Genomic DNA, 111,176 nt, shown 5'->3' on the forward strand with positions numbered 1-111,176 from the left:
CAATTCGCCCGCTTGGGATGAGGCGCTCTCCCGCGTGCCGACGACCACGCGGGAGCCGGTGCGCCGCAAGGACACCGGCCATGTGGATCCCTCCATGCGGCCGCGGGATGAGGATTACCAGCGGTTCATCCACCTCGTGGACACCTATGCCGATTGCGACTGGGAACCGGCGCGGCAATGGGCGGCCGCGCCCTTCCGCATGGGCTGCGTGCAGACGACCGCGATCCTGCTGAAAGCCGGAGAGGATCTGCTGACGGTGGCGGAGGCGCTGGCGCTGCCGGAGGCCGCAGAAGAGCTTCGCGCGATGACAGCCCGCTCCCGCGCGGCGCTCCTGTCCCGCTGGTCGCCCGGCCATCGCCGCTTCCTCATCCGCGACCTGATCGCCGAAGCCGACGTGATCACCCCCACGCAGGCGGGGTTCCTCCCGCTCCTCGCGCTTGATCTGCCCGCCGACATCCGCGATGCGGCGGTGGCGGAGATGCGGCGGTGGATGCAGGGCCTCCGCGTCGCCTTCCCGACCACGCCCGCCGACTGCCCGGCCTATGAGCCGCGCCGCTACTGGCGGGGGCCGGTCTGGCCGGTCATCGACTGGCTGCTCGCCGCCGGGCTTGACCGCAATGGAGTGCCCGAACTGGCCGACGCGCTCCGTAGCTCCGTCAGCCGGGCGATGGAGACGGCGGGCTTCGTCGAATATTTCCACCCCGGCACGGGAGAGGGTCTGGGCGGGCAGGGCTTTTCGTGGAGTGCGGCCGCCTATCTGCATTTCCGCTCCCTGTCAGCCTGATCCCTCTCCGTTTGCGCACGCCTTTCGGCCCGACGGGCTGGAACCGCGCGGCTACCCGGTGCAAACAGGGGAAAACCGAACGGAGGCCGGACATGCAGACACCCGAACGGATCGATGTGGTCGCGGATGTGGGCGGCACCAATACCCGTGTCGCCCTCTCGCGGGATGGCAGGGTCGATGCGGCCACCATCCGCCGCTTCGCCAATGCCCGGCATGGCTCGCTGGCCGAAGTGCTGCGCCAGTTCGGCACGGATATGGGCCTGCGCCGCTGTGACAGCGCCTGTGCGGCCATTGCCGGACCGGTGCGCGACCATGTCGGCCGGCTGACCAATCTCGACTGGTCCGCCGATCCCGAGTTGCTTCGCGGGGCGACGGGGGCAAGCCGGGCTGCCGTGCTCAACGATCTCGTGGCACAGGGCTATGCGCTCGACGCGATACCGGAGGGGGAGATCACTCAGGTCTTTGCCGGCGGCGACCCGGCGCCAGACGCGACACGGCTGGTGATCGGGGTCGGCACCGGCTTCAACGCCGCCGCCGTCCACGAAACCGCCGCGGGCCGGGTCGTTCTGCCGTCGGAGGCGGGCCATGTGACCCTGCCCGTCCGCACGGAAAAGGCGCTGTCGCTGGTTCGTGCGCTGGAAGGCGTGCATGGGTTCGTGGGGGTGGAAGACGTCCTGTCCGGCCGGGGCGTGGCGCGGATCGACGCGTGGCTCGGCCAGGGCGAGCCCGCCCGCGACACCGCCGCGATCATGGCAGCCCTGGAAGCAGGTGAGCCGCGCGCGGTGGAGGCAGGGCGGATCTTCGTTCGCTTGCTGGGGGCCGTGGCCGGTGATCTGGCTCTGATCCACCTGCCCTTTGGCGGCATCTACCTGATCGGCGGCGTGGCGCGTGCCTTCCTGCCGTGGTTCGACAGCTTCGGCCTGCACGAAGCCTTCCGGGAGAAGGGGCGCTTCGGCCCCTTCATGGGCGATTTCGGCCTGTCGGTGATCGAGGACGACTTCGCAGCCCTTACGGGCTGCGCCGCCTATCTCACCGCCTCCGCGCGCTGATCGTCAGGAGACCGCCGCGACTGCGCGAACCGGCCGCAGGGAGCGGAAGGCCCCGCTGGCCAGACGACCGTTGGAATAGACCATCTTCCCGCCGCAGAGCGTGGCGACCACATGGCCCAGACCCTCATCCGTGGCGGCGACCAGGTCGGCGCGCCGGCCGATGGCGATGGCACCGCGATCCTCCAGCCCCAGCGCCTCCGCCACGTTTCCGGCCGAAAGCCGTGCGGCACCCGCCAGCCCCCTCGGGTCGCTCTTCGCCAGTTCCAGAACGGCGGGCAGCATGGCGGAGGGGTGGTAGTCGGACGCAAGGATATCCAGCAGGCCCGCTGCATGCGCCGCGCGCGCCGAAAGGTTGCCCGAATAGCTCTGACCGCGAAGCGCATTCGGTGCACCCATGACGGTGGCTAGCCCCCGGCTGCGCGCCTCCACCGCCGCTTCCTCCGTCACCGGGAATTCGCTGATGCAGACGCCGAGCGCCGCCATGATGCCGACCTTTGCCACCGTGTCGTCATCGTGGCTCGCCAGCGCGACGCCATTCGCATGGCAGGCGGTGGAGATGCGGGAGAGCGTGGCTGCCAGTTCCTCCTCCGGGCGGGTCCGTTCGGCGATGCGCTGCGCCACGGCCGCGGCCGCCTCCTCTGCCGAGAGGCCCTTTTCCGCCATGGTCCGCTCCACCACGCGCTCGATGTCGCGATACTGGCCCTGCCCCGGCGTATGGTCGGTAAGGGAGATAAGCTCCACGCTGCCCTCGGAGATCAGTTCATGCACCACGTCGAGCGCCTTGGGAAAGGTGATCTCGAAGCGGGCATGAACACGATGCTCGATGAGCAGATCGCCCCGCATCCGGCGGAGCGCACGGATGACCTCCGTGGTGTGGTCGTAGCTCCTGAGATGCCCGTAGGTGGAGGCCGGGCTGAAGGACAGGGCGGCATAGGCTGTGGTGAAGCCGGAGCCGGCCAGCTTCCTGTCCAGATCGCGGATGCCCAGCTCCAGCGGCATGTGGACAGAAGGGCGCGGCTCCACCTCCCGCTCGATCATGTCGCCATGCATGTCGATGAAGCCCGGCAGGAGCAGAAGCCCGTCCCCCGCCACCGCGGCGCCCGCGACAGGGCCTTCCACGATATCGGCAATCCGACCGTCTTCCACACGGACGGAGCCGCTCTCCAGCACGTCGTCCGGCAGGACGACCCGGAAATCACTGAGCCACATGTTCCAACTCCTTCGTGGACAGGTCGAGTTCTGCATCGATCAGCCCGGCCACGTCGCCGGGATGGTGAAACACGCCGATCATGGCGACGCCTTCGGTTTTCAGTTGCCGCAGCCGGCGCACCAGCGCCTCCCGCGCGCCCGCGTCGAGCGAGGCCGTCGGCTCGTCGAGCATCAGCAGCCGCTGCGGCAGGATGAGCGCGCGGGCGAGGTTCACCTTCTGCTGTTCTCCGCCCGAGAAGGTGGAGGGATATGCCGCCCAAAGCTCGCGCTTCACCCCGAACTCCGCCAAAGCCGCGCGCGCGGCTTCCAGCGCCTCCGCCGCCGGGCGCCCGGCAAGGCGCAGCGGTTCGGCCACGATCTCCTCCGCCGCGACACGGGGGCGGGCGATGAGAAACTGGGTGACGAAGCCGATCTCCCGCCGCCTGAGCAGCGCCACATCGACATCCGCCGCGGTGGCGAGGTCGATCCGCCCTTCCGCCGTGTTGAGCCAGATATGGCCACCCTTCGGCAGATAGGTCCGGTAGAGCGTGCGCAGCAGCGTGGATTTACCGGCGCCGTTATGCCCGCGCAGCAGTAGGAACCGCCCGGGATACAGACGGAAGCTCACCCCCTCGAATGCCGGGAGGCGCTGGTGGAGATGGTGCATGTCGAAATGCTTGGCCAGCCCTTCGACTTCGAGCACGGGGAGGGACATAGGGAGGGAGCGGTGCATCATGGTCGCCTCACAGTTTGGCATGGACGAGGGACTGGGTGTAGTCATGCTGCGGGTCCTGAAAGATCTGGTCGGCAAGTCCCTGCTCGACCACGCGGCCCCGGCGCATCACCATGACCCGGTCCGCCATGGTGCGGATGACGCCAAGGTCATGGCTGACGAGCACCATGGTGATCGCCCGGTCGCGCTGCAGTCGTTTCAAGGTATCCAGCACCAGCGCCTGCACGGAGACGTCCAGCCCCGTGGTCGGCTCGTCCAGCAGCAGCAGCGCCGGCTCCAGCGCGATGGCCTTGGCAAGCTGCACGCGTTGCTGCATCCCGCCCGACAGCTCGATCGGCCGCGCATCCATCCGCTCCAGCGGAAATTCGGATGCCGCCAGCGCCTCCCCGGCTTTCTCGCGCAGCGTGGCGAAGCGACGTTCCCCTGCGATCAGCAGCCGTTCGGCGACGTTGCCGGAGGAGGAGTTGCGCATCAGAAGCCCCAGATGCGGGTTCTGATAGACGATCCCCACATGGCGCGCGCAGAGCATCCGCCGCGCGTAACGATCCAGCTCGAAGAGGTTCCCCTCCGCCCCTGGAATCGCCAGCCTGTAATCTCCGCTATCGGGGGTGTCTTCCAGGTTCATCATGCGCAGCAGCGTGGATTTCCCCGAGCCGCTCTCTCCCACGATGCCCAGAACCTCGCCGGGATAGACCGTCACATCCACATCATCGAGCGCCGTCACCTTGCCGAAGCGCCGGGAGATACCGGCCATCGTCATGATCGGCGGTGTCGTCATCAGCCGCGGCGCGTCCCGGCGCGCCCATTCCGCAGTCCGGGTCATTTCATCACCCCGTTCACATACCATGTCTCTCCGGGAGCGACGCCCTCGCCTTCCGCTGCCCGGATGTGTTTGACGGCATAGCCAGAGTCTGACAGCTCGTGGACCGAGCCGCCATCGGCCTGCGGAATCTCGTTCATGAAGAAGCCTTTGACGCCCGTGCGATCGCAGGTGAGTCCGGCGTGATCCTCCACCCGGTAGGGCATGTCGGAAAACGCCAGCGGCTCCACCGGGGTAAAGGGCGGCACCGCGAAGATGCGCTTTTCCCGCCCCGCCGACAGAAGCGTCAGGTGCCGCGCCATGTTGAGCTTCGGCACGTCCCAGCGCGGTATGGGCGATGGTGTCATGACATGCCGCCCATTGACCAGCGCCGGGTAGGAGGCACCCTGCATGATGCGCCCCGACCGCACGATCTGCTCGTAGAGCACCAGCCACAGCCGCCCGTAATCGGCGTCGGCATGCATCTGGCGCGCGACGGAGATGTTCGGCTCCACCGGGCGGAGAGGCTCCGGGTTCGGCACCTGAAGGACGAGCACCTGATCCTCTCGCATCACCTCCTCCGGGATGCGGTGGCGGGATTGCAGGATGGTGGCCTCCGCCGTGTCCTCCGTGCCCCGCGCACCCGCCACGCGGGCCACGAACTGGCGGATGGAAACGGCATTCACACTGTCATCCGCGCCCTGATCGATCACCTTGACCACGGAGGCCGGGTTCACGAGCGTCAGCGTTACCTGAAGCCCGCCGGTGCCCCAGCCGCGCGCCATGGGCACTTCGCGGCTCGCATAGGGGATCTGGCAGCCGGGCACGGCGATGGCCTTCAGCATCGCGCGGCGCATCTCGCGCTTGGCGGAGGGGTCGAGGAAGCCGTAGCTCATCGCCTCCCATGGGCGGGTGAGGTCGCTCAGGGCGGTCATAGGGTCGGCTCCTCGATTTTCGCATCGGCCAGCTCGGCCTGCGGGCCGGGTTCAGGGGCAGCCACCGCCGTCCGCGCCCGCGCGTCCCGCATCGCGTCGAGCGAGGACTGGAAGGTCACATAATGCGGCAGCTTGAAGTGGATGCAGAAGCCGGAGGCCTCCACGGGTTCGGTGTGGTAAAGGAAGAACTCTTCCTCCGTCGGCGATCCCTTTGCCGCGCCCGGCGCATTCAGGTCGAGCGTCGCGGCCGAGATCACCTTCACCTCGTTCCAACCCAGCGTGGCGGAGAAACCCAGCCGGATCTGGCTGGAGGTATCCTTCGCCGCGACCTCCGCCTGCGAGACCCTGACACGGCCCGCCGAGAATACCGTTCCGCGCGGATGGCACACGCGCAGCTCTGCCTCCGCCAGCCGAAGCTCATTCACCGTGGGATGAGCGTTGCCGTAGCCCCGCATGGCCGAATAGCCCAGCGCGAGAACCCCGCCAGTATCAGCTCTGGCAAGGCTTTGGAGCGTATGTGCTCTTTTTGCAGGGAAAAGGAGCGGCTCCCGTGTGAGATCGGGAATGTTCTGAGGCGCCACATTTTCGCGCGGCGGGTCCGCAACGAGGCCCTCGGCCTTCTGCCAGGCGGCAAGCGAGGGCTGAGAGGCCGGAGCAGGCTTGGCCGCGCGCTCCACCAGCTCTGGAACGAGCGGCACGCCATCCAGGACGCCCGTCGCCAGAAGCCGATGCGCGTAATCGAGCGTCGGTCCAAGGATCTGACCGCCGGGAATGTCCTTGAAAGCTGCGGAAATGCGACGATGCGTGAACAGCGCCTCCTGCGTCACCGGCTCCGCCACCGTCAGGCGGGGCTGCGTCGTGCGCCAGGCACGGAGCAGAAGCACCGTCTCATAGAGATCGCCGCCCGTCTGGGAGAGGGCGAGCGCAGCCAGTTCCGGCTCATACAATGACGCCTCCCCCATCACCCGATCGACGAGCCAAGGCAGCGCCGCCGCGACAGCCGCCACGCGCCCCTGATCGATGGTGCCCAGCCCCTCCCTGTAAAGCCGCTCCGCCTGCGCGATGGCTCGTTCTCCGCCGCGCGTTGCAACATAAGCCATCAAAGCACCTCGATGTGGGTGGAGCGTGGCAGACCGATGACCCGGTCCCCGTCCACGATGAAGAGGTCAAAGCCGAGGGGGTAGGTCACCCGTTCGGCGCGTATGCCCCAAAGCTCCGGCGACAGCGCAGGGGAGATGGTGATGGAACCGTCGATCCCCGGCCCGGCAAGCCGCACCCGGCCCCCAGCCCGCAGCGGTGCGGCAAGCACCAGTGTCGCCCCGGCCTCCGGGTGGATCGCGGAGCCGGTCCGAGCCTGCCGGAACGCCTCTTCCGCGCCCCCGGAAAGAAACAGGTAGTCGGCGGTAGTCGGGCAGGCAGGCCGCGCGCCCGTCCGGTCGATGAGGGGCCGAAGACCCTCGTCATCCGTGAAGGCCGTGACCTCGAGATCCACCAGCGCCCGCACCACAGGGGCGAGCCCCGGCTCCGGCAGACGCCGCTCCACGCCGGGGCGGGACAGCGCCCACATCAGCGCCTCGAACGTGGCATTGTCACGGGCTTCTTCGATATTCGGCAGGGGAGCAGCCATCAGAACGTCTCCATCTCGACCCGCGTCGCCTCAACGGCGCGGAGCGTGTCATGGTCTTCGGCGGCCTGACGTGCGGCCTCGTCCATCACGAAACGCTCGATCTGCGGTCGCCCGACGGCTTCGGCATGGGCGGCATCCGTCAGCGCCATCGCCATCGCCCGCTCAAGATCGCGGCCGATCACCATGCCATAGCCCTCGATACCGGAGGCGAGGCGGACATGAGCCTCCGCCACCAGAACCTCGCCCAGATGGAAATCCGTGCCCTTCACCGTGTCGCGCATCGGCAGCATGACAAGACCTGTGCGGCTCGCCAGCACTTCCACCTCCCCCAGGCTGGGAAGCAACCCCTCCGCCAGCGCTTTCAGCGGCGCTGCATCCGCCCGCGCGAGCGTGGCGAGCAGGCGCGCATGATCGTCTCTCCCCTCGGGGGGGAGGCTGTTCTGATCGAACATCTTGTCCTCTTTCTGTTGCCGGTCAGGACCGGCGGTCGTCAGTCCGCTCCGCGCCCGGCGGATCGGTGTCGAAGGTGAACTGCACCCGGTCCGCAGACCAAACCGCTTCGGAATGGCCAATGGGTCGGCCCGCCTCGTCCACGTCGGTTTTCTGGACGACAAGGACGGGCAGCAACGGATGCTGGGCAAGCAGGCGTGCCTCCTCCTCCTCCGCCCGGCGGGCAAAGATGGTGGTGGAGCGCCGGAAATAATCAGTCACGCCATGAGCGGCATAGATGTCGCTGACAGCCTCTCCCGCCGCGCGGCGCTCCGCGAAATCGGGAAACCGCGCCGCACAGTACCACGAAAGACCGATGCTGATCGGCACGTCATCGGCCAGCCCGCGGTTCAGCAGCCGGTGAACGGCCGCCCCTTCTTCCAGCGCCAAAGCAAGGGCGATCCGGGCGGGCGCAGGCACTATTTCCGCCGCAATCTGATCGCCCCCCGGTGCCAGTCCCTGCTCCTGCAGGTTCTGCCGGAAACGGGTTCGGCGACCGATGTGATAGTTGATGAGCGGGGCCGATTCCACGAAAGTCCCGCGCCCCTGCTCCACGCGCAGCTTGCCCTCCACCGCGAGCGCGGCGACCGCGCGACGGATGGAGTGCCGCCCCGCGCCGAAAAGCTGGCACAATTCCGGCTCGGTCGGCAGCCTGTCGCCCGGCGAAAAGCTGCCCGAGGCGATCTTCTCCGAGAGTCGGTCCCGGATCATCTGCCAGTTCTCGCGCCCCATATGAGCCTCCGAGTCATTCGAATGAATTATGGATAGCTGCAGACTATGACGGCAAGATGAAATAGAAAGTCGTCGCGGAAAAAATTCCGCCGTTCTGGGAATTTCTTATGCCTTTGATATGTCGTAAAATATTCATGAAATAATCATTGCAGAATGCCGTGTGTGCGCCGTAACCGTTTGACACTCCTCGCCGGTAAAGCGCTGCGAAGGGTTCAGGAGGATGAGATGAGGACAGCGATCTTCGCCGTGGTTGGCCCCTCGGGCGCCGGCAAGGACACGGTCATCGCCGCGGCGCTGGCGCGCAGGCCAGATATCCACCGTGTCCGACGCGTCATCACCCGGCCCACCGAAGCCGGTGGGGAAGACTTTGAGGGTGTAAGCGAAACGCTTTTCCAGAAGCGGCTGGCAGCGGGTGATTTCGTGTTGCACTGGCAGGCACATGGCCTGTCCTACGGTATTCCCCGGTCTGAGGTGATCTTGGGTCGCGATGTGCTGTTCAACGCTTCGCGAGCGGTGCTGGAAAGGGCTGCCCAGGTCTTTCCAGAGTTGCGAATCCTTCAGATCAGCGCTCCGCCAGAGGTGCTCGCCCTCCGTCTTGCACAACGGGGGCGGGAAACTGCGGCGGATATTGCGCAACGCCTTGTCCGCGATACCGCCCCCTTCCCGCGAGATATTCCCGTCAGCATCATCGACAATGGCGGAGCGCTGGATATCGCCGTCGCGCAGTTTCTCCATGAACTCGACCACCGGGCAACGCGTCCCGTGATGGGCTAGCTCAATCGAAATCACCGCATACCGGCCCCGTGAGGGCGCCAATAGCGGCACCCAGAACAGGCTCGGGCAATTCACATGTGTTCCCGGCTGAACCGGTTTTCAGTTTCAAAATTGGGCGCCAAGACCTCCCCCATGAGCGAGAGCCGCGAAAGCAGGGCTGGCTTTTCACTTTGCAGACCATACCGCCGACCAATCGCAGGAGTGCGTAGCTCACGGGTTGGGGGCAAGGGCGAGAATTTTCTCGTCGCACTGCGGGGCGGTGAACACTGTCCGTTGAAACGCATCGGGCCGGACCGGAGGCTTGGTTTCGCAAATTACCCAGCCGCGGATTCAGCGTCCAGCGGGGCGTGAGCTGCGCCCAGCCGGAGAGAATTGTCCCTCAGAACACTCCAGTCACATACTGGCCCGCGGTGACGTGCGATAGGCCGCGACGTTAAGACCCCATCGCCCATCCGCCCAAAAGGCGCGGAACACCCCTGCTCCTTCCACGTTGGGGCGTAGCGAAGCGTCACGGTCAGGAGGCTCAGGCATGACCCGGCAAGGTTACGATAGCGAGCGTGGGAACGCGGGTGAAACTCAGCAGATGGCCACCGGGGGCAGCCCCGTTCTGACGACCAATCACGGCACCCCGATCTCGGACAACCAGAACAGCCTCCGTGCGGGGGATCGGGGGCCGACCCTGCTGGAAGATTTCATTCTCCGGGAAAAGATCTTCCACTTCGACCATGAGCGCATCCCGGAACGGATCGTCCATGCCCGTGGCTCTGCCGCCCATGGCTATTTCGAGTGCATCGATCCCATCCCCGACCTGAGCCGGGCGAGCCTCTTTGCGCAGAAGGGTAACCGAATCCCGGTGTTTGCCCGATTTTCGACCGTGGCCGGTGGAGCGGGTTCCGTAGACACGCCGCGTGATGTCCGTGGCTTTGCGGTCAAATTCTATACCGAAGACGGTAACTGGGATCTGGTTGGCAACAATATTCCCGTTTTCTTCATTCAGGACGCGATCAAGTTTCCTGACCTCATTCATTCCGTGAAGATGGAGGCCGACCGCGGCTTCCCGCAGGCCGCCAGCGCACATGACACCTTTTGGGATTTCGTCTCCCTGATGCCCGAAAGCATGCATATGGTGCTCTGGGCCATGTCGGACCGTGCCATCCCGCGCAGCCTGCGGATGATGCAGGGGTTCGGGGTGCATACCTTCAAGCTGGTGAACGCAGAGGGTGAGGAGACTTTCGTCAAGTTCCACTGGCGACCGAAGCTGGGCACTCAGTCGCTTGTCTGGGATGAATCGGCCAAGTTGCAGGGGGCCGACAACGACTATCACCGGCGCGATCTGTGGAATTCCATTGCCACGGGCGATTTCCCGGAATGGGAATTCGGCATTCAGACCTTTGACGCCGCGACTGCCGACAAGTTGCCCTTCGATGTACTGGATCCCACCAAGATCATCCCGGAGGAAGTTATCCCGCTGAGGATCATCGGGCGCATGGTGCTCGACCGCAATCCCGACAACCATTTCGCGGAGAATGAGCAGGTGGCCTTTCTGCCCTCCAACGTGGTGCCGGGGATAGATTTCACCGATGACCCATTGTTGCAGGGGCGGCTTTTCTCCTATCTGGATACCCAGAAATCCCGGCTTGGCACGACGAATTTTCATCAGATTCCGATCAACGCGCCGAAATGTCCCTTCGCCAATATGCAACGGGACGGGATGATGCAGACGATGGTTCCGAAGGGGCGCTCCAACTACGAACCGAACAGTCTGGACGAGGCGGGAGAAGATCCCGGGCCGCGGGCGATTGAGTCCGGGTTCAGGACGTCACCGCAGCAGGTGGAAGGGCCTAAGCTCCGTATCCGCGCCGAAAGCTTCAGTGACCATTTCAGCCAGGCGCGATTGTTCTTCCGCTCTCAGACAGAGAGTGAACAGGCCCATATCGTGTCCGCCTTCACTTTTGAGCTCTCGAAAGTGGAACTGGATCATGTGCGGAAGCGGGTCCTGTCCTTGTTGCGGAACGTTGATGAGGATCTGGCGGCACAAGTGGCGGAGGGCTTGGCGCTGGAACTTCCCGATCGCGCAGCACCTGCGCAGGAGCCGGTCGATCTCGATATCTCCGATGCGCTTTCGATCCAGAAAAACTGGACCGCGACCCTCGAGGGCCGGACCGTCGGGGTGCTGTTCGATGAAGGCTCCGACAAGGCTGAGCTGGATCAGGTCATCAAGTCGGTTGAGAGCGCTGGCGGCAAGGCCTTTACCGTCGCGCCAAAAGTGGGCGGCCTGTCCCTGAAGGGTGGCAAGATGAAGGCGGATGGGCAGCTGGCCGGCTCCCCCTCGGTCTTGTTCGATGCGGTCGCGCTCGTCCTTGCCCCGGAAGCGGCGAAGAAGCTTTCGCGCAATGGAGCGGCGGTCGCCTTCGTCATGGACGCCTTTTCCCACCTCAAGGCGATTGGCGTGAACGAGGGCGCGAAAACCCTTCTGGATCGGGCCGGGGTGGAACCGGGCCCGGGCATTACGGGACTGGATGAACTGGCAGATGCGGCGACCCGGCGCTATTGGGCGCGTGAAGCCGAAATGGAGTGATCAAGAGGGCGGCGTTAAGGATATTTTTACCATTCCAGCCCTAGCTTTCCCGCGGACCATTGGGAGTAGGAAGGTGTGGTGGATCGGACGCCGCCGTCGCGAGAATCGTCCCGACGGTATTCCTGCTCTCGCGCAAGCTGATCGGCAGAAAGTACGTTTTTCTGAGGAAGCGCTTCGGGGTCTGGCAGAGCTGGACGCCCGGAGCGCTCCACCCGATGCCTGGGCGCAGCCGCACGCTCCTGCTTACCGCAAGTCAGATCGCCTGAAACCTGACGTTGCCGCGGGAGGGGGGCTTGTCAGGGATGAGTCCGGCGCGCAGCGTCCTCATTACTGGGGACATCGCGAACGGCTCCGGACGCGCTTCCTCGACGGCGGGCCGATAGGAATGCCGGAATATGAACTGTTGGAGCTGCTGCTTTTCAACGCCATCCCGCGCATTGATGTAAAACCGCTCGCAAAACGCCTTCTTGCCGCTTTCGGTGATCTAAACGGTGTTATCGCCGCTTCGGAGCACCGCATAATGCAGGTGGAGGGGGCCGATCGCTGGGTCTGGCTGCAACTCCGTCTTGTTGATGCCTTCGCGCAGCGCATGGCGCAAACGCGCGTCCTGCAGAGGGAGGTCGTCTCCTCATGGGATGCCCTGGTGACCTACTGCCGGACCTGTATGGCGCACCGGGAGACAGAGCAGTTCCGCGTGTTGTTTCTTGATCGCAAGAATGCGGTGATCGCCGATGAAGCGCTTGGACAGGGTACTATCGGACATGTGCCCGTCTATCCGCGTGAAGTGGCAAAGCGCGCGCTCGAACTCGCGGCGAGCGCCGTCATTCTGGTTCATAACCATCCCTCGGGCGACCCAACGCCAAGCGACGATGACGTTCTGATGACGGAACGTGTCATCGCGGCCTGCGAGGCAATCGACGTCTCCGTGCATGACCACCTCATCGTCGGTAAACATGCGGAGACGTCCTTCAGGACAATGGGATTGATCTGAGGGGGTGTGGCCTCGGGTGCGAGCTTTCCGGGAGAACGCATCAAGCTTTGCTCCCGTGGGATAATCCACGGGTCAAACTCGCTGATGCTATTAGTGCCGGCTGACGTTCAGCGCCGCCGGCGCTTCCATCGGGCGTCCTTGATCTGCACAGCATGGCGTTGTGGGAAGGGCCCCTCGTCGAAAAGGAGTTGAATCCTTGTTTGGCTTGACCCTGATCAGCTTCGCGCGACCACGGGCCTGACAAGAAGCCGACCGAAATGGATCACCGCGCGCGTCTAGGCTTCAAGACGGATATCGCCGCGGTAGCCAGCGACCTGGATCAAGCCATTCAAGCCGTTGAGCATTTCAGCATGCTGGCGGTCCAGGTTAGTCAAACCTGAGATTTACTACGGAAATTCACTGGCTTCGCCTCAATTAGCATCGGTAGCCGCCGACCCGCCACGACCATGCCCGGCGCCACAGCGCGCGTCAGGCCCATCCTCGCGGCATTGCAACACCTCACCGGTGCCGATCTGCCAGGACCATCACCGCTGGCGCAGCGTCTTCAGCCGGAAGACAAGAGGGAACAATCGCCAATGGCCCATGTCCGGAATGGGGCACGTTGTCGGCCATATCCTGACGGGAAGCCCGGCCAGCAGCGCCGCGGTAGTAGTTCATTCTGAAATGTCGTGGGGTTTGCTTGTCGTCACGCCGAACGGGCTTGCGGACTCTCGGACAAGATCCGTGCTTTACGTCGTCAGGGTAACGCCCTTTTCCGGTCAGCTTTCCCCATTGTGCAGCGGCTGACAATCTGATCCCGATGATCTGCTGCCACCGCTCCCGCCCGCTGGCAGGGGTCATCCTCTCGATCAGCGCGGTTTTCACAGAAAATCATTCATATCAGCTAGATATAGAATTGGCTGGCGCTGTCAGCGGATAGCCCTTGAGGACTTCAAATTTTCCATCTGGTCTTTGACCAAAGAGATAGATGTGATCAATGATCAGCGGCTCCGGCAGAAGGGGCGCAATGTATGGTTCGAGTTCCTCGATCACCGCTCTCGCAGCAGTCTCCGGCAATCTTCCGGTGAGCGTGAGATGAAATCGAAAGTCATCGCCGACATAAGGGTAACCCCAGTCAACGAGTTTCCGACGCTGCTGCGGTGAGAGCGTTTCGGGTTTACGACGCGCGATTTCGGCCTCGGTCAGCGGCGCCCTGAAATCGTCAAAATACTCGACAACCGTCATGGCGAATCTGTTGAGCTCGGCAACATCTCCCTTCGGTCTGAGTGCAACAAATCCCGACAGCTGACTAAAATCCAGACCCTCCAGCCTGACGGCTGCCTGCCCTTGCGCAAACCTTTGTAATTCCGCCTCGAGCTCCGCGCGATTTCGCCCTTCGGCCATACGAAAGGGCGCTTTCAACGTAGCGTGGAACCCATAACGCCGGGGTTCCTCCGTGATCTGCGGCCATCCAAGCGGCCGGCCCGCCAGAGCGGGTGGCAGGGCTTCTAGGGATGTCCAAGGATTCCATCCCAGCCACGCTGCCGCAAAGTCGGTGAGGGGACCGGGTGGTGATGTCCAATAAAGGGCGTATCGCGTATGTTCTGTCATAGTCTTTGAGTATAGCACCGAGTTTTCGGCAGTCCGCATCCTCTAAGGTCTTGGCGTATCACTTTCATGACCCGCTCGCTGGGTCATTCAGGATCAGAACGAGATCGCGGCGGAAAGCCCTGCTTTCTTCGAGCAATGCCCCGGCCCGCGAAAGGCTGAGGGCGGGCTGGGCCGCGGGGGGCTCTGCTGGCGCGGGAACCATGGCCGGCGTCCCTGCCCTGCCCGGCGCTATCTCGCTCCGGCCGAAACCAAGCGCAGCCACCCGCTCCTCCACCCCGGCCTGCACCGAAATCGGCAGATCGGGCGCGGCGAGCCGGGGGCCGAGCGCAAAGCGCAGAAAGGTCACGTCATCGGCGATCCGCAGCAGAAGCATTGCCAGCGTCTCTTCCGTGTCGCGCCGCAACGAGGCCGGCAAGCGGTCGAAAGCGCCATATGCCCCGTCGAAATCGCCCGTGGACGCGAGCGCAAGGACCTCCGCACGCGCCAATCTATCTCCCAGCTCGGCACCGCGAAGCTCCATCGCAAGGGCAGCGGCCTGGACGGCGCGCTCATGTTCCACCGGCTCTCCGCGCCCGACGCGTCCTTCAATAAGCAGGGCAAGGGCTTCTGCCCCAAGCACCCCCGAAGTGCGTGAGGTCGGGGAGAGGGTGGGGGACTCCCTTCCCTCTCGGGCGATCAGCCCGTCTGCAAGCGCAACGGACGGCCCCTCTTCGTTTCGGGCCATGGCGGCACGCACCGAAAGCGCCGCCTCATCGTCATCCCGGGCAAGAAACCGTTCAACCAGCCTGGGGCCAAGCAGGTCGCGTTGAAACGGGGCGAGCCGCGAAAAACTGCGCAGCACGGCACCCCTGTTCACCTCCCGGCCCGGCCCAAGGCCAGGGTCCGCAAGAAGGGCCCAAAGCGATGTCCACCCGTCACAGACCGCCATTCCCGCAAGCGGGCCGGTCTCTCGCGGGATCTCGCCATCGACGAGCGCGGCAAGCGGTGAAAGCCACTCCCGGTCGGTTATGAGATCGGGGTTGAGCTGCATTTCCGCCAGCGCTTCGTGTCCAAAGCCCATGGCAAGGTAGTACCGCACGAGAGCATTCAGCGCCTCTATGCTGGGCCGATCGAACTCCCCAACCAGTTCTGAGCGCAATTTGCCCAGCGTCTCAGCAAACGGTTTCTCCTTGGCCCAGGTCGTAGGATCAAGGAGTTCAGGGGCAGGACATGCGGACAGCCCGATAGGCGCGGGCCCATCGTCACGAACATCCCTGTCAAATGCAGTGATAACGGCGAGGCCGGGGGCTTCACTGTCTGCCGTCGAGGTTTCGGCTGTGGCAGGAGTGCCATCAAGCTCCACCAAGCCCTGATCCACCGCCCTCATCAGCTCTGCGCCGATCAGCGAACGCATGTTCGCCAGTGGCTGATCTGGCGCGAGCGGCAGCGGCAGCGCAGGCGGTGGGCGGAGCGGAAGCGGAAGGCGCGGCGGAACGACCGCCACGGGCATTTCCGGCGGGGGACCATCCGACACGTCGAGCACGATGAGCCCGGGTCGCATCTCCGTCGCGACAGCATGGCAGTCGCAGCCGAGCGACAGATGGAGCCCTTCGGGCGTCTTGCGGATATCGGCGATCCTGCGTCGCGGAATCAGATCGAACACACGGCTGATGTCGAGCGCGGGCTTCGCCGCCATGTCGAGCCGGTACCCCTCCTCGTCCCGCATGAGCGACCATGCAGAGGGTTGCCGGAGGGCGATGACGATCCTGCTGAATGTCTCGTGCTCCCCGGAGCGCACACGGATCGACTGGGCGGAGGCAAGGCAAGGCAGCAAAAGCAGGACGGCAAGCAGTATGCGCATCACGCCACCTCCGGCTTCAGTTCGCGCAGCGCCCCCTCCAGCATGGCGAAGGACGGGCGAACCGCATGTGGCGCATTCTGCCGCCCGACCTCGACGCATATGTTGGCCGCATGATTGTGAAGGTTGGCGACCAGAACCTCCCGAATCAGACGGTGGAACTGGGCATCCTCCTCCGTCACTGCCTTCAGCCGTGCAGCGAGCGGCCCGACGATGCCGTAAGCAAGGAATACGCCAAGGAACGTGCCGACAAGCGCGCCCCCGATCAGCTTGCCCAGCACCTCCGGCGGCTGGTCGATCGAGGCCATCGTCTTGATGACGCCCAGCACCGCCGCGACGATGCCCAGCGCAGGCAGCCCATCGGCCATCGTCTGGAGGGCATGGCTGGTGTGAAGGGCGTGATGCAGGCTCGCCTCCATCCGCTTTTCCAGAATCTCCTCCACCTGGTGGGGGTCGTCATAATTCATGGCGGCGGAGCGGAGCGTGTCGCAGATCAGGTCCACCGCTTCATGATCGGCGACGATCCGGGGATAGCGTGCGAAGATGGAAGAGCTTTCCGGCGCCTCCACATGCTCTTCGAGCGCGACCGGATTCTGACGCCCCAGGCGCACGAGTTCGAACAGCAGGCAAAGAAGATCCTGATAGTCGCTCTGACGCCATTTCGGGCCCTTGAAGGCGCGGGCGATATCCCGGACCGTTGCCTTCACCAGCGCCATGTCGCTCGACAGCAGGAAGGCGCCGCAGGCCGCGCCGAGTATCATTGCCATCTCATAGGGAAGCGAATGAAGGATGATCGACATCTTGCCGCCTGCGAGGATGTAGCCGCCAAATACCATGACGAAGATCACAGCGATCCCGATGATGCCGAGCATTCCAGAAGCCTCCATTCCAGCGTCATTCCCACCTTAGAGCACGCAGGTTAATATTCGCTTTCGACGTCACTCGACCGGCGCAAGCGCGTTGCGGCCTGCGAGCAGGACGCTGAACGAATAGGCCGTGCGGGGGCTCAGTCCCGCCATGAGGGCGGCGGCTGCCTCCGGGCGCATGCGGGCGATGAATCCGGCTGCGAAATCAGGTTCCATTTCCTCAAAGAGCAGCGCGGCCTCCTTGGGCTTCATGGCCTCGTAGACAGCGGTCAACCTTGCAAGGTCCGTCTCGCTCGCCTGGCGTGAGGCGGCGATTCGTGCATCGAGGCTTTGTTCTGCCGCCTCAAGCCGGGCGAGTTGCTGGCGAACTTCCGTCTCCGCACGGTCGAGCGCCTCCTTGCGAGCGGCAAGCCCGCGCTCGGTCTCCACGACGCGGGCTTCGCGATCGCGGAGATTTGCCAGAAGCTCTGCTGCACCGGGCAGTGAGGTGCAGGATGTTTCCATCATCGCGGGCGAAGCCTCCAGCGCCAGCGCGCTGCCACCCCAGCCAGCAAGGCGGATCACCGCGGAAGCGAGGAGCATCGCCGCGGCGAGGGAAAGCGGGCCGGGGCGTTTCATTCCGCAGCCATGAGGATGTCGTCCCTCCGTTGGCGGAGGCGAAGGCGGCGGCGCTGCGGCTTCGGCGCGGGCAGATCGTGCATCGCGGCCAGAACGACCTCCAGCCGCCGGGTTGCCGCCTCCGCGCGCCCCGTCACCTCCTCCAGCGAACGCTCCGAGGCTCCCGCCGTCTCGCGCGCGGTCGCGACGGCTTTCGTCAGCTCATCGACTTGCGCGGACAGAAGGGCGACGGCGCCCCCCATTCCGCCCTCCAGCTGAGAAAAGCGCTTCAGACGGCGGGAGAGCACGAAACAATAGAGGCCAGCGCCAAAAGCGCCTGTCGCCAGCAACAGATCGGCGATGAAATCCATGCCCGTCTCCTCAGTTTATGACAAATTCCGAAACGAGCAGGTCCCTTACACGACCTTCGCCCGCGACGATCTGAACACGGCGCAGCATCTGGGCGCGCAGCGTCATCAGCATGGCGGGCTGCTCCAGCCGCTCCGGCTCCACCGCGCGGAGATAGCCGTTCAGCACGTCGCGAATGCGCGGCATCACCAGCGCGACCTCCCCCGCATCTGCGCGTCTCACCTCCAGATCGGCGGCGAATCGCAGATGGCGGCCCGCCATTCCCGGCCCGAGCGACAGGACGAGCGGGGGAATGGTCACATAGGCGATATCGCCCAAGCCGCTCTCCGGCGTCTTGGGAGAGAATGCCGGTATCAACCCAGTCCGTGCAGCCATGAACCCGCCGCCTGCCAAAGCGATCGCCAGCACCCCGGCGAGAATCAGCCCTCGCTTGCCCCCCTTCCGGGTTGCATCTTCCGTCCCTTGCTCGGCCGCGTCCGACATATTGCCTCCGAATCTGCACCACATCGTCTTAGCGGAAGCCGACTAACGCTTTCTTAAGGCTGCGAATGCAAAACCAGAGTCACGCAGACCGGATGAGGGAGAATCGCCGTGCAGCAGATCGTGGCCATCTGGAATGGGCTGACACTGGTGCGTCGTGTCGCAGTGGGAGCAGCCACGCTCGCCATGTTCGCGGCCATACTCCTGATGGCGCGCGGGGTGGCCAGCCCGCGAATGACCCTGCTCTATTCCGGGCTGGAGCCGGCAGCGGCGGGACAGGTTGTGAATGCGCTGGCCCAGCGCGGGATCACCCATGACGTGCGGGGCGACGCGATCTATGTGCCCGAGCAGGCCCGCGACCAGCTTCGCATGGCCCTCGCCGCCGAGGGGATGCCCGCGAACAGTGGCGGAGGCTATGAAATACTTGATTCGCTCTCCGGCTTCGGGACGACATCGCAGATGTTCGACGCGGCCTACTGGCGCGCCCGGGAGGGGGAGCTGGCCCGGACCATTCTGTCAAGCAACGGCATCCGGGCGGCACGTGTGCATATTGCCACCGCCCGCGCCCAGCCCTTCCGGCAGGACATGCCGCCTACGGCCTCCGTCACGGTCACTACCTCAGGGAAGCCGCTCGCCGCGGATCAGGCGCGGGCCATGCGGTTTCTGGTGTCCTCCGCAGTGCCGGGAATGCTCCCCGAGGCGGTCTCGGTCATCGACAGCCAGCGCGGGTTGATCCTCTCCGGCGTGGAGCCTCCCGGAGCGGGACCGATGGCGGAGCGGACAGAGACTTTGCGCCATAACATCCTGAGGCTTCTGGAAGCCCGGCTGGGTCCGGGCCGGGCCGTTGCGGAAGTCAGCCTCGACATCGCCAATGAGCGTGAAACCATCACCGAACGGCGGATCGACCCCGCCTCCCGCATCGCGGTCAGCCATGATGCCGAAGAAACGACGGCGAGTTCCTCCGAGAGTCCCGGCGCGCCTGTGGGCGTGGCCAGCAACCTGCCCGACGGCGAGGCCAAGGCGGAAGGCGGCAGTTCCCGCAATCAGGACAGCCGATCACGAGAGCGCACGAATTTCGACTTCTCCCAGACAGAACGCGCGGTCGAGCGCGCGCCGGGAGCGCTACGCCGGCTGACAGTCGCGGTTCTGGTCGACGGCGTTCAGGTTCCAGGGGCCGACGGCACGACGACATGGCAGCCGCTGCCAGAGACCGAGATCGCCGCCCTTCGCGATCTGGTCGCATCCACGGTCGGATATGATGAGGCGAGAGGCGATGTGATCACGCTGAAATCCATGCCGTTTCAGCCGGTCGACACGCCGGAGATGGCTGATGAGAAGGGACTTCTCTCAGGGCTCGATGCCGCCACACTGGTGAAACCTGCGCTCCTTGGCCTCTTCGCCCTTCTCATCGGGCTGTTCGTCATCCGACCGATTTTCACCGGCGCGAGAAAGGCCGGCCGTGAGCTGGACGACAGTCGGCCCGTGCGCATACTCCCGGCGGGAGAGACGCTGGATGGCACTGGTCTCCCTGCCCCCGCCGAGATTTCACAGCCCGAAGAACCCGTTCACCGCCTGCGACGGCTCATCGCAGAGCGTCAGGACGAAACGGTCGAGATTCTCAGAGGCTGGCTTGAAGACCGCAAGGAGCGCGTATGAAACCCCTCGCCCTCACATTGGAGAACTTCGCCACATTCCCGCAACTGGCCGAGGAAGACGCCTTGAAGGCCCAGGCCTGCGCCTATGACGAGGGCTTCGCCGCGGGATGGGAGGAAGCCGTGGCGGCGGAGGTGTCGGAGCGCGCGCGGCTCCGCACGGATCTGGATGCACGACTCCAGGATCTGTCCCTCACTTGGCAGGAGGCGCGGGATCACGCCCTCAGCGCGCTCTCTCCGGTGCTGGAGGCGCTGGTCGCAAAAGTCCTGCCCACGGTGGCGCAGACAATGGTTGCGGAGCTGATCCTCGAACATTTCGCGCCGATCGCCAGACAGGCCACACAGAAGCCGGTGGCGCTTGCCGTTTGCCCCGAGGATGTCGCAGCGCTTCAGGCGCGGCTGCAGGATCACGACGACCTGCCCTTCCAGATCGTCGCCGACGACACCCTCCTGCCCGGCCAGTGCGTCCTGCGCTCCGCGGCGGAGACGCTCTTCGATCTCGACGGCCTGACCCAGAGGCTGACCGAGGAAATCCGCAATCATTACCCCCAAAGCCCGGAGCTTCGCGCCCATGGATGACAAGATTTTTCCCGAGCAGCGCCTGTTTGGACAGATCCCCATCGAGATCACCGTTTCGGTCGGAAAGGCGCGTCCGCTGGTGCGCGACCTGCTCCGGCTCCAGCAGGATACCGTGCTGCCGCTGGACCGGCGCGTCGACGACCTCGTGGAGCTTTACGTGGGCGAGCGGCTGATCGCGCGCGGTGAGCTTCAGGAGCTTGAAGGCGATCAGGCCGGTCAACTCGCCGTCAAGCTGACGGAGGTCATCGATGTGGCGGGGGGCGCCTGATCCGGGACGACTGATAATCTGGACAACGGGACTTACCCTGTTCGCGGGGGCGGCCTTCGCGCAAGAGGGCCTGATTCCGGCGGACGGAGCCTCGCTCGCCGGGCGAGCGGTGCAGCTCATCGCGGTCATCACGCTTCTGGGACTGGTGCCAGGCCTGGCGGTCACGGTGACCTGCTTTCCCTTCATCGTCACGGTGCTTTCCATCCTTCGGCAGGCCATCGGCCTGCAGCAGGCGCCACCAAACATGCTCATGGTGACGCTGGCGCTTTTCCTGAGCTGGTTTGTCATGGACCCTGTCCTGACGCAGGCATGGGAAACCGGAATCGGCCCGCTCTCCCGCGGGGAAACGACAGTGGAGGCAGCACTTCCCCATATCATTGGTCCGTTTCAGGGTTTCATGGCCCAGCGCGTGAACCCGTCCACCCTGGCGGAGCTGGCGGCGATCCGCGCTCCGGGACTGCCGCCTCCCGCCGCGATGGAAGCGCCCCTGTCCTTGCTTGTGCCGAGCTTTCTGCTGAGCGAGATCGCCCGCGCCTTCCAGATCGGCTTCGTGATCTTTCTGCCGTTCCTGATCATCGACCTCGTCGTTTCGGCGGTGCTCATGTCGATGGGGATGATGATGGTTCCGCCCGCAATCGTTTCCCTGCCATTCAAGCTGGCGTTCTTCGTGGTCGCTGACGGGTGGACTCTCATCTCCGGCGCCCTGGTGCGCAGTTACATGTAGCGGTTTGATGCTCAGGGCTGGAAAAATCGTCCGACAATCGCGATGATGGGAGGAGAACCGCGAAAGGGATAAGGGATGTTCGAGGATCTGAAGGGCAAAACCGCACTGGTCACAGGTGCGTCGGGCGGGCTTGGCGCACATTTCGCCGAGCTTCTTGCAGGTGCCGGAGCGCATGTCATCGTTGCAGCCCGCCGCGCGGCAGCACTGGAGGCGCTGTGCGAGCGTATCGCTGCCGCCGGGGGCAAGGCTGAGGCCGTCTCCCTCGATGTCACCGAACCGGAGGCCATAACGGAATGCTTCACCAACCTCTCCCTCGCACCGCACATCGTCGTCAATAACGCTGGCATCAGCCTGCCCGGCCCTGCGCTGGACATCACCGCAGAGGACTGGGACCGTGTCGTCGACACCAATCTGCGTGGCGTGTTTCTCGTGGCGCAGGCCGCGGCGCGGCGGATGCGGCAGGCGAAGCAGGGGGGATCCATCATAAACGTAGCCTCGATTCTGGGTGTCCGCGTTGCGGGGGCTGTCGCCTCCTATGCCGCATCCAAAGCCGGGGTGGTTCAGCTCTCCTCGGCGCTCGCACTCGAATGGGCGCGTTACGGTATCCGGGTGAACGCGCTTTGCCCGGGATATTTTGAAACCGAAATGAATCGGGACTTCTTCGCCTCTCCGCCCGGAGAGGCGTTGATCAAGCGGATACCACAGCGCAGGCTGGGCCGGATGGAGGATCTGGACGGACCGCTGCTGCTGCTGGCCTCGGACGCGGGAGCCTATGTTACGGGTGCCGCCATTCCGGTGGACGGCGGGCATCTCGTTTCATCGCTGTGAGCGGCTGAGCGCAGCCTCAGCACGCTCGAAATCGGCGAGCGTGTCGATATCCATCGACCGCTCCGCCGGCATCGGTACCATTCCGATCCGATCCGTCGCCAGACCGCCATTCTCCCGCAACCAGTCGGCGGAAAAGACATAGACGGCCCCATTGGGCCGCCAGACCAGCGGAAGCTGCTGGCGGTTCATGAAGCAATATTCCGGCCGGGCGACAGGCACGAAGCGATCACCGTCGGCAAGACCGTATTTCAGGATGGTCGAAGGCGCCTCCGTCACCGACATGACGAGGTCGAACCCCCCCTGCCTCCAGACGTCCACACCGCGCCTGATGTCCTCCACCTGCCGGAGGGGCGAGGTGGCCTGCAGCAGTACCACAAGCGCAGAGCCCATATCGCCCAGCGCGTGAAGCAATACCGGATCCATCGGCACACCATCGCCCGCAAGCACTTCGGGCCGGGCGATCACGCGCATCCCGGGCTGTGGCTGCGCCAGAATCTCCGCAATATCGGTGGAGACGATGACCTCCTCCGCGCCCGCTGCGAGACCCTGATCCACCGCGCGACGGTAGAGCGGCACCCCCCCGAGCGGCCGGACGTTCTTGCCCGGCAGCCCCTTGGAACCGCCCCGGACGGGCACGATGGCGATAAGCGGCAAATCGGTCATGGTGTGGTGTCCAGCAGAGGTTCGAGGATGGCCATGCTGCGCGCCGTCGCGCCGCTGTGGTCGGCGAAGAAGCTTTCTGTCCGGCCCGATATGGCGGCAAGCGCGGCGGGGTCCAGCAGCAGATCGCCCATGACCTGTGCCAGATCGGGGATCGTCGGGCAGATGCGCAGCACGCCTGCTGCCTCCGCCTCCCGGCCCGGATATTCGATCGTCCAGACATGCGGCCCGACGAGCACCGGCTTGCGCAGGGCGAGCGGTTCGATCACGTTATGCGCCCCCTTCTCCACATAGCCACCGCCCACCACGGCCAGATCGGAAAGCGCGAGGTAGAAATACATCTCCCCCAGCGAGTCACCGAGCAGGATATCGGCCTCCGCCAATCGCGGATCGGCAAGGGCAAGGTCCGCGTCAAAGGCATGCGAGCGGCGCAGGACGCGCTGGCCGGATGCTTCCAGCATATCGCCCACCTGCCCGAACCGCTCCGGCGCGCGAGGGATATGGATGAAAAGCGGCGGGACCCGCCCTGCTGCGCGGAACCGCTCCTGCACCAGACGATAGGCGGCGAGATACTGCTCATCCTCCCCCTCCACCACGCTGGCCAGCGCCACGACATGCCGCCCGCGAAGCACCGCGCCCTCCGGCGTGGCGAGAAGCCGGGCGGCAGCCTCGGTCAGACGCGCGGGAATGGGTTGATCGAAGCGCAGCTCCCCCACGACATGCACGTTGGGCGCACCGAGGGCACGGAACCGCTCTGCCATGATCCGCGACTTGGCCAGAACACCGGCCACGCCGCGAACGGGATGGCCGATCCAGGGCAGCCAGCGACGGGCGCGCGCGAAGCTCCGCTCCGGTATCTGGCTGTTGGCGAGCCAGAGCGGAACGCCTGCCAGACGGGCCTCATCGATCATCACGGGCCAGATCTCGATCTCCATCGCGAGACCGAGGCGCGGGCGATAGTTGCCGAAGAAGCGGCGCCATGCGCCCGCAAGCTCCAGCGGCAGATAGCGCACGGCGACATCGCCCGCGGCGATTTCCGGGCCGAAGGCGGCCTCGCTGCCCCGCCGGCCCGCCGGGGTCAGATGGGTGATGAGGACCCTCTCTCCCCGGTCGAGAAAGGCGCGGATCAGCGGAACCGCGGAGCGGAGTTCGCCGAGCGATACCGCATGGACCCAGACCGTTGCCCCAAACGGCGCGCCCTGACCGAAGCGCTCCTCCATATGCTCCAGATAGGCCGGATCCTTGCGCCCCCGCCGCCGGAAGTAGTCCCGCACGAACGGGAGGGCAGGATACCACACCGCCCGGTAGAGGCGGAGGGCGAGGCGCTGGCGCAGGGTCATGGCGCCCCCATCATCGCGATGAGTTGCTGGGCTGTCCGGTCAAGCTGCGCCTCTCCCCGTTCCGCCAGTGCAGCGGCGCGGGGCCGCATCGCAAGCGTCGCGGGATCGGAAAGCGCCGCAGCCATCGCTTCGGCATGAACGGTCAGCCGCGCCGCCCCCGCCCGTTCGAAGGCCTCGTAGTCCTCCTCAAAGTTCCACACGTTGGGCCCGTGCAGGATCGCGCAGTCCAGCCGCGCCGCCTCATAGGGGTTGTGACCGCCGACCGCCGCGATGGAGCCGCCAATGAAGGCCGTATCGGCCACCCGATACCACAGGCCAAGCTGACCGATCCGCTGCACCACATAGACCTCCGCCCGGCCGGGCAAGCGGTTGTCCGCGGGAAGCAGCTCCGCCGGCAGACCGGCTGCCCGGCATGTGGCGATCACCTCCGGCGCCCGCTCCGGGGCGCGGGGCGCGACGACCAGAACCGCGCCGGTGTCGCGCTGAAGAAGCCTCTGGTGCGCTTCGATCACCGCGCCTTCGTCGCCGGAATGTGTGGAGGCTGCCAGCCAGACGCGCCGACCGGCAAGGTCGTTTTCCACCGCATGACGGTTTTCCGGCTGATCCCCGAGCGGTGGCGCCGCCGATTTCAGCGAGCCGGTGACCTGAATGCGCGACGGCTCCCCGCCAAAGGCGGCGAAATGGCGAGCGCTCTCCTCCTCCTGCGCCCCGATGAAGGCGAAGCGGGTGTAGAGATCAGAGAACAGCGCCCGCGCCCGCGCCTTCTGCCGAAAGGAGGCCGCGCTCATCTTGCCGTTGACGATGGCCAGCGGAATATCCCGCCGCGCGATCTCCCAGATGAAAGCCGGCCAGACGTCACGCTCCGCCCAGACGGAGAGGTCGGGCCGCCAGTGATCCAGGAATGCGCGTACGAAAGGCAGAGCGTCGAGAGGCAAATATTGGTGGATCGCCCCAGCGGGCAGGTTTCTTTCGATCGCCTCCGCCGATGTGCGGGAGGAGGAGGTGAGCAGCACCGTCACATCGGGCCGGAGCGCTCGGACGCGGTTGACCAGCCCCGGCAGCGCCAGAAGCTCCCCGACGCCCACGGCGTGCATCCATACGAGCGCGCCCTCCGGGCGGAGCACGTCGGTCTCTCCCAGCTTCTCGCGCCAGCGGGCCGCATCCTCCTTACCACGGGCAAGGCGCTTCTTCAGATGGCGCCGCGCCAGCGGGGCCACGAGCGCGGAGGCGGCGAGATAGCCCCGCAGGGCAAGGCCGGTGTGATGCGCCACGCCCTTCCCCCGATCAGCCAAGGTCGCGGAAGGCCTTCTGGAAGCCGCGCGCCCAGAAGCTCTCGTCATTCAGGATGGCCACGAAGCGATCCGCCGCGCGGCCTTCCCCGAAGGCCGTATCCGGCGGAAACCGGCGCCCCCATTCGGTGGTGAGAAAGCCGAGAATGGCCGCCCGATCCGCAGGCGTATGGACGATGGAGGGCGCTTCCGACCGGTTGGTCTGCCGCGTGCCGATATCGAGCGACGGAATGCCGAGAAACGGCGCCTCCCGCACGCCCGCCGATGAATTGCCCACCAGACAGGCCGCATTCTTCATGAGTTCGGAGAAATAGGCGAAGCGCATGGAGGGGATGCGCCGGAAGCGCTCCGCCGGAAGCCGGTCGATGGCGCGGAAGATATCCTCCGACCCCGGATCGTTATTGGGCAGGATGACCACGAAATTGCGCTGCGACTCCGCCAATGCTCCGAACAGCGTCTCGGCCTGCAGGCCGATCGTCGCGGCTTCGGAGGTGACGGGATGGAACACCGCGATCCCGTAATCGGCGAAGTGAATGTCGTATCGCGCCTTCACCTCCGCCAATGTCACGCCGGAGGGCGCGCCGTGCTTGTCGAGTTCGGGCGAGCCGATGACATAGATCGCCTCCGGCGCCTCCCCCAGCGCCATGACCCGCGCCTTTGCCTGCTCCGAGGAGACGAAATGGCACCAGGCGAGCTTGGTATTGCAGTGGCGAAAGATCTCGTCGATCGTCCCAGACACCTCTCCGCCTTCGATATGGGCGCAGCGGACGTAATTCGTGGCACAGACCAGCGCGCAGGCCAGCGCCTCCACCCGGTCACCGTGGACGATGACCAGATCGGGCCGGTGCTCCGCCAGGAAATCGGAAAAGCCGACAACGGTCTTGGCAAGGATCATGTCCTGTGGGTCGCTCTCCCGCTGGTTCAGGAACTCGAACACCTCGACACCGGCGAGACGATGCACCTCGATCTTCGTGCGCCCGTAGCGGTCCATCATATGCATACCGGTCACGAAGAAGGAGACGCGGAAGCCCGCATCCTGCGCCGCGACGGCGAGGGGTTCGAGCTTGCCGAAATCGGCGCGCGTGCCGGTGACGAAGAGGAGTGAGCGGGTCATGGTCTGCCCTCTGGCACGGAAGCCCGGATCTCGGCAAGCATGACCGGCAACGGCGGGGCCAGATCCCCCGCCGCGACCGCGCGGAGATACTGCCGCCGCATCTCCACCGTCTGCGCCCGGTTGCGTTTCTTCATGAACGACAGCCCGAAAAGCACCGCGGCCCCCCAATGGAACGTGTCGTGATAGGTGCCGCCCGCAGAAGCGCGCCGGATATGGTCCCGCGCCCTGTCACGAAAGGCATCTCCATCAGGCAGCGCGAGAATCGCATCCCGCTCCTGCGCGAGCGCATCTTCCGAATAGGCGGCGTAATCGAGCGTCTTTCGGAGCCATCCGTCATCCGCCGTCGCGACATGGTCCAGGAAGGCCTGCCGCGAGGCAAGCCCGGAGGGGGCAAAGCCGCCTGCGAACATCGCCTGAGAAAAACCCTTCTCGCCCCGCTGGAGCACCTTCCGCTTGGTGGACGACATCAGGTAATCACGCCAGTAGTCCCGGAAGGCCGCACTCCGCCGCGCCGCGCGCGAGACGAGGAAGAAGTAGCTTTCGTAATGGGAGCGATGGACGCGATTTCCCTTCAACTCATACATCGCGCCCAGAAAGGGGCTGCCGGACGCCTCCATCCGCGCGATCATCGTCTCATCCTCGCGTAGCGGGAACCAGATACTGTCGTTGAGGATGAGCAGCCATTCCGGGTCCAGCCCCTGTTCTTCCAGCACTCTCAGCCCGTCGCGATAGCCGCCGAAATCATACCCGAAGTTCGGGCGCTCCATGACGAAGGCCGAACGGGCGAGAACATCCGCCGCATCCGCCTGCAGGGCGGCATTGGAGATCACCAGCGGCACATAGCCCCGTCCGAGCAGGTGATCGAGCATCGCGAGGGTCGAAGGCGCGATCCCCGCAGGCTGATAGAGCAGCACCAGCGCCACCCGGTCGCCGGCCCTCTGTGCGCCCTCCCGGAGCAGTACCGCCTTCGAGAACCGCGCGTCATATCGACGGGTCGCTGAGCGATCGGGCAGGACGCTCAACGCATCGGTCACCTGATGACGCAGCCGGTTGATCTCCCGCAGCGCCTTGCCGCGCCAGCCCAGTCCCGATTTCAAAGCCATGCGTTCCCTCAAACGGACGCGCTCCGGTACATTTATTATCTGGCGTACAATGGGGAGCGCATTGATCCTTTTAATTCACACCGCCTGGGATGAACTTCCGTTTCCAGGTGTGGTATGTGTTGCCAAGCAACACGCTTAAAGCTGCCGCCCGCATCGGGGCCACAGATACCCCTTTTTCAGCAACCACCAGCCGCGACGAAAGTAATTGGCGGCTTTCAGTCGATAATAGGGAAGGCGCTGATACCATTTCAGCCGTGTCACATCCGCGAAACCGGAGCCGGTGATAAGGCTTTGCCCACCATCGTCCACATGGCTCGGGAAAGGTTCCAGCCCAAACAGCCGATAGTCGTGAACGAAGAAGCGGTTGATCTCATGATCCGTGGCCCGCGTGATCGGGATCATTTCCGGGCGAAGGCGCTCGATCACCTCCCGCTTCACCAGATATGCTCCAGTGCCGGTCGCGGGACCGAGATAGGCGTTGACGTGATAAGGCCCGATCTTGCCTTGGCAGATAGGCATCTTGGCACGGATCCGGTTGAGCTTCAGGATGTCCCACGCACCGTCATGCGCCAGCGCCAGATCAACGGCGGAAAGGAAATCGTCGTGGAACACGACGTCATCCTCAAGGATCAGCGCGACCTTCTTGTCCGAGGCGAGAAACTCCCCCCAGACACCCAGATGCGAATGATAGCAGCCGATCCCGCCCATCAGAATCCTGCGCCCGAGGTTGCGCTCGAACTGCTCCAGATCGACGGTCTTCAGAAGCTCCTCCGCCCGCGCCTTGCCATCTACACCGTCGAAAACGGTATAGGGCAGGTCCATCCGGGCAAGCTGCGCCTCCATCTTCCGCCGCCGCTCCACCGCGCGAGGCAGGTTGATGAGCCAGCAGCCCATATCGGCGCGGGTCAGGCTCATGCGAGGTCCGTCCGTTTCAGTTGCGTATTGCGGGTGACAGCGCGGGTCAGCCGCTTGCCAACCACGCTGTCGAATTCATAGGCCGGAATTTCTCCGGAGCCGGGGCGGCGGGCCCAGATGTCAGCCTCCGCGATGACATGGCCTTCTGGAAGGTCGCGATCTGCCACGACGCTGCCACGCGCGAAGGCGTAGACGGATTCCTCCGCCTGCGTACGCTCCTTCGGGTTGTTGGCAGCGATCCAGATTTCGCGGGACCGGTCGATGAGGAAGCGCAGTTCCGCCGGATCCATGGAGTTGATGATGTCCGGCCCGATGCGATAGCGCGTATCGGTATAGTGCCGCTCCAGGATGCAGGCACCGAGGGCGACGGAGGCCAGGGCCATTTCCGGCCCGATGGAATGGTCGGAAAAACCGACCACCGCCTTCGGAAAGGCCGTGCGCAACTCCGTCACGCCCTTCAGGGACACGATCTCCGCCGGGGAGGGATAGAGGTTTGTGCATTCGAGGAGCGCGTAGTCGATCCCCGCGTCGTCAAGTATCCGCACAGAGGCGCTGACGGATTGGATCGTCTGCATGCCGGTGGACATGATGACCGGCTTGCCGAAACGGGCGATGTGGCGGATGAGCGGCAGGTTGTCTGCCTCGCCGGAGCCGATCTTGAAGGCGGGTACGCCGATATCATGCAGGAAATCGGCGGCCGCGCGGGAGAAGGGCGTGGAGAGATAGATCATCCCCAGCCCCTCGGTATAGTCCTTGAGCGCGATCTCGTCCTCACGGCTCAGGGCATTGCGCTCCATCACCTCCCAGATCGAGACATCGGCATTGGGCGGGAAGATGGACTTAGCCTCCTCCGTCATCTCGTCTTCGATGATGTGCGTCTGATGCTTGATGCATTCGCAGCCCGAAGCGGCGGCGAGGCGCACCATCTCCCTGGCGACGGCGAGACTGCCGCCGTGGTTGATCCCGATCTCCGCGATCACCAGCGGCGGTTGGTCGGGTCCGATCTCACGGTGGGCGATTTTCATTGCATCATCCGGGCTTGTTGCACGGGTCAGATGTGCGTCATCCCACGCCGGTCTTCAAGGCTGCGCGGCATCCCGGCCCGTCTTGTGGGCCGGAATGCCGCCGTGTCCCGCCCCTTCCGCATGGCGAGGGGCGGCAGTTTCAGCTGCGAAGCGCGCCGCCGGTGGCCTTGGCCACCTTTTCGACGATCTTGGCGGAAACGGCGGAGATTTCCTCCTCCGTCAGGGTGCGGTCCCTGGGCTGGAGACGGACGGTGATGGCAAGGCTTTTCTTGCCCGCCCCCATCTGCGCCTCCGCCTTCTCGCCGGAGAATTCATCGAAGACGCGCACCTCCTCGATCAGCGCCTTGTCCGCGCCCTGGGCGGCGTTGACGAGTGTCAGAGCCTCCACCGTGCTGTCGATCACGAAGGCGAAGTCGCGCTCCACCGCCTGAAGGTCCGACAGGATCAGCGCCGGGCGCGTCGTGCCCTTGCCGCGCGGCAGCGGAATGGCGTCCAGATGAACGGTGAAGGCGACTGCCGGACCCTTCACGTCGAAAGCGCGCAGGATCCGGGGATGCACCTCGCCGAAGGTGGCGATGGCGTTCTTGCCAAGCCCGATCCGGCCCGACCGGCCAGGGTGGAAGGCATCGCCCGCGTCGCGGCTGATCTGCACCCGCTGCGGCGCGCCAGCGGCCGAGAGGATCGCCTCCGCGTCCGCCTTGGCGTCATAGACGTCGAAACCGCGCCGGGCGCCGTGCACATCGCGCCCGACAGCCTCACCCACCAGAAGCCCGGTGATCTCCGTCGCCTGTTCGCCCGGCTCGCCCCCCGTGAACACAGGTCCGACCTCGAAGAACGCCAGATCGGCAAAGCCGCGCGCCTGATTGCGGGCCGCAGCCTCCAAAAGACCGGGAAGGAGCGACGGGCGCAGATGCGTCATGGCCGAGGAGATCGGATTGTCCACCCGCGTCGCCGGAGCCGCGCCGCCGAACAGCTTCGCCGCCGCTTCGGAGATGAAGCTGTAGGTCACGCATTCATTGTAGCCAAGCGTCGCCGCCGTGCGCCGCGCCGCACCTTCACGCCGCTGCCGGGGGGAGAGGATCGGCTTCGGCACACCGGCGGATGCCCGCGGCAGGGGTTGGCCCCGCAGCTTGGTGAGGGAGGCGACACGCGCCACTTCCTCCACCAGATCGGCCTCTCCCAGCACATCGGGACGCCAGGAGGGCGGGCTGGCCATGTCGCCTGAGAAGGTGAAGCCGAGCGCCTCCAGCGTGTGCTTCTGCTCCGGCGCCGGGATATCCATACCGACGAGGCTGATGATCCGCTCCGGCTGCCAGCGATAGGCGCGGGCGGTATCCGGAACCGCGCCCGCGACCTGCACCTCCGACGCCTCGCCCCCGCAAAGGTCGAGGATCATGCGCGTCGCAAGCTCCATCCCCTCGATCGTGAAGGCGGGATCGATGCCGCGCTCGAACCGGTAGCGCGCATCCGATATGATCTTGAGCGCACGGCCCGTCGTCGCCGTGCGGATCGGATCGAAATACGCGGCCTCCAGATAAACGGTGACGGTCTCCTCCGTGCAGCCCGAGGCCTCGCCTCCCATGATGCCGCCCAGGCTCTCCACGCCGGCGTCATCGGCGATCACCGTCATGCCGGGCGTCAGGGTGTAGCTCTTACCATCCAGCGCCAGCAGTTCCTCCCCCTCGCGGGCAGAACGCACCGTGAGCATGCCCTTCACCTTGTCCGCGTCGAAGACATGCAGCGGGCGGTTCAGGTCGAAGGTGAAGTAATTGGTTATGTCCACCAGCGCGGAAATGGGCCGCAGACCGATGGCCTTCAATCGCGCCTGCATCCATGCGGGCGAGGGGCCGTTCTTCACCCCCCGGATCACCCGCCCGGCAAAGAGCGGGCAGAAAGGCAGCGTGTTGCTGTCGATGGTGACAGTGATCGGATTCGGAAACGCGCCGGGCACCTTTTCGACGGCCAGCGGCTTCAGCGTTCCGAGGCCGCGCGCGGCAAGGTCGCGCGCCACGCCCCGCACGCCGAGCGCATCGGGGCGGTTCGGGGTGATCTTGATGTGGAACATCGGATCGACCGCACCGGGACGGTTTTCCGCCAGCCAGTCGACGAATTTCTCGCCGACCTCGCCCGAGGGAAGCTCGATGATCCCGTCATGCTCATCCGACAGTTCCAGCTCGCGCTCGGAAGCCATCATACCGTGCGATTCGACGCCGCGGATCTTGCCCACGCCCAGCGTCGTATCGAGCCCCGGCACGTAGTCGCCCGGCTTCACCAGCACGACTGTGATCCCCGCCCGTGCATTCGGCGCGCCGCAGACGATCTGCTTCTCGCCCTCGTCCGTCATCACGCGGCAGACCCGGAGCCGGTCGGCATCGGGATGCTGCTCGGCATGAAGCACCTTCGCCAGCGTGAAGGTTTGCAGCTTGGCGGCGGGGTTCGAAACCTCCTCCACCTCAAGCCCGAGGTCAGTCAACGTCTCGGCGATCTCCTCGACGGTGGCCGTGGTGTCGAGATGGTCTTTCAGCCAGGAGAGGGTGAATTTCATTTTTCTAGTCCTGTAAGTCTAAGCAGCCATGCAGACAACAACGCGGCGACAACGGAAACAAAGATGGTGAGTACGTTTGCGGTGAGTCCATTGATCTGCGCCTGCCACCACGACTTGCTCTTCTCTTCCAAATATTTGACCCCTAGGGGAGTGAGGCTCACGAATCCTCCAAAGAAGTCTTCGCTTCTCCCTATTCTCATCACCTCAAGGGTCAGAAGATTTTGTTGCTTAGCATAGATGATATGGCGATCCCGCTCGCGAAGCTCTGGTCGGTTCTCTCGTTGCCCAATTCCGAATACGCCATCACCTTCCCACGGTTCCAAAGCATAGCGCGAACAGTAGGTTTTTCCGCCGATCTCATCGGAAGCGGCGACCTCTTTGAGCAATCCAAGAAGTGTCTTGGAGTTTATGCTCACCTGCTCAACCCGCCCACAATCCCCGGCACGTCCAGCGCCGCGAAGCCGTAGTGCTTGAGCCAGCGCAGGTCGCTCTCGAAGAACGCGCGCAGGTCGGGGATACCGTATTTCAGCATGGCGATCCGGTCGATGCCCATACCGAAGGCAAAGCCCTGCCATTCGTTCGGGTCGATGCCGCCGGCAGCCAGAACCTTCGGATGGACCATGCCGCTGCCCAGGATTTCGAGCCACGAGTCGCCTTCGCCGATCTTCAACTGACCGCCTTCCCAGGAGCAGCGGATATCGACCTCGGCCGAGGGTTCGGTGAAGGGGAAGTGCGAGGCGCGGAAGCGCAATTCCACGCTGTCCACCTCGAAGAAGGCGCGGCAGAACTCCTCCAGCACCCATTTGAGGTTGGCCATGTTGATGTCGCGGCCGAGCGCCAGCCCTTCGACCTGATGGAACATCGGCGTATGCGTCTGGTCCATGTCCATGCGGTAGACACGGCCGGGGCAAATGACGCGGAGCGGCGCGCCCCGTTCCTGCATCGCGCGGATCTGTACGGGGGAGGTATGAGTGCGCAACACGTTCGGCGGGCGGTTGTCGCCCGGAGCGCGTGCCATGAAGAACGTATCATGCTCCTGCCGGGCGGGGTGTTCCGGGGCGATGTTCAGTGCGTCAAAGTTGTACCAGTCGCTCTCCACCTGCGGGCCTTCCGCCACGGCGAAGCCCATGTCGGCGAAGATGGCGGTGACTTCCTCCGTCACCTGACTGACCGGATGGATCGTGCCCTGCCGGCGCGGGCGTGCGGGCAAGGTGACATCCAGCCACTCTGCCTTCAGCCGGGCATCAAGCGCCGCATCGCCGAGGGCGGTCTTGCGGGCACGAAGCGCGGCGTCGATCTCATCCTTCAGGCGGTTCAGCGCGGCGCCGGTGGTCTGACGCTCCTCCGGGGTCATCCTGCCCAGTTCGCGCATCTTCAGGCTGATCTCGCCTTTCTTGCCCAGCGCGGCAAGGCGGATATCCTCCAGCGACGATTCATCCGACGCTCCGGCGATGCCGTCGAGATACCTGCCCCTCAGTGCGTCCAAACCGTCCATGTCATCTCTCCGGGAAAATCCGGGCCCGTGCTAACACAGGCCCGGCCCCGGGGAAAAGACCCAAGCCCGAAGCGGGCCCGGATCGGGCTCAGTCCTCCACGAACACCTCTTCGCGCTTGCGGCGGATATTGGGCAGGAACAGCACCACCAGCACCGCCAGCGTCAGGAGCAGAAGCGTCAGGCTGATCGGCCGGCTGACGAAGGTCATGGGATCGCCCCGCGACAGGATCATCGCCCGGCGCAGGTTCTCCTCCATCATCGGGCCGAGCACGAAGCCCAGCAGCAGCGGCGCGGGCTCAAACCCCAGCTTGGCCATCACATAGCCGAGCAGACCGAAGGCCGCGACGGCGTAGAGGTCGAAGGTGTTGGAGGCCACGCTGTAGACGCCGATGGAGCAGAAAGCCATGATGATGGGAAAGAGCACGTAATAAGGCACCGTCAACAGCTTCACCCACAGCCCGATCAGCGGCAGGTTCAGGACGACGAGCATCAGATTGCCGATCCACATGGAGGCGATGATGCCCCAGAACAGCGCAGGCTGCTCCGTCGCCACGTTGGGGCCGGGAACGATGCCCTGAATGATCATCGCGCCGATCATCAGCGCCATGACAGGGTTTGCGGGAATCCCCAGTGTAAGCAAGGGGATGAAGGAGGTCTGCGCCCCCGCGTTGTTGGCGGATTCCGGCCCCGCCACACCTTCCAGCGCCCCGTGGCCGAACTCCTCGGGGTTCTTCGCCAGACGTTTTTCCATCGTGTAGGAGGCGAAGGACGCAAGGATCGCGCCGCCCCCCGGGAGAATGCCCAGGACGGAGCCGAGCGCCGTGCCGCGCAACACCGGCGCCACCATGCGCCGGAACTCCTCCCGATTGGGCAGGAGCCTGTCCACGGCCGCGCGCAGGATGGAGCGGCTCCCCTCCGACTCGAGGTTACGCAGGATCTCTGCAATCCCGAAAACGCCCACGGCAAGCGCAACGAAGTTCAGTCCGTCGGCATATTCGCGGACGCCCAGCGTGAAGCGTGGTGTGCCGGTATAGATATCGGTACCCACCAGGCCCAGCAGCAACCCGAGCACCACCATGGCCAGCGCCTTCAGCACAGAGCCATGCGCAAGCGCGATGGACATGACGAGGCCGAGGAGCATCAGCGAAAAATACTCCGCCGCGCCGAAGCGCAGGGCCACGGCGGTAAGCGGCGGTGCAAAGATCGCCACCAGCAGGGTAGAGACGGACCCCGCAAAGAAGGAGCCCAGAGCGGCAATGGCAAGGGCGGTGCCCGCCTTCCCTTTCCGCGCCATCTGATAGCCGTCGATCGCCGTGACGGCAGAGGACGATTCGCCCGGCATGTTGATGAGGATGGCCGTGGTCGAGCCACCGTATTGCGCACCGTAGTAAATGCCCGCCAGCATGATGAGCGAGGAGACGGGTTCCAGCTGGAACGTGATCGGCAGCAGCATGGCGATGGTCGCCGTGGCACCGATTCCCGGCAGCACGCCCACCAGCGTTCCGAGAAGCGCCCCGATCAGGCAGAACAGCAGGTTGGCAGGCGACGATGCTGTGGCAAAGCCCAGGGCGAGGTTTGAGAGCAGATCCATCGTCGGGCCTCAGAACGGGAGCCAGGGGCCGAAGCGCCGGAACGGCAGGCCAAGGGCATAGCTGAACACAAGGGTCGAAAACACGGTGACGGCGACGGCGAGCGCCACGGCACCCAGAGGCCGCATCCGTGTCGAGGCGAAAGACGCGATAAGCGCGGTGAAGAACAAGGCGGGCACGAAGCCCAGCCCCCGCACCGTCAACCCAAAGAAGATCGGCGCAGGCAGGATGAATAACATGCCTCTCCACGCGATCTCACCTATCGGCGCGCCTTTGCTGCGAAAGCCGTCAAAGAAGATGATGAGCCCCAGCAGGCCAAGGACGAGCGACAGAACGAATGGAAAATAACCCGGCCCCATGCGCCGCGATGTTCCAAGCTCCAGGTCGAGCGATTCCAGCGCGAAGAACAAGGCGGTGAGGACCAGCAGTCCGCCGCCGATCAGACTGCTGGCGTTCAGATTACGTGACATTCAGCTCTCCGAATGGGTTGCGCCCGATAGGCTCGGGCGCGGGAGATCGACCACCGAGGGTCAGTCGGCATAGACGCCTGCAGCCTCGATCACCGGCTTCCAGCGGGCGATCTCCGTCTCCAGTTTCTGCTTCAGCGCCGCCGGGGTCGCTTCCTCGGCAGAGGAGGGTGTCGTGCCCAGTTCCCCGAAACGGGCGATCACGTTCGGATCGACCAGCGCCTTCTGCAGCGAGGCGGAGAGGCGCTCGTTGACCTCAGCGGGCGTGCCCTTCGGCGAATAGATGCCGTGCCAGATGCCCACGGTGAAATCCTCAAGGCCCGCCTCGGACGCAGTGGGCAGATCCGGGAAGATCGCCAGCCGCTCAGGCGAGGTCACGGCATAGGCCTTGATCGTGCCGCCCTTGATCTGCTGAGTGGTATTGGTGGTCTGGTCGCACATCAGATCCACCTGTCCGCCCAACAGATCCGTCATCGCCGGGCCCGTCCCCTTGTAGGGCACCGTCACCAGCGGGGTGTCGATGGCCGACATGAACATCATTCCGCAAAGATGCGAAGCCGCGCCGATGCCGGCATTGGCGAGCGTCACCTCATCGGCATGTTCCTTGACATAGGAGACCAGCCCCTTGAGGTCGGCGGCTTCCATGTCTTTTCTGGAAACGATGGTCATCGGCACTTCGGTGACGAGTCCCACATAGTCGAAGTCGCCCAGCGTGTCGTAGGCCAGCTTGCGATACAGCGTGGCCGAGGTCGCCATGCCAATATGGTGGAGCAGCAGCGTATAACCGTCGGCATCCGCCGTCGCGACACGGCCCGCGCCAAGCGTTCCCCCTGCGCCGCCCACGTTCTCGATAATCACCTGCTGACCCAGATCGCGGGACATGGACTCTGCCACCAGGCGCGCGACGGTATCGGTCGGGCCGCCCGCCGAGAACGGTACGATCATCGTGATCTGCCGCGTGGGATAGTCCTGCGCCATTGCCGTGCTGGCAAGCATCGCAAATCCGGCAGCCACGCCGCCGATGAGTTTCCTCGTCATATTATCCTCCCTCAGGGGCACTGATTGGCCGCACCCTCCGGGAAAGGATGGCATTTCCAGAACGACAGGTCACCAAAATGTTAGAGGCGTACCGAAAATTCGTGGTCTGTTTCTGTGACTTCCGCCGTTTCCGACAGAAGCCTCCTGTCCAGGCCGTATTTCTGCATCTTCTCATAAAGCGTTTTGCGTGAAATTCCGAGCGCTTCGTAGACGGGTTTCAGACGGCCGCCGTGGGCGCTGATTGCGCCGGAGATCAAGCTCCGCTCGAACTCTGCAACCCGATCCGACAGCCGCGAGCCTTCGCCCGCCGTCACCTCCACACCGTCGATGCCAAGTACGAAACGTTCAGCAGCGTTGCGCAATTCGCGCATATTTCCCGGCCAGTCACGGGTGGAAAGCGTCGCCAGCAGGCCGGCAGGAGCCTCCCGCTCCGCGACACCATGCCGCGCCGCCGCCTCGCGACAGAGATGGAGAAAGAGCAGCGGTATATCCTCCCGATGCTCCGCCAACGAGGGCAGCCGGATCGTCGCGACGTTCAGTCGGTAATAGAGATCCTCCCGGAAGCGGCCCGCGGCCACCTCCTCCGCCAGATCGACTTTGCTGGTGGCCATGAAGCGCACATCGAGCGGGATGGCATCGTGGGAGCCCAGCCGGGTGATGACCCGGGCCTCCAGCACCCGCAACAGCTTGGCCTGAAGATCAAAGGGCATGGACCCGATCTCATCCAGCAGGATCGTCCCGCTGCGGGCATGTTCGAACTTGCCGTAGCGCGATCGCATCGCTCCCGGAAAAGCGCCGACCTCATGTCCGAACAGCTCACTCTCGATCAGCGTCACGGGCAAAGCGGCGCAATCAATGGCAATAAAGGGCCGCTGCGCGCGGGAGGACAGATCGTGCATCGCCCGCGCGACGACTTCCTTTCCCGCCCCCGTCGGCCCGATGATGAGCGCATCGGCATCAGAGGCGCCAATGGCGCGCAGCCGGTAGCGCAGGTCCAGCATCACCTGAGAGCGGCCCGGCACGCGCGTTTCAATGTCGTCCCGCTTGCCGGCCGCTGCACGCAGCCGCCGGTTCTCCAGCACCAGCCCGCGATGGTCGAGGGCGCGGCGCAGCACCGCCACCAGCGCCTGCATGGTGAAGGGCTTCTCGATGAAGTCGTAGGCGCCCCGCCGCATGGCTTCCACGGCGAGTTGGACCTCCGCATGACCGGTGATGAGGATCACCGGGATTTCCGCGTCGATCTCCCGCACCCGATCCAGCAGGGTCATGCCATCCATGCCGGGCATGCGGATGTCGCTGGCGATGACACCGTTGAATCCGGGGGCAGCAAGGGCCAGAACCTCCTCAGCGGAGGAAAATGCCTCCACCCGGAAACCCGCGAGATCCAGTCCTTCGGCCGTGGAATGACGCATTTCCGCATCATCATCGGCCAGCAATATCCGTACAGCGCTCACGCCGCCGCTCCCCGTCGCTCCGCCACGTTCAGAATGACCACGAATTCCGCGCCGTGGCCGGTGTTGGTCACCCGAAGCTCCCCGCCAAAATCCTTGATGATGTTATAGGAGATGGAAAGCCCCAGCCCAAGACCCGCCCCGACCCGCTTGGTCGTGAAGAAAGGATCGAAGATCCGGTCGATGATCGCCGCGGGCACACCGGGCCCATGATCGCGCACCCGGATGACCGCGAGCCCCTCCTCCAGTCGCGCGGTCAGATGAATGCGGCGGTCCTGCGACTCTGCAGCCGCATCGGCGGCATTGCCGATGAGGTTGACCAGTACCTGCTGAAGGCGCGTCGCCCCGGCGCGGAGCGGAGGAAGGTCGGGCGCAATCTCCACATCCAGCGCCGCGCCTGCCGCTTCCAGCCGGGGGGCGACGATGGCGCGGGTTTCATCCATGAGGGAGGCAAGATCGACCGGGCCGAGCTTTTCCTCCGGGTTGCGCGCAACGTTGCGCAGATGCTGACTGATGGAGGTCATCCGATCCACAAGCGCGTGGATACGGCCCACATTGTCGCGCGCCCGGGGAATATCCTGCCTGTCGATCAGGGTCATCGCATTATCGGCATAGTTGCGCGCCGCAGCCAGGGGCTGGTTGAGTTCGTGCGACAGGGCTGCGGCCATCTGGCCAAGCGCGGCGAGCTTCCCCGCCTGAACAAGGCTCGCCTGCGTGCGCCGAAGTTCGCTCTCCGTCTCGCGGCGCTCCGCGATCTCCGCCTCGAGCCGAAGGTTCGCGGCATTGAGCGCGGATGTCCGGCGGGCGACGCGCTGTTCCAGATGTGCGCGGGCGCGTTCCTGCAGGGCCAGCCGTTCCCGTTGACCAGCACTGCGCTGCCAGATGACCACGGTCGCGGAAAGCAGCAGACAGAGCAGAAGCCCTGTCGCCAGCGCCGCCAGCGCCGCCTGTGCCCGCGCTGTGGCGGTGTCGAGCAGGACATGAACCTGCCAGCCGGCCTCGGTGGAGACCTGCGCCACGGCGGTATAGTCTTCGCCCCGCCGCCCGGCTTCGCGCAAGGTCTCCACACCTGCCAGCGAATGCCGTGTGAGCGGGAGGGGAAACAGTCGTTCCTCCGCATAGCGGCGCGAGGCTTCCTCCCGCGCGATCCGGTCCGGCGTCAGCGGCATCAGTCCGCCATAGAGCCATTCCGCCACGGAGGACATGAACACGACCCCCTCCGGGTCGGTGACGAAGATTCGGTATTCGCTGCCGGACCAGCTCTCCTCCAGCATGTCGAGGCCGATCTTCACCGTCACCACGCCGAGAATATCACCATCCCGGCGAATGGGGGCGGAGAAGTAATACCCCCGTAGGCCCGAGGTTGTGCCGATGCCGTAAAAGCGTGCGAACCGCCCCAGGATCGCATCCTGAAAATAGGGCCGGTAGCTGAAATTCTGTCCCACGAAACTGTCGGGCCGGTCATGATTGCTCGCGGCCAGCGTCACGCCGTCACTGCCTATGACATAGATGTCGGAGGCCTGAAGCGCGGCATTCCGCTCCGCAAGCATCCGGTTGATCTCCGCGACGCGGACGGGGTTCGCGGGATCGGCCGCCAGCGCTCGTACCTGATCCAGAGCGGCAAGCAGTTCCGGGGCCACCTCGTAGCGCGCGAGATAGCCGGTCATCGCCCCGGTGGTCAGGCGTAGCGCGGTCTCCGCCCGCAGCCGGTCCGCTTCCAGATAATGTCGAAGGGCGACCCGCCCCGCCTGCCAGACCGACAGCAGGATGAGGAGCAGACAGGTTCCGGCGATGAGGATGCGGCGCGACATGGACGGCTCCCGGAAACGAAAGGGGCGCCCGGTTCCCCCGGGCGCCCTATGGAGTATGGGGCCGGCCGCGCTGCCGGCCAAGCACTCAGACCGTGGCGGGCACCTTCTTGCGCCGCTCGAAGAGCGCCATGACCACCACGAAGAACACCGGCACGAAGAACACGGCCAGCACGGTCGCCGCGACCATGCCCCCGATCACCGCCGTACCGATGGCGTTCTGGCTGGCGGCCGAAGGCCCGGTGGCGATGGCGAGCGGAACCACGCCCAGCGTGAAGGCAAGCGAAGTCATCAGGATCGGCCGGAAGCGCAGCTTCGCCGCCTCCACCGCCGCCTCCAGCGCGGTCTTGCCTTCCTCCCGCAGCGCCTTCGCGAATTCCACGATGAGAATCGCGTTCTTGGCCGAGAGACCGATGATCGCGATGAGACCCACCTTGAAATACACGTCGTTCGGCATGTCCCGCAACATGACCGCGATGACGCAGCCGATAACCCCCAATGGCACGACCAGCATCACCGAGATCGGGATCGACCAGCTTTCGTAAAGCGCGGCAAGCAGCAGGAACACGAACAGGATCGACATGCCGAACAGAAGGGTGGAGGCGTTGCCCGAGGAGATCTCCTCCAGCGATTGCCCCGTCCATTCGTAGCCGAACCCTTCCGGAAGCTCGGCCGCCAGCCGCTCCATCTCCGCGATGGCGGCGCCGGAGGAGTGGCCGGGCGCGGCCTGGCCGGCGATGCGGATGGAGGGATAGGCGTTGTAGCCCACCACCTGCGCCGGACCCCGCTCCCAATGCAGCGTCGCAAAGGAGGAGAAGGGCACCATGCCGCCATGGCTGTTGCGCACCGTCAGGTTCAGAAGCCCCTCCGCCTGCATTCGGGCGGATTCGCCCGCCTGCACGACCACGCGCTGCATCCGACCGTTGTTCGGGAAGTCGTTGACATAGAGCGACCCCAGATACTGCGAGATGGTGGAGGAGATATCGGCGAAGGTCACACCGAAGGTATTCGCCTTCTCCCGGTCGATCGTCACCTGAACCTGCGCGGCATCCGGCAGGCCCTCCGTGCGCAACCCGGCAAGGATCGGACTCTCGCCCGCCATGCTCATCAGCTGGTTCGCCGCCGCCTGCAGCGCCTGCTGGCCGTGGCCCACCCGGTCCTGAAGCCGGAAGCTGAAGCCGGAGGAGGTACCAAAGCCCTGAATTGCTGGCGGCGACAGGGCAAAGGCGCGGGCATCCTGGACACCGAAGAGCTGCGCGTTGGCGGCGTTGGCGATCTCCTGTGCCGAGCGATCCCGTTCCGACCAGTCCTTGAAGGTGATGAACATCAGACCCGCGTTCGCCCCGGATCCTGAGAAGGAGAAGCCACGAAGGCTCACCACATTCTCCACCTCCGGCATCTCGGTGAAGATGCCCTCTGCCGTCTCCAGAACCGCGCTCGTGCGGTTGGCGGAGGCTGCGGGAGGAGCCTGCACGTCGGCGATGATGAAGCCCTGATCCTCATTCGGCAGGAAGGAGGTCGGCAGTTGCATGAAACCGTAGCCGACAGCCGCACAGAGGATCACATACACCAGCATCATCGGCCAGGGCCGGTTCACCACCCGCCGCACGCCGCCGGTATAGCCTTCGGTCGTCCGGTCGAAGCCCCGGTTGAACCAGCCAAAGAACCCCTTCTTGGCATGATGATCATGCGTAACGGGCTTCAGGAAGGTTGCGCAGAGCGCCGGAGTCAGGGTCAGGGCGAGAAAGGCGGAGAACAGGATCGACACGACCATCGTCAGGGCGAACTGGCGATAGATGATGCCTGTCGAACCGGGGAAGAAGGCCATCGGGATGAACACAGCCGACAGCACGAGCGTAATGCCGATGATGGCCCCGGTGATCTGGTGCATGGCCTTCTCGGTCGCCTCGCGGGGAGGCAGGCCCTCGGAGACCATTATTCGCTCCACGTTCTCGATCACGACGATCGCGTCGTCGACCAGAATCCCGATGGCCAGCACCATTGCGAACATGGTCAGCACGTTCACCGAAAAGCCTGTGGCCCACATCACCGCCAGCGTTCCCGAGAGCGCAATCGGCACGACGATGGTCGGAATGACGGTGTAGCGGATGTTCTGCAGGAACAGGAACATCACGAGGAACACCAGAATGACCGCCTCGATCAGCGTGTGGATCACCTTTTCGATGGACGCCTGAACGAAGGGAGACGTGTCATAGGGGATCGAGTATTCGATGCCGGCCGGGAAGAAGCCGGAAAGCTCCGCCATCTTGGCGTGGATGGCCTCTGACGTCGCCAGCGCATTGCCGGTGGTGGAAAGCTGAATACCCACGGCCGCCGAAGGCTGACCGTTCAGACGCGAAGCAAAGGTGTAGCTTTCGCCCCCCTCCTCCACCCGCGCGACATCGCGGAGCCGCACAGCGGAACCGTCGGGATTGGCGCGCAGGATGATCTCTCCGAACTCCTCGGGGGTGGAAAGCTGTCCCTTGACCAGAACAGTCGCGGTGAGTTGCTGGTTGATCGGGTTCGGCGCGGCGCCAACGGAGCCTGCCGCCACCTGCGCGTTCTGCGCCCGGATCGCGGCCACGACATCTGCGGAGGAGAGATTGAGACCGGTCATCTTGTCCGGGTCGAGCCAGACCCGCATGGCGCGCTGCGCGGCAAAGACCTGCGCTTCACCCACGCCGTTGATGCGCCGCAGCTCCCCTACGATGTTGCGGTTAATGTAATCGCCCAGTCCGACCACGTCATAGCTGTTGTCGGTGGAGGTCAGCGACACCATGAGAAGAAAGCCTGCGCCGGCCTCCCGCACGGTGATCCCCTGGTTCACGACCTGTGACGGAAGACGCGGCTGCACGCGGGCGACCGCGTTCTGCACATCGACCTGAGCGCTGCCCACATCCGTTTCCGGAGTAAAGGTGGCGGTGATCGCAACCCGGCCGGACGTATCCGAGGTGGACTCGAAATACATGATTCCGCTGATGCCGTTCAGCTCTTCCTCGATGGGGCGAGCGACGGACTGATAGATCTCCTCAGGCGAGGCGCCGGTATAGCTGGTGGAAATCTGGATCTGCGGTGGGGCAACCCGCGGATACTGCGAGATCGGAATGGAGGGCAGCGCCAACACGCCGGCGAGCACGATGAAGATCGCGATCACCCAGGCGAAGACGGGCCTCTTGATGAAGAAATGCGGCATCTGATGTCCTCAGTTCGCGCCGTTTTCGGCCTGCGACCACTGCTGCGGCACGACCTTGGCATCCGGGAAAAGCTTCTGGGAACCGACCGCCACGACGCGTTCGCCGACCTGCAAACCGCTATCCACGATCCAGCGATTGCCGACCGTCGGGCCAAGCTGAAGAGTGCGAAGCTCTACCGTATCGTCATCGCGGACAACGTAGACCTGCGCATTCCCTTGCGCATCGCGAAGAACGGCCATCTGCGGGATGGCGAGCGCATTGTCACGGATCGCCTGCTCGATACGGACGCGGACGTAAAGCCCGGGGAGAAGCTCTCCGTTGGGGTTCGGGAACTCGCCCCGCAGAAGCACTTGGCCGGTGGTCGTATCGACCGTCGCTTCGGAGAACAGCAGCTTTCCGGGGTGTTCGTATTGCGTCCCATCATCAAAGAACAGCGAGACTTGCGCCTCGTTCGGGGCGGTCGCGACCAGCTGACCCGCTGCCATTGCCTGCCGGAGCCGACGGAGATCGGAGGAGGACTGAGTGAAGTCGGCATAGACGGGGTCGAGCTGCTGGATCAGCGCCATGACTTCGCTCTGCGATGTGACAAGCGCGCCTTCCGTTACCAGGGCACGGCCGATTGTGCCCGCGATAGGTGCCCTGACCTGCGTATAGTCGAGATTGAGTTTCGCCTCCTGCAACGTCGCCTCCGCAGCGGCGACATCGGCGCGGGCCTGCGCCAGAACCGTTTCAGCAGTATCGAGATCGGCGCGGGCAGAAACGTTCCGCTCCCGGAGCTGCTGCTGACGGCGATATTCGATTTCGGCATTCATTTCGGTGGCTTCGGCGCGAGCGCGTTGCGCCTCGGCGGCGCGGACGCGCACCTCGAACTGGGCCGGGTCGATCTTGTAGAGGACATCGCCCTCCTTCACTATGCTCCCCTGCTCGAACACGCGCTCCACCACGATGCCGGAAACTCGCGGGCGCACTTCGGCAATGCGTGTGGCGGAGACGCGTCCCGGCAGTTCGTTGATCACGGGGAGCGCCTCCGGCGCCATGGTGATGACGCTGACGGAAGTCGGGGGCATCTGTCCTTGCTGTGCCGCTGCGGGGAGGGGCAGGCAGAGCATCGCGACGAGAGCAAATCCGCGCCAGGCGCGGTCGAGGGATGAACGGATCATTCGGTGCCTGTGTTTGCCGATGGGAGGAGGGAGGGGATCGAGAGAGAGGGAAGGCTGCGAAGGAGGGTCACGACCCTGTCCCGCAAGGCGGGATCGCATCCCGACACACCCTGAAACTCAAGCGATTTGAGCCCCCAGAGCGCGAGATAGGCGATGAGCGCGGGAGCCGGGTCTCCGGCGTCCTGCACGGCTTCGGAGATGATGGTCTGAATGTCATCTTCATGGGCGCTGCGCACGATGTTCCGACACCCGTGGCTCGCCACCATCGCCGCCGAAATGGCAAGCGCGATCTGGGAATCGTCTGCTCCCGCGCATGCCTGATACTTGTCGAGGATGCTGTTCAGCCGCGGGTTCGCCTCACCCGCGCGGGCGATCTCACGATCGCGGACCTCCTCCCGCCAGCCGTCGATCCGGCTTTCGGTATAGGCAAGGATCAGCCCTTCCTTCGACCCGAAATCATAAAGGACACCAGCCTTGCTGATGCCCATCTCCGCGGCGACGGCGCCAATGGTCAATCCCGCCGCGCCATCCCTGGCAACGACGGTTTCCACGGCACGAAGAATTTCCGCCCGGTCTATGGTCTGCTTGCGGCCCATAGGTTTCCAGATTTTTAAAAGACGACCGTTCGTAAATAAAACTTGGACGTGAAAGTCAACTGCTCTTTCCATCTTTCACCATCAGAGGGAACGCAGGCGCCAAGCGGCGGTTATTGGACGCCGGAGTGGTTTGGCCTAAGAGGCGGCAGGGGCAATAACAGGAGTTGCGACGTGAACGAGGAGAGACAGTTCGACATCGGGGCGCGGCTGCTGGCAATGCGTCGCGCAGCAGGGCTGTCGCAGCGTCAGTTGGCCGAGCGCGCGGGAGTGCCGCATGCGCAGATTTCCGTGATCGAGCAGAACCGCTCCAGCCCTTCCGTGTCCACTTTGCGCAAAGTGCTGAGCGGATTGAACCTCAGCATGGCGGATTTCTTTGAAGCGGAGCGGCAGGAGGCGGAAGGCCCCTTCTTCACGGATGCGGAGCTTGTGGATCTGACCTCCAAACTGCCTGTATCGGGCGGGGCCGCGTTCACGGGGCGGATGTCCCTGCGCCAGATCGGCAACGCGCAGCGGCACAACCTCCAGATTCTGCATGAGATCTATGAGCAGGGTGCCGATACCGGAAAGACAATGCTGGAGCATTTTTCAAACGAAGGCGGCTATGTGATCGAGGGGGCGATCGAACTCACTGTGGGGGAGGACGTGCGCGTTCTTCATGCCGGCGATTCCTACCTGTTCGACAGCCGCCTTCCCCACCGCTTCCGCAACGTCCATCCCGGCAGGACGGTCGTGATCTCTGCCTGCACCCCCCCATACTTGTGACCGGCAACAAAGAACTGCGCTCAGATTTTTAAGTGGTATTTCCATCGCCATATGCAGGTCAGCGGGACAGACGACATAACTCCTTTCCTTTGGGGGCACGGTTGACCGCAGCGCTGATCCCCGAGCATCGCAGGGATGCGCTCGGACGGCACGGCACGCTGCAATCCGATCGGAGCGCCCAGGCACCAGCTTCGAGGTTGCTGTCAGAGAAAATGGTCGCCGGCATCAGGGGATCATGGCCACAGCAGCGAAGGCGCAGTCATCCCAGCATCTCTTCCCCGTCGTACCTTATATCGTTCCTCTCGGGTTTTTCGGACGGCTGAACAGGGCCGCAGGCGGCAATCTTCCCTGCTCTCACCCGCCTGTGCGGCAGGTCGGATGTCGTTGCTTTTCCAATACAGGCGAATGGAGCCCGCATGGCATGGGTGGACGATCGCGATCGTTCCCTGCAGGAAGGCTTTGGCGGCGGAGCTTGTCCAATGCCCTTTCCCAATGAGGACCGCGGCGTCCGCAAGCTGTGCCGATCGGGAGCGACTTCTGCCTGCCCTGTCGATCCGCAACGAGTGCCACGGAGGCGGCAGTCTGATCCACGGAGATATGACGAAAGCCGCCCGGTGCCTAAGCCCGGTTGCGTCGCAGATAGACGTAATAGGCCCCTGCCCCGCCATGTCGAAGATGTGCCTGGGTCACCTGCAGAACCAGCCCGCCCAATGGCGGCAGGGCCAGCCACTGTGGCACTTGATGGCGAAGCGCGCCCATACGGACCGGAATCGGCCCCTCATCGCTCGGGTTTCGGCCCTTTCCCGTAATCACCAGCAACAGCCGACGCTGCCGACGCTGCCCCTCCACCACGAAGCGGATAAGCGCGCCATGCGCCTCTGACAGCGTCATGCCGTGCAGGTCGAGACGCCCTTCAGGTGCAAGCTTGCCGCGATTCATCTGCTCGAAGGTGCGCCGGTCCATCCTTACGCCACCTGCCGCCAACCGCTCGGGCAAGGAGCCAAGCAAGACATGCGGACGTCTGGCCTCCGCCCGCTCCCCGACCCGGAAGGCCTGAATATCTGCCGGAGGAAGCTCCTCGACACGAGGGACAACAGGCCGCAGGGGATGCTCCTCAGGCTCGGGCGGGGGGGCGCTCCGGTGCATCGGCAGGGCGGAGCGCGCTACGCTCTGCCAGAGTTTCGTCTCCTCCGGGGTAATAGTCCGCCCTTTGCGCGCCATTTCACCCCTCCCGAGGAAGAAGCAGGAAGGCCCGACCGGAGTGCCGTAGCCGCCCGGCACGCCGCCCCGCCTCGACACCCGAGCCAAAGAAGATGTCCCCCCGCGGCCCCTTGATCGCGCTACCGGTATCCTGAGCGACCATCAGGCGGGCCATCTCCTCCACCATCACCCAGACTGCCGCGCCGAGCGGCACGACGGTAGGATCGACCGCAAGGCTTCTACCGGCCGTCAGCGGCTGCTCCATCGCACCCAGCGGACCGGTCTCCGGGGGAAGGTTCAGCACGCGGAAGAAGACATAGGATGGGTTGGCATTCAGCAGGGCCGTCAGCCGGTCAGGATTCCGGCGCGCCCAATCGCGAATGGCCTCGGTCGACATCGCCTCAAGCGGGATCTCTCCCCTGAGCACGAGCTGGCGACCAATGGAAACATAGGGATGACCGTTGCGCCCACCGTAGCCGAGGCGCAGGACGCGGCCATCTTCCAACACCAACCGCCCCGACCCCTGCACCTGCAGCAGGAATGCCTCGAGCGGATCGTCCAGCCACGCGATCTCCTGCCCCCGAAGCATGTCGCCTGCGGTGATCTCCGCACGGCTGAACCACGGTCTGCTTTGGGGCAGACCTTCCGGCAGGCGGTAAACAGGATGGCGGAAGCGGGCATCAGGCTGACTGCGAGCGGGAAGTTCCGGCTCATAGTAGCCTGTGAACATCCAGTCTCCGGCAAGCTCCACGGCCTGGAACCCCTGTTCCCAGAAGGCGCGCGCGGGACCTGCTGCCACATCCGAAGTGACCAAAAAGGCGGCCTGGGCCGCCTGATGATCATCCTCATTCCATCCCGGCAGGGCGCCCGGTGACAATCCCGCCCCTGCCCCAGCCAGTCGCTCCGTCATTCCCCGGTCGCGACAAGCTGCCAGTTGGGGTCATTCGATCCCATGATCCGCGCGAAGGTCCAGACATCGCGCTGACGTCGAATCTCGTTCGGATTACCCTCGACGATCTGGCCGGCCGCATCGCGGACGACCGACGTCAACTCGCCGGTGAAGCGAACGGTGACCGCGCCCTCCCTGCTCGTCTGGTCAAAGGTCGCGTCCGCCAGCGAAAGCTCGCGAATGCCGACGAAAGTGGACTGAACCGTCAGCCCCTCGCGCTTACGGCTTTCGATCACATCCGCGAAAGTGGCGTAGACCTGCTCCGACACATAGGGTTTCACGGTCTCGATCTCACCGCGCTCAAAGGCCATGAGGATCATCTCATAGGCAGCACGGGCGCCATGAAGGAACTCGCCGACATTGAAGGAAGGGTCGGCCTTCTTCATGCTGGCAAGCGCGATGGCAGCAGGCGAGCCTTCAGGCACGTGATCGGTAATATCCTGATCGGGGCCACCGTCGATGACCTCGAAATTCCGGCGCGGCGTCGGGCGGGCCTCGTCGCCCACGGGAAGCGGCGGCTTTTCAAATCCTTCGCGGCTGCCCAGAACGCTCCGCAGTCTCAGGATCAGGAACACGGCGATCCCGGCGAGAACGATGAGTTGGATAACGGCGGAGCTCATTTATACCTCGGGGTGCGTCAAAAGAGGTCGGAACATGGCATTCGGTGGCTGTTCTACCTATGTAGGGGAGCAGGGGGCCTGAGTCCACCGCAGCGCCCCGGATCAAATGCCGCAACCCCATCTTAAAGGCCTCGAACCGGTTATGTATCTGCTCCTCGCCCTTGTCCTTCTTCCGTTGGTCGAGATCGCGCTGTTCATTCTTGTCGGCGGCTGGATCGGCGTCTGGCCCACGCTCGGCCTGATCGTTCTGTCGGCGCTTGCAGGCATGGCCATTGTCCGGCGGCAAGGCCAAGGGGCGCTCAACGATATGCGGCGGCGTTTGGAGACGCTGGGAGATCCGTCTGCGCCCATGGCGCATGGCGCAATGATCATGATGGCGGGCTTCCTGCTGATGCTTCCGGGATTCTTCACCGATGCCCTGGGTGTCCTGTTGCTCATTCCGCCGGTCAGGCGCTTCATTCTCAGAGAGGCGTCGCGTCGCATCCAGGTGCGCACCTATGGGATGCGCACGCCAGGGGATCCCCGCCGTCCGAATGAGCACAATCCCCGAGATGTCGTCATCGACGCCGAATTCGAAGAGATTCCCCCCGGCAAGAATCCCACGCATGGTAATTCCGGCTGGACGCGGCATTGAGGCAGGCTCCGCGACCTGATAGTCACAAACCCAAACGACCTTGAGGAGGTTCTGATGGCTGAAGTGGCGAATGGCGGGGCACCCGAGGCGCCGCAAGTCAGGATGCAGGTGCTCGCGCAATATACGCGCGATCTGTCGTTCGAGAATGTCGTGGCCCAGAAGGGCGCGCAGAACGGCGAGATGCAACCCGACATCCAGGTGCAGGTGAGCCTTGATGGCCGCAAGCGGGGTGCGACCAACCAGTACGAGGTGGTGACCAAGTTCAAGATCACCTCGCGCAACAAATCCAACAACGAACCGCTGTTCCTGCTGGAGCTTGATTACGCCGGGGTCTTCGCGATCGAGGGCGTGCCGGAAGATCAGATGCACCCGTTCCTGCTCATCGAATGCCCGCGCATGCTGTTCCCGTTCGTGCGCCGTATCGTCTCCGATGTGACACGGGACGGAGGATTCCCTCCGCTGTCACTCGACAATATCGACTTCCTTGCCCTCTACCGGCAGGAACTGGCACGGCGGGCGACGCAAACGCCGGCGATGACCCCGAACTGAAGTTACATCCAGCGGCGCCAGAGCGCGGCCTCGCCCATGCCCGCCACAAAGGCGGCATGGGCTTCCCTTTCTTCAGCGGTCAGTCGCGACGGAAGGGCTGCAGGACGCGGGCCGGGACGCCAGACGAGGATCTCGGTTTTCTGCCGGGATTCCTGAACGGCGCCGAGGGCGAAGTCAGGCTGGCGCCCGCCGATCAGCTCCAGATAGACCTCGGCAAGTATCTCGCTGTCGAGCAGGGCGCCGTGTTTTTCCCGGGCTGAATTGTCCACCCCGAACCGGCGACAAAGCGCGTCCAGCGAGGCGGGCGAACCCGGAAACCGCCGCCGTGCGATGGCCAGCGTATCCACCGCCTGTTCGAACGGTATCCTCGGCAGACCGAGCCACCCGAGTTCCGCGTTGAGAAACTTCATGTCAAAGGCGGCATTGTGAATCACAAGCCGCGCGTCACCCACAAAGTTCAGAAAGTCCTGCGCCACTTGCCCGAAAACCGGCTTGTCGCGGAGAAAGTCGTCGCCCAGCCCATGAACCTCGAAGGCATCCGGCGGCATGGAGCGTTCGGGATTGATGTAGACATGAAACGTTCGACCGGTGGGCATGTGATTGAACAGCTCAACCGCACCGATTTCGACGATACGGTCCCCCTGCTCCGGTTCAAAACCCGTGGTTTCTGTATCGAGAACGATCTCACGCATGTTGGCTTTTCCTGATCTGCTCGATCAGGGAAAGCACAGCATCACGGGCTTCTTCAAGAGTATTGGTTTCGATCACGTAATCCGCGCGACCACGTTTCTGTGCGTCCGGCATCTGTTTTTCGAGAATTGCGTCGAACTGAGCGGGCGTCATGGTGCCCCGCGCCAGCACCCGATGCCGTTGAGTGGCAGGATCGACCGTCACGACCGCAACCGCGTCCATCCAGATATCTTGGCCGGTCTCGAAAAGCAGGGGAATGTCCAGCACGACCATATCCGCGCCCTCTGCCTCCGCCTGCTCCATGAACCGCGCGCGATCAACCGCGACCAGCGGATGGATGACGGCTTCGATCTGGACCAGGGCATGCGGCTCTTCGGCGATCCACTCCTTCAGGCGATCCCGGTCCACTGCGCCATCCACCAGCGCTGCCGGGTGGAGCGACCGAATTGCCTCGGCCCCCTGCCCTCCAGCCGCATAGAGACGGTGCACCGCAGCGTCGGCATCCCAGACGGGAATCCCCGCTTCTGCAAAAAATGCGGCAGTGGTGGACTTTCCCATCCCGATGGAGCCCGTCAGGCCGAGAACGAAAGGCGTTGTCATGATGCCAGCACTGCCTCCCGCGTTTCCTCATCCACCTCGGGCCGCCGGCCGAACCAGCGCTCAAAGCCCGGAACGGCCTGATGAAGAAGCATGCCCAGTCCATCCACCACCGTACACCCCCGCGCCTCCGCTTCCAGCAGAAACCCTGTCCGAAGCGGCGTATAGACGATATCCGTCGCCAGCGCGCGGGGCGAGAGCGCATCCAGCGGCACCCGCAACTCCGGCTTTCCGACCATCCCCAGCGAACTCGTGTTGACCACGGTCAGGCAGTCCTCAAGCATCGCGCCCGCCTGCACCCAGTCGTGAACGACGATCCGTGTGCCGAAATCGTGCCTGAGCGCCTCTGCACGCGGCTTGGAGCGGTTGGAGAGCCGTATTTCCGGCACGCCAACCTCAATCAAGGAGGCAATGACGGCGCGGGCAGCCCCGCCGGCACCAAAGACCGCTGCCGGCCCGGCCTTCGGATCCCAAAGCGGCGCATTCTGACGGAGGTTGGCGATGAAGCCATAACCATCGGTATTATCCGCATGGATTTTACCATCGCGACGAAAGATCAACGTATTCGCGGCGCCGATCAGGGCTGCCCGATCTGTCACGAGATCCGCGAGCTTCAACGCGCTTTCCTTATGCGGGATCGTCACGTTCACGCCTACGAAGCCCGCCTTCGGAAGGCTGCGGATTACCTCGACGAGATCGGCCTGAGCGACATTCATGGGAATGTAGAAGCCCCGAATACCGTAGGTCTTGAGCCAGTGGCCGTGCAGAACCGGTGATTTGCTGTGCTCCACCGGTGATCCGATCACCCCTGCAAGGGGAATCCCTCCCTCCGTCATGACGGAATGACCTTTCGCGCCGCGAGATAGTTCAGAAGTTCGACAAGTGGCAGACCAAGCACAGAAAAGTAATCTCCCTCGATCCGCGAGAAGAGGCGGACACCCTCTTCCTCCAGCTTGTAGGCTCCGACTGCATGCCGGATGCTCTCCCAGTTCCGCGCGACATATCCGTCCAGCCAGTCATCAGAGAATGTCCGCATTGTCAGCCTGACCTCTCCGATCTGTCGCCAGACGGGCGCAGCGGCTTCATATACCACGGCTGCCGAAAGAAGCCGGTGCCGCCTTCCCCGAAGCTCCAGCAACTGTGCTTTCGCTGCATCACGCGTTTCTGGCTTGCCATAGATCCGCCCTTCGCATTCCAGCACCTGATCACATCCGATGACCAGCGCATCGGGCCGCTTCTCGGCTATCTTGCGCGCCTTGAACTCCGCCAAGGCGTCGGCGACGTCGCGCGGCTTCGCGCCTTCTGCCTCCAGTGCAGCCCGGATGGTCTCTTCGTCGATCCGCGCGGGAACCGTTTCAAAGGCCACGCCTGCGTTGCGCAGCAGTGTCGCGCGAATTTCCGAAACAGAGGCAAGGACAAGAGGCATCATCGTGTATTATCCTGTGGACAAACGCGTTATAGTTCTGTGGAAGGCATGCAGCTAAACCAAACCGGTCGAGGAAATCCAGATCCGTCGCCATGTGCCAGCCTGCTTTCCCACAATGGGACGGATCCGTCACGAGGCAGTGGACGACTCGCGGGATCCGTGCGATTCGCCGGGGCTTGCCGCAACTATCCACAAAAAAATCACAAGTCATCCCTTTGATCTTGTGGTTTGATTTATGGTTATCCACAATCGTGTTCCGGGATCCGTGACTCTTATCGACAGATCCGTCGTCCTGTGGAACGGATCCGGGGCAATCTCCCGGATTCAGTTATCCCGAGGCCCTACATCATCTTCATCTTTTCTTTATTCTCTTATTTAAGAGTAGAAGTATGAGAGCGAGGTTCCGATGGGCGAGCTGCTGGCCACTCTTTATCCGTGGACACTGTCGTTTCACGTCATCAGCGTGATCGCCTGGATGGCCGGGCTGTTCTATCTGCCCCGGCTCTATGTCTATCATACCGAGAGCGTTCAGCGGGGCAGCGAGACGGATCTGCTATTCCAGACAATGGAACGGCGCCTGCTGCGAGCCATCATCAACCCGGCAATGATCGCGGCGTGGCTGTTCGGCCTCTGCCTCGTGATGACGCCAGGGATCGTGAGCTGGTCAATGGGCTGGCCCTGGGTGAAGGCGGCGGCTGTGCTGGCCATGAGTGCCTTTCACGGCTGGCTGGCAGCGCGTCGGAAGGATTTCGTGCAGGGCACCAACAGCGTCAGCGGGCGCAGCTATCGCATCATGAACGAGGTGCCGACGCTGCTGATGATCATCATCGTCATTTCGGTCATCGTGAAATACTGAAAACGTTGACTCGACCGCGACGGATCTCTATATGCCGGCTTGCGTGGCCGTCCGGTCTTTCGCGTTTTCCGCAGACAGTTTTGTCAAACGTGCCGTCCGGCGCCTTCGAGAACCTATTCCCATGACCCAAGAACGCCTTAGCCTCGCCGATCTCAAGGCAAAGAGCCCCGCTGACCTCCTTTCCATGGCGGAAGAGTGGGAGATCGAGAACGCCTCTTCCATGCGGAAGGGGGAGATGATGTTCCAGATCCTCAAGGAACATGCCGAGGAAGGCTGGGAGATCGGGGGAGACGGCGTTCTGGAGGTGCTTCAGGACGGCTTCGGATTCCTGCGCTCGCCGGAAGCGAATTACCTCTCCGGGCCGGATGACATCTATGTTTCGCCCGAAATGATCCGCCAGTATTCCCTCCGCACGGGCGATACGGTCGAGGGTGTGATTCAGGCTCCCCGCGAGAACGAACGTTACTTCGGCTTGGTTGCCGTCAACCGGATCAACTTCGACGACCCGGAGAAAGCGCGCCACAAGGTGCATTTCGACAACCTGACGCCCCTTTATCCCGACGAGCGCTTGAAGATGGAGATCGAGGATCCGACCATCCGTGACCGTTCGGCGCGGATCATCGATCTTGTCGCGCCGATCGGGAAGGGGCAGCGGAGCCTCATCGTGGCCCCTCCGCGTACCGGCAAGACCGTTCTGCTTCAGAACATCGCCCATTCGATTGAGCGTAATCACCCCGAATGCTATCTGATCGTCCTGCTGATCGATGAGCGGCCGGAAGAAGTCACCGACATGCAGCGGAGTGTGCGGGGGGAAGTCATCTCATCGACCTTTGACGAGCCTGCGACGCGTCACGTGGCCGTTGCTGAAATGGTCATCGAAAAGGCCAAGCGACTGGTCGAGCACAAGCGGGACGTCGTGATCCTGCTGGACTCGATCACACGCCTGGGCAGGGCCTTCAACACCGTGGTTCCCAGCTCTGGCAAGGTGCTGACGGGCGGTGTGGACGCCAACGCGCTCCAGCGGCCGAAGAGGTTCTTCGGTGCTGCAAGGAACATCGAGGAGGGCGGCTCGCTGACCATCATCGCGACCGCGCTCATCGATACGGGCAGCCGGATGGACGAAGTGATCTTCGAAGAATTCAAGGGGACGGGGAACTCCGAGATCGTGCTTGACCGGAAGGTCGCCGACAAGCGCGTATTCCCGGCGATGGACATCCTCAAATCCGGTACCCGTAAGGAAGATCTGCTGGTTGAAAAGTCGGACTTGCAGAAAACCTATGTTCTTCGCCGCATTCTGAATCCCATGGGCACAACGGACGCGATCGAATTCCTGATTTCGAAGCTGAAGCAAACCAAGTCGAATTCGGAATTCTTCGAGTCCATGAACGCGTGATTTTAAATTTAGAATCAATGAGTTATGGATACGATCTATGCCTTGGCGACGGCACGGGGACGTGCAGGTGTCGCGGTTATACGCGTCTCCGGCCCCCGGGCTTGGGATGCGTCGGCCGCGCTTGCGGGGGTTTTGCCTGAACCACGGCACAGCGCACTTCGGCGACTGACTTGGGAAGGCGATTTGATCGACGAAGCTCTTGTCCTGGTATTTGACGCAGGAAAGAGCTTTACCGGTGAGCGTGTTGTGGAATTCCACTTGCATGGCAGCATCGCCGTGGTTTCCGCAGTCCTATCCGCTTTAGGTCAGCAGACTGGACTGCGTCCCGCAGAGGCGGGCGAGTTCACAAGGCGTGCGCTTGAGAACGGCAGGCTGGATCTGTCCCAGGTCGAAGGGCTTGCGGATTTGATAGATGCTGAAACAGAAATACAAAGAAAACAAGCAGTTAAGATATTTTCCGGCGCCATATCGGCCAGAATGGAAGCATGGCGCTCTCAGCTCGTCCGAGCAGCAGCTCTGATCGAAGCAACAATAGACTTCGCGGATGAGGAAGTTCCGGTAGATGTAAGCCCGGAAGTCACACATCTACTCGATAAGGTCATATCCGATATCAGAGATGATCTCAAAGGCGCGTCAGCTTCCGAGCGAATTCGCGAAGGCTTCGAAGTTGCGATCGTGGGGGTGCCGAACGCCGGCAAATCCACACTGCTGAACGCGCTGGCGGGCCGAGAGGCAGCTATCACGTCCGAAGTCGCCGGTACCACTCGCGATGTTATTGAGGTCCGTATGGATCTCAGAGGGTTGCCCGTTACGCTTTTGGATACCGCAGGCCTGCGGGATACAAGCGATGTGGTCGAAACCATTGGTATTGCGCGTGCTCAGAGCCGCGCCAAGGCAGCAGACCTTCGCGTTTTTCTAACCGACGATGACGCTCTCCCTCCAGGTGTCGATCGGGCGGAGGACGATATTGTCGTCCGGGGGAAGGCAGATCTCCGGACCGGTACCGGTTGCGCCGTATCGGGTTTGACAGGGGAGGGTGTCGATCAACTTGTGGATCGAATTACTGCTCTCCTTGAGAAGAGGGCTGCTGGTGCTTCGCTTATGGTAAGAGAGAGACATCGTGAAGCGTTAAGAAGCGCGGAGCAATCCCTGGCCGCCGCCGTGGCCGAAGTGGACTATGGACAGGCAGAAATCGTGGCGGAACACATCCGCTTTGCAACGCTAAGACTTGAATCTCTGGTTGGACGTGTCGATGTTGAAGATCTCCTTGGGGAGATTTTTTCGAGTTTCTGCATCGGTAAGTAGGAGTGTTTCACGTGAAACAATTCGATGTCATTGTCGTTGGTGGCGGGCATGCTGGTGCGGAGGCCGCACATGTGGCTGCCCGGATGGGGGCAAAAACGGTCCTTATAACTATCCGCGCGGATGATCTGGGGGTTATGTCCTGCAATCCGGCCATCGGCGGTCTAGGCAAAGGTCACTTGGTGCGCGAGATTGACGCGTTTGACGGCGTGATGGCGCGTGTCGCAGATAAAGCGGGTATACAATTTCGTCTTCTCAATCGCCGGAAGGGCCCCGCGGTTCAGGGTCCACGGGCTCAGATTGACAGAGCGATCTATCGCGCGGAAATGACCGCCGAACTGACGCAGCAGGAAAATCTGACCGTTCTCGCGGGTGAAGTTGTAGATATCGAGGTAGCATCGGGCGCCGTTCGCGGCGTAAAACTCGCCGACGGAACGACGATACTCTCTGACTCAGTAGTACTGACGACCGGGACCTTTCTCCGTGGCGTTATACATATCGGAGATAAGCGTCAGTCGGGTGGGCGGATGGGCGCACAGCCATCTGTTGCGCTTGCTGAGCGAATTATTGATCTTGGTGTTAGTTTAGGGCGATTGAAAACCGGTACTCCTCCAAGGCTTGATGGTAGGACTATAGATTGGAATATCCTTGAACGTCAGCTCGGGGACGAAGACCCCACGATGTTCTCTTTTGACTCATCGCATCCTGCAGCTCATCAAGTTTCCTGCGGTATTACTCATACAAATGAGAAAACGCACGATATCATCCGCGAAAACCTGAATCGCTCGGCCATGTACGGCGGCATGATCGAGGGTGTTGGACCGAGGTACTGTCCATCCATTGAGGATAAGGTGGTCCGCTTCGCGGAGAAGACCTCCCATCAGATCTTTCTTGAGCCGGAAGGGCTCTCTGATCACACGGTTTACCCAAATGGTATATCTTCCTCGCTGCCGATTGAGGTTCAGGAAGATTACGTTCGTTCTATCAAGGGGTTGGAGAAATCAACCATACTTCAGCCAGCCTATGCGATAGAATATGATTACGTCGACCCTCGCGCGTTGAGAGCGAGTCTTGAAATTCGCGCGCTTGAGGGTCTTTATCTCGCGGGACAAATTAATGGGACGACGGGATACGAGGAAGCAGCGGCACAAGGCCTTGTGGCAGGTATGAATGCAGCGCTTAAGGCTTTTGGCCGAGATCCGGCGCTATTCAGTCGGACCGAAAGCTATATCGGCGTGATGATAGACGATCTTATTACAAGGGGCGTAAGTGAACCCTACCGGATGTTCACGTCTCGATCTGAGTTCCGTCTGTCACTTCGCGCAGACAATGCCGACCAGCGCTTGACCCCGCTAGGGATCGCTGTTGGAAGCGTGCGGAGCATAAGGCAAGCCGCGTTCGAGAAAAAGATGCAGGAACTTCAGCGAGGCAGGGCGCTTCTGTCGTCAATGCGGATAACGCCTCGCCAGGCTCGGTCAGCGGGTATAGACATCAGCCAAGATGGCGTGCACCGCACGGGCGGTGATCTGCTGGCATTCCCGAATGTTGATTTCGGCGATCTTCTAGCGCTCTCCCCTGAATTGGACACCTTGGCTCCTCCGATTCAAGCGCAACTTAAGAAGGATGCGCTCTATGCAAAGTACTTGGATCGTCAAGTTTCTGTCGCAGACGCTTTGAAAAGAGACGAGGCATGGGAGATACCTGCTGATTTCGACTATACGCTCGATGGCCTGTCCAATGAACTGAGGGTAAAGCTTCGCGCAGCGCAACCGGCGACCCTCGCTCAGGCAGGGCGGCTTGAGGGTATGACCCCGGCGGCTCTTGCGCTCATCCTTCTTCGCTTGAAGCGCGGCCAGCGGCAAAGGACTTCCGCATGACGGTAGGGTCTGAGATCGAGAATGTTTCACGTGAAACACTTGAGCGCTTGAATATCTATGAGTCTTTGCTCAGAAAGTGGAATCCTAAAATCAACTTGGTGTCGGGTAACACGCTCGATGATCTTTGGAGCCGCCACTTCCAGGATTCTGCGCAACTTCTCTCATTTGCGGGAGAATTCTCAACTTGGGCTGACCTAGGATCTGGCGGTGGCTTTCCAGGGATGGTCGTCGCCATATTAGGAATGGAACGTAACCGTTCTTTTACGCTCGTAGAAAGCGATCAGCGAAAGGCAGCATTCCTGGCGACTGTCGCTAGAGAGGCATCGGTAAGTGTGAATATCATACCGGCCCGATCGGAAGCCGTGACCCCTCTGGGAGCAGAGGTCATCTCCGCGCGTGCTCTCGCCCCTTTGCCTCGATTGCTTTCCATGGTTGAGCGGCATTTGGCCGAAGACGGTATTGCCCTTCTTCCGAAGGGAAGGGGGGTGGATCAGGAAATACAAGAAGCCCTTGAAACATTCCGGTTTGAAGTGCAAAAGTTTCAGAGTAAAACCGATCCAAGCGGTGTGATCCTGGAAATCAAGGGGCTTTCCCGTGTCTGACGCTGGCCAAGCGCACATTATTGCCATTGCGAACCAGAAAGGTGGAGTCGGAAAGACGACGACAGCCATCAATCTCGCTGCTGCCTTGACCGAGCAGGGCAAGAAAGTGCTAGTGATTGACTTGGATCCGCAGGGCAACGCGTCCACAGGTCTTGGGGTATCCCCGGAAGCGCGCGACTTCACAACGTATGACCTTCTCATCGAAGCCATGCCCTTGGATGATATCGTCATGCCTACTCGTATAGACGGATTATCCATATGCTGTGCGACGCAGGACCTGGCATCGGCAGATATCCAGCTTGTGGCAAATGAGAAGCGAAGCTTGCTTTTGCGGGAAGCCCTTCACGCTGGTCTACCTCAGTTCGATTTTGATTACGTTCTTATCGACTGCCCGCCCTCGCTTAGCTTGCTGACCGTCAATGCAATGATTGCAGCCGATTCCGTGCTCGTTCCGTTGCAAAGCGAGTTTTACGCGCTTGAGGGGCTTTCTCAGCTTATGCTGACGATCCGGCAGGTGCGGCAGACTGCCAACCCAGATCTTCGTATCGAGGGCGTGCTCCTCACCATGTATGACGGACGCAATAACCTTTCGCAGCAAGTCGAAGCTGATGCGCGGGAAAATCTTGGAGAGCTGGTGTTCAGAACCATCATTCCGCGCAATGTGCGGGTGAGTGAGGCGCCGTCTTTTGCGATGCCTGTACTGTCATATGACAGTAATTCGCGGGGTAGTTTGGCTTATCGGTCATTGGCGCAAGAAATGGCTGATCGTCATGCGCGGGTCTGAAGGGGGCGTCATGAAGGAAAACAAGCGCAGTCTTGGTCGTGGGCTTTCGGCTCTGATGGCGGATGTTCAGATCGAGCCGCAATCGGTGAAGCGTCGAGCGGAGCAGTTGATCCCCGTCGAGAAAATCGTTCCGAACCCTGACCAACCGCGGCGAGATTTCTCAAACGAAGCGCTGGAGGATCTGGCCAACTCGATACGCGAGAAGGGTATCATTCAACCGCTTATTGTGCGGGAACGGCTTGGCGGTACATATGAGATCGTCGCGGGTGAACGTCGCTGGCGCGCCGCGCAGATCGCGCAGCTTCACGAAATTCCCGTTATAATACGGGACTTTAGCGACACAGAGGTTCTCGAAGTTGCGATCATCGAGAATATTCAGCGTGCTGATCTGAATGCCGTGGAAGAGGCTCTCGGTTATCGGCAGCTGATGGACCGCTTCGGTCACACCCAGGAACGCTTGGCGGAGGCTTTGGGCAAGAGCCGCAGCTACATCGCGAACCTGCTGCGCCTTCTTCAACTTCCGGAGGAGGTTCTTAAGTGGGTGAGGGAGGGGTTGCTCAGTGCTGGTCATGCCCGCGCACTGATTACTGTGGCGGATCCGGTGGCCATGGGGCGTCGGGTGATCGCGGAAGGGCTGTCAGTTCGCGAGACGGAGAGGCTTGCACAAAAGCAGGCTGCTCCCAAGGAGGCTCGCCCGCGCTCCGAGAAGGATGCTGACACCAGGGCGCTGGAAATGGATCTCGGCGCGACCTTGGGAATGAGGGTCGAAATCGCTCATCGTGCAGGGCAGGGGGACGGGCATCTTACCATCCGCTATGCATCGCTTGAGCAATTGGACGATCTGTGCCGGATTCTTACGTCTTCGGCTCCGGTCGAGTCCATATGAATATACTGACAAGTGTCAGGATTACCCCTTGGGCTGCGAGCGCCCAGGCGGGTAACCCGACAAACATGCTGACGAAGGCGAAACCAACTGCCATGGACAATACGGCGATCCATTTCGTCTGACGTCGGATCGCCCGGTTCGCCTCCCAGTCCTTCAGCGGCGGACCGAAGATGGGATGGCTCATCAGCCATAGATGCATCCGCTCCGACGACCGGCCAAAACAGAAGGCAGCCACGATCAGAAAGGGCACCGTTGGCATGATTGGCAGGATGGCGCCCACGAAACCCAGCAGAACAAACAAGCCGCCCAGTAACAGCCACAGAATGCGCATGTTCAGCCCGGCAGCAAATCGCGGATGACGCCGTTCAGCACCATGCGGCCCTGTACCGTAGCCCGCAGACGGCCATCCCGTCGTTCGAGCAACCCCAGTTCCTCCAGCGGGAGGATTGCGGCTTCATCGAGCGGCTGGCCCAAGAGCTTTTCATAGCGCAGGGGATCCATCCCCTCCGCCAGACGCAAGCTCATCATCAGGTATTCGGCCGCCTGTTCCTCTGTGGGCAAGGGGGTGCGGGAGGCCTCACCGTTTCCATGTCTTTCCACCTTCTCCAGCCATGCGCCGGGCTGGAGGGGCGTGTCAGTGGCGAAGCGACCTGCAGCGTTGCTCAATCTGCCATGGGCGCCCGGCCCGATGCCGGCATAATCACCATACCGCCAGTAGATCAGATTGTGCTGGGACTGCGCGTCCTCCGCCGCGTGATTGGAGATCTCATAGCCCGGAAGACCGGCTGAGGCGCAGATATCCTGCGTCGCGGCGTAGAGGTCGGCGGAAAGATCGTCATCTGGCAGGCCGCGCAGGCCGCCTGCAGCATGGCGTGCTCCGAAAGCCGTGCCATCCTCGATCGTGAGCTGATAAAGCGACAGGTGATCAATCGCCATGGAGAGCGCCTCGCCAAGTTCCGCCTGCCATTCCGACAGGGTCTGATCCTGACGGGCATAGATAAGGTCAAAACTGACCTTGTCGAAGGTCTCCCGCGCAATGGTGAACGCTCTGCGCGCCTCGCCGGCGGAATGCAGGCGGCCGAGACGACGCAGATGATCGTCGTTCAGTGACTGGATACCCATGGAGAGCCGGTTCACGCCAGCATCCCGGTAGCCGCGAAAACGATCAGCCTCCACCGAGGTCGGGTTCGCCTCCAGCGTGATCTCTATGTCATTGGCAAAGGGCCAGACGCGCCGGGCCGCTTCCAGAACGCCGGCGACCGTCTCGGGCGCCATCAGCGAGGGCGTGCCACCGCCGAAGAACACGGTGTTGAGGACGCGACCAGGTATATCTTCCGACAAGCGCCGGATTTCGCTTTCATAAGCGGCGAGCCACCTCGTCTGATCAACCTCCCTCGCCACGTGGGAGTTGAAGTCGCAGTAGGGGCACTTCGCCTGGCAGAACGGCCAATGGACATACAGCCCGAAGCCCGCGTTTCGCCAGTCTTCCGATGCGGTGACAGTCATCCGCGCAGCGCCGTGACCTCAATCTCCACGAGCATTTCGGGGTGGATGAGGTCTGCAAAGACCATCGTCGCCGCAGGACGGATCTCTCCAAACGCCGCAGCCAGCACCGGGGCGAGATCATCCACCAGCCCCCGGTTGGTCACGGTATATTGAACCCGAACGACATCTGAGAGGTCAAATCCAGCTTCGGCAAGCGCGCCCTGGATAACGTTGAGGGCATTTTTTGCCTGCCGGGCGATATCCGGCAGAAGGCGCCCGTCGCTCTCCGCCCCCGTGCAGCCGGAAACAAAGCACCAGTCACCGGCGACGACGGCGCGGGAATATCCGATCACCGCCTCATAGGGCGAGCCGCTGCTGATACGCTTTTTCATGTGAAGCACTCCTCCACCAGTTTGCGGAACGCTTCAGCGCGATGGCTGATGCGATTCTTCTCCGAGGTCTCCATCTCGGCGAATGTGGTGTCGCGGCCTGTCGGTTGAAAGATGGGGTCATAGCCATGGCCGTTTTCACCCCGTGGGGGCCAGACGATCTGCCCCGGCATTATCCCCTCGAATGCCTCGTCATGCCCATCCGGCCAGGCAATGACGAGCGTCGAGACAAAACGGGCCGTCCAGGGCTGTGGGGCGTTGCTCTCCCGCAGCATGTCGTGGACCTTCTGCATCGCCATCGGGAAATCCCGTCCGCTTTCCGTCTCCGCCCAGTCTGCCGTATGCACGCCGGGTGCGCCGCCGAGACCGTCAACCTGAACGCCGGAATCGTCTGCAAGGGCCGGAAGGCCGGTTGCCTTTGCCGCTGCATGGGCCTTGATCCGCGCGTTGCCGACGAAAGTCTCCTCCGTTTCTTCGGGCACAGGCAGGGCCATCTGCGCAGCGCCGGTGACCGCCACGCCATAGGGGCGCAGCAGTTCCGCAATTTCCTCCAGCTTGCCGGAATTATGCGTGGCAACCAGAAGCCGATCGGAGGTGAACTTCCTCATGCGACCGCGACTTTCTGCGCTTCTATGAGAGTTTTGACACCGGACTCCGCGAGGTCGAGCAGCCCGAACATTTCCTCTCTGGAGAAGGTGGCGCCTTCTGCCGACATCTGAACCTCGACGAGACGGCCTTTTCCGGTGATGACGAAGTTTCCGTCGGTGCCGGCTTCGCTGTCCTCCGCATAGTCGAGATCCAGAAGGGCCTGGCCCGCATAGATGCCACAGCTTACGGCAGCCACATGGTCCATGATCGGATCGCTTGTGACCACACCCGCCTTGAGGAGCTTGTTGACCGCGAGGCGGAGCGCGACCCAGCCGCCGGTGATCGCGGCGCAACGGGTGCCACCGTCCGCCTGAAGCACGTCGCAGTCCACGGTGATCTGCCGCTCGCCCAGAGCCACCCGGTCAACCGCTGCGCGGAGCGAACGGCCGATCAGCCGTTGGATCTCCTGCGTACGCCCGGACTGTTTGCCCTGAGCGGCTTCGCGGCGGGAGCGGGTGTGGGTGGAACGGGGGAGCATGCCGTATTCCGCCGTCACCCAGCCAAGCCCGGTGTTGCGCAGGAAGGGTGGCGGCTTGTCCTCCACAGAGGCGGTGCAGAGAACATGGGTGTTCCCGACCTTGATGAGGCAGGAGCCTTCCGCATGTCGCGTGAAACCCGGTTCGATTGAAATCGGGCGCAATTCGCTTACCTGTCTGCCGGAGGGGCGCATGGAAAATCCTCTCGTCGTCTCATGTCGGGCTGGTTTCCGCGCCAGTTACAGGGCGCCCCCCTTACTATGCAACCCTGATCGACGTATCGCCGATTGACGATCCGCCGCGTCGATTCTTAAATCGTCTGCAGGAGCACCATGCAGGACGGATCGAAAATTCTCTCTCAACTCAATGATCGCTCGCGGGAGGTGTTCCGGCGGGTGGTGGAATCGTATCTGCAGAACGGCGAGCCGATCGGATCGCGCACGCTGACACGCGCGATGAGTGAGCCGATCTCTGCCGCGACCATTCGCAATGTGATGCAGGATTTGGAGCTGCTTGGGCTTCTCGACAGCCCGCACGTCTCCGCAGGCCGCATTCCCACGCAGCTGGGACTTCGGATGTTCGTGGACGGTTTCATGGAAATCGGCACGGTGGAGACGGCGGACCGTCAACGGATCGAAGCGAATTTCGCCGCCGGCTCCGGCGAGGTCAGCAGCGTGCTTGACCGGGTCGGTTTTGCCCTTTCCGGGATCACTCAAGGGGCAAGCCTTGTGCTGATGCCGAAGCATGAGGCTCCGGTGCGTCACATCGATTTCGTCAGCCTCGCCCCGGATCGGGCGCTGGTCGTGCTGGTGTTCTCGGATGGCCAGGTAGAAAATCGCATCTTCACCCCGCCCGCCGGTCAGACTCCTTCCTCGATGCGGGAGGCGGCCAATTTCCTGAATGCGCTGCTGGAGGGCCGGACGCTGTCGGAACTGCGGGTGAGTATCCGGCAGCAGATGGAGGCGCGGCGGCAGGAACTCGACACGCTTTCGCGTGAGCTGGTGGAAAGCGGCGTCGCGCTATGGGACGATCATGGCGAGAGCTATGAGCGGTTGATCGTGCGGGGTCAGTCCAATCTGCTGTCGAATTCGGACGACCTTGACCGGATTCGCAGCCTGTTTGACGATCTGGAGCGGAAACGCGATCTGGCCGAGTTTCTGGAGCTCGCCGAGCAAGGGGAGGGCGTGCGCATCTTTATCGGATCGGAGAACAAGCTTTTCTCACTTTCGGGTTCCTCTCTCGTCGTGTCTCCCTATATGAACGCTGACCGTAAGATCATCGGCGCCGTGGGTGTGATCGGCCCGACGCGGTTGAATTATGGCCGGATCGTCCCAATCGTGGACTATACGGCGCAGCTCGTCGGCAAGCTCATGTCCGACCGGGCGAAAGGATAGGGAATGGCAGAAGAAAAGATCGATGGTGCGACGGACGGCGTGGATGACGCGCTGGAAGCCAACTTCGAGGCAGAGCTTGAGCAGGTGAAAGCCGAGCGCGACGAATTACGCGACCGCTTCATGCGGGCGCTGGCGGATGCGGAAAATGCCCGCAAACGCTCTGAACGTGATCGCCGGGAGGCGGAGCATTACGGCGGCACCAAGCTGGCCCGTGACATGCTGCCGGTCTATGACAGCCTGAAGCGAGCGCTCGACCATGTAACCGATGAACAGCGCGCGACATCCGCCGCCTTCATCGAAGGGGTGGAGCTGACGCTGCGGGAGCTGCGCAACATTTTCTCCAAACACGGTATCACCGTGATCTCTCCCGCTGTGGGCGACACCTTCGACCCGCAAATCCATCAGGCGATGTTTGAGGCACCGGTTCCGAACGTCGCCGCAGGCGGGATCATCCAGGTCATGGGAGAAGGCTTCATGATCCATGACCGTCTGCTGAGGCCGGCTCAGGTAGGTGTCTCCTCCACGCCCGCTGGCAAGGTTCAGTAAGTCAAAGCCCCCGGAAGAACGGGGGCTTTTTCATGCTTTCCACTCAGTTGGACGCCGAAGCCTCGCCCGTCCGGCTTTTCCGAAGGGGCGCCACTGTGGCAGCGGTCACCGGGTCTGCATCATTCGTCCAAGCTTGACGCAGGAAGGTCGCGAGTTCCGCCACTTCCTCATCCGACAGACGGTGGCCGAAATCGGGCATCCGCAGGCGATACGGCCTGATTTCGGTGGAGGGCGCCGTGGAGCCGTGCAGGATCACCTCGATCAGCCCGGTAGGAGAGGGCGCGTTGACGAGGAAATTGCCGTCGAGTTCTGGAAAGACTTCATCCGCTCCCTTGCCGCTGACGAAATGGCAAGCGCCGCAGTTGTCGAGATAGAGCCGCGCGCCAAGCGGCATGTCTTGTGTGGGATGGGTCAGCAGGGCGACGGTCGGAGCGGGATCCCGCACCGGTCTGGGATCGGCCGGGTCTGCGATGGATTTCAGATAGGCGACCATCGCGTCGAGATCGCTTTCCGTCCAGTGTTGGGTAGATTCCTCCACCACCAGCGACATTTCCCCCGTCACGGCGGCATGAGCGCTCCGGCCGCTGGCAAAAAGCATCTTCAACTGTTCCGCACTCCAGAGTGCTCCAGGGCTTTTTGGCCCCCGCAGGTCGGGTGCTGTCCAGCCGTCGATCTCTCCGCCTCGCAGGAAGGCCTGGCTCGAAGCATCTGTGCCGTCCTGCGCCATGACCAGGTTTCGGGGTGTGTGACAGGCGCCGCAATGGCCCGGCCCCTCCACAAGATAAGCCCCGCGGGCGATTTGCGGATCCTCCGTATTGGGGCGGAAACCGGGTTGTTCCAGCGCCACCCAGTTCCATGCCCGGATGCCCCACCGCTGGTTGAAGGGGAAGGGCAGGCTCGTCTCTGTCCCCTGATGCCGCACGGGGGCCACTTCCTCGGTGAAGTAATGATAGAGGGCGCGGACATCCTCTTCCGTCAGCTTGCGATAATTCTCATAGGGCATGGCCGGATAGAGATGCGCGCCATCAGCGCGGATGCCATCGTAGAGCGCTGCGCGAAACTGATCGAGCGTATAGCGCCCGATACCGGTCTCAGGGTCGGGCGTGATGTTCGTCGAGTAGATCGTGCCGAGCGGGCTTTCTATCGGCCGCCCTCCCGCGAACCGCTCACCTCCTTCGGCGGTGTGGCAAGCAGCACAATCGCCGAGATACATCGCATATTCGCCGGCGCCGGACGGCACCTCGTAGTCTGCGGGCAGAACGGCAAGCGGCGGAGTAGGGCGATGCGGCACCAGGATCATCGCCAGCGCGACCACGACGCCAACCAGTGCAAGGCCGAGGAGCAAGCGCAGAAACGTCAGCATGGCGCGACCTCCTCAGACCAGGGGGCGGGGATTGGAAAGATACTCGGTGCGGATCGCATGAGCCGCCCAGTAGGCCAGGGCGCCCACAAGGCCGGTGGGGTTGTACTGGATGTTCTGGGGAAAGGCCGATGCCCCCATGACGAAGACATTGTGCTTGTCCCACGTCTGAAGATAGCGGTTCACCGCAGAAACTGATGGATCCGCTCCCATGATTGCCCCGCCCACGTTATGCGTGGTCTGGTAGGGCCGCACATCGTAACGGCTGGCATGTGTCATGTAGGAGGAGGATTGGAAATCGGGAGCCATCGACGCGGCGATCGGCTCTATCTTTGACTTCATGAACTGCGTCATGCGGATATCGTTCGGCTTCCAGTCGAAGGTCATCCTGAGGAGCGGGCGCCCGAACCGATCCTTGTAGGTCGGATCGAGGTCGAGATAGGTATCCCGGTAGGCCATGTTGGATCCGTGGGATCCGATGGACATGGAGTGCCCGTACCATTCCTTCACGCCGCTCTTCCAGCCGCTGCCCCATTTCGGCGCATCGGGCGGCAGGCTCATGGAGCGTATCGGCTGGCCATTGGTGATCCCTGCGGAAATGTAGCTTCCGCCGATGAAGCCTTCCCGCCCGAAGTCGATCTGATTGATGGCGAAATCGTCGATGCACATGCCGTTCGACCCGGCTCCGACGAAGGGGTTGAAGTTGCGCTCCCGGAAAAAGAGCGAGGTGCTCCCCATCACCTGATACGCGTAGTTTCGCCCGGTAACGCCCTCCCCGCTGGCCGGATCATACGGCCTGCCGATGCCGGACAGCAGCATGAGATGCACGTTGTGAAATTGGTAAGCGCACAGGACGACCAGATCGGCGGGCTGAAACACCTCCTCCTGCGTCGCCTCGTCGAAATAGGTCACGCCGGTTGCGGTCTTGCCATCGGGGGCAAGTTCCACGCGCATCACCTCTGCTTCCGTTCGATAGGAGAAGTTGGGCTTCCGCCGCAGCGCATCCAGAATGCAGGTCTGCGGTGCGGACTTGGAGTAGTTGAGGCAGCCGTAGCGCTCGCAGAAACCGCAGAAGTTGCAGGGGCCCAGCTGCATGCCGTATTCGTTCACATAGGAGCGGGAGGCATTGCCCGCCGGGCGCGGAAACGGGTGATACCCCATGGCGCGCGCGGCTTCTGCAAACATGGTCGCGTCCAGCGTCTGCGGCAGGGCGGGCATGGGATAATCACGCGATCGTGGGGCCTCAAACGGGTTGCCGCCCGCGATGATCTGCCCGCGTATGTTGCCCGCTTTGCCCGAAATGCCCGCCATGTATTCGAACCGGTCGAAGAACGGTTCCAGTTCCGCATGGCTGAGAGGATAGTCATAGAGCTCCATGCCGGCGGGAATGATCCCCTCGCCCCAGTTCTCACGGACATAGGAGCGCAGGCGCAATTCATTCTCCATAGGCCGCCAGTTCTGGCCGTTCCAGTGGACCCCGGCCCCTCCGACGCCGTCGCCGGGCAGGAAGGAGCCGAGCTGCCGATAGGGTAGCGCCTGCTCCGTCAGCGTGCGGCGGATAGTCAAGGTGGAGCGCGCGGGCTTCTGCATGAGTTCGAGCCGCACGCCGTAACGCAACTCGTCGATGATGTTCGGATACTGGAAATCCGGGACGGTGGCGCGGTCCTTGCCGCGCTCGAGTGCGACAACCTCCAGCCCTTCGGTCGCGAGCTCCATGCCCAGGATAGCGCCCGTCCACCCAAGACCGACGATGACCGCGTCTTTCTTCTTTTCGGTGCGCGCCATCGCTCAGGCCCTGTCGCCGGAGATCGACACAGGCCCGAGGGGATAGGGCACATCCCTTTGATCTATCCACTCCAGAAAGCTGCCCCGCGCGCCCGGAAAGCCGATATGCACCCAGGCCTGCATGCCATGGTTGCCGCCGTACTTCGGGTCCGCGAAGTAGCCTTCCTTGGTATTTTCCAGGAGAAGGTCGCCGAAATCGCGCATCTCGGGCGGTAGGGGAACTTCTCCCGCCATCAGCGCCGTGATCGCCTCGTCCTGCTGCGCAGCGGCCAGGCTGGAAAAGGCAGAGCCCTTCTGGCGAATGCACCAGTCGTTGAAGATCGGGATCGCACCCCGATAGATCTGCGCGGGCGACAGCGGGCTTTGATAGCCGAGATGGGGATCGGCATCCGGCACATGGGGCCCCTGCATGTAGAGGGCCGAAGCCTTCCCGAAGTCACCCGAAAGCTGCAGGTCGATGAACACCGGCACCCGCGCTTCTATCGCCCCTGGCCCCTCGCCCTCAGAGGGGATGAGCCGCGCGACCGCGGCCAGGATAAAGACCCATTCCGCATCGCTGAAGAAAGCGCGCTGATACCGGTCAAGCGGGGGGACATCCTCCGTCCGCGCCAGCGCCGGCCGGGCAAAAGCCGCAACCGTGACGCCGACCGCCCCTCCCTGCAGAAAGCCGCGTCGTGTGGCGGAGAGGTTGCGCGTCGAGCGTGGGGGCATGGGCTGTCCTTTTTGGCTGGGCGAGGAGCCTCTGGCGATATGCGGAGAGGGCTGCCGCTCGGAGGCAGACCCACGCCCTTAACGCCGGAACGCGGGGCGGGTTCCGCGCGCAGGCCGCCCGATCTGGAACATTCCGGTCCGCGTACCTATCTGGCAGGAAACCATTGAGGAATTCCCATGGCACAGGCTCTGGAACTCGGCCTCGACACGTTCGGGGACGTCATGAATACCGCCGCCGGCGGGCCGGAAACCCATGCGCAGACCATCCGCAACGTGGTGGAAGAAGGTGTTCTGGCAGATAGTCTCGGTCTCGACTTCTTCGGGGTGGGGGAGCATCACCGCGCGGATTTCGCAGTCTCTGCGCCGGAGGTGGTTCTGGCGGCCATTGCCGCACGAACGGAACGGATCCGTCTTGGCTCTGCGGTCACGGTGTTGTCCTCGGACGAGCCGGTGCGGGTGTTTCAGCGGTTCTCCACGCTCGACGCCATCTCCGGCGGGCGGGCGGAGGTGATCGTGGGACGCGGCTCCTTCACCGAAAGCTTTCCGCTCTTCGGCTATCCGATGGACCAGTACGAACGGCTTTTCGAGGAGAAGCTCGCGCTCTTTGCCGAACTGGCCAAGGGCGGGCCGGTCACATGGCAGGGCAGCGTCCGGGCGCCGCTGAAGAATACCGAGGTGTTTCCGACCTTGGAGCAGGGGCCGCTGCGCACCTGGGTCGGGGTCGGCGGCAGCCCGGAATCGGTCGTGCGTGCGGCGAGCCATGATCTGCCGATGATGCTCGCGGTCATCGGAGGGGATCCGACACGCTTCCGCCCCTATGTGGACCTTTACCACAAGGTGTTTGCCCAGACCGGCGCGCCGGTGCAGCCGGTGGGGATGCATTCGCCGGGTTATGTCGCGGTGGATGACGACACCGCCAAGGCGGAATTCTTCGGCCCCTATGCAGAGATGCACGACCGTATCGGCGCCGGCCGGGGCTGGCCGCCGCTTCGGCGCGAGGATTTCGAGCGGGAAGTGGAGCATGGCGCCCTCTGCGTCGGCGGTCCGGAGACCGTAGCGCGCAAGATCGCCCGCTCGGTAAAGGCTCTGGGTCTCGTGCGGTTTGACCTGAAATACTCTGCCGGGCCGCTGCCGCATGACAATCTGATGCGGTGCATCGAGCTCTATGGAACCCGTGTCGCGCCGATGGTGCGGGACATGCTGGCCTAGGTGCCAGCGGCCAAACCCCGGATCGGGCGATGTTTTTCGGGAACCATCCCGGGCCTCGCCCGTTCATGACCCGACAGTGATCTCCCCGCAGGGCGGGGAGATCACTGCCTTTGTCCGGAGGTTTCATGGTTAAGATGCTTATCGTTCCCGGTCTGGGAGGCGCCCCTGCGCCGCATTGGCAACATTGGTTGGCGAGCACTGTTCCCGGTGCGCTGCTGGTGGAGCAGATGGATTGGCATCGTCCCTGTCCCCGGCAATGGGAGGTGGAACTGGCCGGTATCCTGCTTCAGCATCCCGGAGCGACGCTGGTGGGCCATGGTCTGGGCGCCTCGTTGATCGCGCGCGTGATCGCCTCCTGGCCGCAGATCAAGGCAGGGGGCGCGTTGCTGGTCGCCCCCCGGGGGCTGGAGATTTTCGCGCCGCCGAAATTGCCGCTGAACGTTCCCGCCGTGCTCGTCGCCAGCCGCAATGATCCCGCTCTGCCGTGGTTGACGGCCCGGCGGCTGGCGGAGATCTGGCAGGCCGATATGCTCGATCTCGGCCATGCAGGCGGGATCGACAGCGAGAGCGGATACGGCCCCTGGCCGCTCGCCCGCCACCTTGCCCAGCAGTTGGTGACGGACGGGGGCGGTCTGCGCACGCTTCCCTGAGCGGCGATGCATGAGGGCTGCATGGGGGCTGGCAATTCGCCCGCCCCTCTGCTCTCTTGTCCGACAGGCGGGGAGCAAGGATTGACGACGTGAAGGTTATCGGCCTCAGGCTGCTGTTTCTCGCGCTGATCCTTCTCGCATGGCAGATCACGGCGCAGAGGCTGCCGCCTGGCTTGTTCGCGACCCCCCTTGCCACGCTGTCTGCCGCTTCCCGGCTGCTCGCCGATGGCGAGCTCACGACCGCGCTTCTGGCGAGCCTGCGGGTCTACCTGCTGGGCACGATCAGCGCGGGGATCGTAGGTATCGCCGTGGGAGTGCTGATGGGCGTGGTGCGGCCTCTCGGGCATATGCTTGACGTCTTTGTCTATGCGCTGGCCGCGACGCCGCGCGTGGCATTCGTTCCCCTCATCATCGTGTTGCTCGGGCTGGGGGTGGAGGCGAAGGCCTTCATCGTGTTCATGGGGGCGGTGATGCCGGTGGTCCTCAACACCTATGCCGGCGTCTCCGATGCGGATCCTGATCTCGTGGAAATGGCCCGCGCAACCGGCGCTTCGCCGGGGCGGATCTTTCTGCATGTCATACTTCCGGGGGCCTTGCCGATCCTGATGGTCGGGCTCAGGCTGGGCGCGACGATCGGTTTGATAAACACCGTCGTGGCGGAACTTTACACGGCGGTGACGGGGCTTGGCGGGCTGCTGGCGATCTATGGCAATTCCTTCCGGATGGCCGAGTACTTCGTCGTTGTGCTCACACTCTCTCTGGTGGGCGTTGCAGTCACGGAGACGCTCCGTCATCTGGAGAACCGGCTGACGCGGTGGAGAGATGCATCGTCGCGCTGAGGCAAGGGAAGATGGGGAGAGGAAAAAGATGACTGTCAGAGCTTTGTTCACGGCGGGCGCCGTCGCTATCCTGCTTGCAATGCCCGCAAGCGCCGCACCCTTCCGGGTGATCGTGACCGACATGGAAACACCGCTGGTTCCCAATTCCGTCATGGAGCTGGCGGAGAGGGAGGGATACTTCGACCGCGCCGGCGTGGAGGTGGAGTTCGTGCGTGTGCAGCAGACCCCGCTCGCCATCGCCGCGCTGCGCTCAGGGGAGGGGGAGATGGCGAATGTCGGGGTGGAGGCGCTGCTCCAGCTCCGCCTTCAGGGAGTGAGCGACATCCGCGCCGTGACCTCGCCCAACAAGGCGCTCCCCTACATGATCGTCGCTTCCGGTCTGAACACCGTGCCGGAGCTTGCTGGCAAGGCCTTCGGGATCGGACGTATCGGCAGCGTGGATCACCTTCTCTCAGTCCGGGTTCTGGCGGCGAACGGAGTGAATCCCGCCACCGTGGAACTTGTGCCGCTCGGCCAGCCGAATGTGCGGGCGCAGGCACTCGTGGCAGGGCGGATCGCGGCGACAACCATGTCGATCGGTACCTTCCTATCCATACCGGAGGCGGATCGCCTTTCCGTGCTGGTCGGGGTTGAGGATTTCTACGCCGCCGCGCCCGTCGTCTCCAAGGTCAATGCCGTCACGACAGCAGTGCTGGAGCAGCGTGGAGAGGAGGTCGAGGCCGTCATTGAAGCGCTGACCCTCGCCGCGCGGGATTTTGCCGCGGATCCCTCGGCATGGGTCGCGGCGATGGAGAAGGCCCGCCCCGACGTGTCCCATGAAACACTCGTCAAGCTTGGTCAGGCTTTCGCGCAGAGCTGGAGCGTGAACGGCGGGCTGGAGAAGGCGGAACTGGACAGCACGGTCGACTGGCTCTGGGAGACCGAGGATTTCGCCGGAAAGCCCCGGCCAGCGATGGAAAGCTGGGTGGATTTCGGCCCTGAAGATGCCGTGCTGAGCAGGATCGGGGTGGCAGAAGGTCAGGACAGACCCAGCAGATAATGGCCTGCCTGTGACAGATACCGATCCCTATCTTGCTCTTGAGCACGTTTCCCACGCTTTCGCGGGTGGGGCAGCCGCGCTGTCTGACATCAGCCTCGATGCGCGGCGGGGCGAGAAGGTCGTGCTGCTTGGCCCCTCTGGCTGCGGCAAGACCACCCTGCTTCGCATTGCTGCCGGATTGGTGCAGCCTACGGGCGGGACAGTGATGGTCCGCGGGAAACCTCCGCGACCAGGCGGCGAAAGCGCGATCGTCTTTCAGTCCTTCCGCCTCCTGCCATGGAAGACCGTCGCGGGAAACGTGGCCTTCGCCCTCCCGGACCTGCCCGCAGCAGAGCGGGCCGAGCGCGTTCGGCGCTATGTCGATCTTGTGGGGCTGACCAGATTCGCCGACGCCTATCCGGCGCAGCTCTCGGGCGGCATGCGCCAGCGCACGGCGCTGGCACGGGCTTTGGCGCGGGAGCCGGGGCTTTTGCTCATGGACGAACCTTTCGCCAGCCTCGACGCGCAGTCGCGCGAACTCATGCAGGCAGAGACGATGCGCCTGACCGAAAGCGCAGCTCATGGCCCCGCCATTCTCTTCGTCACGCATAGCGTGGATGAGGCGCTCATGGTGGGCGACAGGGTCGTTCTGCTGTCGCCGCGACCGGGGCGGGTGGCAGAGGTGATCGAGGTTCCGTTTCCCCGCCCGCGCTGGCGGCGCGATCCACGCGGAGAGCCGGAATTCGCACGGCTTCGCCGTCATCTCTGGGACAGGCTGCGCAGCATGGTGCTGACGGATCCGGCGTCGGATTTCTATGGCCGCCTTGCGGAGTGAAGGGCCCAGGTCGCATCGCGCGACCGCCCCATGCCGCCAAGGTTTGATTGGGAGGGCCTTCAGAATTCGATGCGCTGCGCCTCTCCCAGCACCTCCGCCAGAACCGATGCGGCCAATGTCCTCGGATCGCGAGCGGAGGGGATGAGACCTACCGGACCCCGCGCCCGGGCAATATCCGCCTCGCTCACACCCAGATCGCGCATCCTTGCAGAGCGCAGGCGGCGCGCCCGCTGGCTGCCGAGAGCGCCGATATAGAAGGCATCCGTGGCCAGCGCACCCTTCAGGATCTCCGGCTCCCAGTCGTGATCGTGGAAGAACAGGACGATTGCCGTCCATGGATCGACCGCAACATCAGGCATCGTCGGGCGTGCAAGGGTGGTCACGACGGCGCCGGACCCGAGGAGGCTCTCCGGGTCTGGAGAGAATGCCTCGATGGACCAGCCCGCGCTCCGCACGAAGGCTGCGAAAGTGGCAGCTTCCGGGCCGCGCCCGAATACCAGAAACCGCAGATCGGGCGTCAGGCAAAGGTGGAACCGGTCGCCCTCCTGCCCGGTTGAGGCCCCGCCCGTGGGCGCTTCCATGAGCCGCCCGTCAGGCTCCACCACGAGAGAGATCGTCTTGCGCGCCTCCCGTGCTGCAACGGCCCTCGCAAGCACTGCCCGGTCAGGACGGGGCAGGATCAGGATGTCCAGCCCGCCTCCGCAGGGCAGTTCTATATCCCTGAAGGGCGAGCCTGCGCCGTAACGCAACCTGCGCGGCTGGTTGTCTGTCATGGCTTCGGCGGCATGAAGCGCGACATCACCGTCTATGCAGCCAGAGGACAGCATTCCGATGCGCGCCCCATCAGGCGACACGGCCATCATCGCGCCGACAGGCCGATAGGACGGCCCCTCCACGTGAGTGATGATCGCAAGCGCGCCCTCCGGCACTCTCGAAAGCGCGGCCAGCGGGTCTTCTGCTCGGGCGCTGGCAAAGATCGCATCTGCCATGGCTTGCTCCTTCATCAGCGGGCGGCTCGGTGGCGCGTCTATCGGCAAATATGGGGGTACCACAGAACTTCGCCAACACTTTCTCCTTCCCCGGTTGGGATAGGGGGTTGCACCTCGAAACCCCGGAGATAAGGCTTCGGCCCAGAAAAGGAGATGACCATGACCTCTGCCCCCGATTTCGATGAGGTGATCGACCGCCGCGGCACGCATTCCTCAAAATGGGACATGATGAGCCGGAACTACGGGGTATCCGCCGATACCGGCATCGCGATGTGGGTGGCGGATATGGACTTCCGACCCCCGGAAGCGGTGCAGCGGGCGGTCGAAGACATGGCGCGGCACGGTATCTATGGCTATTTCGGCGATGACGGGGCCTATCTCGACGCCATACGCTGGTGGATGGCCGAGCGGCATCGCTGGGAGGTGGAGCCGGAGGCCATCATGACCGTGCACGGGCTGGTGAACGGCACGGGTCTCTGTGTGCAGACATGGACGGAGCCGGGGGATGGTGTCGTGCTGTTCACGCCGGTGTACCACGCCTTTGCCCGTGTCATCCGCGCCGCCGGGCGGGAGGTCGTGGAATGCCCGCTGGCGCTGGACGAAGGCCGTTACGTGCCGGATTTCGCCGCTGCGGATGCCCAGATGACCGGGCGGGAGAAGATGGTGATCCTCTGCTCGCCACACAATCCGGGCGGTCGTGTCTGGACAGTGGAGGAGCTGCGTGGCTTTGCCGATTTCGCCAAGCGGCACGACCTGATCCTCGTCTCGGACGAAATTCACCACGACCTGATTTATCCGGGGCAGAAGCATACCGCCATGCCGCTGGCCGCGCCGGATATCCTCGACCGTCTGGTGATGATGACCGCGACCACCAAGACCTTCAACATCGCCGGCTCCCACACCGGCAATGTGATTATCCCGGACCCGCATCTGCGCAAGCGGTTTCAGGCGACGCTGGGCGCGGTGGGCATCTCCCCCAACAGCTTCGGGCTGCATATGGCCACGGCTGCCTATTCGCCGGAGGGCGCGGCCTGGGTGGATGGCTTGATGACCTATCTGGAGGGCAACCGCGAAGTTTTCGATGACGGCCTTTCGGCTATCCCGGGAATATTCTCCATGCCGCTGGAGGCGACCTATCTTGCCTGGGTGGATTTCACCGGCCTCGGCATGAGCGAGGCCGAAGTCCTGCGGCGGGTGGAGGGAGAGGCGGGCATCGCGGCCAACCACGGCACCACCTTCGGGCGGGGCGGGGACGGTTTCCTTCGCTTCAACCTTGCCACGCCGCGCAGCCGGGTGGAGGAGGCCGTGGATCGCCTCCGCCGCGCTTTTTCCGATATCCAGTAACTACAACCCGATCCTGTCGAGGGCCGCATCCAGCGGCCCCCAGTCCTCCAGGACAAGACGGACGGGCAGGGTAAGCACGCTGGAGCGGAAGGAGGCGGGCAATCGCGCCGCGTCCTTTTCCGTCGTGACGAGCTGCAATCCCCCTGTTCGCGCATCGGCCGCCAGCCGGTTCAGCAGCGGGGCAGAGAAGGCCGCATGATCCGGTAGAGCCTCCGCCCGCACGATCTCTGCGCCAAGCGAGCGCAGGGTGGCAAAGAACTTTTCGGGGCGTCCGATCCCCGCAAAGGCCAGAACGCGAAGCCCGTCCCAGTCCATCCCGGTCTGAAGCGGGATCAGCGCCCCGCGCAGCCGGGGCACAGGGATGTCCGCCCCCCATTGCCCATCGAATTGGGCCTGCGCCGCGGCATCGCCGATCGTCAGCAGCAGGTCTGCCCGCTTCAGCCCCGCCGCTACAGGTTCCCGCAGCGGTCCGGCGGGCAGGACGCGGCCATTGCCAAACCCCGTTCCCGCATCGGCGACCACGAGGGAGAGGGATTTGGCAACGGCAGGGTTCTGCAATCCGTCGTCCAGCAGCACGGCTTTCATCCCGCTCGCAATGGCGGCTCTTACCCCTGCCGCCCTGTCGCGTGCGACCCAGACGGGACCGAAGGCAGCGAGCAGCAAAGGTTCGTCGCCCACCTCCTCAGCCCGGTGGCGGACAGGATCAACCCGCACCGGTCCGGGAAGCCTGCCCCCATAACCGCGGGAGACCACCCCCGCCGTCACACCCCGATCAGCGAGCCGTTGGAGAAGCGCAATGACGGTTGGCGTCTTTCCCGTGCCGCCTGCATTGATATTGCCCACGCAGATCACGGGCACTTCCGGTTGAAGCTCCGGCGCGCGCGCGACACGCCGTGCCGTGGCGGAGGCATAGATGCAGCCCAATGGGCCAAGGAGCCTTGCGCGCCAATCCGGCCGCTCCGGTGAGGTAAACCAGAACCTTGGTGCCTGCATCAGACCGCCCCGCCGAGCTTTGCCGCCGCGGCCTCATCAAGCGCGCGGAGCAGAAGCTCGACGACCCCGTCGGTGACTTCCGCGCCGCTGGAGGTCACTTCCCAGGCATTGTGAGCCATCTGCGCCGCCCGGTCGGGAGCCAGCAGTTCGCTGAGCGCGCTGCCGAATTCCGGCGCGCCCCGCAGGACACGCGATGCGCCCCCGCGCCCCAGCCGGGCATAGGCAGCCGAATGGGGATCGGTCTTCGGGCCATGCAGGATGGCGGAGCCGAGTGCAGCGGCCTCATAGGGATGTCGCGGCGTACCCTTGCCCGAAAGTGTGCCGCCGAAATAGGTCACCGGGGCAAGGCGATACCACAGGCCAAGCTCGCCCTCCGTATCGGCGATATAGATCTGCTCGGCTTCCACCGGCTCCTCCTCCCGCGAGCGGAGCGCCACTTCCCAGCCTTCCTCCTGAAGACGGCGGGCAAGGGCGGGGCCGTTTTCCGGGTCTTCGGGAACGACAATCATCAAAAGCCGATGACGGAGCCCCAGAGCAGCATTATGAGCGGCGATGGCGACCGTCTCCTCCGCCTCGGGCAGCCCCACGGCGAGCCAGACCGGACGTGTGCGGAGCATATGAGCGAGATCGTCACGCTCCGCTTCGGTGCAGGGGAGCGCCCCATGACCCTCTTCCAGACGGCCCGAGATCTCCACCTGCTCCGGGCGCGCCCCCATCCGCCGCCAGTTCCGGAGCGCAGTTTCGTCCTGCACCAGTATCCGGGAGATCCGGCGCAGCATCGCTCGGGAGACACCGGGCCACCAGCGCCAGCCGCCCCGTGCGGGCGCACTCACGCCGTCGATCACGATGATCGGGGTGCCGCGACGATAACCGGCATCGATCACCGCTGGCAGGAGCTCTCCGCCGACGAGAACGATCAGCCCCGGTCGCCAGTGCTCCAGAAACCGGGCGGCTGCGGCCTCCGTCTGGGGGCTGTCCGTGCCAGTTTCCTCCCCCGTCATCACCACCTGCGCGCTGGGTCGAACGCGGCGCAGGCGGCGGACAAGCTCATCGGCTGCGGCACGGTGCCCTGCGGAAGCCAGGTGGAACCACAGGACGGTCCCCTCAGGTCGCGCGGCAAGGGTTGCTTCCGCGTCGGAAGCGCCGGGGGGAGGGGCTGCGCCGATCCGCAGATAAGTGCGCAGGGCAAAGGATCCGCCGGTTTTCCCGGCGGCTTTCGGTGTGGTATCCGCTGTCGCGGCGGGCAGATCTTCTGCCTGCGAAGCTTGGGCGCCTAGGTCAGCCACCGAGCTCCTCGGTCGTGCTCGTCTCCCGCTCCTCATCGCGCAGGCGATGGAGATGCGCGATGAAATAACGGGTCTGGGCCTCGTCCACCGTGCGCTGCGCTGCCGATTTCCACGCGGAATAGGCGGAAGCGTAGTCCGGGAAGATGCCGACGATATCAATGGCCTTCACGTCGCTGAAAACGGTTGAGGAGACATCTTTCAGCTCTCCCCCGAACACGAGATGCAGGCGTTGCATTTGCCGTCCTTCCAGCCTTGTTGAGGATGGCGGAAGTTACGACATGTGCCCGCGCGCCTCAAGGGAGGCTGGTTCACGGATCGGGCAGCAGCCCGTCCAGCAGCTTTCCCTGCAATTCGGGCGAGGCGGCGACGATTCCTGGGACCAGGGGTATGCGCCGGTTGAACAGCGGCTGCTCTCCACGCCGATCCGTCACCACTGCCCCCGCCCGTGCGGCGATCAGTCCCCCGGCCGCCATATCCCATTCCCAGGTGTCACGAAGCACGACCAGCGCATCGAACCGCCCCTCTGCGATCAGGCAAAGCCGGAAGGCGATGGAGGCGCGGAATACCTGCCGCATCGGCGGGATCACTCCGCCCCGCCATATGCCGGATTGAAGCACCGGTCTTGTCGCGAGGATCGTTCCCCCCGACGGATCCGTCCGTCCGCTGGCCCCTATGGGCACGCCATTCAGGGCCGCCGGGCCGTCCGCCGTTGCCGTATAGAGCGCGGCCATCTGCGGAAGATACACGACACCCGCAATCACGCGCCCTTCCTCCGCTACCGCGATGGAATGCGCAAAGCTCGGCTCTCCCGCCATGAAGGAACGCGTGCCGTCTATGGGATCGACGATGAAGACCCGCCGCGCGCCAAGGCGTGCCTCGTTATCGTTGCTTTCCTCTGACAGCCAGCCGTAATCCGGCCGTGCCGTGGCCAGCATCTCTCGCAGCATCTGGTTGACGGCAAGATCGGCCTCCGTCACAGGCCCCGCGCCGTCCGGTTTTTCCCATGCCTCCGGCTTCCGGCGCCAGTAGCGGGACGAGATCTCCCCCGCCCGCCGGGCCGCGTCAATCAGGAGTGCGAGGTCATCATGATCCGGCAACCGTCATTTCCCCGACGAAAAGGCTCGGCACCACACGGGACAGATGAGTGCGCGCGTCATTGGCCGGAACGATCCGCGCCAGCATGTCGCGCAGGTTGCCCGCGATCGTGCATTCGTTCACCGGATAGGAGATCTGCCCGCCCTCTACCCAGAATCCCGACGCGCCGCGCGAATAATCCCCTGTATTGGGATTGATCGTCGCCCCGATGAAGGAGGTGACCAGAAGCCCGGTTCCCATGGCGGAAAGCAGATCATCGCGCGTGGCCTGACCTTGGCTCAGCGTGACATTGGTAATACCGGGCGACGGGGGTGCGCTGGTGCCGCGCACCGCATTCCCCGTGCTCTCCATGCCGAGCTGCCGCCCCGTGGCGAGATCCAGCGTCCAACCCGTCAGCACCCCGTCGCGCACAATATGGCGGGGGCGGGCGGGCAGACCCTCCGCATCGAAGGGGCGGGAGCCGAAAACGCCGGCGCGGAGCGGGTCTTCGGTAAGGCTCATCGCTTCCGGCAGCACGACCTCTCCCAACGCGTTCCGCAGCCAGGAGGAACCGCGCGCGATGGCGCTGCCGTTCACCGCCTCCAGCAGATGCCCGATGAGCGAGCTGGAGATCCGCTCGTCAAACAGCACGGGAAACATGCCCGTGGCTGGCTTGCGCGCGCCGGCGCGCTCCAGCGTCCGCTCCGCCGCAATGCGGCCGATGGTTTCGGCAGTATCCATATCGGCAAGGCGGACGCGGCTGTCGGCATAGTAATCCCGCTCCATGCCGGTGCCCGTCCCGGTGATGGCAAGGCAGGAGAGGGAATGCCAGGACCGCGCATAGCCCCCCGAGAACCCGTTGCTCGTGGCCAGATGGATGCGGCGGACCCCTGCCGTAGCGGAGCTTTCCGCCTGTTCGATACCCTTGTGGGAGAGCGCGGCGGCTTCCGCCTCCCGCGCGCGGCCCTCGAGATCGGCGGGAAGGGGCGCTTCCTCCTCCGCCGAAAGCTCCAGCACCGCCGTGTTCCAGTCCCGCGCCAGTTGCTCAGGGTCTGCAAGCCCGATCCAGCGATCCTCTGGGGCGGCGCGTGCCATGGCGACGGCGCGTTCGGCGATCTCGTCCAGCGTGCGTGCGCTGATGTCGGAGGCGGAGACACAGGCCTGCCGCTTGCCGATCAGCACGCGGAGACCGATCTCCACCCCGTCGGAGCGCGAAGCCTGTTCCAGCCGCCCGTGACGGACGTCGACCTCCACGCTGGAGCCGTCCACGGCAAGGGCATCCGCCGCTTCCGCCCCTGCACGGCGGGCCGCTTCCAGCACCGCCACGGTCAGTTTCTCAAGATCCGCCATTCTTTCGGGCCTCCATTACCATTCCGAGGTAGGCCACCCCCGGCGTAAGGGCAAGCGCGCTCAGGGCAGCATGCCCTTGCCATTGGCGCGGATCGAGCCGCTCTGGGTAAGTTCAATACGTGTCGTCAGCGTGCCAGGCTCTGGCCCGGGGCGGGAAAATCCCTGCAGCATCATCTTGGCGACCATCGCTTGCTGCGGGGCGAGCAGGCCAAGCTGCACGAGCCTGTCCACCGCCTGATCGCTGCCACGGATCGTCAGGTCCACCCCGCCAACGGGTTTAGGCAGGCCGTCCCAGGTCGTCAGGTCGGTGTTGTCGATGGTAAAGGCGCCACGCCCCTTTACCCCCGCGCCGATGGCGGAAATGTCCAGATCGTCGATGTTCACCGTCTCGAACTGATAGGGCGCCTCGCCCATGGCCGAGGGGTCGGACGGGTCGGCCAGCCACCGCATCGCGCCGGAGAGGGCGAGCGAGATCAGCGCCGGGTCGCGCGGCAGGATTCCGGTGGGATCGACCTGCTGCCACAGAAGGTCATCGGCGCGTACCCCCTCCAGCCTGCTCATGAAGCGGAAAGGCTCCGCGGTCTCCGCGATCCGCGCAGGGAAGGCCGCGTCGAAATTTGCACGATCCGCAGTGAGCGACATCGGGGGCGCTTCCGGCCCGCCGCTGACGCTCAGCCGTCCGGCCTCCGTCTCTCCCTTGTAGGCGACCTGCCCCTGGGTGAGGGCGTAATCCGCGCTGCCGCGTTCGGCCGTCGCCTCCACGATCCGCAGCTCCCCCTCGGGGTCGGTTTCGGTGAGGGTCAGGCTTACCGGTCCGTGACTTAGCGTTCCGCTGGCGGAAAGGCGGATCAGGTCTGCAAAGGTCGCGCCACCGGCGATCACGGGCAGCGCCCCGGTGGACAGGGTTTCGACCGACTGGGCGGAAAGCACCATCTGGTAGCTGCCGCCGGGGCCATCGGTCATCGCCTCCTCCCCCTCCGGCCCGCTCTGGGAGAGGGTGAGGCCCGCGGCCTCCACCTGCGTGCGGGTATCGACCTTGCGGTCCGCGTCCGCAGCCCCCGTGAAGCGGTAGGTGCCGGTGACACCGCTCGCCGTCATCTGAAGGGCGAGCGATCCGTCCACGGTTTCGCCGGTCTCCATCTCCTTCAGCGTGGCGGTAAGGGTCGGCATGGTCATCTGATAGGTGACATCCTCCGGCTCGCCCGTCGCGTGGAGGGCGAGGCCGGGATGGCTGATGAGGAGCGTCATCCGTGTCGGCACGGCCTCCTCCTCCTCTCCGTCGGCGAGCGCTTCGGGATCGGGAGGCAGGGTGCTCTCCACCACCAGGGGATATTCCGGGCTGAACGTCACATCGACGGCGCCGCCCGCTCCGGTCAGTGCGACCTGCGGGATGGTGCCGCTGATCCGGTCGGAGCCGTGCATCGCGCTGAAGGCCACATCCGTAAGCGTGAGCGTGCCGCCGGCGTCCGCCGCGTTTCCGGCCGAGAGTTCCTGCCCCGCGGCGCTCGCCTGTGCCTGCCAGTCCTGCCATAGCCCTGAGGGCGTCAGATCGGCCCGTGCGGCGAGCGTGGTTGCCATGAGGATCGCCGCCGCGCTAAGCACGGGGCGGGCGAGCTGCGGCATGAACTTCCGATACGGCATCGTCGAACCCTTCGCGTCTGGAGGCCGGGGGCCACCATCTGGTGCGCCGGAAGGCAGGTCAAGCCCTTCGCCCGATCCCGGACGCGTGCTGACGGAGAGGTGACAGGATGGCGGAACTAGAGGGGCGGATCGCGCTGATAACCGGTGCAGGGCGTGGCATCGGCGCGGCGACGGCACGGCTTTTCGTGGCCGAGGGTGCGCGCGTGGGGCTGGTCGGCCGAAATGCGGCGCAGCTTGTCGAGCTGGCAGCGGAACTTGGGCCAAACGCCCATGCATTGCCCTGCGATGTCGCGGAATTCGGGCAGGTGAGCGCCGCGGTGGATCGGCTGGCCGCGGTGTTTGGCGCCCCCGATATTCTCATCAACAATGCAGGTGTCGTCGATCCTATCGCCCCCTTGGCGGACAGCGATCCGGCAGACTGGGCGGCCTCCGTCACCATCAACCTGACCGGCGTCTATAACGGCATGCGGGCGGTTCTGCCGGAAATGCTGGCGCGGGGCGCGGGCACCATTCTCACTGTCTCCTCCGGCGCGGCGCATAATCCGCTGGAAGGATGGAGCGCCTACTGCTCCGGCAAGGCGGGCGCGGCGATGCTGACGCGGGCCTGCGATCTGGAGAACCGCCAGAAGGGTATCCGCGTCATGGGCCTGTCGCCCGGGACAGTGCGGACGGAGATGCAGGTCCGCATCCGGGCCTCCGGCATCAACCGGGTCAGTCAGCTCGACCCCTCCGTCCATGTGCCGCCGGAATGGCCTGCACGGGCGCTTCTATGGATGTGCGGACCAGAGGCGCACGTCCACCTCGGGGAGGAGCTCGCGCTCCGCGACGAGGGTCTCCGCGCTCGGCTGGGTCTGACGGGATGATCTCCCTGACGGAAACGCCGGAAGGGGCGTGGCTCGTCACGCTCAACCGCCCGGAGAAGGCGAATGCGCTGACCCGGGCCATGCTTGTACGGCTGGTGGAAATCATGGTGGAGGCCCGCCGGGCGGAGGCCCGCGCTGTGATCCTGACGGGCAACGGCAAGGTGTTTTCCGCGGGCGCCGATCTCGACGAGGCGCGGGCGGGGCTTGCGACCGACCCGATCTGGGTGGAGCTTTCCGCCGCCGTGGCAGGGGTGCAGGGGCTGACCATCGCCGCGCTGAACGGCACCCTCGCAGGGGGCGCACATGGCATGGTGCTGGCTTGCGACCTGCGGATCGCGGTGCCGCAGGCCACTTTCTTCTATCCGGCCATCCGTTTGGGCTTCGTTCCGCCTGCACCGGATCCGGGGCGCCTGGCGGCGCTCGTCGGCCCGTCGCGGGCACGGATGATCTTCCTCGCCGGTCAGCGGATCGGCGCGGAGGAGGCGCTGCGCTGGGGACTGGTCGACCGGCTCGTTCCGGGCGAGGCGCTCATCGAAACGGCGCTCGACCTTTCCGCCGCCGCGCTCGCCGCGCAGGAGGGGGTGACGGCGGGGATCAAGGCACTCCTTGTCTGAGCGCGCGGAGCCCGTCGATGCGCTGGTGATCGGCGCGGGGCCAGCCGGCCTGATGGCGGCGGAGGTTCTGGCCGAAGCCGGCCACCGCGTCGTGGTGGCGGAGGGCAAGCCCTCACCCGCGCGCAAGCTGCTGATGGCGGGGAAATCCGGGCTGAACCTGACCAGGAACGAACCGCTCGACGCGTTTCTTGCCCATTACGGCGGAGCGGAGGCCGAGTTGCGCCCGATGCTCGCCGCTTTCGGGCCGGAGCAGGTCATGCACTGGGCGGAGGGGCTGGGCCAGGGGGTATTCACCGGCAGCACGGGGCGGGTCTTTCCGGAGGCGATGAAGGCCTCGCCGCTGCTGCGCGCCTGGCTTCTGCGGCTCGGACAGGCGGGCGTGGAGATACGCACCCGGTGGCGCTGGACAGGCTGGGAGGAGGGGGCGGTCGCCTTCGACACGCCCGCGGGACGGCGGCTGATCGCCTCTCCGGCGACCGTGCTGGCGCTCGGGGGGGCAAGCTGGGCTCGGCTTGGCTCGGACGGCACATGGGCGGCACAGCTGGCGGCGCAGGGGGTGCCGCTTGCGCCCTTCCGGCCAGCGAATGTCGGATTGATCGTCCCCTGGTCCCCGATGATGGAGCGCCATCACGGCGCGCCGCTTAAAGGGATAGCCCTCTCGGCAGGCGCGCTTCGCAGCCGGGGGGAGGTGGTGATTTCCGCGCGCGGGCTGGAAGGCGGTGGCCTCTACTCCGTGGTTGCGGCAGTCCGGGACGGAGCGCCCCTGCTGATGGACCTGCTCCCCGACATCACGCAAGCGCAGGTGGCGGAACGCCTTGGCGCAGCGCGGAAGGGAGAGAGCCTTGCCAATCGCTTGCGGAAGGCGTTCCGGCTCTCCCCCGCAGCCATCGCGCTGATCCAGGAATTCGGCCGGCCGCTGCCGGCGGATCCCTTGGCGCTCGCGGGACTGCTGAAGCATCTGCCGATCCGGCACGACGGCCTCCGCCCGCTGGACGAGGCGATATCCACGGCGGGCGGCGTGCGCTGGGACGGGGTGGATGCGGATCTCATGCTCCACGCCCTGCCCGGAACCTATGTCGCGGGAGAAATGCTCGACTGGGAGGCACCTACCGGGGGCTACCTCCTCACCGCCTGTTTCGCTACCGGTCGCCATGCGGGGCACGCCGCGGCGCGCCGGCTTTGAGCCTCACAGGCAGCGCGCTTCGCTCACCAGCATTATCGGAATGCCGCTGCGGATCGGGAATGCCAGCTTTGCCGCGCGCGAGACCAGTTCCTGCCGCTCGGCATCGTAGGACAGCGCCTGATGGGTGACAGGACAGACAAGCGATTCCAGCATCCGACGGTCGAACAACGGAGCATCCGGCGTCTCGACGGGGGCAAGGTCGGTGGTCATTGCATGATCTCCTCTTTCGATCCGCCGTGCAGCCCGTATTCGAGCAGGGTCGTCAGCACTTCGCGCCGTTCGGTAAGGGTCGGCGCTTCCAGAAGTGCCTGCCGGTCTTCCACCTCGAGCGGCAGAAGTTGCGAGAGGGCGTTGATAAGCATCTCGTCTTCCGCCTCCTTCAGGCTGCCCCAGTCGGTGGACAGGCTGTGCGATTCCATGAAGCGGTGGAGCAGGTCCAGAAACTCCTCCCGGTCAAGGGACGGATCCGTTTCGGCATGTCCGATATCACGGGGGTAATCAGACCAATCCACCCGTGCACGCAGATAGGGAGTGAAGCCCGGTACCTCTTCCAGCAGGCGGAACCGGGCGATACCCGTCAGGGTGATGAGATAGCGCCCGTCCTCCGTCTCCGAGAAGGAGGAGATCCGCCCTGCGCAGCCGATGGCGAACACGCCATCCTCCTGCGGCTGGATCATGCCGATCAGCCGCTGACGGGTCCGCAGGCAATCCTCCATCATCGCGAGGTAGCGCGGCTCGAAGATATGCAGCGGCAGCTTCGACCGGGGCAGGAGAAGTGCCCCGGGCAGCGGAAAGAGCGGCAGGGTATCGGGGAGGTCGGCTTCCTTGATCATCGCCATGGCGGGCACCGCCCGTCAGGAGAAGATCATGGAGCTGAGACGGCGCCGCCCCTTCAGCACGATCGGATCTTGCGGTTTCAACGCATCGAAGATGGTGAAGAGCTGCGCCTTCGCGGCACCGTCGTTCCATTCCCGGTCACGGCGGAACAGGTCGAGAAGCTCGTTGACCCCGCCCTCGACATCGCCGCTGGCGTGAAGGGCCTGCGCCAGATCGAACCGTGCCTGAAGATCGGCCGGATCGGCCTCAACGCGTGCCCGGAGCTCCGCCACGGGGCCTGCTTTCGCGGCCTGACGGGCAAGCTCGATCTGCGCGCGGGCGGCGTCGATCTCCGGGGCCGTGGCAAGCTCAGGCGGGAGAGTGTCGAGAAGGGCGGCTGCCTCGTCGACCTGTCCAAGCGCGAGCCGCGCCCGTACAAGTCCACCAAGGGCAGCGGCGCTGGCCGGGTCTTCGCCCAGAATGGCCGCGAAGGTTTCTGCAGCATCCTCCGCCGCGCCCTCCGCCAGCATCTGCTCCGCAGCGGTGATTGCCTCACCCAGGCCGCCGTCACCGGCCAGCGCAGCGACGCGTTCCACGAAAGCGCTCACTTCGGAATTGGGCAGGGCGCCCTGAAAGCCGTCAACCGGCTGGCCCTGCCAGAAGGCATAGACCGTGGGGATCGACTGAATCCTGAGCTGGGACGAGATCATCTGGGCCTCGTCAACGTTCAGCTTCACCATTCGGACGCGCCCGCCGGCAGCCGTAACCGCCGCCTCCAATGCCGGGCCAAGCTGGCGGCAGGGGCCGCACCACGGTGCCCAGAAGTCCACGATCACCGGTATATCGCGACTCGCCTCCACCACGTCGGCCATGAAGGTCGCTTCGGTCGTGTCCTTGATCAGCCCGGCGTCTGCCTGCGGTGCTGCGCTCTTTTCGCTCAGTCCCAGCATGGATGTGCCCCCTTGGAAAATTGCTGCTCCCTATATGAGGTGACCGGTCCGAAACACCAAGAGCGAAAGCGAGGCGCGATATCTTTGCCGCAACTTATGCGCGCTCGCCGGGAACCGTTACAAACCCTTTGCGGTTTCAGGGTTATCTAGGTGACAACCGTCAAGCGATTCCGAGAAAGGTCTCTCGTCATGAAGATGCAGCAGATGCCCCTCGCCTTCGTGGTTCTTGCTGGCGCCGCAGCGGCTCCGGCTCTGGCGCAGTATATGGGGTCGTCCGGGCGAAACACGATCTCCTCCGTCGCGGAGGTGCGATCCGCTGGAGAAGCATCCCGTGTCAGCCTGAATGGCGCGCTCGTTGCCCATCATGCGGAGGATGTCTTCATCTTCCGCGATGCTTCGGGCGATATTCCGGTACGGATCGACACCGCGCTCTGGCACGGTGCGGCCCTTGACCCCGGAACGGAGGTGCGCCTGACGGGTGCCACCGCCGGGCGCGGGGAGCGCCGCCGGGTAGAGGTCAATGCCTTCGACCTGCGATAGAACTACAGGTCGAAAGTAGCGAAAACCGGCGCGTGGTCGGAGGGTTGCTGCCAGCCGCGTGCCGCCCGCAACACCCGGCTTTCGTGGCCCGCTGAAACGATATCCGGCGTGGCCCAGATGTGATCCAGGCGGCGCCCCTTGTCTGCCGCGTCCCAATCCGGGGAACGATAGGACCACCAGCTGTAAAGCCGGCCGTCCGGTATGTCCTGCCGGGTGACATCCACCCAGCGCCCTGACTCCCGCACCTGCTCCAGATGCTCGACCTCAACGGGCGTATGGCTGACGATGCGCATCATTTGCTTGTGGTTCCAGACATCGTCTTCACGCGGTGCGATATTCAGGTCACCGACCAGAATGGCCTTGTGCGGACGTTCGACCTGAAAGAATCGCGTCATGTCGGTCAGGAAGTCGAGCTTCTGGCCGAATTTCACATTTGCCTCGCGGTCGGGAATGTCGCCGCCGGCGGGAACGTAGAAGTTGTGGATCGTCACGCCGTTCTCAAGCTCTGCCGCAACATGGCGGGCATGGCCCAGCGTGGCAAAGTCGCGGTCGCCTGCATCGCGGAGCGGCAGTTTCGACAGGATTGCGACACCGTTGTAGCCCTTCTGGCCCCGGGCAACCATGTGGGTATAGCCGAGGGCACGAAACTGCTCGACCGGTATTTTCTCAACAGGGGATTTGCATTCCTGCAGACACAGGATGTCAGGCGCTTCCTCTGCCAGCAAGCGCTGAACGAGTCCTTCGCGAAGACGAACGGAATTGATGTTCCAGGTGGCGATGGTGAAGGTCATGGGCGTCTCCGGCTGGCGGCGGGACCATGCCAACCGGGCGCGGGAAGGGCAAGGGAGCGGCATAAAAAAGGGCCCGGCGCAGGGCCGGGCCTTTGAGGTGCCAACAGGGAGTTTCCGTATCCTGACCCCGATACGGGAGGGCTTCGCGGACCTAATGCGCCGGGGGACACATTGGTTCCGCCAAGTTCTGCGAAATCAGGCCACCAGCCGATATCCGCCCGACTCGGTGACCAGAAGGCGCGCATTGGAGGGATCAGGCTCGATCTTCTGGCGGAGGCGGTAGATATGCGTCTCGAGCGTATGGGTGGTGACACCCGCATTGTACCCCCAGACCTCATGCAGCAGCACGTCGCGCGGCACCACGCCCTCGGAAGCGCGGTAGAGGAACTTCAGGATGTTCGTCTCCTTCTCCGTCAGGCGGATCTTCCGCTCCCGCTCGTCGATGAGCATCTTCATCGAGGGTTTGAACGTATACGGGCCAAGCTGGAACACCGCGTCCTCTGACTGTTCATGCTGGCGGAGCTGTGCGCGGATGCGTGCGAGCAGGACTGGAAACTTGAACGGCTTCGTGACGTAATCGTTCGCGCCCGCGTCCAGCCCCAGAATGGTGTCGCTGTCGCTGTCATGGCCGGTCAGCATGAGAACCGGGCACTTCACCCCCTGCTTACGCATCCGGCGGCAGAGTTCGCGGCCGTCGGTATCCGGCAGACCCACGTCGAGGATCACCAGATCGAAAATGCCGCCCTTGACCTTTTCCATCGCGTCCTGACCGTTCTCGGCTTCGAACACGTCGAAATCCTCGGTCATGACGAGCTGTTCGGAGAGCGCTTCGCGGAGATCATCGTCATCGTCGACGAGCAGGATTTTCTTAAGGTTCGGCACGGCTCTCTCCTCTCGGTATCGTGTGCAGGGGACATTGGCATCCCGTCGCTGTCCGGCAAGGGAAGCGGGCGAATTGCTACAAAGACTCACGCCGACGTGTCGCGGGACGGGGAAATGTTTCAATTTCCTGCAGCAGCGCCTAGATGGAGGATGTCTTGAAAGGGGCAGGTTCATGAGTCTCATTCCCGGTATCGTCGAGCGGATCGCGCGGGCGCGTGCGGACCTTCGGATGGGTCTGCCTGTCGTCCTGATGACCGATACGGAAGGTGCGCTGGCGCTGGCCGTGGAAACTCTGGATGAGGAAAGGCTTCGCGATCTGCGCGCGATTGGACGCCCCGTTCTCGCGATCACCGGCTGGCGGGCGGAGACGCTGAAGGCGCGGGCCTATGACAATGATCTTGCCCGTATCACCGTGCCCGGTGATGTGGACGCCCGCTGGCTCCGGTCCGTGGCTGACCCCGCGGATGATCTGCGTGTCCCTATGAAGGGGCCTCTGCTGGCAGAGCGGGCGGGCGGGGCGGAGTTGCATCGCGTGGCGCTTCAGCTTGCCAAATCCGCGCAGTTGCTGCCCTCCGCCGTGCTGGTGCCGCTTGATCATCCCGCAACTTTTGCAGCGGAGAATGACCTGACAATTCTCTCTGCCACGCTCGCGGCAGAGGAGCTTCGGCGCGCTGTACCTCTGCTGCCGATCGTGTCGGCACGCGTGCCGATGGCAGCAGCGGAAGCGGGGCGCCTGCATGTCTTTCGGCCGGAGGATGGCGGAGAGGAACATTACGCCGTCGAAATAGGACACCCGCCACGGGCGGAGCCGGTTCTCGCACGCTTGCATTCCGCGTGTTTCACGGGGGATGTGCTGGGCAGTCTGAAATGCGATTGCGGCCCGCAGCTTCACGCCGCGCTGGAGCGGATGGGAGAGGAGGGGGCGGGCGTGCTCCTTTACCTCAATCAGGAGGGTCGGGGGATCGGCCTCGCCAACAAGATGCGCGCCTATTCGCTTCAGGATCAGGGATTCGACACGGTGGAAGCCAACCACAGATTGGGCTTTGAGGATGACGAACGCGACTTCCGCATCGGCGCTGCCCTGCTGAGACGGCTTGGATTTTCGGAGGTTCGGCTGCTGACCAACAACCCCGCGAAGGTACGGATGATGGAGGCCAACGGCATCCGCGTTGTCGATCGTGTGCCGCTGAAAGTCGGCAGGACCGCATTCAATGAGGGCTATCTCGCCACCAAGGCGCGGAAGTCGGGCCATCTGCTTTGACGGGCGATCTTGTCCTGACGCCAACCGGCTTGCGCTATGGGCGCCGGTTGATGCCCTGTACCATCGGGCGTGGCGGTATCGTGGCCGACAAGCGCGAAGGCGACGGGGGAACCCCGGTCGGGCGGCATGAGATCGTCGCCATGCTCTACCGACCCGACAGGATCGACCGGCGGCAGCTCCCTCGCTGGGCCGTGCCGATCCGCCCGGGCGATCTGTGGTCGGATGATGTGGCGGACCCGGACTACAATCAGCTCGTCGCGGCACCGCATGGCTGGAGTCATGAGAGCCTCCGCCGGCCTGATCCGCTCTACGATCTCGTCTTGGTTACCGACTGGAACTGGCCCGATGCCGTTCCGGGCCGGGGTTCTGCGATTTTTCTTCATTCCTGGCGGCGGCCGGGCGCGCCGACGGCGGGTTGCATCGGATTGTCGCGCCACAACCTGTTGTGGCTGGCCAGGCGCCTGAAGCCCCGGACAGCGCTGCGGGTGCCAGATCAGCCCTGGGGGCTGCGGGCGCCGAAGAGAGCGGAGCCGACCCGCACATAGGTGGCGCCGAGGGCGATCGCGGTCTCGAAATCGTCACTCATGCCCATGGAAAGCTCCGGAAGGCCATTCCGGGCGGCGATCTTTGCCAGAAGTGCAAAGTGAAGCGCGGGCTCCTCCTCAACCGGCGGTATGCACATCAGCCCGACGACGGGCAGGTCCAGTTTCCGGCAGTCGGCGACAAAGGCATCCGCCTCGGCGGGCAGGCAGCCGGCCTTCTGCGATTCCTCCCCGGTGTTGACCTGAATGAACAGCCGGGGCGATTGGCCACGCTTTTGTGCGAGGTCGGCAAGCACATGGGCGAGCTTGGGGCGGTCGAGCGAGTGGATCGCCTCGAACAGCTCCACGGCCTGCTTTGCCTTGTTTGTCTGCAACGGGCCGATCAGGTGAACCTCGGTCTCGGGAAAACGGCTGCGGAAATCCGGCCATTTGGTCGCAGCCTCCTGCACCTTGTTCTCTCCAAACAGGCGCTGGCCTTCCTCCAGAACAGCTTCAACCCGCGCGTTCGGCTGAACCTTCGATACCGCTATGAGGTGGACCGACCCCGGTGCGCGGCCGGCCTCTGCTTCGGCCCTGGCTATACGGTTCCTGATATCGATAAGCGGCATCGCGGGTTCCTTCCTTTGCGGTGAAAGGATCACAGAGGCACAGGAATGAACAGATCCCACCATCGGCCATACCAAATGAAAAGAGCGGGCCGAGGCCCGCTCTCTCCGTCGATGGATAGTCGGATCAGAACTTGAACACGACGCCGAAGTCGGCGACGGTTTCGTCCTGCGCGATGATCGAGCCGGACTGGTTGTCCTGGATGTAGGCACCATCCGGACGGTCCATCTTCATCACGCCGCCTTTGAGGGTAGCGCCACCGCCGAGGTTGTAGGCCGCGCCGAGACCGTAGTATTTCGCGTCGCCCGTCGTATCGAGGCTCAGCTCACGGTAGAACGCGGTGACCGTCGTCGGGCCCATCGTGTAGTCGAAGGACACGCCGTACTGGTCAAACTTCTGGAACTCGGACGGAGCGACCAGGAAGCCGGTGTCGATGTCGATGTCGTTGCCAGCGTAGTTGTAGGCTTTACCTTTGCCGTAGAAGCCTTTCAGAGCCGCATCGCCGAAGGCGGCGTCAGCGCTGACGATCCACTGGTATTCACGCTCGTAGTTTTCAGCCTTGCGGGATTCGTAGCCGCCAGCGATGCCGAAATCACCGAAGTCGTAGGTGGCGCCGACCGAGTATTGCTCGAAGCGCGGGGTGTCTTTGTCGGTGTTGCCATGCATGCCGCCGGCAGTGCCGTCGCTCATACCAGCGTAGAACCCGAAGTCACCGAAGCTGTAGGAGTACAGCAGGTAGGGGTCCTGATTGTTGGTCGTGTTCAGGTATTCGGTTTCGTACCATTCCATGATGGAGTTGGCGTTCGAGTAACCGATCCCGGAGAGATCGCCCACGGCGTTCTCAAGAGCGCCATCGACGTCGCCCATGGCGATCTTGCCGAATTCGCCCGAGATGAAGATGTTGCCGTTGGCGCCGACGGCACCGCCGGTCGAGTTGTCGGCACGGATGGAGCCGCCGAAGGTCAGACCGCCGTCCGTTTCACCGGCCATGGTGAAGATGGCGCGGATACGGCTGTTGAAGTTGGCGTTCTCACCATCGTAGACGATACCCATGCGGCCGTCGCCGGTGACCGCAACTTCGGCAGCGGCGACACCAGCGGTCATCACCAGCGCGGTCGTCGCGAACAGGATCTTTTTCATCGTTTTCCCTCGTGGTTCAAGGTGCAGCCCAATCCAGGGAAATCCGAACTGGGAATGAGACTGTATTTCCCGCCCGGACCCCATATTGCAAGCGAGCCGCGTACTCTGCCTGACAAGGGATGATGCATGGTGCAGCTTTGCCACACCGGGTTTTCCGCTCCCCGGCAATGCAAAAGGCTTAGGGACTTGTCCGCTTCGGGACCGTCGGATAGACAACGGAGAAGGCAGACTGCGCAGAACGGATCGGATGGATGGCCCTTGGCACTCTCTCGCAAGTCACCCTGGGCGGAAGCCGGGCGGCTGTCGGACTTCTCTGTGGCGCGCTGCTCCTTGCGGGTTGCGCCAATAACACTACCGATCAGAACATCCCGGTCGGTTCGCTGGAAAAGGAGCTTGCCGCAGGGCGGGCCGAGGGCGGCACGATCTGGGATCTGTTTTCAGAGCGGGACAACCCGAACACCACCGTCAACGTCAACAAGTATATCTGGAACGCAGCGCTGGACGTGCTGAACTTCCTGCCGATCCAGACGGTCGATCCGTTCGGCGGGGTGATCGTGACGGGTTATGGCACCCCGCCCGGCGGCGGCCGCGCCTATCGCGCCACGGTCTATGTCCGCGATCCTGCGCTTGACGCCCGGTCGCTGAAGGTTTCGCTCCAGACCCAGGGCGGCCGCGCGGTGAGCGCGGAGACGGTGCGCCAGGTGGAGGATGCGATCCTGACGCGCGCCCGGCAGCTCCGCATTCAGGACGGCCGCCTCTGACGTCCGGTCGGCGGATTCGGTCTCGGGCAGGCTGCGGGCGAATGGCCTAGACCTCGGCGGCGTGGCCGGTGTATTCCGGCCCGGATCCCGAGCCGCCTGAGGAAGCCCATATGTCCCGCTACGATCCCTCCACCAGCGAAGCGAAATGGCAAGCCGCCTGGGCGGAAGCGGATGTGTTTACCGCCAGACACGATCCCGCCCGGCCAAAATATTACGTGCTGGAGATGTTCCCCTATCCCTCGGGGCGCATCCACATGGGGCATGTGCGCAACTACACCATGGGCGACGTGGTGGCGCGCTACAAAAGTTCCTCCGGCTTCTCTGTGCTGCATCCCATGGGATGGGACGCGTTCGGCATGCCAGCGGAGAATGCGGCGATGGAGCGGGGCGGCCATCCGAAGGAATGGACCTATTCCAACATCGCCGACATGAAGGCGCAGATGAAGCCGCTCGGCCTCTCCATCGACTGGAGCCGGGAATTCGCCACTTGTGATCCTGAGTATTACGGCCAGCAGCAGGCGCTGTTCCTCGACATGCTGGAAGCGGGGCTGGTCTACCGCAAGTCCGCGCAGGTCAACTGGGACCCGGTGGATATGACCGTGCTCGCCAACGAGCAGGTCATCGACGGTCGCGGCTGGCGCTCCGGCGCGTTGGTGGAGCGGCGGGAGCTGACGCAGTGGTTCTTCCGCATCTCCGATTTCGCGGGCGAGCTGTCGCAGGCGCTGGACGGGCTTGAGAAGTGGCCGGAAAAGGTCCGGCTGATGCAGCGGAACTGGATCGGCGAATCGAAGGGGCTGCGGTTCGCCTTCTCCACCGTCGATGCGCCGGAGGGGCACGACCGGATCGAGGTCTACACCACCCGGCCCGATACGCTGATGGGGGCGAGCTTTGCCGCCATCTCGCCGGATCACCCGCTCGCCAAGGCGCTTGAACGGCATGACCCTGACGTTGCCGCCTTCGTGGAGGACTGCCGTCGGACCGGCACATCCGAGGAGGCGCTGGAGAAGGCCGAGAAGAAGGGCTTCGACACCGGCATCCGTGTGCGGCATCCCTTCGATACATCCTGGGAACTGCCAGTCTATATCGCGAACTTCGTGCTGATGGACTACGGCAGCGGAGCGATCTTCGGCTGCCCTGCCCATGATGCGCGCGATTTCGAATTCGCCACCAAATACGGGCTGCCGATCGAGCCGGTGTTCGAGCCGCTGGACGCTGCCGCCGAACTGCCCTTCGTGCCGCCGAAGTCAGAGCCTGTCCGCTACATCCGTGGTTTCTCGGGCGATGAGGTGCAGACCGGGGAAGCCGCCGTCGCTGCCGCCGTGGCCTTCTGCGAATCGAACGGGGTGGGGCAGGGCGTCACCAACTATCGCCTGCGCGACTGGGGCCTGTCGCGGCAGCGCTACTGGGGCTGTCCGATCCCGGTGGTGCATTGTGCCGCCTGCGGTGTCGTGCCGGAGCGGAAGGAAAACCTGCCTGTCCGGCTTCCCGATGATGTCACCTTCGACCAGCCGGGCAACCCGCTCGACCGGCATCCCACCTGGCGGGACGTCTCCTGTCCCTCCTGCGGAAGCCCGGCGAGGCGCGAGACGGACACGATGGATACCTTCGTCGATTCGTCCTGGTACTACGCCCGCTTCACCGCGCCTCACGCTCCTACGCCGACCGACAAGGCCGAAGCCGATTACTGGATGAATGTGGACCAGTATATCGGCGGTATCGAGCACGCGATCCTGCACCTGCTCTATTCGCGGTTCTTCGCGCGGGCGATGAACATTACCGGCCATCTGCCGGCGAAGGCGGCGGAGCCGTTCGACGCGCTGTTCACTCAAGGCATGGTCACCCACGAAATCTACATGACCCGCGATGAGCGGGATCGCCCGGTCTATCACCTGCCCGAAGAGGTGGAGAACGGCCGCGTGAAGACCACGGGCGAGGCGGTGCACATCATCCCCTCCGCCAAGATGTCGAAATCCAAGAAGAACGTCGTCGATCCGCTGAGCATCATCGCGGAATTCGGCGCGGATACCGCGCGATGGTTCATCCTGTCCGACAGTCCGCCCGAGCGGGATGTGGAATGGACGGCAGCAGGGGCGGAAGCCGCCTTCAAGCACCTGTCGCGGGTCTGGCGTCTGGCTGTGGAAACGGCCTCGTCGGAGGCAGCACCCACGGCGGAGGATGAAGCGCTGATTCGCGCCACCCATCGTGCGATAGACGAGGTGACGCGGACGATCGACGGTTTCGCCTTCAACAAGGCGGTGGCCAAGCTCTACGAACTGACCAACACCCTGGCCCGCTCCACCGCGGGGGCGGAGACGAAGCGGCAGACGATGCGCGTGATGGCGCAACTCATGTCGCCCATGGTTCCGCATCTGGCGGAAGAGGTCTGGACGCTGCTCGACGGGGAAGGGATGGTCGTCTCCGCCCCCTGGCCCAAGGCCGATCCCGCCCTGCTGGTAGAGGACAGCATGACCCTGCCCATCCAGATCAACGGCAAACGGCGGAGCGAGATCACTGTGCCCAGGGATATGCCGCAGAGCGAAGTGGAAAAGCTCGTTCTCTCCGATGAGACGGTGGTGAAGGTGCTGGGGGGCGCCGCGCCCAAGAAGCTGATCGTGGTGCCGGGGCGGATCGTCAATGTGGTCGCCTGACCGCCGTTCCTTCCTGCTGGCCGCTCTGATCCCGCTGGCGGGTTGTGGTTTCACGCCTGCCTATGGGACAAATGGCCGGGCAAATGCGCTGCGGGGCGCGGTGCGGGTGGATGATCCGACCGACCCGGAAACCTACGCCTTCCTTGCCCGGGTGGAAGAGGTGCTGGGGCCGCCGGATTCGCCGCGCTATGCCCTCTCCTATCGGATCCGCACGAAGGAATGGGGGGTGAGCATCTCTCGGGACAACCTGACGAGCCGCTACCAGCTTTTCGGCGAAGTGGCCTACGCGGTGAAGGATCTCACAACGGGACAGCAGGTGCATAGCGGCACGGGGTCCAACTTCGTGGGCTATTCGGGTCTTGGCTCTGCGGTGTCCAGTCGCGCGGCAAAGGTGGATGGCGAGAAGCGACTGATGCGGCAGCTTGCCGATCAGGTGACGGAGCAGCTCATCGCCACCTACGGGAACTGGAAGGCGTGAAGCTCTCCGCCCGCGATGCGGCGCGGTTTCTCGCCCGGCCTGATCCAGCAGTGCCGGGCGTGCTGATCTACGGGACGGATCCGATGCGGGTCGCACTCCGCCGCAAGGAGATGATCGCCACCCTCATCGGCCCGGAGGGCGAGGCGGAGATGCGCCTGACCCGCATTCCCGGCGGCGATCTTCGCAAGGATCCTGCGCAGGCAGGCGATGCGATGCGGGCGCAGGGCTTTTTCCCGGGTCCCCGCGTCGTGTTGGTGGAGGAAGCGGCGGATACTGTCGCCCCGGCCATTTCCGCGGCGCTTCAGGACTGGCGACAGGGGGATGGGCAGCTTGTGGTGACGGCAGGTGCGCTCACACCCCGTTCCGCTCTCCGCAAGCTGTTTGAGAGCCATCCGAAAGCCCCTGCCATCGCACTCTATGATGATCCTCCCAGCCGGGAGGAGATCGAGGCCACGCTGTCGCGGGAGGGTTTGGGCGCCGTCTCCTCTGATGCGATGGGGGAACTTCTGGCGTTGGGACGGGATCTGGAGCCGGGCGACTTTCGGCAGCTGGTGGAAAAGCTGGCGCTCTACCATCTGGGCGATGCCGCGCCCGTCAGCCCCGCCGATGTCGCCGCCGTGGCACCCGTGACGATGGAGGCGGAGACCGACGACCTGCTTCATGCCGTCGCCGAGTCGCGGACCGGTGAAATCGGCCCCCTCCTGCAGCGGCTGGAGGGGCAGGGCGTGAACCCGGTGACGCTCTGCATCGCGGCCACCCGGCATTTCCGCGCGCTCCATGCCGCCGCGTCCGATCCGGGCGGTCCCGCCTCCGGCATTTCCCGCGCCCGCCCGCCTGTGCCGTTCCGCAGCCGCGAGCGGATGCAGCGACAGGTGCAGGCCTGGGGTCAGCGCCGGCTGGAGGAAGCAATCCGTCTCCTGGTCGATACAGATCTTACCCTTCGGTCCTCGCAACGCGCACCTGTCATGGCGGTGATGGAGCGTGCATTTCTGCGTCTGTCGGAAATGAATCGCCGCCGCTGACTGTGACCGGCTCGCCCTAACGGGCGATTTCTCACGCCCGCGTGATGGACAATGAGAAGCGGCACGCTAAACCCTAAGGGTGACCTTGGGAGTGCAACATGGCCGTAGCAACAGATGGAAACTCAACGAACGGCCTGCTTGGCGCGCCGCTGACGTTTTTGGCAGTGGCCGCAACGGCGGGGTTCCTGTGCGCTACGCCCGCCACCGCGCAGTCTCTGACCTTCGCCGCTGGCTCGACCGCAGAAGGCGATGCGGTTTTCCGCCTGGGTTATGTCCATCCGTGGCCCGGCAGCTATCTGGAGAGATGGGGCTTCGAGCGGCTGGTAGAGGTGACCGTCGCCAACTGGCAGACCGGCCCGGGAGACAACTCCGTCCAGCTCATCACGTTGGCGCCGGTGTGGCATCGGCCGATCTGGGGCGATCTCGGCTTGGAAGTGATGATCGGCCTTGGCTTCTTCAGCGACCAGCAGGTCGGCAAGCATGACATGGGATCACAGGGCCACTTTCAGACGGGCTTCGGCTTTTCCTATCCGGTCGGGCCGGGATATCTGACGGCGGACGTGCGGCATTACTCGAACGCCGGGCTGGCCAAGCCGAATCCCGGCATCGAGGTCTATACGATCGGTTACTACTACCGGTTTTGACCCTCACGCGGCGCTGAGCCGGGCATAGCGTCCGCCAGAGGCCGCGAGTTCGGCGTGGGTGCCGGTCTCCACGACACGTCCATCCTCCATCACCACGATGCGGTCCGCGTGCCGGATCGTGGCAAGCCGGTGCGCGATGATGAGGGTCGTTCGCCCCACCGCCAGCGCATCCAGCGCCATCTGAATCTCCCGCTCCGTCTCGTTGTCGAGGGCAGAAGTAGCCTCGTCCAGAATGAGGATCGGCGGGTTCTTCAGGAAGGCGCGGGCAATGGCCACGCGCTGCTTCTGTCCGCCGGAAAGGGTCACGCCCCTTTCGCCCACCACGGTATCCAGCCCGTCCGGCAGACGTTCGATCATCGGGCCGAGCTGCGCCTGCCGGGCGGCCGCGATGATGTCGCTCTCCGTCGCCCCCAGCCGACCGTAGGCGATGTTCTCGCGCAGCGTGCCGCCGAACAGGAACACATCCTGCTGGACGATGCCGATCTGGCGCCGGAGGCTTTGCAGGGTGAAGGCGTCGATCGGGGTGCCGTCGATCGTGATGCGGCCCGATGTGGGTTCGTAGAACCGGGGCAGGAGTGCCAGTAGGGTCGTCTTGCCCGCGCCCGAGGGGCCAACGAAGGCGAGCGTCTCTCCCGGACGGACGGAGAGGTTGACGTCACGCAGTACGGGCCGGTCTTCCCGGTAAGCGAAGCTCACATCCTCGAACCGGATCGCGCCGGTCAGGGCTGCGGCAGGCCGCGCGTCGGGCCGGTCGGCCACCTCCGGCTCCGTCTCCAGCAGTTCGAGATAACGGCGGAAGCCCGCGATGCCGCGCGGATAGGTCTCGATCACCGCGGCGATCTTGTCGAGCGGGCGGAAGAAGACCCCGACCAGCAGCAGGAAGGCAACGAACCCCCCCGTGGAGAGAGAGCCGTTCAGCACGAAACCCGCGCCCGCCACCATCACAACCACCTGAACCAGCCGCATCCCCATGTAGGACAGCGACTGTGACGCGGCCATCACCTTGTAGGCGGACAGCTTCGTTTCGCGGTAGCGGGCATTGTCCTCTGCGAAAAGGGCCTTTTCATGATCCTCGTTGGCGAAGGCCTGCACGACGCGCATGCCGCCGACGTTTTCTTCCAGCCGGACGTTGAAATTGCCGACGCGGGAGTAGATCGCCCGCCATGTCGCCGTCATCTTCCCGCCATACACCATGACAACCAGCACCATCGCCGGAACGATCGCCGCCGTGATGAGGGCGAGCGGCAGGCTGATCCACATCATGAGGAGGAAGGCGCCGACAAAGGTCATCACGGCGATGAACAGATCCTCCGGCCCGTGGTGGGCAACCTCGCCGATTTCCTCCAGATCGCGGGTGACACGGGCGACGAGCTTGCCCGTCCGCACCTTGTCGAAGAACCCGAAAGAGAGTTTCTGGAGATGCTCGAAGGCCCGCCGCCGCATCTCCGTCTCTATGTTGATGCCCAGCATGTGGCCCCAGTAGGTCACCACGACCATCAGCCCGGTATTCACCAGATAGATGATGAGAAGCCCCACCGCCGCCAGCAGGGTAAAGGACCAGTCCCCTTGCGGCAGCAGCCTGTCGATGAAGCCCTGCACGGCGAGCGGGAATGCCAACTCCAGTAGACCGGACAGCACTGCGCAACCGAAATCTATGCAGAAAAGCAGCTTCCACGGCCGGTAATAGGAGAAGAATTGTCTGAGCATGTCGCAAGTCCTGCTGGGGGCTGCGTCTTCATGACGTGTTGCCGAACGAAATTCCACCCCGGAGAGGGCGGGGAGGGAACAGCGACGGCACGATCCGCGTTGTGCGGCAGATACTCAAGCCGGAGATTACAGATGCCGAGACTGATCCGCACCCTTGCTCTTCTTGGCCTCGGCTATGCCGCCGTGCGCTATCTTTCCTCGTCTCAGGCGGTGGAACCCCAGAGGCGCCTGTCCGGCCCGAAGGCGGACCACAAAGCCAGCAGAACGACTGCGCAGTCACGCAGCGCCAAGGCCCGCACTCCCGCGTCGCGGAGAACCGCGCGGTCCTGAGAATGGAGAGGACCGCGGGTAACTCTGCAAATGTGCGCGGGTCTCTCCGGGCACATTTGTAAGACTGGTCGACGTCGGGGTGACGTAAAACAGGACAAGCATTGGCCGCCTGTGTCTGAGACTAAGAGCTTCATCCCGTACACAATGGGTCAGCAATCTTGGACGACGGCAATGGCGTCACTCTGCTGATCTTGCGAGACTTCGCTGGCGAGGGCTTTATCTCAACGCCATCTCGCGCCCCGGGCACCCAAGGTACATTTTTGCTGATTTTCCGAAGGGCATTTCACGATGCCTCTGGAGATCTTTTTCATGCGCGGGTCGGTTGCCTCCGAAAATCCTCGTTGGAGGAAGGCAGGGGTTTGTTGAGACGACTATCCGATGACCGTTGCGCCTCAATCGTGCTCCCCACCTCGTCGCTGCCGCCATTGGAGAAATAGAGATTCGCGCCTTACCTCGCACCGGAGGGGGCGGACAGATCTGCATCTGAACGGCACTTAATTTTCGAAACGAAAATATACTGATCCGATGGATCAGCCCGTGAACCTTTTTCGCAGAGATCGCATCAATCATGTCGGTCGTCTTTTTCTGAACTTTGGAAAGCCAGCCCTCCAGCAGTCGGGAGAAGACCCTCTGCCTGTGTAGAAGGTCTTCGCAAATTTCCCTTCGGCACATCGCACCAGCGCAACCCATGAGATTGCAAAGTTTAGATAAGGTGATCGTCGGCTCCAGGAGGGCCGTGGATCTCAGGGAAAGAACGCCGAAACATCTCGTCTGATCTTCAGACAGCCAGGAAAGCATACTCAGTAGATCAGGTGCTGCTCGCACGGGCTAAGTCCTGACGCGCAGCGGAAGGGCGGCCTCGCCCATGGAATGATCGGCCAGCGTCTCAGACCTCAGACGGTGGTCTCACCCAGAGCGGAGATCACCATGTTGCGCGCCCGATTGACGCGACTCTTCACCGTACCGACAGTGCACCCGCAGATCTCCGCAGCGGCCTCGTAGCTTTCCCCCATCATCACGACAAGGATCAGCGTATCGCGGTAATGCACCGGCAGGCCACGCACGATTTCCATCAGTTCACCGCCGCGAACGTTCCATTCCTGCGTGGGCTGGGAGATCAATTCGCCCGAAACGCAATCCTCGACGCCGGTCGTCTCACGCCCCTGCGTGCGGATCCGGGAATAGAAAGTATTGCGCATGATGGTGAAGAGCCAAGCTCGCAGCCGCGTGCCAGGGGCAAACTTGTCGAGATTGGCCAACGCTTTCAGCAGCGTCTCCTGCACCAGATCGTCGGCATCGGTCGTGTCCCGGCACAGCGACCAAGCAAAGGCCCGAAGCGCGGGGATCAGCGCCACCACGTCGGTCCGCACTTCGTCGCGGGAAGAAGTTGTCATCATCCGGGACCGTCCTTGAATCCGGTGATCGGCAGCGTAGGATAACCCGGCGGAGCGCTGCCGGTTCCGGGTGATGACGGGAGATTTGAACATGGTCGAGAAACCTCTGGATGACGCGGCGGCGCGCATGGAGGAGGAACTCGCCCGGATCCTGTCGGATATATCGGCGGAACTCAGGCTTCACGACGTTCCCGAACGGTTGCGAATACTGGCACGCGAGTTGGATGCAGCGCTCGCAGGGCGGCGTGAGGGGGCGGCGCCTGCCCCCACGACACCGGAAACCGACCCCACGGATCGGTAAGGCAGACCCGCCCGGCGGTCGTTTCCGCTCGCGTCGCCCTGTTGTCGAAAAGCGTCGAATTTCGGCCATTGGCGGCGGTGTTTCATGTCATTCTGCAGCGATCCCGCACGGTTTCCATCGTGGGAACACAGCAACCCATCCGCCATTTCGCGGTCCGCAGGACGCCATGATGACCCTAGAGAGCACAATTTCCGCGCTGCTTGCCCGCCAGAAGCCGGGGTTCAGTCTGGACCAGGCCTTCTACCGCGATGACGACATCTATCGGCTGGATCTGGAGGAATTCTGGTATCGCGACTGGCTGTTTGCTGGCCATGATTGCGAAATCGCCCAGCCCGGCAGTTTCTTCACCGTGCAGGTCGGCGATTACTCGGTGATCGTGGTGCGCGGTCGCGATGGTGTGATCCGGGCTTTTCACAATGTCTGCCGCCACCGGGGATCGCGGATCTGCCTGACGGAGAAGGGGCGGGCGTCCCGGCTCGTCTGCCCCTATCATCAGTGGACCTTTGATCTGGACGGGCAACTGCTTTTCGCCCGGCAGATGGGAGAGGAGTTCGATCCCGCGCCCTATGGCCTGAAGCCCGTGGCCTGCGAAGCCGCGGCCGGATATATCTGGATCAGCCTCGCCAGCGCGCCTGCGGATTTCGCACCGCAGCGGCGGCGCTTGGAGACCTATTTCGGCGCTCACAATCTGAAAGACGCCAAGGTCGCGTTTGAATCGACCATCATAGAGAACGGCAACTGGAAACTGGTCTGGGAGAACAACCGCGAGTGCTACCATTGCGCGGCCAACCATCCCGACCTGTGCAAGACCTACCCGGAAGCCCCCTCGGTCACCGGCGTGGACGGCGCAGAGAGAGATCCCGAGATTGCCGCTCACTGGGCCGCCTGCGAGGACAGGGGGCTTGCCTCCCGGTTTGATATGGAGTCGGATGGCCAGTCCCGGGCCGTTCGGGTGCCGCTGCTCCGGGGCGCCGAGAGCTATACGATGACCGGGCGGCGCGCCGTGGGGCGCAAGCTCTCCGACGGCTTCCCGGGTGAGGAGGGAATCGGGGCGCTGCTGCTGTTCCACTACCCGACCACATGGAACCACGTACTGATCGACCATGCGATATCCTTCCGGGTCCTGCCTATTTCCGCGACCCAGACGCAGGTGACGACGAAGTGGCTCGTTCACAAGGATGCCGTCGAAGGCGTGGACTACGATCTGGAGAAGCTGACCGAGGTCTGGATTCACACCAATGACGAGGATCGCCGGATCGTGGAGGACAATGCCCGGGGCATCGCCTCGCCCGCCTATCAGCCGGGGCCCTATTCGGAGATCCACGAAGGCGGCGTGATGCAGTTCGTGGAGTGGTACTGCGAGACGTTGAAGCGTCGCCTCGGCCCTGAAAGTCAGGCACGGATCGCTGCGGAATGATCGTTCAGACCTTGCCGCAGCCGCTCCCCTGGAATGCGCTGGAGGAGCCGTTGCGCTGCGTGGGGGTTCGTGCGGAAACAGCCGATGTGCGAACCTTCACCTTTCGTCCGCCGCCGGGCCGCTGGTGTGCCTATCGGCCAGGTCAGTTCGTCACCGTCGAACTGCCGACGGCGGAGGGGCCGGTTCTCAGGAGCTACACGCTCTCCTCTTCTCCCTCGCGGCCGTTTTCGGTCTCGATCACGGCCAAGCTGAAGGCGGGCAGCGTCGCAACCCAGTGGATGTTCGATAACCTCGCCCCCGGATTCGGGCTGAAATTCACCCAGCCGATGGGCAACTTCCACCTGCCTGACCCGCTGGTCGGGCCGCTGATGCTCATTTCGGCCGGATCAGGGGCGACGCCCTGCATGTCGATGCTCCGCTGGGTCGCAGACTGCGCGCCGGGCTTGAAGGTGACATATGTCCACGCTGCGCGCTCTGCCGATGACATCCTGTTCCGGCGGGAGCTCGAACTACTGGCGGAGCAGATGCCGGGCCTTCGGCTTCTGTTCATTCTGGGCGCAGGAGCCGAAGGGGAGCGTCTGATCGCCGGGCGGCTGGATGCGGAACTGCTGCGGCGACTGGTGCCGGAGCGGCTGGAGCGGCAGGTCTATTGCTGTGGGCCGCAGGGCTTCATGGAGGCGATGCAGGCGGCGCTCATGGCCGACGGGCTGGCCGCGGAAGCCTGGCATCAGGAAAGCTTCGGGCCAGCCAGCGGCGGGCTGCTGCTGCCGGAAGCTCCTGCGGTGTCGGAAGACGCGGTCGTGCGGTTCGCGCGCTCAGGGGTAGAGGTGCCGGTAGGGGCGGGGCAGACGATCCTGCAGATGGCGCAAGCGGCGGGAATTGCTGCCTCCTTTGCCTGCGGAATGGGTGTCTGCGGCACCTGCAAGGTCCGGGCGCGGGGCAGCGTGGAGATGCACCATCAGGGCGGCATCTTCGAGGATGAGGTGGAGGACGGCTTCATCCTGGCCTGCTGTTCCCGCCCGCTGACGAGTGTCGAGGTCGATCTGTAAAAGCGGACGGCGCTGGCGCGCCGAAGCGACAAGCCCGCGCGCCGCCCTTGGCAGCGCGCGGGCGGTGATCAGCCTTTCAACGCTTTCGCATGCCAGGCGATGTGATCGCCCATGAAGGTCGAGATGAAGTAGTAGCTGTGGTCGTAGCCGTCCTGAAGGCGCAATTCTACCGGATGACCCGCGGCCTTGCAGGCATCAACCAGGCGCTCGGGCTGAAGCTCACGCACAAGGAACTCATCCCCTCCTCCCTGGTCGATAAGAAGGGGCAGACGCTCCTTGAGGCCGGGGATCAGCTTTACCGCATCCCATTCCGCCCAGGCGCTACGATCCGGGCCGAGGTAAGCGGTGAGCGCCTTTTCCCCCCAGGGCACATCGGAGGGGCCGACGATCGGGGAGAAAGCCGATACAGACCGATAGCGGCCCGGATTGCGGAAGGCGGTGACCAACGCCCCGTGGCCGCCCATGGAGTGACCCATGATTGAGCGTCGGTCGCTTGCCGGAAAGGATCCCTCCACCAGAGCGGGAAGTTCCTCGGCGATATAATCGGCCATCCGGTAGTGCGCGGCCCAGGGCTGCTGCGTGGCGTTCAGATAGAACCCGGCGCCCTTGCCGAGATCATAGCCCGGATCATCCGCGACATCGTCACCGCGGGGGCTGGTGTCGGGATTGACGAGAATCACCCCGTGCTCCGTCGCGTAGCGCTGAGCGGCGGCCTTGGTGATGAAGTTCTGCTCCGTGCAGGTGAGTCCGGAGAGCCAGTAGATCACCGGCAGCGGGCCTTCCGACGCCTGAGGCGGCAGAAAGACACCGAAGGTCATCGGCGTGCCGGTGGCCTGGCTTTGATGGCGCCAGACCTCCTGTTGACCGCCGAAACAGGCGTGGGATTCGATGCGTTCCATCGTCGGGCTCAGTAATGGATGACGCTGCGGATCGACTTGCCTTCATGCATCAGGTCGAAGGCCGTGTTGATCTCGTCCAGCGGCATTGTGTGGGTGACGAAGGGGGCGAGTTCGATTTCACCCGACATCGCATCTTCAACCATACCCGGCAGTTGCGTACGCCCTTTCACACCGCCAAAGGCGGTGCCCAGCCAGCGGCGCCCGGTGACAAGCTGGAAGGGACGGGTGGAAATCTCCTGCCCCGCGCCGGCAACCCCGATGACCACCGACTGCCCCCAGCCGCGATGCGCGCATTCCAGCGCGGCCCGCATCACGTTGACATTGCCGATGCATTCAAACGAATGGTCCACGCCCCAGCCCGTCATGTCCACGATCACCTGCTGGATCGGCTTGTCATGCTCTTTCGGGTTGACGAAGTCGGTGGCACCGAACTGCTTGGCAAGGTCGAACTTGGAAGGGTTTGTATCGACCGCGATGATGCGCCCCGCCTTCGCCTGCCGCGCGCCCTGAATCACGGCCAGCCCGATCCCGCCGAGGCCGAAGACCGCCACGCTGTCTCCCGGCTGCACCTTTGCGGTGTTGTGAACCGCACCGATCCCGGTCGTCACACCGCAGCCCAGAAGGCAGACATGCTCGTGGTTGGCTTCCGGGTTGATCTTCGCGACCGATACTTCCGCCACGACGGTGTATTCGGAGAAGGTCGAGCAGCCCATGTAGTGATAGAGCGGCTGACCGTTGTAGGAGAAACGGGTCGTGCCGTCCGGCATGACACCCTTTCCCTGCGTCGCGCGGACAGCAACGCAGAGATTTGTCTTGCCGGACTTGCAGAAGAGGCATTCGCCGCATTCGGCGGTATAGAGCGGGATCACGTGGTCGCCCGGCGCGACCGAGGTAACCCCTTCCCCCACTTCCACCACCACACCCGCGCCTTCGTGGCCGAGTACGCAGGGGAACAGCCCTTCGGGATCGTCACCCGAGAGCGTGAAGGCGTCGGTATGGCAGACGCCCGTGTGGCTGATCTTTATCAGAACCTCTCCCGCCTTTGGCGGATCCACGTCGATCTCGACGATTTCGAGCGGTTTTCCCGGTCCGAAAGCAACGGCGGCGCGCGATTTCATGGTCTCTCCTCCACGCTTCACTTGAGATAGGACCGGACGAGCGCGATTGCGGTCTCGATCCTTGGATTGGGGTCTGTGGGGGTGGCCAGTTCCTCGCGCAGATGGCTTTCCAGAACACTGCCCATCAGACCGTTCACCGCTCCCCTCACAGCGGCAAGCTGTTGCAGGATCGGTTCACACTGGGCCTCGCCTTCAAGCGATCTTTCAAGGGCTTCGATCTGACCGCGGATGCGGCGGACACGGATCAGCGCCTGTTGCTTTTCGCGCGGGTCGTTGGGCATCCCCTCCTCCGATACTGGGGGGGAGTATATCCCCCGGCTGCTGCCTTGCAAGGAGTGAAAAGGCCCGCCGGGGGGGCGGGCCTTCGGAAGAAAGTAGGAGATCAGGGCCAGCGGGCCAGCGGCGGCAGGCTCATCAGCACCGCTTCCGGGTCATGCGCGGTGGCAAGACCGAATTTCGTGCCTCGATCGTAGACAAGATTGTACTCCGCATAGATGCCGCGGTGGATGAGCTGTGCCTCCCGCTCCGCCTCTCCGTAGGCGTCGCGGCTCCGCCTTTCCGCCAGCGGCAGGAAGGCAGGCAGGAAGGCACGACCCACATCCTGCGTGAAGGCGAAGTCTGCCTCCCAGTCGCTGGTGTTCAGGTCGTCGAAGAAGATGCCGCCCACGCCCCGCGCACGCTTGCGATGCGGGATATAGAAATATTCGTCGGCCCACTCCTTGAACCGGGTATAGAAATCCGGCCCGTGCAGGTCGCAGGCAGTCTTGAGCGTGGCGTGGAAATGCGCGGTGTCCTCTGCGAATTCGATACAGGGATTGAGATCGGCGCCTCCGCCGAACCACCATGCATGCGGTGTCCAGAACATGCGCGTATTCATGTGAACGGCGGGGGCAAGCGGGTTGCGCATATGGGCGACGAGGCTGATGCCGGAGGCCCAGAAGCGCGGATCCTCCGCCATGCCCGGAACGCCTCGCGCGGCCATCGCCGCCTGCGCGGCTGGCGCGAGCGTGCCGTGGACGGCTGAGACGTTGACGCCCACCTTCTCGAACACTCGCCCCTCGCGCATGACGGACATGAGGCCACCGCCGCCGTCCGGTCCTTCGCCGCGCCGGGTCTCACGCAATTCGAAACGTCCGGGCGGCCGGTCGGAGGGAACCCCGTCCTCCAGCGTCTCGAAAGCGGTGCAGATCTGATCCCTGAGCGTTCGGAACCACGCCGCCGCCCGCGTCTTGCGTTCGTCGAAATTGATATCCATGACGATCCTGCCTTTCGGGAACCCAATAGCTCTCCGCCGGACGATGGCCAAGCCTGGTCTGGCTTTCGGTTCCATTATCGCTAGATATCGGATCGCCGGCCCGGCGGAGGATGACATCATGACGCGCCCGTTTCCCGCTCTTTTTCTGCTTCTCGGTCTCGCGGCCTGTGCAACGCCGCAGGAGCGGTGCCTCAACACCGCGACGCGCGATCTCCGTACCGTGAACATGCTGATTGATCAGACACAGGGCAATATCGCCCGCGGCTTCGCGGTCGAGAGCCGCACGGATTGGGTAACGGATTTCGATTGGTGCCCCGGCCCCTACTGGGGGAGGGGGTATTACCGTCCGATGATGTGTGAGCGCGATGTGCCGGTGACGACCAATATCCCGAGAGCCATCGACCTCAGGGCCGAACAGGCGAAGCTGGATGGCCTGCTGGAGAAGCGCAGTGAATTGACCGTTCAAACGGGGGCGCGGGTCGATGCCTGCAGGGCTGCCTATCCATCACGATAGACCGTGAGGGCAGCGATCCTGTCCCGCGCGCCCTCCGTCAGTCGGCGGGGGGCGGGGGTGCGGTGACTGTTGGCACTCCCCTTGCGCGCCAGCGGGAGATCTCGGCCTGCTGGTTGAGCGCGTAGGGGGCATAAACCTTGAAATAGGTTGTGGTGCGGCTCATCCGCTCCAGCAGCAGGGGGCCTTCGTCCTTGCGGAATTCGGCATCTGCGATGGCCAGATCCTGCCGGATGGCGGGATCGGCGCCATAGCGCCCGGCCTGTGCCAGAAGCGCGGCATCCCCGCCGGTTCCCTGCCGTTCCACCGCACCGGCATTGCCGCCCAGCACAGCGGTCGCATCCGCGAGCGGTGTCGGGTCGGTGCGATTCGCGCCCCCGGGGGTCGGCACGGGGAGGGCTGTGAGGTTCGCCTGCCCCGCCGGAATGTCGAGCGGTTTCGTCGGCAGGATGGCGAACTCGTCCGGGCTGCGGGTTTCGGAGCGAAGCTGGATGAGCTTTCCGTTGCCGCAGGCGGCGAGGCCGCAAGCCGCCGCCAGCACGAGCACGAGCCTGCCCGCCCGGTTCCGACCCGCCTGTATCATGCCCCGCTCCATCGCACTCTTGCCGTTTTGTCCTCGTTTAGCCGTTTTGAACCGGGGCGTCACGCCTTCTTGTCGCGTCCGGTGAACAGCACCAGTCCGATGGCGCCCGCGAACACCGCAATATCCGCGACATTGAAGGCCCAGGGGTTGGCGATTCCGCAGCAGGACATGTTCAGAAAGTCCGCAACCGCGCCATAGAGGATGCGGTCGATCACGTTTCCGATGGCGCCGCCGATCAGAAGACCGGCAGAAACCTGCACGGCGGCGGTCTGTGGCTCCTTCCGCATCCAAAGCCAGACCCAGACGGATATCACCAGAGCAACGGCGATCAGCAGCCAGCGGCCAAGGTCGCCTTCCCCCTGCAGCAGGCCGAAGTTGACGCCCCTGTTCCACGCCATGCGAAAATTGAGATAGGGAGGCCAGACGTCGATCGCCCGCACGCGGTCGAGCGACATGAGATGGACCACCACGAATTTGCTGAGCTGATCCAGAGCGAATGTGGCCGCAGCCACGCCCGCCATGATCCCGAGCGATCCCCTGACCATCAGTGACGGAAGTGCCGCTGACCGGTGAACACCATCGCCAGCCCTGCTGCGTCAGCCGCTGCGATCACCTCTGCATCGCGGATGGATCCGCCAGGCTGAATCACCGCCTTCGCGCCTGCGCGGGCCAGTTCCTCCACCCCGTCGGGGAAGGGGAAGAAGGCGTCGGAGGCCGCCACGCAGCCCTTCGCGGGGGAGACCGGCAGATGCAGCAGCTCCGCCATATGTTCGGCTTTCCGCGCGGCGATCATGGTCGAATCGACCCGGCTCATCTGACCTGCGCCGATGCCGACGGTAGCCTCGTCCTTCACATAGACGATGGCGTTGGACTTCACATGTTTTGCCACCTTCCAGGCGAACAGCATGTCGGCCAGTTCCTGATCGGTGGGCGCGCGCTTCGTCACCACCTTCAGGTCCGCCGCCGTCACTTCGCCATTGTCGCGGTCCTGCACGAGGAAGCCGCCTGCGACCTGCCGGAATGTCAGGCCCTTCGCAGTCGGATCGGGCAGGGCGCCCGTCGTGAGCAGACGCAGGTTCTTCTTCGCAGCAAAGATCGACTTCGCCTCTTCATCCGCGTCGGGGGCGATGACGACTTCTGTGAAAATCTCCGCGATCCTTGCCGCTGTCGCTCCGTCCAGCATGTGGTTCAGCGCCACGATCCCGCCGAAGGCAGAAGTCCGGTCGCAGTCATAGGCACGGCCATAGGCATCCAGCAGCGATCCACCCACCGCGACGCCACAGGGATTGGCGTGCTTGATGATCGCGCAGGCCGGACGGTCGGTCGGGAACTCGGCCACCAGCTCGAACGCCGCGTCGGTATCGTTGATGTTGTTGTAGGACAGCTCCTTGCCCTGAAGCTGCCTGGCCGTGGCCACACCCGGCCGGGCGGAGCCGTCGCGGTAGAAGGCCGCAGCCTGATGCGGGTTTTCGCCGTAGCGCAGCGGCTGGGCCAGAGTGCCGGCAAAGGCGCGACGACGGGGAGTGGCCTCGCCAAGCGCATCCGCCATCCAGGTGGAGACCGCCGCGTCATAAGCCGCGGTGCGGGCATAGGCGATTTGCGCCTGCCGTTGCCGGAAGGCGTAGGAAATGCGGTCGTCGTTGCGGTCGAGCTCCGCCAGCAGCGCGTTGTAATCCTCCACATCCGTCACGACAGTTACCCAGGCATGGTTCTTGGCCGCGGCGCGCAGCATTGCCGGGCCGCCGATGTCGATGTTTTCGATGCAGGTGTCGTAATCCGCGCCCTTCGCGACGGTCGCCTCGAACGGGTAGAGGTTCACGATGAGCAGGTCGATCGGCTCGATCTCATGCGCTTCCATCTCCGGTTTGTGCTGATCGCGGAGCGCAAGCAGGCCACCGTGGACCTTCGGGTGCAGGGTCTTGACCCGGCCGTCCATCATCTCCGGGAAGCCGGTGAGATCGGACACGTCGCGTACGGAAAGGCCCGCCTTGCGGAGCATCTCCGATGTCCCGCCGGTGGACAGCAGCTCCACCCCTCGCGCGGCAAGGCTCTGGGCGAATTCCAGAAGGCCGGTCTTGTCGGAAACGGAGATCAGCGCGCGGGCGATCGGCAGCAGGTCGGGCATGGTCAGATCCTTCGGCTCAGGCATCGGCTCGGATGGCGCGGGCGGCCTGCGGAAGCTCCTCTTCCGCCGGTTCGGTGTCGCGGATGGCCAGCGGAGTATCCTCTGATTTCGCCAGCGTCCAGCCCACCTCGCCCGCCTTGTCGGCCACAAGGCCGGAAAGAACGATCTGGCGGCTGGGCCGAGGCGCGGCAAGATGCGGATCGAGCCAGACGGAGGCATCGAGCGACATCCGCGCCGCGCCTGCCTGCCGGAAGAGCCAGACTTCCTTGCTGGGCAGCCGGAGGACGATCTGTTCAGCCTCCACCTCCGCCGCCACTGCGGGATGCAGGTGAAAGCGGA

The 111,176-nt window shown here is 64.0% G+C and carries 114 protein-coding genes (2 of these 114 running past the window's edge); 43 read left to right on the forward strand and 71 right to left on the reverse strand.

The genetic code is table 11. The features are described from left to right. Positions 1 to 784, forward strand: the 3' portion of a protein-coding gene (locus CN97_RS13365; RefSeq protein WP_035712372.1) for an MGH1-like glycoside hydrolase domain-containing protein. It extends 476 nt beyond the left edge of the window; 784 of the gene's 1,260 nt are visible here — the last part of the coding sequence; the start codon falls outside the window, past its left edge; the stop codon is at positions 782 to 784. Between the two features lie 92 nt (positions 785 to 876). Then, complete coding sequence (locus tag CN97_RS13370) at positions 877 to 1,833, forward strand: glucokinase (protein ID WP_035712374.1); 957 nt, start codon at positions 877 to 879, stop codon at positions 1,831 to 1,833. Between the two features lie 3 nt (positions 1,834 to 1,836). Here CN97_RS13370 and CN97_RS13375 read toward each other — a convergent pair whose 3' ends face one another. From CN97_RS13375 to phnF, 8 genes are read right to left on the reverse strand one after another with little or no spacing between them, the layout of a single operon-like run. Further along, the gene (locus CN97_RS13375) at positions 1,837 to 3,042 is read right to left on the reverse strand and encodes an alpha-D-ribose 1-methylphosphonate 5-triphosphate diphosphatase (RefSeq protein ID WP_035712376.1); all 1,206 of its coding nucleotides are present in this window, start codon (positions 3,040 to 3,042) and stop codon (positions 1,837 to 1,839) included. Then, positions 3,029 to 3,802, reverse strand: a complete 774-nt coding sequence (locus CN97_RS13380; protein WP_248700098.1) for a phosphonate C-P lyase system protein PhnL — start codon at positions 3,800 to 3,802, stop codon at positions 3,029 to 3,031. Before CN97_RS13380 ends, CN97_RS13375 begins: the two co-directional genes overlap by 14 nt. Further along, the gene (locus CN97_RS13385) at positions 3,765 to 4,577 is read right to left on the reverse strand and encodes an ATP-binding cassette domain-containing protein (protein ID WP_035712379.1); all 813 of its coding nucleotides are present in this window, start codon (positions 4,575 to 4,577) and stop codon (positions 3,765 to 3,767) included. Before CN97_RS13385 ends, CN97_RS13380 begins: the two co-directional genes overlap by 38 nt. After that, the gene (locus tag CN97_RS13390; RefSeq protein WP_035712381.1) at positions 4,574 to 5,488 is read right to left on the reverse strand and encodes an alpha-D-ribose 1-methylphosphonate 5-phosphate C-P-lyase PhnJ; all 915 of its coding nucleotides are present in this window, start codon (positions 5,486 to 5,488) and stop codon (positions 4,574 to 4,576) included. The genes CN97_RS13385 and CN97_RS13390 overlap by 4 nt, the downstream gene beginning before the upstream one ends. Continuing rightward, the gene (locus CN97_RS13395; RefSeq protein WP_035712383.1) at positions 5,485 to 6,588 is read right to left on the reverse strand and encodes a carbon-phosphorus lyase complex subunit PhnI; all 1,104 of its coding nucleotides are present in this window, start codon (positions 6,586 to 6,588) and stop codon (positions 5,485 to 5,487) included. Before CN97_RS13395 ends, CN97_RS13390 begins: the two co-directional genes overlap by 4 nt. Continuing rightward, positions 6,588 to 7,115 (reverse strand): phosphonate C-P lyase system protein PhnH, encoded by a 528-nt coding sequence (gene phnH / locus CN97_RS13400; protein WP_035712387.1) that lies wholly within the window; start codon positions 7,113 to 7,115, stop codon positions 6,588 to 6,590. The genes CN97_RS13395 and phnH overlap by 1 nt, the downstream gene beginning before the upstream one ends. Continuing rightward, the gene (gene phnG, locus CN97_RS13405; protein ID WP_051911244.1) at positions 7,115 to 7,567 is read right to left on the reverse strand and encodes a phosphonate C-P lyase system protein PhnG; all 453 of its coding nucleotides are present in this window, start codon (positions 7,565 to 7,567) and stop codon (positions 7,115 to 7,117) included. The genes phnH and phnG overlap by 1 nt, the downstream gene beginning before the upstream one ends. A gap of 22 nt (positions 7,568 to 7,589) precedes the next feature. Continuing rightward, positions 7,590 to 8,336 carry a phosphonate metabolism transcriptional regulator PhnF gene (gene phnF, locus CN97_RS13410; RefSeq protein ID WP_035712390.1) on the reverse strand — a complete coding sequence of 249 codons (747 nt, stop codon included), beginning with the start codon at positions 8,334 to 8,336 and terminating at the stop codon, positions 7,590 to 7,592. A 225-nt stretch (positions 8,337 to 8,561) separates the two neighbouring features. Between phnF and phnN the strand changes: the two genes are divergently transcribed. The 3 genes from phnN to radC all read left to right on the forward strand — a co-directional run bounded on the left by phnN (position 8,562) and on the right by radC (position 12,679). Next, on the forward strand, positions 8,562 to 9,110 hold the full coding sequence (phnN, locus tag CN97_RS13415) for a phosphonate metabolism protein/1,5-bisphosphokinase (PRPP-forming) PhnN (protein ID WP_035712392.1): 549 nt from the start codon (positions 8,562 to 8,564) through the stop codon (positions 9,108 to 9,110). Between the two features lie 529 nt (positions 9,111 to 9,639). Next, positions 9,640 to 11,688, forward strand: a complete 2,049-nt coding sequence (locus CN97_RS13420) for a catalase (RefSeq protein WP_035712394.1) — start codon at positions 9,640 to 9,642, stop codon at positions 11,686 to 11,688. Positions 11,689 to 11,878: 190 nt separating this feature from the next. After that, a complete protein-coding gene (radC, locus tag CN97_RS13425) occupies positions 11,879 to 12,679 on the forward strand; it encodes a RadC family protein (protein WP_407059736.1) in 801 nt (266 codons plus the stop codon). Positions 12,680 to 13,558: 879 nt separating this feature from the next. Here the strand turns inward: radC and CN97_RS13430 are convergent. The 6 genes from CN97_RS13430 to CN97_RS13455 form a co-directional block, all read right to left on the reverse strand. After that, complete coding sequence (locus CN97_RS13430) at positions 13,559 to 14,308, reverse strand: DUF1045 domain-containing protein (protein WP_084684170.1); 750 nt, start codon at positions 14,306 to 14,308, stop codon at positions 13,559 to 13,561. Between the two features lie 25 nt (positions 14,309 to 14,333). After that, the gene (locus tag CN97_RS13435; protein WP_140418205.1) at positions 14,334 to 16,112 is read right to left on the reverse strand and encodes a hypothetical protein; all 1,779 of its coding nucleotides are present in this window, start codon (positions 16,110 to 16,112) and stop codon (positions 14,334 to 14,336) included. Beyond that, on the reverse strand, positions 16,109 to 16,978 hold the full coding sequence (gene motA / locus CN97_RS13440) for a flagellar motor stator protein MotA (protein ID WP_035712397.1): 870 nt from the start codon (positions 16,976 to 16,978) through the stop codon (positions 16,109 to 16,111). Before motA ends, CN97_RS13435 begins: the two co-directional genes overlap by 4 nt. Positions 16,979 to 17,044: 66 nt before the next feature. After that, positions 17,045 to 17,590, reverse strand: coding sequence for a MotE family protein (locus CN97_RS13445; protein WP_035712400.1), 546 nt, complete (start codon positions 17,588 to 17,590; stop codon positions 17,045 to 17,047). After that, positions 17,587 to 17,940, reverse strand: a complete 354-nt coding sequence (locus CN97_RS13450) for a hypothetical protein (RefSeq protein WP_035712401.1) — start codon at positions 17,938 to 17,940, stop codon at positions 17,587 to 17,589. Before CN97_RS13450 ends, CN97_RS13445 begins: the two co-directional genes overlap by 4 nt. A gap of 10 nt (positions 17,941 to 17,950) precedes the next feature. After that, on the reverse strand, positions 17,951 to 18,421 hold the full coding sequence (locus tag CN97_RS13455; RefSeq protein WP_035712403.1) for a flagellar basal body-associated FliL family protein: 471 nt from the start codon (positions 18,419 to 18,421) through the stop codon (positions 17,951 to 17,953). A gap of 108 nt (positions 18,422 to 18,529) precedes the next feature. Between CN97_RS13455 and fliF the strand changes: the two genes are divergently transcribed. The 5 genes from fliF (at position 18,530) to CN97_RS13480 (ending at position 22,469) form a co-directional block, all read left to right on the forward strand. After that, positions 18,530 to 20,074 (forward strand): flagellar basal-body MS-ring/collar protein FliF, encoded by a 1,545-nt coding sequence (gene fliF, locus CN97_RS13460; RefSeq protein WP_035712406.1) that lies wholly within the window; start codon positions 18,530 to 18,532, stop codon positions 20,072 to 20,074. Beyond that, positions 20,071 to 20,649, forward strand: a complete 579-nt coding sequence (locus CN97_RS13465; protein ID WP_051911246.1) for a FliH/SctL family protein — start codon at positions 20,071 to 20,073, stop codon at positions 20,647 to 20,649. Before fliF ends, CN97_RS13465 begins: the two co-directional genes overlap by 4 nt. After that, positions 20,642 to 20,917, forward strand: coding sequence for a FliM/FliN family flagellar motor switch protein (locus tag CN97_RS13470; protein ID WP_035712408.1), 276 nt, complete (start codon positions 20,642 to 20,644; stop codon positions 20,915 to 20,917). The genes CN97_RS13465 and CN97_RS13470 overlap by 8 nt, the downstream gene beginning before the upstream one ends. Then, complete coding sequence (locus tag CN97_RS13475) at positions 20,898 to 21,641, forward strand: flagellar type III secretion system pore protein FliP (RefSeq protein WP_084684171.1); 744 nt, start codon at positions 20,898 to 20,900, stop codon at positions 21,639 to 21,641. The genes CN97_RS13470 and CN97_RS13475 overlap by 20 nt, the downstream gene beginning before the upstream one ends. 75 nt (positions 21,642 to 21,716) lie before the next feature. Beyond that, positions 21,717 to 22,469 carry an SDR family NAD(P)-dependent oxidoreductase gene (locus tag CN97_RS13480; RefSeq protein WP_035712409.1) on the forward strand — a complete coding sequence of 251 codons (753 nt, stop codon included), beginning with the start codon at positions 21,717 to 21,719 and terminating at the stop codon, positions 22,467 to 22,469. Here the strand turns inward: CN97_RS13480 and CN97_RS13485 are convergent. From CN97_RS13485 to CN97_RS13565, 18 genes are all read right to left on the reverse strand, one after another. Next, on the reverse strand, positions 22,458 to 23,132 hold the full coding sequence (locus tag CN97_RS13485) for an acylneuraminate cytidylyltransferase family protein (protein WP_035712411.1): 675 nt from the start codon (positions 23,130 to 23,132) through the stop codon (positions 22,458 to 22,460). The two genes, CN97_RS13480 and CN97_RS13485, sit on opposite strands and share 12 nt — an antisense overlap. Next, positions 23,129 to 24,469: a 3-deoxy-D-manno-octulosonic acid transferase gene (locus tag CN97_RS13490; RefSeq protein ID WP_035712414.1), complete on the reverse strand. Its 1,341-nt coding sequence runs from the start codon at positions 24,467 to 24,469 to the stop codon at positions 23,129 to 23,131. The genes CN97_RS13485 and CN97_RS13490 overlap by 4 nt, the downstream gene beginning before the upstream one ends. Continuing rightward, positions 24,466 to 25,740 carry a 3-deoxy-D-manno-octulosonic acid transferase gene (locus tag CN97_RS13495; protein ID WP_035712416.1) on the reverse strand — a complete coding sequence of 425 codons (1,275 nt, stop codon included), beginning with the start codon at positions 25,738 to 25,740 and terminating at the stop codon, positions 24,466 to 24,468. Before CN97_RS13495 ends, CN97_RS13490 begins: the two co-directional genes overlap by 4 nt. 13 nt (positions 25,741 to 25,753) lie before the next feature. Then, positions 25,754 to 26,872 carry a UDP-N-acetylglucosamine 2-epimerase gene (gene neuC, locus CN97_RS13500; protein ID WP_035712419.1) on the reverse strand — a complete coding sequence of 373 codons (1,119 nt, stop codon included), beginning with the start codon at positions 26,870 to 26,872 and terminating at the stop codon, positions 25,754 to 25,756. Continuing rightward, positions 26,869 to 27,975 (reverse strand): rhamnan synthesis F family protein, encoded by a 1,107-nt coding sequence (locus CN97_RS19935; protein WP_051911247.1) that lies wholly within the window; start codon positions 27,973 to 27,975, stop codon positions 26,869 to 26,871. Before CN97_RS19935 ends, neuC begins: the two co-directional genes overlap by 4 nt. Before the next feature lie 135 nt (positions 27,976 to 28,110). After that, on the reverse strand, positions 28,111 to 28,890 hold the full coding sequence (locus CN97_RS13510) for a glycosyltransferase family 25 protein (protein ID WP_035712422.1): 780 nt from the start codon (positions 28,888 to 28,890) through the stop codon (positions 28,111 to 28,113). Next, a complete protein-coding gene (locus CN97_RS13515) occupies positions 28,887 to 29,915 on the reverse strand; it encodes an N-acetylneuraminate synthase family protein (RefSeq protein ID WP_035712424.1) in 1,029 nt (342 codons plus the stop codon). The genes CN97_RS13510 and CN97_RS13515 overlap by 4 nt, the downstream gene beginning before the upstream one ends. A gap of 139 nt (positions 29,916 to 30,054) precedes the next feature. Then, a complete protein-coding gene (gene pheT, locus CN97_RS13520; protein ID WP_035712425.1) occupies positions 30,055 to 32,460 on the reverse strand; it encodes a phenylalanine--tRNA ligase subunit beta in 2,406 nt (801 codons plus the stop codon). Continuing rightward, positions 32,457 to 32,876 (reverse strand): hypothetical protein, encoded by a 420-nt coding sequence (locus CN97_RS20705; RefSeq protein ID WP_131389582.1) that lies wholly within the window; start codon positions 32,874 to 32,876, stop codon positions 32,457 to 32,459. The genes pheT and CN97_RS20705 overlap by 4 nt, the downstream gene beginning before the upstream one ends. Then, positions 32,873 to 33,955, reverse strand: a complete 1,083-nt coding sequence (gene pheS, locus CN97_RS13525) for a phenylalanine--tRNA ligase subunit alpha (protein WP_051911248.1) — start codon at positions 33,953 to 33,955, stop codon at positions 32,873 to 32,875. The genes CN97_RS20705 and pheS overlap by 4 nt, the downstream gene beginning before the upstream one ends. An 88-nt stretch (positions 33,956 to 34,043) precedes the next feature. Continuing rightward, a complete protein-coding gene (locus tag CN97_RS13530; RefSeq protein WP_035712428.1) occupies positions 34,044 to 35,546 on the reverse strand; it encodes a tripartite tricarboxylate transporter permease in 1,503 nt (500 codons plus the stop codon). 9 nt (positions 35,547 to 35,555) lie between these two features. Beyond that, on the reverse strand, positions 35,556 to 36,014 hold the full coding sequence (locus CN97_RS13535; RefSeq protein ID WP_035712430.1) for a tripartite tricarboxylate transporter TctB family protein: 459 nt from the start codon (positions 36,012 to 36,014) through the stop codon (positions 35,556 to 35,558). Positions 36,015 to 36,074: 60 nt separating this feature from the next. Continuing rightward, positions 36,075 to 37,049 (reverse strand): tripartite tricarboxylate transporter substrate-binding protein, encoded by a 975-nt coding sequence (locus CN97_RS13540; protein ID WP_035712434.1) that lies wholly within the window; start codon positions 37,047 to 37,049, stop codon positions 36,075 to 36,077. 80 nt (positions 37,050 to 37,129) lie between these two features. Further along, positions 37,130 to 38,503 carry a sigma-54-dependent transcriptional regulator gene (locus CN97_RS13545; RefSeq protein WP_051911249.1) on the reverse strand — a complete coding sequence of 458 codons (1,374 nt, stop codon included), beginning with the start codon at positions 38,501 to 38,503 and terminating at the stop codon, positions 37,130 to 37,132. Further along, positions 38,500 to 40,311 carry a sensor histidine kinase gene (locus tag CN97_RS13550; RefSeq protein ID WP_051911250.1) on the reverse strand — a complete coding sequence of 604 codons (1,812 nt, stop codon included), beginning with the start codon at positions 40,309 to 40,311 and terminating at the stop codon, positions 38,500 to 38,502. The genes CN97_RS13545 and CN97_RS13550 overlap by 4 nt, the downstream gene beginning before the upstream one ends. 85 nt (positions 40,312 to 40,396) lie before the next feature. After that, positions 40,397 to 43,501 (reverse strand): efflux RND transporter permease subunit, encoded by a 3,105-nt coding sequence (locus tag CN97_RS13555; protein WP_035712436.1) that lies wholly within the window; start codon positions 43,499 to 43,501, stop codon positions 40,397 to 40,399. Positions 43,502 to 43,510: 9 nt separating this feature from the next. Continuing rightward, entirely contained in the window at positions 43,511 to 44,662 is a 1,152-nt protein-coding gene (locus CN97_RS13560) for an efflux RND transporter periplasmic adaptor subunit (protein ID WP_035712437.1), read from the reverse strand. Further along, entirely contained in the window at positions 44,659 to 45,258 is a 600-nt protein-coding gene (locus tag CN97_RS13565; protein ID WP_051911251.1) for a TetR/AcrR family transcriptional regulator, read from the reverse strand. The genes CN97_RS13560 and CN97_RS13565 overlap by 4 nt, the downstream gene beginning before the upstream one ends. A gap of 171 nt (positions 45,259 to 45,429) precedes the next feature. On the opposite strand from CN97_RS13565, the gene CN97_RS13570 reads away from it, so the two are divergent. After that, positions 45,430 to 46,020, forward strand: a complete 591-nt coding sequence (locus CN97_RS13570; RefSeq protein ID WP_035712438.1) for a cupin domain-containing protein — start codon at positions 45,430 to 45,432, stop codon at positions 46,018 to 46,020. Between the two features lie 618 nt (positions 46,021 to 46,638). Here the strand turns inward: CN97_RS13570 and CN97_RS13575 are convergent. The 3 genes from CN97_RS13575 to CN97_RS13585 are packed head-to-tail and all read right to left on the reverse strand — an operon-like array spanning position 46,639 to position 48,789. After that, a complete protein-coding gene (locus tag CN97_RS13575) occupies positions 46,639 to 47,241 on the reverse strand; it encodes a Smr/MutS family protein (protein WP_035712439.1) in 603 nt (200 codons plus the stop codon). A 1-nt stretch (position 47,242) separates the two neighbouring features. Then, positions 47,243 to 48,130, reverse strand: a complete 888-nt coding sequence (gene mltA / locus CN97_RS13580; protein ID WP_084684174.1) for a murein transglycosylase A — start codon at positions 48,128 to 48,130, stop codon at positions 47,243 to 47,245. Continuing rightward, on the reverse strand, positions 48,127 to 48,789 hold the full coding sequence (locus CN97_RS13585) for a Tim44/TimA family putative adaptor protein (RefSeq protein WP_035712442.1): 663 nt from the start codon (positions 48,787 to 48,789) through the stop codon (positions 48,127 to 48,129). Before CN97_RS13585 ends, mltA begins: the two co-directional genes overlap by 4 nt. A 142-nt stretch (positions 48,790 to 48,931) precedes the next feature. On the opposite strand from CN97_RS13585, the gene CN97_RS13590 reads away from it, so the two are divergent. Both CN97_RS13590 and secB read left to right on the forward strand, forming a co-directional pair. Further along, complete coding sequence (locus tag CN97_RS13590) at positions 48,932 to 49,423, forward strand: FxsA family protein (RefSeq protein WP_035712444.1); 492 nt, start codon at positions 48,932 to 48,934, stop codon at positions 49,421 to 49,423. Between the two features lie 54 nt (positions 49,424 to 49,477). Next, positions 49,478 to 49,972 (forward strand): protein-export chaperone SecB, encoded by a 495-nt coding sequence (gene secB, locus CN97_RS13595; RefSeq protein WP_035712446.1) that lies wholly within the window; start codon positions 49,478 to 49,480, stop codon positions 49,970 to 49,972. A gap of 2 nt (positions 49,973 to 49,974) precedes the next feature. Here secB and dnaQ read toward each other — a convergent pair whose 3' ends face one another. From dnaQ to CN97_RS13615, 4 genes are read right to left on the reverse strand one after another with little or no spacing between them, the layout of a single operon-like run. Continuing rightward, positions 49,975 to 50,664 carry a DNA polymerase III subunit epsilon gene (gene dnaQ, locus CN97_RS13600; RefSeq protein WP_035712450.1) on the reverse strand — a complete coding sequence of 230 codons (690 nt, stop codon included), beginning with the start codon at positions 50,662 to 50,664 and terminating at the stop codon, positions 49,975 to 49,977. Continuing rightward, the gene (gene coaE / locus CN97_RS13605; protein WP_035712455.1) at positions 50,657 to 51,262 is read right to left on the reverse strand and encodes a dephospho-CoA kinase; all 606 of its coding nucleotides are present in this window, start codon (positions 51,260 to 51,262) and stop codon (positions 50,657 to 50,659) included. Before coaE ends, dnaQ begins: the two co-directional genes overlap by 8 nt. Then, the gene (locus CN97_RS13610; RefSeq protein WP_035712457.1) at positions 51,259 to 52,095 is read right to left on the reverse strand and encodes a shikimate dehydrogenase; all 837 of its coding nucleotides are present in this window, start codon (positions 52,093 to 52,095) and stop codon (positions 51,259 to 51,261) included. The genes coaE and CN97_RS13610 overlap by 4 nt, the downstream gene beginning before the upstream one ends. Further along, entirely contained in the window at positions 52,092 to 52,685 is a 594-nt protein-coding gene (locus tag CN97_RS13615) for a Maf family protein (protein ID WP_035712674.1), read from the reverse strand. The genes CN97_RS13610 and CN97_RS13615 overlap by 4 nt, the downstream gene beginning before the upstream one ends. Before the next feature lie 406 nt (positions 52,686 to 53,091). On the opposite strand from CN97_RS13615, the gene hemJ reads away from it, so the two are divergent. The 7 genes from hemJ (at position 53,092) to CN97_RS13650 (ending at position 60,385) form a co-directional block, all read left to right on the forward strand. Continuing rightward, on the forward strand, positions 53,092 to 53,541 hold the full coding sequence (gene hemJ, locus CN97_RS13620; protein ID WP_035712459.1) for a protoporphyrinogen oxidase HemJ: 450 nt from the start codon (positions 53,092 to 53,094) through the stop codon (positions 53,539 to 53,541). A 121-nt stretch (positions 53,542 to 53,662) separates the two neighbouring features. Then, entirely contained in the window at positions 53,663 to 54,934 is a 1,272-nt protein-coding gene (rho, locus tag CN97_RS13625; RefSeq protein ID WP_035712460.1) for a transcription termination factor Rho, read from the forward strand. 24 nt (positions 54,935 to 54,958) lie between these two features. Then, positions 54,959 to 56,239: a tRNA uridine-5-carboxymethylaminomethyl(34) synthesis GTPase MnmE gene (gene mnmE, locus CN97_RS13630; protein WP_035712462.1), complete on the forward strand. Its 1,281-nt coding sequence runs from the start codon at positions 54,959 to 54,961 to the stop codon at positions 56,237 to 56,239. An 11-nt stretch (positions 56,240 to 56,250) separates the two neighbouring features. Then, positions 56,251 to 58,113: a tRNA uridine-5-carboxymethylaminomethyl(34) synthesis enzyme MnmG gene (mnmG, locus tag CN97_RS13635; protein WP_084684180.1), complete on the forward strand. Its 1,863-nt coding sequence runs from the start codon at positions 56,251 to 56,253 to the stop codon at positions 58,111 to 58,113. Beyond that, positions 58,110 to 58,715, forward strand: a complete 606-nt coding sequence (rsmG, locus tag CN97_RS20310; protein WP_035712468.1) for a 16S rRNA (guanine(527)-N(7))-methyltransferase RsmG — start codon at positions 58,110 to 58,112, stop codon at positions 58,713 to 58,715. Before mnmG ends, rsmG begins: the two co-directional genes overlap by 4 nt. Beyond that, a complete protein-coding gene (locus CN97_RS13645) occupies positions 58,708 to 59,499 on the forward strand; it encodes a ParA family protein (protein WP_035712471.1) in 792 nt (263 codons plus the stop codon). The genes rsmG and CN97_RS13645 overlap by 8 nt, the downstream gene beginning before the upstream one ends. A gap of 10 nt (positions 59,500 to 59,509) precedes the next feature. Next, entirely contained in the window at positions 59,510 to 60,385 is an 876-nt protein-coding gene (locus CN97_RS13650) for a ParB/RepB/Spo0J family partition protein (protein ID WP_035712676.1), read from the forward strand. On the opposite strand, the gene CN97_RS13655 is transcribed toward CN97_RS13650, so the two are convergent. The 5 genes from CN97_RS13655 to rph are packed head-to-tail and all read right to left on the reverse strand — an operon-like array spanning position 60,354 to position 63,577. Next, entirely contained in the window at positions 60,354 to 60,716 is a 363-nt protein-coding gene (locus CN97_RS13655; protein WP_035712474.1) for a YbaN family protein, read from the reverse strand. The genes CN97_RS13650 and CN97_RS13655 overlap by 32 nt on opposite strands. 2 nt (positions 60,717 to 60,718) lie before the next feature. Then, positions 60,719 to 61,891, reverse strand: coding sequence for a radical SAM family heme chaperone HemW (gene hemW / locus CN97_RS13660; protein WP_035712476.1), 1,173 nt, complete (start codon positions 61,889 to 61,891; stop codon positions 60,719 to 60,721). Further along, entirely contained in the window at positions 61,888 to 62,262 is a 375-nt protein-coding gene (locus CN97_RS13665; protein ID WP_035712477.1) for a RidA family protein, read from the reverse strand. The genes hemW and CN97_RS13665 overlap by 4 nt, the downstream gene beginning before the upstream one ends. Beyond that, a complete protein-coding gene (rdgB, locus tag CN97_RS13670; RefSeq protein ID WP_035712478.1) occupies positions 62,259 to 62,867 on the reverse strand; it encodes an RdgB/HAM1 family non-canonical purine NTP pyrophosphatase in 609 nt (202 codons plus the stop codon). The genes CN97_RS13665 and rdgB overlap by 4 nt, the downstream gene beginning before the upstream one ends. Beyond that, positions 62,864 to 63,577, reverse strand: a complete 714-nt coding sequence (rph, locus tag CN97_RS13675) for a ribonuclease PH (RefSeq protein ID WP_035712483.1) — start codon at positions 63,575 to 63,577, stop codon at positions 62,864 to 62,866. Before rph ends, rdgB begins: the two co-directional genes overlap by 4 nt. Positions 63,578 to 63,715: 138 nt before the next feature. Between rph and hrcA the strand changes: the two genes are divergently transcribed. Both hrcA and CN97_RS13685 read left to right on the forward strand, forming a co-directional pair. Then, on the forward strand, positions 63,716 to 64,777 hold the full coding sequence (gene hrcA / locus CN97_RS13680; RefSeq protein ID WP_035712485.1) for a heat-inducible transcriptional repressor HrcA: 1,062 nt from the start codon (positions 63,716 to 63,718) through the stop codon (positions 64,775 to 64,777). Positions 64,778 to 64,780: 3 nt separating this feature from the next. After that, positions 64,781 to 65,323, forward strand: coding sequence for a nucleotide exchange factor GrpE (locus CN97_RS13685; RefSeq protein ID WP_035712487.1), 543 nt, complete (start codon positions 64,781 to 64,783; stop codon positions 65,321 to 65,323). Positions 65,324 to 65,366: 43 nt separating this feature from the next. Here the strand turns inward: CN97_RS13685 and CN97_RS13690 are convergent, their stop codons facing one another. The 3 genes from CN97_RS13690 to CN97_RS13700 are packed head-to-tail and all read right to left on the reverse strand — an operon-like array spanning position 65,367 to position 69,179. Then, positions 65,367 to 66,686: a cytochrome c gene (locus CN97_RS13690; RefSeq protein ID WP_035712489.1), complete on the reverse strand. Its 1,320-nt coding sequence runs from the start codon at positions 66,684 to 66,686 to the stop codon at positions 65,367 to 65,369. Between the two features lie 12 nt (positions 66,687 to 66,698). Next, entirely contained in the window at positions 66,699 to 68,468 is a 1,770-nt protein-coding gene (locus CN97_RS13695) for a GMC family oxidoreductase (RefSeq protein ID WP_035712491.1), read from the reverse strand. A 3-nt stretch (positions 68,469 to 68,471) separates the two neighbouring features. Then, a complete protein-coding gene (locus CN97_RS13700; protein ID WP_035712492.1) occupies positions 68,472 to 69,179 on the reverse strand; it encodes a gluconate 2-dehydrogenase subunit 3 family protein in 708 nt (235 codons plus the stop codon). 177 nt (positions 69,180 to 69,356) lie between these two features. On the opposite strand from CN97_RS13700, the gene CN97_RS13705 reads away from it, so the two are divergent. The 5 genes from CN97_RS13705 to CN97_RS13725 all read left to right on the forward strand — a co-directional run bounded on the left by CN97_RS13705 (position 69,357) and on the right by CN97_RS13725 (position 73,730). Further along, complete coding sequence (locus tag CN97_RS13705; RefSeq protein ID WP_035712494.1) at positions 69,357 to 70,388, forward strand: LLM class flavin-dependent oxidoreductase; 1,032 nt, start codon at positions 69,357 to 69,359, stop codon at positions 70,386 to 70,388. 125 nt (positions 70,389 to 70,513) lie between these two features. After that, complete coding sequence (locus tag CN97_RS13710) at positions 70,514 to 71,038, forward strand: RBBP9/YdeN family alpha/beta hydrolase (RefSeq protein WP_035712495.1); 525 nt, start codon at positions 70,514 to 70,516, stop codon at positions 71,036 to 71,038. Positions 71,039 to 71,127: 89 nt separating this feature from the next. Further along, the gene (locus tag CN97_RS13715; RefSeq protein ID WP_242685199.1) at positions 71,128 to 71,877 is read left to right on the forward strand and encodes an ABC transporter permease; all 750 of its coding nucleotides are present in this window, start codon (positions 71,128 to 71,130) and stop codon (positions 71,875 to 71,877) included. Between the two features lie 28 nt (positions 71,878 to 71,905). Further along, positions 71,906 to 72,916, forward strand: coding sequence for an ABC transporter substrate-binding protein (locus tag CN97_RS13720; RefSeq protein WP_035712499.1), 1,011 nt, complete (start codon positions 71,906 to 71,908; stop codon positions 72,914 to 72,916). A gap of 10 nt (positions 72,917 to 72,926) precedes the next feature. After that, positions 72,927 to 73,730: an ABC transporter ATP-binding protein gene (locus CN97_RS13725; protein ID WP_035712501.1), complete on the forward strand. Its 804-nt coding sequence runs from the start codon at positions 72,927 to 72,929 to the stop codon at positions 73,728 to 73,730. A 59-nt stretch (positions 73,731 to 73,789) separates the two neighbouring features. Here the strand turns inward: CN97_RS13725 and CN97_RS20710 are convergent, their stop codons facing one another. After that, positions 73,790 to 74,719, reverse strand: coding sequence for an XdhC family protein (locus tag CN97_RS20710; RefSeq protein WP_051911253.1), 930 nt, complete (start codon positions 74,717 to 74,719; stop codon positions 73,790 to 73,792). 159 nt (positions 74,720 to 74,878) lie between these two features. Here CN97_RS20710 and CN97_RS13735 point away from each other — a divergent pair, with 159 nt between their 5' ends. Further along, positions 74,879 to 76,063 carry a MalY/PatB family protein gene (locus CN97_RS13735; RefSeq protein WP_035712504.1) on the forward strand — a complete coding sequence of 395 codons (1,185 nt, stop codon included), beginning with the start codon at positions 74,879 to 74,881 and terminating at the stop codon, positions 76,061 to 76,063. On the opposite strand, the gene lpxK is transcribed toward CN97_RS13735, so the two are convergent. The 6 genes from lpxK to CN97_RS19940 form a co-directional block, all read right to left on the reverse strand. Next, a complete protein-coding gene (lpxK, locus tag CN97_RS13740) occupies positions 76,064 to 77,056 on the reverse strand; it encodes a tetraacyldisaccharide 4'-kinase (RefSeq protein ID WP_035712507.1) in 993 nt (330 codons plus the stop codon). Next, entirely contained in the window at positions 77,056 to 78,342 is a 1,287-nt protein-coding gene (locus CN97_RS13745) for a 3-deoxy-D-manno-octulosonic acid transferase (RefSeq protein WP_051911254.1), read from the reverse strand. The genes lpxK and CN97_RS13745 overlap by 1 nt, the downstream gene beginning before the upstream one ends. Next, the gene (locus CN97_RS13750; protein WP_035712519.1) at positions 78,335 to 78,577 is read right to left on the reverse strand and encodes a DUF4170 domain-containing protein; all 243 of its coding nucleotides are present in this window, start codon (positions 78,575 to 78,577) and stop codon (positions 78,335 to 78,337) included. The genes CN97_RS13745 and CN97_RS13750 overlap by 8 nt, the downstream gene beginning before the upstream one ends. Before the next feature lie 73 nt (positions 78,578 to 78,650). Then, positions 78,651 to 79,439: an inositol monophosphatase family protein gene (locus CN97_RS13755; protein WP_035712521.1), complete on the reverse strand. Its 789-nt coding sequence runs from the start codon at positions 79,437 to 79,439 to the stop codon at positions 78,651 to 78,653. After that, positions 79,426 to 80,766 (reverse strand): TldD/PmbA family protein, encoded by a 1,341-nt coding sequence (locus CN97_RS13760; RefSeq protein WP_035712528.1) that lies wholly within the window; start codon positions 80,764 to 80,766, stop codon positions 79,426 to 79,428. The genes CN97_RS13755 and CN97_RS13760 overlap by 14 nt, the downstream gene beginning before the upstream one ends. Positions 80,767 to 80,826: 60 nt before the next feature. Next, positions 80,827 to 82,407: a DUF2125 domain-containing protein gene (locus tag CN97_RS19940; protein WP_131389377.1), complete on the reverse strand. Its 1,581-nt coding sequence runs from the start codon at positions 82,405 to 82,407 to the stop codon at positions 80,827 to 80,829. A gap of 107 nt (positions 82,408 to 82,514) precedes the next feature. Here CN97_RS19940 and CN97_RS13770 point away from each other — a divergent pair, with 107 nt between their 5' ends. The 3 genes from CN97_RS13770 to CN97_RS13780 are packed head-to-tail and all read left to right on the forward strand — an operon-like array spanning position 82,515 to position 85,067. Then, on the forward strand, positions 82,515 to 83,270 hold the full coding sequence (locus tag CN97_RS13770; protein WP_035712536.1) for an SDR family oxidoreductase: 756 nt from the start codon (positions 82,515 to 82,517) through the stop codon (positions 83,268 to 83,270). Next, positions 83,267 to 83,884, forward strand: coding sequence for an enoyl-CoA hydratase/isomerase family protein (locus tag CN97_RS13775; protein WP_035712537.1), 618 nt, complete (start codon positions 83,267 to 83,269; stop codon positions 83,882 to 83,884). The genes CN97_RS13770 and CN97_RS13775 overlap by 4 nt, the downstream gene beginning before the upstream one ends. After that, positions 83,877 to 85,067, forward strand: coding sequence for a TIGR03862 family flavoprotein (locus CN97_RS13780; RefSeq protein ID WP_035712539.1), 1,191 nt, complete (start codon positions 83,877 to 83,879; stop codon positions 85,065 to 85,067). The genes CN97_RS13775 and CN97_RS13780 overlap by 8 nt, the downstream gene beginning before the upstream one ends. A 3-nt stretch (positions 85,068 to 85,070) precedes the next feature. Here CN97_RS13780 and CN97_RS13785 read toward each other — a convergent pair whose 3' ends face one another. Genes CN97_RS13785 through CN97_RS13795 form a run of 3 tightly spaced genes read right to left on the reverse strand, consistent with a single transcriptional unit; the run spans position 85,071 to position 86,833 of the window. Then, complete coding sequence (locus CN97_RS13785; RefSeq protein ID WP_035712541.1) at positions 85,071 to 85,277, reverse strand: Trm112 family protein; 207 nt, start codon at positions 85,275 to 85,277, stop codon at positions 85,071 to 85,073. Continuing rightward, complete coding sequence (locus tag CN97_RS13790) at positions 85,274 to 85,900, reverse strand: LON peptidase substrate-binding domain-containing protein (RefSeq protein WP_035712684.1); 627 nt, start codon at positions 85,898 to 85,900, stop codon at positions 85,274 to 85,276. Before CN97_RS13790 ends, CN97_RS13785 begins: the two co-directional genes overlap by 4 nt. Before the next feature lie 21 nt (positions 85,901 to 85,921). Beyond that, positions 85,922 to 86,833, reverse strand: a complete 912-nt coding sequence (locus CN97_RS13795) for a thioredoxin family protein (RefSeq protein WP_035712543.1) — start codon at positions 86,831 to 86,833, stop codon at positions 85,922 to 85,924. Between the two features lie 189 nt (positions 86,834 to 87,022). Here CN97_RS13795 and CN97_RS13800 point away from each other — a divergent pair, with 189 nt between their 5' ends. Next, on the forward strand, positions 87,023 to 87,373 hold the full coding sequence (locus CN97_RS13800) for a NirD/YgiW/YdeI family stress tolerance protein (RefSeq protein ID WP_035712545.1): 351 nt from the start codon (positions 87,023 to 87,025) through the stop codon (positions 87,371 to 87,373). Between the two features lie 2 nt (positions 87,374 to 87,375). Here CN97_RS13800 and CN97_RS13805 read toward each other — a convergent pair whose 3' ends face one another. Together CN97_RS13805 and CN97_RS13810 are read right to left on the reverse strand one after the other, a co-directional pair. Beyond that, positions 87,376 to 88,164, reverse strand: a complete 789-nt coding sequence (locus tag CN97_RS13805; protein WP_035712548.1) for an exodeoxyribonuclease III — start codon at positions 88,162 to 88,164, stop codon at positions 87,376 to 87,378. A 195-nt stretch (positions 88,165 to 88,359) separates the two neighbouring features. Further along, entirely contained in the window at positions 88,360 to 89,046 is a 687-nt protein-coding gene (locus CN97_RS13810) for a response regulator transcription factor (protein WP_035712558.1), read from the reverse strand. 172 nt (positions 89,047 to 89,218) lie between these two features. Between CN97_RS13810 and ribA the strand changes: the two genes are divergently transcribed. Both ribA and CN97_RS13820 read left to right on the forward strand, forming a co-directional pair. Beyond that, complete coding sequence (gene ribA, locus CN97_RS13815; RefSeq protein ID WP_035712561.1) at positions 89,219 to 90,307, forward strand: GTP cyclohydrolase II; 1,089 nt, start codon at positions 89,219 to 89,221, stop codon at positions 90,305 to 90,307. Between the two features lie 50 nt (positions 90,308 to 90,357). After that, complete coding sequence (locus CN97_RS13820; RefSeq protein ID WP_051911264.1) at positions 90,358 to 90,852, forward strand: L,D-transpeptidase family protein; 495 nt, start codon at positions 90,358 to 90,360, stop codon at positions 90,850 to 90,852. Here the strand turns inward: CN97_RS13820 and CN97_RS13825 are convergent. Together CN97_RS13825 and CN97_RS19945 are read right to left on the reverse strand one after the other, a co-directional pair. Beyond that, on the reverse strand, positions 90,801 to 91,457 hold the full coding sequence (locus CN97_RS13825; protein ID WP_035712566.1) for a YggS family pyridoxal phosphate-dependent enzyme: 657 nt from the start codon (positions 91,455 to 91,457) through the stop codon (positions 90,801 to 90,803). The two genes, CN97_RS13820 and CN97_RS13825, sit on opposite strands and share 52 nt — an antisense overlap. Before the next feature lie 124 nt (positions 91,458 to 91,581). Continuing rightward, positions 91,582 to 92,595, reverse strand: coding sequence for a porin (locus CN97_RS19945; protein WP_051911256.1), 1,014 nt, complete (start codon positions 92,593 to 92,595; stop codon positions 91,582 to 91,584). A gap of 251 nt (positions 92,596 to 92,846) precedes the next feature. Between CN97_RS19945 and CN97_RS13835 the strand changes: the two genes are divergently transcribed. The 5 genes from CN97_RS13835 to CN97_RS19950 all read left to right on the forward strand — a co-directional run bounded on the left by CN97_RS13835 (position 92,847) and on the right by CN97_RS19950 (position 98,148). Further along, entirely contained in the window at positions 92,847 to 93,356 is a 510-nt protein-coding gene (locus CN97_RS13835; RefSeq protein WP_035712569.1) for a DUF3576 domain-containing protein, read from the forward strand. A gap of 110 nt (positions 93,357 to 93,466) precedes the next feature. Beyond that, positions 93,467 to 96,004 carry a leucine--tRNA ligase gene (leuS, locus tag CN97_RS13840; RefSeq protein WP_035712571.1) on the forward strand — a complete coding sequence of 846 codons (2,538 nt, stop codon included), beginning with the start codon at positions 93,467 to 93,469 and terminating at the stop codon, positions 96,002 to 96,004. Beyond that, a complete protein-coding gene (locus CN97_RS13845) occupies positions 95,991 to 96,482 on the forward strand; it encodes a hypothetical protein (protein ID WP_035712573.1) in 492 nt (163 codons plus the stop codon). The genes leuS and CN97_RS13845 overlap by 14 nt, the downstream gene beginning before the upstream one ends. Then, complete coding sequence (gene holA / locus CN97_RS13850) at positions 96,479 to 97,504, forward strand: DNA polymerase III subunit delta (protein WP_035712574.1); 1,026 nt, start codon at positions 96,479 to 96,481, stop codon at positions 97,502 to 97,504. Before CN97_RS13845 ends, holA begins: the two co-directional genes overlap by 4 nt. 98 nt (positions 97,505 to 97,602) lie before the next feature. Beyond that, entirely contained in the window at positions 97,603 to 98,148 is a 546-nt protein-coding gene (locus tag CN97_RS19950) for an acyloxyacyl hydrolase (RefSeq protein WP_051911257.1), read from the forward strand. Between the two features lie 3 nt (positions 98,149 to 98,151). Here CN97_RS19950 and CN97_RS13860 read toward each other — a convergent pair whose 3' ends face one another. Then, complete coding sequence (locus tag CN97_RS13860; protein ID WP_035712579.1) at positions 98,152 to 99,855, reverse strand: ABC transporter ATP-binding protein; 1,704 nt, start codon at positions 99,853 to 99,855, stop codon at positions 98,152 to 98,154. A 1,223-nt stretch (positions 99,856 to 101,078) separates the two neighbouring features. Beyond that, entirely contained in the window at positions 101,079 to 101,579 is a 501-nt protein-coding gene (locus CN97_RS13870) for a sigma-70 family RNA polymerase sigma factor (RefSeq protein ID WP_035712689.1), read from the reverse strand. Positions 101,580 to 101,670: 91 nt separating this feature from the next. Here CN97_RS13870 and CN97_RS13875 point away from each other — a divergent pair, with 91 nt between their 5' ends. The 3 genes from CN97_RS13875 to CN97_RS13885 all read left to right on the forward strand — a co-directional run bounded on the left by CN97_RS13875 (position 101,671) and on the right by CN97_RS13885 (position 104,346). Next, positions 101,671 to 101,880, forward strand: a complete 210-nt coding sequence (locus CN97_RS13875) for a hypothetical protein (RefSeq protein WP_035712582.1) — start codon at positions 101,671 to 101,673, stop codon at positions 101,878 to 101,880. 169 nt (positions 101,881 to 102,049) lie between these two features. Next, a complete protein-coding gene (locus CN97_RS13880; protein WP_035712690.1) occupies positions 102,050 to 103,297 on the forward strand; it encodes an aromatic ring-hydroxylating oxygenase subunit alpha in 1,248 nt (415 codons plus the stop codon). After that, positions 103,294 to 104,346 (forward strand): hybrid-cluster NAD(P)-dependent oxidoreductase, encoded by a 1,053-nt coding sequence (locus CN97_RS13885; protein ID WP_035712583.1) that lies wholly within the window; start codon positions 103,294 to 103,296, stop codon positions 104,344 to 104,346. The genes CN97_RS13880 and CN97_RS13885 overlap by 4 nt, the downstream gene beginning before the upstream one ends. 68 nt (positions 104,347 to 104,414) lie before the next feature. On the opposite strand, the gene fghA is transcribed toward CN97_RS13885, so the two are convergent. From fghA to hemF, 4 genes are all read right to left on the reverse strand, one after another. Then, positions 104,415 to 105,245, reverse strand: coding sequence for an S-formylglutathione hydrolase (gene fghA, locus CN97_RS13890; RefSeq protein WP_035712585.1), 831 nt, complete (start codon positions 105,243 to 105,245; stop codon positions 104,415 to 104,417). 8 nt (positions 105,246 to 105,253) lie between these two features. Continuing rightward, positions 105,254 to 106,363 carry an S-(hydroxymethyl)glutathione dehydrogenase/class III alcohol dehydrogenase gene (locus CN97_RS13895; protein ID WP_035712586.1) on the reverse strand — a complete coding sequence of 370 codons (1,110 nt, stop codon included), beginning with the start codon at positions 106,361 to 106,363 and terminating at the stop codon, positions 105,254 to 105,256. Between the two features lie 17 nt (positions 106,364 to 106,380). Next, a complete protein-coding gene (locus CN97_RS13900) occupies positions 106,381 to 106,644 on the reverse strand; it encodes a metal/formaldehyde-sensitive transcriptional repressor (RefSeq protein WP_035712588.1) in 264 nt (87 codons plus the stop codon). Between the two features lie 101 nt (positions 106,645 to 106,745). Further along, positions 106,746 to 107,618, reverse strand: coding sequence for an oxygen-dependent coproporphyrinogen oxidase (gene hemF, locus CN97_RS13905; RefSeq protein WP_035712589.1), 873 nt, complete (start codon positions 107,616 to 107,618; stop codon positions 106,746 to 106,748). Between the two features lie 118 nt (positions 107,619 to 107,736). On the opposite strand from hemF, the gene CN97_RS13910 reads away from it, so the two are divergent. Continuing rightward, complete coding sequence (locus CN97_RS13910) at positions 107,737 to 108,132, forward strand: hypothetical protein (RefSeq protein ID WP_035712692.1); 396 nt, start codon at positions 107,737 to 107,739, stop codon at positions 108,130 to 108,132. A gap of 37 nt (positions 108,133 to 108,169) precedes the next feature. Here the strand turns inward: CN97_RS13910 and CN97_RS13915 are convergent, their stop codons facing one another. The 4 genes in view from CN97_RS13915 to CN97_RS13930 are tightly spaced (at most 59 nt apart) and all read right to left on the reverse strand, a layout consistent with a single transcriptional unit that may run on beyond the window. After that, positions 108,170 to 108,712 carry a DUF3035 domain-containing protein gene (locus CN97_RS13915; protein ID WP_084684181.1) on the reverse strand — a complete coding sequence of 181 codons (543 nt, stop codon included), beginning with the start codon at positions 108,710 to 108,712 and terminating at the stop codon, positions 108,170 to 108,172. 59 nt (positions 108,713 to 108,771) lie between these two features. Next, the gene (gene lspA / locus CN97_RS13920) at positions 108,772 to 109,233 is read right to left on the reverse strand and encodes a signal peptidase II (protein WP_035712694.1); all 462 of its coding nucleotides are present in this window, start codon (positions 109,231 to 109,233) and stop codon (positions 108,772 to 108,774) included. Positions 109,234 to 109,256: 23 nt separating this feature from the next. Beyond that, positions 109,257 to 110,837: a bifunctional phosphoribosylaminoimidazolecarboxamide formyltransferase/IMP cyclohydrolase gene (gene purH / locus CN97_RS13925; protein WP_035712696.1), complete on the reverse strand. Its 1,581-nt coding sequence runs from the start codon at positions 110,835 to 110,837 to the stop codon at positions 109,257 to 109,259. A 16-nt stretch (positions 110,838 to 110,853) separates the two neighbouring features. Continuing rightward, positions 110,854 to 111,176: the final stretch of a heparinase II/III family protein gene (locus tag CN97_RS13930; protein ID WP_088217432.1), read on the reverse strand. The gene runs 1,372 nt beyond the window's last position; the window shows 323 of its 1,695 coding nt (coding positions 1,373-1,695); its start codon lies off the right edge, out of view; the stop codon is at positions 110,854 to 110,856.

The sequence above is a fragment of the Haematobacter massiliensis genome (assembly GCF_000740795.1).
Lineage (GTDB): Bacteria > Pseudomonadota > Alphaproteobacteria > Rhodobacterales > Rhodobacteraceae > Haematobacter > Haematobacter massiliensis.

Bases quoted from the DNA above. Each gene is read 5' to 3' on its own strand.
- CN97_RS13370 (WP_035712374.1), top strand. From the start codon at position 877: ATGCAGACACCCGAACGGATCGATGTGGTCGCGGATGTGGGCGGCACC.
- CN97_RS13375 (WP_035712376.1), bottom strand. From the start codon at position 3,042: ATGTGGCTCAGTGATTTCCGGGTCGTCCTGCCGGACGACGTGCTGGAG.
- CN97_RS13380 (WP_248700098.1), bottom strand. From the start codon at position 3,802: ATGACTACACCCAGTCCCTCGTCCATGCCAAACTGTGAGGCGACCATG.
- CN97_RS13385 (WP_035712379.1), bottom strand. From the start codon at position 4,577: ATGACCCGGACTGCGGAATGGGCGCGCCGGGACGCGCCGCGGCTGATG.
- CN97_RS13390 (WP_035712381.1), bottom strand. From the start codon at position 5,488: ATGACCGCCCTGAGCGACCTCACCCGCCCATGGGAGGCGATGAGCTAC.
- CN97_RS13395 (WP_035712383.1), bottom strand. From the start codon at position 6,588: ATGGCTTATGTTGCAACGCGCGGCGGAGAACGAGCCATCGCGCAGGCG.
- phnH (WP_035712387.1), bottom strand. From the start codon at position 7,115: ATGGCTGCTCCCCTGCCGAATATCGAAGAAGCCCGTGACAATGCCACG.
- phnG (WP_051911244.1), bottom strand. From the start codon at position 7,567: ATGTTCGATCAGAACAGCCTCCCCCCCGAGGGGAGAGACGATCATGCG.
- phnF (WP_035712390.1), bottom strand. From the start codon at position 8,336: ATGGGGCGCGAGAACTGGCAGATGATCCGGGACCGACTCTCGGAGAAG.
- phnN (WP_035712392.1), top strand. From the start codon at position 8,562: ATGAGGACAGCGATCTTCGCCGTGGTTGGCCCCTCGGGCGCCGGCAAG.
- CN97_RS13420 (WP_035712394.1), top strand. From the start codon at position 9,640: ATGACCCGGCAAGGTTACGATAGCGAGCGTGGGAACGCGGGTGAAACT.
- CN97_RS13430 (WP_084684170.1), bottom strand. From the start codon at position 14,308: ATGCGGACTGCCGAAAACTCGGTGCTATACTCAAAGACTATGACAGAA.
- motA (WP_035712397.1), bottom strand. From the start codon at position 16,978: ATGCTCGGCATCATCGGGATCGCTGTGATCTTCGTCATGGTATTTGGC.
- CN97_RS13445 (WP_035712400.1), bottom strand. From the start codon at position 17,590: ATGAAACGCCCCGGCCCGCTTTCCCTCGCCGCGGCGATGCTCCTCGCT.
- CN97_RS13450 (WP_035712401.1), bottom strand. From the start codon at position 17,940: ATGGATTTCATCGCCGATCTGTTGCTGGCGACAGGCGCTTTTGGCGCT.
- CN97_RS13455 (WP_035712403.1), bottom strand. From the start codon at position 18,421: ATGTCGGACGCGGCCGAGCAAGGGACGGAAGATGCAACCCGGAAGGGG.
- CN97_RS13465 (WP_051911246.1), top strand. From the start codon at position 20,071: ATGAAACCCCTCGCCCTCACATTGGAGAACTTCGCCACATTCCCGCAA.
- CN97_RS13470 (WP_035712408.1), top strand. From the start codon at position 20,642: ATGGATGACAAGATTTTTCCCGAGCAGCGCCTGTTTGGACAGATCCCC.
- CN97_RS13475 (WP_084684171.1), top strand. From the start codon at position 20,898: ATGTGGCGGGGGGCGCCTGATCCGGGACGACTGATAATCTGGACAACG.
- CN97_RS13480 (WP_035712409.1), top strand. From the start codon at position 21,717: ATGTTCGAGGATCTGAAGGGCAAAACCGCACTGGTCACAGGTGCGTCG.
- CN97_RS13485 (WP_035712411.1), bottom strand. From the start codon at position 23,132: ATGACCGATTTGCCGCTTATCGCCATCGTGCCCGTCCGGGGCGGTTCC.
- CN97_RS13490 (WP_035712414.1), bottom strand. From the start codon at position 24,469: ATGACCCTGCGCCAGCGCCTCGCCCTCCGCCTCTACCGGGCGGTGTGG.
- neuC (WP_035712419.1), bottom strand. From the start codon at position 26,872: ATGACCCGCTCACTCCTCTTCGTCACCGGCACGCGCGCCGATTTCGGC.
- CN97_RS19935 (WP_051911247.1), bottom strand. From the start codon at position 27,975: ATGGCTTTGAAATCGGGACTGGGCTGGCGCGGCAAGGCGCTGCGGGAG.
- CN97_RS13510 (WP_035712422.1), bottom strand. From the start codon at position 28,890: ATGAGCCTGACCCGCGCCGATATGGGCTGCTGGCTCATCAACCTGCCT.
- CN97_RS13515 (WP_035712424.1), bottom strand. From the start codon at position 29,915: ATGAAAATCGCCCACCGTGAGATCGGACCCGACCAACCGCCGCTGGTG.
- pheT (WP_035712425.1), bottom strand. From the start codon at position 32,460: ATGAAATTCACCCTCTCCTGGCTGAAAGACCATCTCGACACCACGGCC.
- pheS (WP_051911248.1), bottom strand. From the start codon at position 33,955: ATGGACGGTTTGGACGCACTGAGGGGCAGGTATCTCGACGGCATCGCC.
- CN97_RS13530 (WP_035712428.1), bottom strand. From the start codon at position 35,546: ATGGATCTGCTCTCAAACCTCGCCCTGGGCTTTGCCACAGCATCGTCG.
- CN97_RS13535 (WP_035712430.1), bottom strand. From the start codon at position 36,014: ATGTCACGTAATCTGAACGCCAGCAGTCTGATCGGCGGCGGACTGCTG.
- CN97_RS13540 (WP_035712434.1), bottom strand. From the start codon at position 37,049: ATGACGAGGAAACTCATCGGCGGCGTGGCTGCCGGATTTGCGATGCTT.
- CN97_RS13550 (WP_051911250.1), bottom strand. From the start codon at position 40,311: ATGTCGCGCCGCATCCTCATCGCCGGAACCTGTCTGCTCCTCATCCTG.
- CN97_RS13555 (WP_035712436.1), bottom strand. From the start codon at position 43,501: ATGCCGCATTTCTTCATCAAGAGGCCCGTCTTCGCCTGGGTGATCGCG.
- CN97_RS13560 (WP_035712437.1), bottom strand. From the start codon at position 44,662: ATGATCCGTTCATCCCTCGACCGCGCCTGGCGCGGATTTGCTCTCGTC.
- CN97_RS13565 (WP_051911251.1), bottom strand. From the start codon at position 45,258: ATGGGCCGCAAGCAGACCATAGACCGGGCGGAAATTCTTCGTGCCGTG.
- CN97_RS13575 (WP_035712439.1), bottom strand. From the start codon at position 47,241: ATGGCGCGCAAAGGGCGGACTATTACCCCGGAGGAGACGAAACTCTGG.
- mltA (WP_084684174.1), bottom strand. From the start codon at position 48,130: ATGACGGAGCGACTGGCTGGGGCAGGGGCGGGATTGTCACCGGGCGCC.
- CN97_RS13585 (WP_035712442.1), bottom strand. From the start codon at position 48,789: ATGAGCTCCGCCGTTATCCAACTCATCGTTCTCGCCGGGATCGCCGTG.
- CN97_RS13590 (WP_035712444.1), top strand. From the start codon at position 48,932: ATGTATCTGCTCCTCGCCCTTGTCCTTCTTCCGTTGGTCGAGATCGCG.
- secB (WP_035712446.1), top strand. From the start codon at position 49,478: ATGGCTGAAGTGGCGAATGGCGGGGCACCCGAGGCGCCGCAAGTCAGG.
- dnaQ (WP_035712450.1), bottom strand. From the start codon at position 50,664: ATGCGTGAGATCGTTCTCGATACAGAAACCACGGGTTTTGAACCGGAG.
- coaE (WP_035712455.1), bottom strand. From the start codon at position 51,262: ATGACAACGCCTTTCGTTCTCGGCCTGACGGGCTCCATCGGGATGGGA.
- CN97_RS13610 (WP_035712457.1), bottom strand. From the start codon at position 52,095: ATGACGGAGGGAGGGATTCCCCTTGCAGGGGTGATCGGATCACCGGTG.
- CN97_RS13615 (WP_035712674.1), bottom strand. From the start codon at position 52,685: ATGCCTCTTGTCCTTGCCTCTGTTTCGGAAATTCGCGCGACACTGCTG.
- hemJ (WP_035712459.1), top strand. From the start codon at position 53,092: ATGGGCGAGCTGCTGGCCACTCTTTATCCGTGGACACTGTCGTTTCAC.
- rho (WP_035712460.1), top strand. From the start codon at position 53,663: ATGACCCAAGAACGCCTTAGCCTCGCCGATCTCAAGGCAAAGAGCCCC.
- mnmE (WP_035712462.1), top strand. From the start codon at position 54,959: ATGGATACGATCTATGCCTTGGCGACGGCACGGGGACGTGCAGGTGTC.
- rsmG (WP_035712468.1), top strand. From the start codon at position 58,110: ATGACGGTAGGGTCTGAGATCGAGAATGTTTCACGTGAAACACTTGAG.
- CN97_RS13650 (WP_035712676.1), top strand. From the start codon at position 59,510: ATGAAGGAAAACAAGCGCAGTCTTGGTCGTGGGCTTTCGGCTCTGATG.
- CN97_RS13655 (WP_035712474.1), bottom strand. From the start codon at position 60,716: ATGCGCATTCTGTGGCTGTTACTGGGCGGCTTGTTTGTTCTGCTGGGT.
- hemW (WP_035712476.1), bottom strand. From the start codon at position 61,891: ATGACTGTCACCGCATCGGAAGACTGGCGAAACGCGGGCTTCGGGCTG.
- CN97_RS13665 (WP_035712477.1), bottom strand. From the start codon at position 62,262: ATGAAAAAGCGTATCAGCAGCGGCTCGCCCTATGAGGCGGTGATCGGA.
- rdgB (WP_035712478.1), bottom strand. From the start codon at position 62,867: ATGAGGAAGTTCACCTCCGATCGGCTTCTGGTTGCCACGCATAATTCC.
- rph (WP_035712483.1), bottom strand. From the start codon at position 63,577: ATGCGCCCCTCCGGCAGACAGGTAAGCGAATTGCGCCCGATTTCAATC.
- hrcA (WP_035712485.1), top strand. From the start codon at position 63,716: ATGCAGGACGGATCGAAAATTCTCTCTCAACTCAATGATCGCTCGCGG.
- CN97_RS13685 (WP_035712487.1), top strand. From the start codon at position 64,781: ATGGCAGAAGAAAAGATCGATGGTGCGACGGACGGCGTGGATGACGCG.
- CN97_RS13690 (WP_035712489.1), bottom strand. From the start codon at position 66,686: ATGCTGACGTTTCTGCGCTTGCTCCTCGGCCTTGCACTGGTTGGCGTC.
- CN97_RS13695 (WP_035712491.1), bottom strand. From the start codon at position 68,468: ATGGCGCGCACCGAAAAGAAGAAAGACGCGGTCATCGTCGGTCTTGGG.
- CN97_RS13700 (WP_035712492.1), bottom strand. From the start codon at position 69,179: ATGCCCCCACGCTCGACGCGCAACCTCTCCGCCACACGACGCGGCTTT.
- CN97_RS13705 (WP_035712494.1), top strand. From the start codon at position 69,357: ATGGCACAGGCTCTGGAACTCGGCCTCGACACGTTCGGGGACGTCATG.
- CN97_RS13710 (WP_035712495.1), top strand. From the start codon at position 70,514: ATGGTTAAGATGCTTATCGTTCCCGGTCTGGGAGGCGCCCCTGCGCCG.
- CN97_RS13720 (WP_035712499.1), top strand. From the start codon at position 71,906: ATGACTGTCAGAGCTTTGTTCACGGCGGGCGCCGTCGCTATCCTGCTT.
- CN97_RS20710 (WP_051911253.1), bottom strand. From the start codon at position 74,719: ATGGCAGATGCGATCTTTGCCAGCGCCCGAGCAGAAGACCCGCTGGCC.
- CN97_RS13735 (WP_035712504.1), top strand. From the start codon at position 74,879: ATGACCTCTGCCCCCGATTTCGATGAGGTGATCGACCGCCGCGGCACG.
- lpxK (WP_035712507.1), bottom strand. From the start codon at position 77,056: ATGCAGGCACCAAGGTTCTGGTTTACCTCACCGGAGCGGCCGGATTGG.
- CN97_RS13750 (WP_035712519.1), bottom strand. From the start codon at position 78,577: ATGCAACGCCTGCATCTCGTGTTCGGGGGAGAGCTGAAAGATGTCTCC.
- CN97_RS13760 (WP_035712528.1), bottom strand. From the start codon at position 80,766: ATGGCGGATCTTGAGAAACTGACCGTGGCGGTGCTGGAAGCGGCCCGC.
- CN97_RS19940 (WP_131389377.1), bottom strand. From the start codon at position 82,407: ATGCCGTATCGGAAGTTCATGCCGCAGCTCGCCCGCCCCGTGCTTAGC.
- CN97_RS13770 (WP_035712536.1), top strand. From the start codon at position 82,515: ATGGCGGAACTAGAGGGGCGGATCGCGCTGATAACCGGTGCAGGGCGT.
- CN97_RS13775 (WP_035712537.1), top strand. From the start codon at position 83,267: ATGATCTCCCTGACGGAAACGCCGGAAGGGGCGTGGCTCGTCACGCTC.
- CN97_RS13785 (WP_035712541.1), bottom strand. From the start codon at position 85,277: ATGACCACCGACCTTGCCCCCGTCGAGACGCCGGATGCTCCGTTGTTC.
- CN97_RS13790 (WP_035712684.1), bottom strand. From the start codon at position 85,900: ATGATCAAGGAAGCCGACCTCCCCGATACCCTGCCGCTCTTTCCGCTG.
- CN97_RS13795 (WP_035712543.1), bottom strand. From the start codon at position 86,833: ATGCTGGGACTGAGCGAAAAGAGCGCAGCACCGCAGGCAGACGCCGGG.
- CN97_RS13800 (WP_035712545.1), top strand. From the start codon at position 87,023: ATGAAGATGCAGCAGATGCCCCTCGCCTTCGTGGTTCTTGCTGGCGCC.
- CN97_RS13805 (WP_035712548.1), bottom strand. From the start codon at position 88,164: ATGACCTTCACCATCGCCACCTGGAACATCAATTCCGTTCGTCTTCGC.
- ribA (WP_035712561.1), top strand. From the start codon at position 89,219: ATGAGTCTCATTCCCGGTATCGTCGAGCGGATCGCGCGGGCGCGTGCG.
- CN97_RS13820 (WP_051911264.1), top strand. From the start codon at position 90,358: ATGCCCTGTACCATCGGGCGTGGCGGTATCGTGGCCGACAAGCGCGAA.
- CN97_RS13825 (WP_035712566.1), bottom strand. From the start codon at position 91,457: ATGCCGCTTATCGATATCAGGAACCGTATAGCCAGGGCCGAAGCAGAG.
- CN97_RS19945 (WP_051911256.1), bottom strand. From the start codon at position 92,595: ATGAAAAAGATCCTGTTCGCGACGACCGCGCTGGTGATGACCGCTGGT.
- CN97_RS13835 (WP_035712569.1), top strand. From the start codon at position 92,847: ATGGCCCTTGGCACTCTCTCGCAAGTCACCCTGGGCGGAAGCCGGGCG.
- leuS (WP_035712571.1), top strand. From the start codon at position 93,467: ATGTCCCGCTACGATCCCTCCACCAGCGAAGCGAAATGGCAAGCCGCC.
- CN97_RS13845 (WP_035712573.1), top strand. From the start codon at position 95,991: ATGTGGTCGCCTGACCGCCGTTCCTTCCTGCTGGCCGCTCTGATCCCG.
- CN97_RS19950 (WP_051911257.1), top strand. From the start codon at position 97,603: ATGGCCGTAGCAACAGATGGAAACTCAACGAACGGCCTGCTTGGCGCG.
- CN97_RS13860 (WP_035712579.1), bottom strand. From the start codon at position 99,855: ATGCTCAGACAATTCTTCTCCTATTACCGGCCGTGGAAGCTGCTTTTC.
- CN97_RS13870 (WP_035712689.1), bottom strand. From the start codon at position 101,579: ATGACAACTTCTTCCCGCGACGAAGTGCGGACCGACGTGGTGGCGCTG.
- CN97_RS13875 (WP_035712582.1), top strand. From the start codon at position 101,671: ATGGTCGAGAAACCTCTGGATGACGCGGCGGCGCGCATGGAGGAGGAA.
- CN97_RS13880 (WP_035712690.1), top strand. From the start codon at position 102,050: ATGACCCTAGAGAGCACAATTTCCGCGCTGCTTGCCCGCCAGAAGCCG.
- CN97_RS13885 (WP_035712583.1), top strand. From the start codon at position 103,294: ATGATCGTTCAGACCTTGCCGCAGCCGCTCCCCTGGAATGCGCTGGAG.
- fghA (WP_035712585.1), bottom strand. From the start codon at position 105,245: ATGGAACGCATCGAATCCCACGCCTGTTTCGGCGGTCAACAGGAGGTC.
- CN97_RS13895 (WP_035712586.1), bottom strand. From the start codon at position 106,363: ATGAAATCGCGCGCCGCCGTTGCTTTCGGACCGGGAAAACCGCTCGAA.
- CN97_RS13900 (WP_035712588.1), bottom strand. From the start codon at position 106,644: ATGCCCAACGACCCGCGCGAAAAGCAACAGGCGCTGATCCGTGTCCGC.
- hemF (WP_035712589.1), bottom strand. From the start codon at position 107,618: ATGGATATCAATTTCGACGAACGCAAGACGCGGGCGGCGGCGTGGTTC.
- CN97_RS13910 (WP_035712692.1), top strand. From the start codon at position 107,737: ATGACGCGCCCGTTTCCCGCTCTTTTTCTGCTTCTCGGTCTCGCGGCC.
- CN97_RS13915 (WP_084684181.1), bottom strand. From the start codon at position 108,712: ATGATACAGGCGGGTCGGAACCGGGCGGGCAGGCTCGTGCTCGTGCTG.
- lspA (WP_035712694.1), bottom strand. From the start codon at position 109,233: ATGGCGGGCGTGGCTGCGGCCACATTCGCTCTGGATCAGCTCAGCAAA.
- purH (WP_035712696.1), bottom strand. From the start codon at position 110,837: ATGCCCGACCTGCTGCCGATCGCCCGCGCGCTGATCTCCGTTTCCGAC.